The sequence below is a fragment of the Pantoea sp. X-Soil-ISGK-355 genome, from assembly GCF_059730805.1.
In genome coordinates, this window is the sequence record NZ_AP035971.1 from 3,215,122 (window position 1) to 3,330,464 (window position 115,343).

General features: G+C 55.7%; 102 protein-coding genes, 3 tRNA genes and 1 other RNA gene (2 of these 106 only partly in view). 28 read left to right on the plus strand and 78 right to left on the minus strand.

Going from position 1 to position 115,343, the window contains the following annotated elements; translation table 11 throughout:
• From truD to cysG, 9 genes are all read right to left on the minus strand, one after another.
• Positions 1-831 carry the 5' portion of a tRNA pseudouridine(13) synthase TruD gene (gene truD, locus AC6I8J_RS14725; protein WP_497825516.1) on the minus strand. It extends 210 nt beyond the left edge of the window, so the window shows 831 of its 1,041 coding nt (coding positions 1-831); the start codon lies at positions 829-831; its stop codon lies beyond the left edge, outside the window.
• A complete protein-coding gene (gene ispF / locus AC6I8J_RS14730) occupies positions 828-1,310 on the minus strand; it encodes a 2-C-methyl-D-erythritol 2,4-cyclodiphosphate synthase (RefSeq protein ID WP_008927107.1) in 483 nt (160 codons plus the stop codon). The genes truD and ispF overlap by 4 nt, the downstream gene beginning before the upstream one ends.
• Positions 1,310-2,026 (minus strand): 2-C-methyl-D-erythritol 4-phosphate cytidylyltransferase, encoded by a 717-nt coding sequence (ispD, locus tag AC6I8J_RS14735; protein ID WP_222925051.1) that lies wholly within the window; start codon positions 2,024-2,026, stop codon positions 1,310-1,312. Before ispD ends, ispF begins: the two co-directional genes overlap by 1 nt.
• 3 nt (positions 2,027-2,029) lie before the next feature.
• Positions 2,030-2,347, minus strand: a complete 318-nt coding sequence (ftsB, locus tag AC6I8J_RS14740; RefSeq protein WP_003849108.1) for a cell division protein FtsB — start codon at positions 2,345-2,347, stop codon at positions 2,030-2,032.
• A 169-nt stretch (positions 2,348-2,516) separates the two neighbouring features.
• A complete protein-coding gene (locus tag AC6I8J_RS14745; protein WP_150014624.1) occupies positions 2,517-2,837 on the minus strand; it encodes a DUF3561 family protein in 321 nt (106 codons plus the stop codon).
• A gap of 54 nt (positions 2,838-2,891) precedes the next feature.
• Entirely contained in the window at positions 2,892-3,497 is a 606-nt protein-coding gene (gene cysC, locus AC6I8J_RS14750; RefSeq protein ID WP_161732784.1) for an adenylyl-sulfate kinase, read from the minus strand.
• Positions 3,497-4,924, minus strand: coding sequence for a sulfate adenylyltransferase subunit CysN (gene cysN, locus AC6I8J_RS14755; RefSeq protein WP_161732786.1), 1,428 nt, complete (start codon positions 4,922-4,924; stop codon positions 3,497-3,499). Before cysN ends, cysC begins: the two co-directional genes overlap by 1 nt.
• Before the next feature lie 11 nt (positions 4,925-4,935).
• Positions 4,936-5,844, minus strand: a complete 909-nt coding sequence (gene cysD, locus AC6I8J_RS14760; RefSeq protein ID WP_013358871.1) for a sulfate adenylyltransferase subunit CysD — start codon at positions 5,842-5,844, stop codon at positions 4,936-4,938.
• Between the two features lie 9 nt (positions 5,845-5,853).
• Positions 5,854-7,269 (minus strand): siroheme synthase CysG, encoded by a 1,416-nt coding sequence (gene cysG, locus AC6I8J_RS14765; RefSeq protein ID WP_222925050.1) that lies wholly within the window; start codon positions 7,267-7,269, stop codon positions 5,854-5,856.
• 365 nt (positions 7,270-7,634) lie between these two features.
• On the opposite strand from cysG, the gene AC6I8J_RS14770 reads away from it, so the two are divergent.
• Both AC6I8J_RS14770 and AC6I8J_RS14775 read left to right on the plus strand, forming a co-directional pair.
• Positions 7,635-8,648: an aminopeptidase gene (locus tag AC6I8J_RS14770; protein ID WP_161732790.1), complete on the plus strand. Its 1,014-nt coding sequence runs from the start codon at positions 7,635-7,637 to the stop codon at positions 8,646-8,648.
• Positions 8,649-8,657: 9 nt separating this feature from the next.
• Positions 8,658-8,942 (plus strand): YciI family protein, encoded by a 285-nt coding sequence (locus AC6I8J_RS14775; RefSeq protein WP_161732792.1) that lies wholly within the window; start codon positions 8,658-8,660, stop codon positions 8,940-8,942.
• 63 nt (positions 8,943-9,005) lie between these two features.
• On the opposite strand, the gene AC6I8J_RS14780 is transcribed toward AC6I8J_RS14775, so the two are convergent.
• Genes AC6I8J_RS14780 through cysJ form a run of 3 tightly spaced genes read right to left on the minus strand, consistent with a single transcriptional unit; the run spans position 9,006 to position 13,269 of the window.
• Positions 9,006-9,740 carry a phosphoadenylyl-sulfate reductase gene (locus AC6I8J_RS14780; protein WP_497825517.1) on the minus strand — a complete coding sequence of 245 codons (735 nt, stop codon included), beginning with the start codon at positions 9,738-9,740 and terminating at the stop codon, positions 9,006-9,008.
• Entirely contained in the window at positions 9,737-11,458 is a 1,722-nt protein-coding gene (gene cysI, locus AC6I8J_RS14785; RefSeq protein ID WP_161732795.1) for an assimilatory sulfite reductase (NADPH) hemoprotein subunit, read from the minus strand. Before cysI ends, AC6I8J_RS14780 begins: the two co-directional genes overlap by 4 nt.
• Entirely contained in the window at positions 11,458-13,269 is a 1,812-nt protein-coding gene (gene cysJ, locus AC6I8J_RS14790) for an NADPH-dependent assimilatory sulfite reductase flavoprotein subunit (RefSeq protein ID WP_161732797.1), read from the minus strand. Before cysJ ends, cysI begins: the two co-directional genes overlap by 1 nt.
• A 298-nt stretch (positions 13,270-13,567) precedes the next feature.
• On the opposite strand from cysJ, the gene queD reads away from it, so the two are divergent.
• Positions 13,568-13,927, plus strand: a complete 360-nt coding sequence (gene queD, locus AC6I8J_RS14795; protein WP_497825518.1) for a 6-carboxytetrahydropterin synthase QueD — start codon at positions 13,568-13,570, stop codon at positions 13,925-13,927.
• Between the two features lie 96 nt (positions 13,928-14,023).
• On the opposite strand, the gene queE is transcribed toward queD, so the two are convergent.
• The 6 genes from queE to rlmD form a co-directional block, all read right to left on the minus strand.
• Positions 14,024-14,695 (minus strand): 7-carboxy-7-deazaguanine synthase QueE, encoded by a 672-nt coding sequence (queE, locus tag AC6I8J_RS14800; RefSeq protein ID WP_161732801.1) that lies wholly within the window; start codon positions 14,693-14,695, stop codon positions 14,024-14,026.
• Between the two features lie 149 nt (positions 14,696-14,844).
• Positions 14,845-16,140: a phosphopyruvate hydratase gene (gene eno / locus AC6I8J_RS14805; RefSeq protein WP_013358880.1), complete on the minus strand. Its 1,296-nt coding sequence runs from the start codon at positions 16,138-16,140 to the stop codon at positions 14,845-14,847.
• A 76-nt stretch (positions 16,141-16,216) separates the two neighbouring features.
• On the minus strand, positions 16,217-17,854 hold the full coding sequence (pyrG, locus tag AC6I8J_RS14810) for a glutamine hydrolyzing CTP synthase (RefSeq protein WP_013358881.1): 1,638 nt from the start codon (positions 17,852-17,854) through the stop codon (positions 16,217-16,219).
• Between the two features lie 230 nt (positions 17,855-18,084).
• On the minus strand, positions 18,085-18,873 hold the full coding sequence (mazG, locus tag AC6I8J_RS14815; protein ID WP_161732805.1) for a nucleoside triphosphate pyrophosphohydrolase: 789 nt from the start codon (positions 18,871-18,873) through the stop codon (positions 18,085-18,087).
• Between the two features lie 156 nt (positions 18,874-19,029).
• Positions 19,030-21,261, minus strand: coding sequence for a GTP diphosphokinase (gene relA / locus AC6I8J_RS14820; protein ID WP_161732807.1), 2,232 nt, complete (start codon positions 21,259-21,261; stop codon positions 19,030-19,032).
• Between the two features lie 29 nt (positions 21,262-21,290).
• The gene (gene rlmD / locus AC6I8J_RS14825) at positions 21,291-22,607 is read right to left on the minus strand and encodes a 23S rRNA (uracil(1939)-C(5))-methyltransferase RlmD (RefSeq protein WP_161732809.1); all 1,317 of its coding nucleotides are present in this window, start codon (positions 22,605-22,607) and stop codon (positions 21,291-21,293) included.
• Positions 22,608-22,700: 93 nt separating this feature from the next.
• On the opposite strand from rlmD, the gene barA reads away from it, so the two are divergent.
• On the plus strand, positions 22,701-25,436 hold the full coding sequence (barA, locus tag AC6I8J_RS14830) for a two-component sensor histidine kinase BarA (protein ID WP_161732811.1): 2,736 nt from the start codon (positions 22,701-22,703) through the stop codon (positions 25,434-25,436).
• 172 nt (positions 25,437-25,608) lie between these two features.
• Here barA and AC6I8J_RS14835 read toward each other — a convergent pair whose 3' ends face one another.
• From AC6I8J_RS14835 to AC6I8J_RS14860, 6 genes are all read right to left on the minus strand, one after another.
• On the minus strand, positions 25,609-26,748 hold the full coding sequence (locus AC6I8J_RS14835; RefSeq protein WP_161732813.1) for a glycerate kinase: 1,140 nt from the start codon (positions 26,746-26,748) through the stop codon (positions 25,609-25,611).
• A gap of 73 nt (positions 26,749-26,821) precedes the next feature.
• On the minus strand, positions 26,822-27,781 hold the full coding sequence (gene garR, locus AC6I8J_RS14840) for a 2-hydroxy-3-oxopropionate reductase (protein WP_256497762.1): 960 nt from the start codon (positions 27,779-27,781) through the stop codon (positions 26,822-26,824).
• Positions 27,726-28,496 carry a 2-dehydro-3-deoxyglucarate aldolase gene (garL, locus tag AC6I8J_RS14845; protein WP_161732817.1) on the minus strand — a complete coding sequence of 257 codons (771 nt, stop codon included), beginning with the start codon at positions 28,494-28,496 and terminating at the stop codon, positions 27,726-27,728. Before garL ends, garR begins: the two co-directional genes overlap by 56 nt.
• A 45-nt stretch (positions 28,497-28,541) precedes the next feature.
• Entirely contained in the window at positions 28,542-29,873 is a 1,332-nt protein-coding gene (gene gudD, locus AC6I8J_RS14850; RefSeq protein WP_161732819.1) for a glucarate dehydratase, read from the minus strand.
• 10 nt (positions 29,874-29,883) lie between these two features.
• A complete protein-coding gene (locus AC6I8J_RS14855; protein WP_161732821.1) occupies positions 29,884-31,230 on the minus strand; it encodes an enolase C-terminal domain-like protein in 1,347 nt (448 codons plus the stop codon).
• Complete coding sequence (locus AC6I8J_RS14860) at positions 31,227-32,588, minus strand: MFS transporter (protein ID WP_161732823.1); 1,362 nt, start codon at positions 32,586-32,588, stop codon at positions 31,227-31,229. The genes AC6I8J_RS14855 and AC6I8J_RS14860 overlap by 4 nt, the downstream gene beginning before the upstream one ends.
• A 565-nt stretch (positions 32,589-33,153) precedes the next feature.
• Here AC6I8J_RS14860 and garD point away from each other — a divergent pair.
• On the plus strand, positions 33,154-34,713 hold the full coding sequence (gene garD / locus AC6I8J_RS14865) for a galactarate dehydratase (RefSeq protein WP_497825519.1): 1,560 nt from the start codon (positions 33,154-33,156) through the stop codon (positions 34,711-34,713).
• Between the two features lie 66 nt (positions 34,714-34,779).
• Here the strand turns inward: garD and AC6I8J_RS14870 are convergent, their stop codons facing one another.
• The 4 genes from AC6I8J_RS14870 to syd all read right to left on the minus strand — a co-directional run bounded on the left by AC6I8J_RS14870 (position 34,780) and on the right by syd (position 37,483).
• A complete protein-coding gene (locus tag AC6I8J_RS14870) occupies positions 34,780-35,226 on the minus strand; it encodes a flavodoxin (RefSeq protein WP_497825520.1) in 447 nt (148 codons plus the stop codon).
• A 12-nt stretch (positions 35,227-35,238) separates the two neighbouring features.
• Complete coding sequence (gene truC, locus AC6I8J_RS14875) at positions 35,239-36,018, minus strand: tRNA pseudouridine(65) synthase TruC (RefSeq protein ID WP_497825521.1); 780 nt, start codon at positions 36,016-36,018, stop codon at positions 35,239-35,241.
• The gene (locus tag AC6I8J_RS14880) at positions 36,018-36,347 is read right to left on the minus strand and encodes a YqcC family protein (protein ID WP_033783977.1); all 330 of its coding nucleotides are present in this window, start codon (positions 36,345-36,347) and stop codon (positions 36,018-36,020) included. Before AC6I8J_RS14880 ends, truC begins: the two co-directional genes overlap by 1 nt.
• Before the next feature lie 587 nt (positions 36,348-36,934).
• Complete coding sequence (syd, locus tag AC6I8J_RS14885) at positions 36,935-37,483, minus strand: SecY-interacting protein (protein ID WP_222925043.1); 549 nt, start codon at positions 37,481-37,483, stop codon at positions 36,935-36,937.
• A gap of 62 nt (positions 37,484-37,545) precedes the next feature.
• Here syd and queF point away from each other — a divergent pair, with 62 nt between their 5' ends.
• The 3 genes from queF (at position 37,546) to xni (ending at position 40,714) form a co-directional block, all read left to right on the plus strand.
• Positions 37,546-38,391 carry an NADPH-dependent 7-cyano-7-deazaguanine reductase QueF gene (gene queF / locus AC6I8J_RS14890; RefSeq protein ID WP_013358897.1) on the plus strand — a complete coding sequence of 282 codons (846 nt, stop codon included), beginning with the start codon at positions 37,546-37,548 and terminating at the stop codon, positions 38,389-38,391.
• Positions 38,392-38,560: 169 nt separating this feature from the next.
• Entirely contained in the window at positions 38,561-39,925 is a 1,365-nt protein-coding gene (gene ppnN / locus AC6I8J_RS14895) for a nucleotide 5'-monophosphate nucleosidase PpnN (protein WP_222925042.1), read from the plus strand.
• A 33-nt stretch (positions 39,926-39,958) separates the two neighbouring features.
• Positions 39,959-40,714: a flap endonuclease Xni gene (xni, locus tag AC6I8J_RS14900; RefSeq protein ID WP_222925041.1), complete on the plus strand. Its 756-nt coding sequence runs from the start codon at positions 39,959-39,961 to the stop codon at positions 40,712-40,714.
• A 24-nt stretch (positions 40,715-40,738) separates the two neighbouring features.
• Here the strand turns inward: xni and rlmM are convergent, their stop codons facing one another.
• The 4 genes from rlmM to AC6I8J_RS14920 form a co-directional block, all read right to left on the minus strand.
• Positions 40,739-41,839, minus strand: a complete 1,101-nt coding sequence (gene rlmM, locus AC6I8J_RS14905; protein ID WP_161732837.1) for a 23S rRNA (cytidine(2498)-2'-O)-methyltransferase RlmM — start codon at positions 41,837-41,839, stop codon at positions 40,739-40,741.
• A complete protein-coding gene (locus AC6I8J_RS14910) occupies positions 41,832-42,227 on the minus strand; it encodes a DUF423 domain-containing protein (protein ID WP_003854633.1) in 396 nt (131 codons plus the stop codon). The genes rlmM and AC6I8J_RS14910 overlap by 8 nt, the downstream gene beginning before the upstream one ends.
• Before the next feature lie 50 nt (positions 42,228-42,277).
• Complete coding sequence (locus AC6I8J_RS14915) at positions 42,278-43,195, minus strand: transcriptional regulator GcvA (RefSeq protein ID WP_003854641.1); 918 nt, start codon at positions 43,193-43,195, stop codon at positions 42,278-42,280.
• A 334-nt stretch (positions 43,196-43,529) separates the two neighbouring features.
• Positions 43,530-43,751: a YgdI/YgdR family lipoprotein gene (locus tag AC6I8J_RS14920; protein WP_003854643.1), complete on the minus strand. Its 222-nt coding sequence runs from the start codon at positions 43,749-43,751 to the stop codon at positions 43,530-43,532.
• Positions 43,752-43,960: 209 nt separating this feature from the next.
• On the opposite strand from AC6I8J_RS14920, the gene csdA reads away from it, so the two are divergent.
• Positions 43,961-45,169 carry a cysteine desulfurase CsdA gene (csdA, locus tag AC6I8J_RS14925; protein ID WP_497825522.1) on the plus strand — a complete coding sequence of 403 codons (1,209 nt, stop codon included), beginning with the start codon at positions 43,961-43,963 and terminating at the stop codon, positions 45,167-45,169.
• 2 nt (positions 45,170-45,171) lie between these two features.
• On the plus strand, positions 45,172-45,627 hold the full coding sequence (gene csdE / locus AC6I8J_RS14930; RefSeq protein WP_497825523.1) for a cysteine desulfurase sulfur acceptor subunit CsdE: 456 nt from the start codon (positions 45,172-45,174) through the stop codon (positions 45,625-45,627).
• On the opposite strand, the gene tcdA is transcribed toward csdE, so the two are convergent.
• On the minus strand, positions 45,606-46,418 hold the full coding sequence (gene tcdA / locus AC6I8J_RS14935) for a tRNA cyclic N6-threonylcarbamoyladenosine(37) synthase TcdA (protein WP_497825524.1): 813 nt from the start codon (positions 46,416-46,418) through the stop codon (positions 45,606-45,608). The two genes, csdE and tcdA, sit on opposite strands and share 22 nt — an antisense overlap.
• A gap of 48 nt (positions 46,419-46,466) precedes the next feature.
• Positions 46,467-47,615, minus strand: coding sequence for a murein transglycosylase A (gene mltA, locus AC6I8J_RS14940; protein ID WP_161732845.1), 1,149 nt, complete (start codon positions 47,613-47,615; stop codon positions 46,467-46,469).
• Positions 47,616-47,818: 203 nt separating this feature from the next.
• On the opposite strand from mltA, the gene AC6I8J_RS14945 reads away from it, so the two are divergent.
• The 3 genes from AC6I8J_RS14945 to AC6I8J_RS14955 all read left to right on the plus strand — a co-directional run bounded on the left by AC6I8J_RS14945 (position 47,819) and on the right by AC6I8J_RS14955 (position 48,167).
• Positions 47,819-47,895 (plus strand) — tRNA-Met (locus AC6I8J_RS14945).
• A gap of 64 nt (positions 47,896-47,959) precedes the next feature.
• Positions 47,960-48,036: transfer RNA gene (locus AC6I8J_RS14950), tRNA-Met, on the plus strand.
• 54 nt (positions 48,037-48,090) lie between these two features.
• Positions 48,091-48,167, plus strand: a tRNA-Met gene (locus tag AC6I8J_RS14955).
• 109 nt (positions 48,168-48,276) lie between these two features.
• On the opposite strand, the gene amiC is transcribed toward AC6I8J_RS14955, so the two are convergent.
• Positions 48,277-49,521 carry an N-acetylmuramoyl-L-alanine amidase AmiC gene (gene amiC, locus AC6I8J_RS14960; protein ID WP_161732847.1) on the minus strand — a complete coding sequence of 415 codons (1,245 nt, stop codon included), beginning with the start codon at positions 49,519-49,521 and terminating at the stop codon, positions 48,277-48,279.
• 232 nt (positions 49,522-49,753) lie between these two features.
• Here amiC and argA point away from each other — a divergent pair, with 232 nt between their 5' ends.
• Positions 49,754-51,082 (plus strand): amino-acid N-acetyltransferase, encoded by a 1,329-nt coding sequence (argA, locus tag AC6I8J_RS14965; RefSeq protein WP_013358908.1) that lies wholly within the window; start codon positions 49,754-49,756, stop codon positions 51,080-51,082.
• Positions 51,083-51,129: 47 nt separating this feature from the next.
• Here the strand turns inward: argA and recD are convergent, their stop codons facing one another.
• The 12 genes from recD to rppH form a co-directional block, all read right to left on the minus strand.
• Positions 51,130-52,971 carry an exodeoxyribonuclease V subunit alpha gene (gene recD, locus AC6I8J_RS14970; RefSeq protein WP_161732849.1) on the minus strand — a complete coding sequence of 614 codons (1,842 nt, stop codon included), beginning with the start codon at positions 52,969-52,971 and terminating at the stop codon, positions 51,130-51,132.
• A complete protein-coding gene (gene recB / locus AC6I8J_RS14975) occupies positions 52,968-56,507 on the minus strand; it encodes an exodeoxyribonuclease V subunit beta (protein ID WP_260060038.1) in 3,540 nt (1,179 codons plus the stop codon). The genes recD and recB overlap by 4 nt, the downstream gene beginning before the upstream one ends.
• Positions 56,504-59,395 carry a pitrilysin gene (ptrA, locus tag AC6I8J_RS14980; protein WP_285087919.1) on the minus strand — a complete coding sequence of 964 codons (2,892 nt, stop codon included), beginning with the start codon at positions 59,393-59,395 and terminating at the stop codon, positions 56,504-56,506. Before ptrA ends, recB begins: the two co-directional genes overlap by 4 nt.
• 108 nt (positions 59,396-59,503) lie before the next feature.
• Positions 59,504-62,881 (minus strand): exodeoxyribonuclease V subunit gamma, encoded by a 3,378-nt coding sequence (gene recC / locus AC6I8J_RS14985; protein WP_161732855.1) that lies wholly within the window; start codon positions 62,879-62,881, stop codon positions 59,504-59,506.
• Between the two features lie 101 nt (positions 62,882-62,982).
• Complete coding sequence (locus AC6I8J_RS14990; protein WP_237566690.1) at positions 62,983-63,309, minus strand: prepilin-type N-terminal cleavage/methylation domain-containing protein; 327 nt, start codon at positions 63,307-63,309, stop codon at positions 62,983-62,985.
• The gene (locus AC6I8J_RS14995) at positions 63,269-63,673 is read right to left on the minus strand and encodes a DUF2509 family protein (protein ID WP_161732857.1); all 405 of its coding nucleotides are present in this window, start codon (positions 63,671-63,673) and stop codon (positions 63,269-63,271) included. Before AC6I8J_RS14995 ends, AC6I8J_RS14990 begins: the two co-directional genes overlap by 41 nt.
• Positions 63,670-64,197 carry a prepilin peptidase-dependent protein gene (locus AC6I8J_RS15000; RefSeq protein ID WP_161732860.1) on the minus strand — a complete coding sequence of 176 codons (528 nt, stop codon included), beginning with the start codon at positions 64,195-64,197 and terminating at the stop codon, positions 63,670-63,672. The genes AC6I8J_RS14995 and AC6I8J_RS15000 overlap by 4 nt, the downstream gene beginning before the upstream one ends.
• Positions 64,194-64,664: a prepilin-type N-terminal cleavage/methylation domain-containing protein gene (locus AC6I8J_RS15005; protein ID WP_161732862.1), complete on the minus strand. Its 471-nt coding sequence runs from the start codon at positions 64,662-64,664 to the stop codon at positions 64,194-64,196. Before AC6I8J_RS15005 ends, AC6I8J_RS15000 begins: the two co-directional genes overlap by 4 nt.
• 188 nt (positions 64,665-64,852) lie before the next feature.
• On the minus strand, positions 64,853-65,647 hold the full coding sequence (gene thyA / locus AC6I8J_RS15010) for a thymidylate synthase (RefSeq protein ID WP_260060040.1): 795 nt from the start codon (positions 65,645-65,647) through the stop codon (positions 64,853-64,855).
• Positions 65,644-66,525, minus strand: a complete 882-nt coding sequence (lgt, locus tag AC6I8J_RS15015; RefSeq protein ID WP_033733822.1) for a prolipoprotein diacylglyceryl transferase — start codon at positions 66,523-66,525, stop codon at positions 65,644-65,646. The genes thyA and lgt overlap by 4 nt, the downstream gene beginning before the upstream one ends.
• Positions 66,526-66,658: 133 nt before the next feature.
• Positions 66,659-68,905 (minus strand): phosphoenolpyruvate--protein phosphotransferase, encoded by a 2,247-nt coding sequence (gene ptsP, locus AC6I8J_RS15020; protein WP_161732866.1) that lies wholly within the window; start codon positions 68,903-68,905, stop codon positions 66,659-66,661.
• Between the two features lie 12 nt (positions 68,906-68,917).
• The gene (gene rppH / locus AC6I8J_RS15025; RefSeq protein WP_009087042.1) at positions 68,918-69,445 is read right to left on the minus strand and encodes an RNA pyrophosphohydrolase; all 528 of its coding nucleotides are present in this window, start codon (positions 69,443-69,445) and stop codon (positions 68,918-68,920) included.
• Between the two features lie 684 nt (positions 69,446-70,129).
• On the opposite strand from rppH, the gene mutH reads away from it, so the two are divergent.
• From mutH to AC6I8J_RS15045, 4 genes are all read left to right on the plus strand, one after another.
• Positions 70,130-70,807: a DNA mismatch repair endonuclease MutH gene (gene mutH, locus AC6I8J_RS15030; RefSeq protein WP_110330840.1), complete on the plus strand. Its 678-nt coding sequence runs from the start codon at positions 70,130-70,132 to the stop codon at positions 70,805-70,807.
• Positions 70,808-70,907: 100 nt separating this feature from the next.
• Positions 70,908-71,618, plus strand: coding sequence for a TerC family protein (locus AC6I8J_RS15035; RefSeq protein WP_003853954.1), 711 nt, complete (start codon positions 70,908-70,910; stop codon positions 71,616-71,618).
• 118 nt (positions 71,619-71,736) lie between these two features.
• Positions 71,737-71,955 carry a YgdI/YgdR family lipoprotein gene (locus tag AC6I8J_RS15040; protein WP_150014112.1) on the plus strand — a complete coding sequence of 73 codons (219 nt, stop codon included), beginning with the start codon at positions 71,737-71,739 and terminating at the stop codon, positions 71,953-71,955.
• A gap of 139 nt (positions 71,956-72,094) precedes the next feature.
• Positions 72,095-73,135 (plus strand): NADP(H)-dependent aldo-keto reductase, encoded by a 1,041-nt coding sequence (locus tag AC6I8J_RS15045; protein WP_161732868.1) that lies wholly within the window; start codon positions 72,095-72,097, stop codon positions 73,133-73,135.
• Positions 73,136-73,175: 40 nt separating this feature from the next.
• Here AC6I8J_RS15045 and AC6I8J_RS15050 read toward each other — a convergent pair whose 3' ends face one another.
• The 5 genes from AC6I8J_RS15050 to AC6I8J_RS15070 form a co-directional block, all read right to left on the minus strand.
• Complete coding sequence (locus tag AC6I8J_RS15050; RefSeq protein ID WP_222925031.1) at positions 73,176-73,628, minus strand: GNAT family N-acetyltransferase; 453 nt, start codon at positions 73,626-73,628, stop codon at positions 73,176-73,178.
• Entirely contained in the window at positions 73,625-74,398 is a 774-nt protein-coding gene (locus AC6I8J_RS15055; RefSeq protein ID WP_010248663.1) for an FCD domain-containing protein, read from the minus strand. Before AC6I8J_RS15055 ends, AC6I8J_RS15050 begins: the two co-directional genes overlap by 4 nt.
• Before the next feature lie 96 nt (positions 74,399-74,494).
• Positions 74,495-74,812 carry a PTS sugar transporter subunit IIB gene (locus AC6I8J_RS15060; protein WP_010248665.1) on the minus strand — a complete coding sequence of 106 codons (318 nt, stop codon included), beginning with the start codon at positions 74,810-74,812 and terminating at the stop codon, positions 74,495-74,497.
• Between the two features lie 15 nt (positions 74,813-74,827).
• On the minus strand, positions 74,828-76,255 hold the full coding sequence (locus AC6I8J_RS15065; protein WP_497825525.1) for a glycoside hydrolase family 1 protein: 1,428 nt from the start codon (positions 76,253-76,255) through the stop codon (positions 74,828-74,830).
• The gene (locus AC6I8J_RS15070) at positions 76,252-77,601 is read right to left on the minus strand and encodes a PTS sugar transporter subunit IIC (RefSeq protein ID WP_497825526.1); all 1,350 of its coding nucleotides are present in this window, start codon (positions 77,599-77,601) and stop codon (positions 76,252-76,254) included. Before AC6I8J_RS15070 ends, AC6I8J_RS15065 begins: the two co-directional genes overlap by 4 nt.
• Positions 77,602-77,779: 178 nt before the next feature.
• Between AC6I8J_RS15070 and AC6I8J_RS15075 the strand changes: the two genes are divergently transcribed.
• Positions 77,780-78,088: a PTS lactose/cellobiose transporter subunit IIA gene (locus AC6I8J_RS15075; RefSeq protein WP_222925029.1), complete on the plus strand. Its 309-nt coding sequence runs from the start codon at positions 77,780-77,782 to the stop codon at positions 78,086-78,088.
• Positions 78,089-78,120: 32 nt separating this feature from the next.
• Here the strand turns inward: AC6I8J_RS15075 and lysA are convergent, their stop codons facing one another.
• Positions 78,121-79,377, minus strand: coding sequence for a diaminopimelate decarboxylase (lysA, locus tag AC6I8J_RS15080; protein WP_161732878.1), 1,257 nt, complete (start codon positions 79,375-79,377; stop codon positions 78,121-78,123).
• A gap of 102 nt (positions 79,378-79,479) precedes the next feature.
• On the opposite strand from lysA, the gene AC6I8J_RS15085 reads away from it, so the two are divergent.
• Entirely contained in the window at positions 79,480-80,400 is a 921-nt protein-coding gene (locus AC6I8J_RS15085) for a LysR family transcriptional regulator (RefSeq protein ID WP_161732880.1), read from the plus strand.
• Here the strand turns inward: AC6I8J_RS15085 and AC6I8J_RS15090 are convergent.
• On the minus strand, positions 80,397-81,560 hold the full coding sequence (locus AC6I8J_RS15090) for an MFS transporter (RefSeq protein ID WP_260060044.1): 1,164 nt from the start codon (positions 81,558-81,560) through the stop codon (positions 80,397-80,399). The two genes, AC6I8J_RS15085 and AC6I8J_RS15090, sit on opposite strands and share 4 nt — an antisense overlap.
• A gap of 361 nt (positions 81,561-81,921) precedes the next feature.
• Between AC6I8J_RS15090 and AC6I8J_RS15095 the strand changes: the two genes are divergently transcribed.
• Positions 81,922-82,548 carry a serine protease gene (locus AC6I8J_RS15095; RefSeq protein ID WP_222925027.1) on the plus strand — a complete coding sequence of 209 codons (627 nt, stop codon included), beginning with the start codon at positions 81,922-81,924 and terminating at the stop codon, positions 82,546-82,548.
• Between the two features lie 81 nt (positions 82,549-82,629).
• Here AC6I8J_RS15095 and AC6I8J_RS15100 read toward each other — a convergent pair whose 3' ends face one another.
• The 11 genes from AC6I8J_RS15100 to xerD all read right to left on the minus strand — a co-directional run bounded on the left by AC6I8J_RS15100 (position 82,630) and on the right by xerD (position 96,159).
• Positions 82,630-83,142, minus strand: coding sequence for a fimbrial protein (locus AC6I8J_RS15100; protein WP_253419948.1), 513 nt, complete (start codon positions 83,140-83,142; stop codon positions 82,630-82,632).
• A 14-nt stretch (positions 83,143-83,156) separates the two neighbouring features.
• Positions 83,157-84,101, minus strand: coding sequence for a fimbrial protein (locus tag AC6I8J_RS15105; protein WP_497825527.1), 945 nt, complete (start codon positions 84,099-84,101; stop codon positions 83,157-83,159).
• Positions 84,102-84,138: 37 nt separating this feature from the next.
• Entirely contained in the window at positions 84,139-86,745 is a 2,607-nt protein-coding gene (locus tag AC6I8J_RS15110; RefSeq protein WP_497825528.1) for a fimbrial biogenesis usher protein, read from the minus strand.
• Between the two features lie 34 nt (positions 86,746-86,779).
• Positions 86,780-87,484 carry a fimbrial biogenesis chaperone gene (locus tag AC6I8J_RS15115; protein WP_161732572.1) on the minus strand — a complete coding sequence of 235 codons (705 nt, stop codon included), beginning with the start codon at positions 87,482-87,484 and terminating at the stop codon, positions 86,780-86,782.
• A 142-nt stretch (positions 87,485-87,626) separates the two neighbouring features.
• The gene (locus AC6I8J_RS15120) at positions 87,627-88,181 is read right to left on the minus strand and encodes a fimbrial protein (RefSeq protein WP_161732574.1); all 555 of its coding nucleotides are present in this window, start codon (positions 88,179-88,181) and stop codon (positions 87,627-87,629) included.
• 722 nt (positions 88,182-88,903) lie between these two features.
• A complete protein-coding gene (locus AC6I8J_RS15125) occupies positions 88,904-89,428 on the minus strand; it encodes a LuxR C-terminal-related transcriptional regulator (protein WP_161732576.1) in 525 nt (174 codons plus the stop codon).
• A 514-nt stretch (positions 89,429-89,942) separates the two neighbouring features.
• A complete protein-coding gene (lysS, locus tag AC6I8J_RS15130) occupies positions 89,943-91,463 on the minus strand; it encodes a lysine--tRNA ligase (RefSeq protein ID WP_497825529.1) in 1,521 nt (506 codons plus the stop codon).
• Between the two features lie 9 nt (positions 91,464-91,472).
• Positions 91,473-92,571 (minus strand): peptide chain release factor 2 gene (prfB, locus tag AC6I8J_RS15135; protein WP_161732580.1). Its coding sequence is split into 2 segments (ribosomal slippage): positions 91,473-92,495 and positions 92,497-92,571, totalling 1,098 coding nucleotides; the frame shifts between segments, so codons are not numbered across the junction.
• 218 nt (positions 92,572-92,789) lie between these two features.
• Entirely contained in the window at positions 92,790-94,526 is a 1,737-nt protein-coding gene (gene recJ, locus AC6I8J_RS15140; protein WP_161732582.1) for a single-stranded-DNA-specific exonuclease RecJ, read from the minus strand.
• 3 nt (positions 94,527-94,529) lie between these two features.
• Complete coding sequence (gene dsbC, locus AC6I8J_RS15145; protein WP_161732584.1) at positions 94,530-95,243, minus strand: bifunctional protein-disulfide isomerase/oxidoreductase DsbC; 714 nt, start codon at positions 95,241-95,243, stop codon at positions 94,530-94,532.
• A gap of 22 nt (positions 95,244-95,265) precedes the next feature.
• On the minus strand, positions 95,266-96,159 hold the full coding sequence (gene xerD / locus AC6I8J_RS15150; RefSeq protein ID WP_161732586.1) for a site-specific tyrosine recombinase XerD: 894 nt from the start codon (positions 96,157-96,159) through the stop codon (positions 95,266-95,268).
• A 102-nt stretch (positions 96,160-96,261) separates the two neighbouring features.
• On the opposite strand from xerD, the gene fldB reads away from it, so the two are divergent.
• The gene (gene fldB, locus AC6I8J_RS15155) at positions 96,262-96,780 is read left to right on the plus strand and encodes a flavodoxin FldB (RefSeq protein ID WP_497825530.1); all 519 of its coding nucleotides are present in this window, start codon (positions 96,262-96,264) and stop codon (positions 96,778-96,780) included.
• Between the two features lie 72 nt (positions 96,781-96,852).
• On the opposite strand, the gene AC6I8J_RS15160 is transcribed toward fldB, so the two are convergent.
• Positions 96,853-97,263: a protein YgfX gene (locus tag AC6I8J_RS15160; RefSeq protein WP_497825531.1), complete on the minus strand. Its 411-nt coding sequence runs from the start codon at positions 97,261-97,263 to the stop codon at positions 96,853-96,855.
• On the minus strand, positions 97,238-97,504 hold the full coding sequence (gene sdhE / locus AC6I8J_RS15165; RefSeq protein ID WP_013358937.1) for an FAD assembly factor SdhE: 267 nt from the start codon (positions 97,502-97,504) through the stop codon (positions 97,238-97,240). Before sdhE ends, AC6I8J_RS15160 begins: the two co-directional genes overlap by 26 nt.
• Positions 97,505-97,730: 226 nt before the next feature.
• Between sdhE and ygfZ the strand changes: the two genes are divergently transcribed.
• Positions 97,731-98,717: a tRNA-modifying protein YgfZ gene (gene ygfZ, locus AC6I8J_RS15170; protein WP_497825532.1), complete on the plus strand. Its 987-nt coding sequence runs from the start codon at positions 97,731-97,733 to the stop codon at positions 98,715-98,717.
• 49 nt (positions 98,718-98,766) lie between these two features.
• On the opposite strand, the gene trhA is transcribed toward ygfZ, so the two are convergent.
• On the minus strand, positions 98,767-99,432 hold the full coding sequence (gene trhA, locus AC6I8J_RS15175) for a PAQR family membrane homeostasis protein TrhA (RefSeq protein ID WP_497825533.1): 666 nt from the start codon (positions 99,430-99,432) through the stop codon (positions 98,767-98,769).
• Positions 99,433-99,600: 168 nt separating this feature from the next.
• On the opposite strand from trhA, the gene AC6I8J_RS15180 reads away from it, so the two are divergent.
• Together AC6I8J_RS15180 and AC6I8J_RS15185 are read left to right on the plus strand one after the other, a co-directional pair.
• Positions 99,601-100,320 (plus strand): MurR/RpiR family transcriptional regulator, encoded by a 720-nt coding sequence (locus tag AC6I8J_RS15180; RefSeq protein WP_497825534.1) that lies wholly within the window; start codon positions 99,601-99,603, stop codon positions 100,318-100,320.
• Positions 100,321-100,435: 115 nt separating this feature from the next.
• Positions 100,436-101,875 (plus strand): 6-phospho-beta-glucosidase, encoded by a 1,440-nt coding sequence (locus AC6I8J_RS15185; protein WP_161732598.1) that lies wholly within the window; start codon positions 100,436-100,438, stop codon positions 101,873-101,875.
• Positions 101,876-101,902: 27 nt separating this feature from the next.
• On the opposite strand, the gene AC6I8J_RS15190 is transcribed toward AC6I8J_RS15185, so the two are convergent.
• From AC6I8J_RS15190 to AC6I8J_RS15225, 8 genes are all read right to left on the minus strand, one after another.
• Positions 101,903-102,646 (minus strand): SDR family oxidoreductase, encoded by a 744-nt coding sequence (locus AC6I8J_RS15190; protein ID WP_497825535.1) that lies wholly within the window; start codon positions 102,644-102,646, stop codon positions 101,903-101,905.
• A gap of 66 nt (positions 102,647-102,712) precedes the next feature.
• Positions 102,713-105,586 (minus strand): aminomethyl-transferring glycine dehydrogenase, encoded by a 2,874-nt coding sequence (gene gcvP, locus AC6I8J_RS15195; RefSeq protein WP_497825536.1) that lies wholly within the window; start codon positions 105,584-105,586, stop codon positions 102,713-102,715.
• An 80-nt stretch (positions 105,587-105,666) separates the two neighbouring features.
• Positions 105,667-106,053 carry a glycine cleavage system protein GcvH gene (gene gcvH / locus AC6I8J_RS15200; protein WP_161732604.1) on the minus strand — a complete coding sequence of 129 codons (387 nt, stop codon included), beginning with the start codon at positions 106,051-106,053 and terminating at the stop codon, positions 105,667-105,669.
• A 23-nt stretch (positions 106,054-106,076) separates the two neighbouring features.
• Positions 106,077-107,174: a glycine cleavage system aminomethyltransferase GcvT gene (gene gcvT / locus AC6I8J_RS15205; protein WP_161732606.1), complete on the minus strand. Its 1,098-nt coding sequence runs from the start codon at positions 107,172-107,174 to the stop codon at positions 106,077-106,079.
• A 432-nt stretch (positions 107,175-107,606) separates the two neighbouring features.
• Positions 107,607-108,809: an FAD-dependent 2-octaprenylphenol hydroxylase gene (gene ubiI / locus AC6I8J_RS15210; RefSeq protein WP_497825537.1), complete on the minus strand. Its 1,203-nt coding sequence runs from the start codon at positions 108,807-108,809 to the stop codon at positions 107,607-107,609.
• A gap of 13 nt (positions 108,810-108,822) precedes the next feature.
• A complete protein-coding gene (gene ubiH / locus AC6I8J_RS15215) occupies positions 108,823-110,001 on the minus strand; it encodes a 2-octaprenyl-6-methoxyphenyl hydroxylase (protein ID WP_497825538.1) in 1,179 nt (392 codons plus the stop codon).
• Positions 109,998-111,320 carry a Xaa-Pro aminopeptidase gene (pepP, locus tag AC6I8J_RS15220; protein ID WP_260060051.1) on the minus strand — a complete coding sequence of 441 codons (1,323 nt, stop codon included), beginning with the start codon at positions 111,318-111,320 and terminating at the stop codon, positions 109,998-110,000. Before pepP ends, ubiH begins: the two co-directional genes overlap by 4 nt.
• 46 nt (positions 111,321-111,366) lie before the next feature.
• Positions 111,367-111,945, minus strand: coding sequence for a YecA/YgfB family protein (locus AC6I8J_RS15225; protein ID WP_022623836.1), 579 nt, complete (start codon positions 111,943-111,945; stop codon positions 111,367-111,369).
• 170 nt (positions 111,946-112,115) lie between these two features.
• Here AC6I8J_RS15225 and zapA point away from each other — a divergent pair, with 170 nt between their 5' ends.
• From zapA to AC6I8J_RS15240, 3 genes are all read left to right on the plus strand, one after another.
• Positions 112,116-112,445, plus strand: coding sequence for a cell division protein ZapA (gene zapA, locus AC6I8J_RS15230; RefSeq protein ID WP_008925677.1), 330 nt, complete (start codon positions 112,116-112,118; stop codon positions 112,443-112,445).
• 39 nt (positions 112,446-112,484) lie between these two features.
• A non-coding RNA gene (gene ssrS / locus AC6I8J_RS15235) (6S RNA) lies at positions 112,485-112,667 on the plus strand.
• Positions 112,668-112,758: 91 nt separating this feature from the next.
• Positions 112,759-113,352, plus strand: a complete 594-nt coding sequence (locus AC6I8J_RS15240; RefSeq protein ID WP_497825648.1) for a 5-formyltetrahydrofolate cyclo-ligase — start codon at positions 112,759-112,761, stop codon at positions 113,350-113,352.
• 344 nt (positions 113,353-113,696) lie between these two features.
• On the opposite strand, the gene serA is transcribed toward AC6I8J_RS15240, so the two are convergent.
• Both serA and rpiA read right to left on the minus strand, forming a co-directional pair.
• Positions 113,697-114,935 carry a phosphoglycerate dehydrogenase gene (serA, locus tag AC6I8J_RS15245; RefSeq protein ID WP_161732614.1) on the minus strand — a complete coding sequence of 413 codons (1,239 nt, stop codon included), beginning with the start codon at positions 114,933-114,935 and terminating at the stop codon, positions 113,697-113,699.
• A gap of 279 nt (positions 114,936-115,214) precedes the next feature.
• A protein-coding gene (rpiA, locus tag AC6I8J_RS15250) for a ribose-5-phosphate isomerase RpiA (RefSeq protein WP_010248819.1) crosses the window boundary here: on the minus strand, positions 115,215-115,343 show its 3' portion. 531 nt of this gene lie beyond the right edge of the window; only the last 129 of its 660 coding nucleotides appear in the window; its start codon lies off the right edge, out of view; the stop codon is at positions 115,215-115,217.

The following is a 115,343-nucleotide window of genomic DNA, read 5'->3' on the forward strand; positions in this document are numbered from 1 at the left end:
CGCCAGCGCCTGCTGTTCAAAGGCCAGCGCGTCAGCCTGCGGGCCAGGCTCACCGCGTCCGGGCAGCGGCGCGGTAATGCGCAGCTCATGCTGTTCAACCCGGCGCTGTGACTCTGCAAGTTCATCAGGCTGGGCAACAAACCAGCTGCCACGGCCAGTCAGCTGCAAAGCATCGCCGTTGAGCACCTGCGTCAGGCTGCCCTGCTGTTGCAGACGCGCACTGGTCACCTGATTAAACAGCGCACTGCGTGCGGCAGAAAGCATCAGGCTGCGCTTGTTGCGGTCGCGAATAATGATCTCATTGCGCGCCCACTTTTCCGCCATCACCAGGTTATTGCCGCCGCGACCAAAACGCTGTTCACCAAAATAGTTGGGCGCGCCCGCATCGCGAATCTGCGCCAGACGCGTTTCAACCGCATCACGATCGCTGATCTGGCGAATGACCAGCCGGAACGTATTCCCTGCCAGTGCGCCGATGCGCAGCTTACGCTTGTGGCGCACCACCTGCAGAATGTCGACGCCCTCAAGCGAAAAACCTCGCAGATCGGGCATCGCATTGCCTGGCAGACGAAAACAGAGGGTCTGCTCCGTGACCGCATGGCGGTCTTTCATCCCGGCATAGCTCATGTCGCGCTGATGAATACCAAGATACTTAGCCAGCGCCTCCGCCACAAAGCGGGTATTGGCCCCGACCTTACGGATACGCACCAGCAGATGCTCACCTTCCCCATCCGCGCCATACCCGAGGTCTTCCACCACCACGAAATCTTCCGGGTTGGCTTTGATCACACCGGAAGCGACGGGCGTGCCGTGCAGGTAATTCAGCGTCATTGGCTGTCAGCTTTCAGAACTAACGCGACCGCTTCACAGGCGATGCCTTCGCCGCGCCCGGTAAAGCCGAGCTTCTCGGTGGTGGTCGCTTTAACGTTGACCGCATCCATATGGCAGCCTAAATCTTCTGCAATGTTGATGCGCATCTGTGGCACGTGCGGCAGCATTTTCGGAGCCTGAGCAATAATCGTAACGTCGACATTACCGATACGATAGCCTTTGGCTTCGATACGACGCCAGGCCTCTCGCAACAGGCCGCGGCTGTCCGCCCCTTTAAAGGCCGGATCGGTGTCGGGAAACAGCTTGCCGATGTCGCCCATCGCTACTGCGCCAAGCAGCGCGTCAGTCAGCGCATGCAGCGCTACATCGCCATCCGAATGGGCGATAAAACCGTGTTCAAACGGGATCCGCACACCGCCAATCACTAACGGACCTTCTCCGCCAAAGGCGTGAACGTCAAAACCGTGACCGATACGCATCATGCGCTCTCCTCTAATTGAATCTGACTCAGATAAAAAGCCGCCAGCGCCAGATCTTCTGGCCGGGTGACTTTGATGTTATCACTGCGTCCGCTGACTAGCAGCGGATGGTAGCCGCAATACTCTAGCGCCGACGCTTCATCGGTGATGGTCGCGCCTTCTGCCAGCGCCCGCGTCAGGCAGGCGGTGAGCAGTGCATGAGGGAAAAATTGCGGTGTTAAGGCGTGCCAGAGATCGTCACGTTCTACGGTATGGGCCACTGCCGCTTTGCCCGGCTCGCCCCGCTTCATCGTGTCGCGCACGGGCGCGGCCAGAATTCCGCCTACGTGGCTCTGTTCGCGCACGTTGAGCAGTTGCTGGAGATCGTCGGGATGCAGACAGGGACGCGCAGCGTCATGGACCAGCACCCAGGCGGAACCCTGTGCGGCCTGGAGTCCTGCCAGCACCGATTCGGCACGAGTCTCTCCGCCTGTGACCCTGACCACGCGCGGATCGCGTGCCAGCGGCAGGGAAGCAAAGTGCTCGTCATCGGGGCTAAGGGCAACAATCACCTGTCTGATAGCGGGATGGGAAAACAGACGTGCAATGCTGTGTTCCAGAAGGGTGTGCTGACCAATCGTCAGATACTGCTTTGGACAGGTTGCCTGCATGCGGCTGCCGATCCCGGCAGCGGGCACCACGGCAATCACATCCGCAAGGGAGGCCAGAGTGTTCATGTTTTATCGTTGTAGGTTTTGCGCTGATTGTTGCGCGTTGCGTTTATTCTGGTCAGGCACCAGACGATAGAAGGTCTCACCGGGCTTAATCATGCCCAGTTCATTGCGCGCACGCTCCTCGATCGCTTCCGAGCCGCCATTGAGGTCATCAATTTCGGCAAACAGCTGATCGTTTCGCGATTTCAGTTTGGCATTGTTTGCCTGTTGCACCGCGACATCATCATTGACGCGCGTATAGTCATGGATGCCATTTTTCCCCAGCCACAATGAATATTGCAGCCAGCCTAGCAGCACCAATAACAGTAACGTCAGTTTTCCCATCCCGCCCCCTAAAAACGGCCCAATCATCCCATAACTTTGCACAGGACTCCACACCAGCGGCGAAAATGGCATGCTTTGCTGCGCGTCCGGGTAATCAGTACCGATTCTGGCGGGAAAAGATTTGTAACCTGCCGATGCGTTTGCACATCAGCACAGGCGCAGTGATGGCTTACCAGCCAGAAAGAAATGAGAACATTAACCAGAAGAGCGTGACCACCATAATCACTGTGGCAAGCGCGGCCCAGAGCCACTGCCCGCTCAGCAGCGTATTCAGTGCAATACCCGTCACCACGGCGACCGGCAACAGCGCCAGAAAGAATGGCCAGGTATAGAGAAAGAAAAACAGCGTGTTAGAGCCGAACAGCAGGAATGGAATCGCCAGCGCACACCAGTAAGCAAGAAAGCCGATAACGCCGCCCGGCAGCAGTGAGCGTGGCTCATCCGGGGCTGAGTCATCTTTACGGGCGAGCATTGGGGTAATGTTCTGCATAGGCATCCTGTTGGCGCGAGGGCGGCAGATCAGACCCGATCTGCCGCTGTCTCTTCAGGATCTGATGATATCGCGGTCACGCAGCAGGTCTAACAATTGGGCAGCCAGTTTTGTAACCAATTGTTCGCCATCCAGCTTGATTTCCGGGCTGTCTGGCGCCTCATAGACGCTGTCGATGCCGGTGAAATTACGCAGCTCACCGGCGCGCGCTTTGCGATATAAACCTTTCGGATCGCGCGCTTCACACACCGCTAACGGTGTATCGACAAACACCTCGATAAACTGCCCTGGCTCCAGCAGGTCGCGCACCATCTGACGCTCGGCGCGATGCGGCGAAATAAAGGCGGTGAGCACCACGAGTCCGGCATCCACCATCAGCTTCGCCACTTCACCGACCCGACGGATGTTCTCCTTGCGGTCATCATCGCTGAAGCCGAGGTCACGACAGAGGCCGTGACGCACATTGTCACCATCCAGCAGATAGGTGCTGACACCGATGCGGTGCAGCGCCTGCTCCAGCGCACCTGCGACGGTGGATTTCCCCGAGCCCGAAAGCCCGGTGAACCACAGCACCACGCCCTGATGGCCGTGCTGCTGCTCGCGAGAAGCACGTGTTACCGGATGGTCATGCCACACCACGTTATCATCGTGCTGCGCCATTATTGACCGCCCAGCAGGTCGCGCGCGTTCCAGTGTGGGAAGTGACGACGCACCAGCGCATTCAGTTCCAGCTCAAACGCGCTGAACTCACCGCTGTTAACCGGCGCATCATGGTTTGGCTGATGGATCATGCCGGCACCCACGGTGACGTTACTCAGGCGATCGATAAAGATCATGCCGCCGGTTACCGGGTTCTGCTGATAGCTATCGAGCACCATCGGTTCGTCAAAGGTGATCTCAATGCGACCAATACCGTTCAGCGGCAGCGAATCGACCTGACGCGTCTCCAGCGAATTGATCTCGACCTGATGCAGCACCTTCTCAACGCGACCACGGGTTTTCTTACCGGCGATTTTCAGGTCATAGCTCTGACCGGCCTGCAGCGGCTGTTCCGCCATCCAGACCACATCAACGCTGGCAGACTGCACCGCAGCCAGTGCTTCGCTGGCATCCACCAGCAGATCGCCACGGCTGATATCAATCTCATCCTGCAGTACCAGCGTAATCGCTTCGCCTGCACCCGCTTCCTGCAAATCGCCATCAAAAGTCACAATACGGGCAATAGTCGACTCCACGCCAGACGGCAGCACTTTTACCCGCTGGCCCACCTGCACGCTGCCCGACGCCAGAGTACCGGCATAGCCACGGAAATCCAGGTTGGGACGGTTCACATACTGCACCGGGAAACGCATCGGCTGATGATCGACAACGCGCTTCAGCTCCACGGTTTCCAGTACATCCAGCAGGGTCGGTCCGCTGTACCACGGCATGGTCTGACTGGCAGAGGCAACGTTGTCCCCTTCCAGCGCTGACATTGGCACAAAGCGGATATCAAGGTCTTCCGGCAGCTGGGCAGCAAAATCCAGGTAATCCTGTTTGATCTGCTCGAAGCGTGCCTGATCGTACTCCACCAGGTCCATCTTGTTGATCGCCACCACCAGGTGTTTGATGCCCAACAGCGTTGAGATAAAGCTGTGACGGCGGGTCTGATCCAGTACGCCTTTACGTGCATCGATCAGCAGGATCGCCAGATCGCAGGTTGACGCGCCGGTCGCCATGTTGCGGGTGTACTGCTCATGTCCCGGCGTGTCCGCGATAATAAATTTACGCTTTTCGGTCGAAAAGTAGCGGTAGGCCACATCAATAGTAATGCCCTGCTCACGCTCCGCCTGCAGGCCATCCACCAGCAGCGCCAGGTCGAGCTTCTCGCCCTGGGTGCCGTGTCGTTTGCTGTCGTTGTGCAGTGATGAAAGCTGATCTTCATAGATCTGACGGGTGTCATGCAGCAGACGCCCAATCAGGGTACTTTTTCCGTCGTCCACGCTGCCGCAGGTCAGAAAACGCAGCAGGCTCTTATGCTGTTGAGCGGTCAGCCAGGCTTCAACGCCGCCCTGGTCGGCAATCTGTTGTGCAATTACGGTATTCATCTGGCGTCTCCTTAGAAATAACCCTGGCGTTTTTTCAGTTCCATCGAACCGGACTGATCGCGATCGATCATGCGGCCCTGACGCTCGCTGGTGGTGGAGACCAGCATCTCTTCGATGATCTCCGGCAGCGTCTGCGCTTCGGACTCTACCGCCCCAGTCAGCGGCCAGCAGCCGAGCGTACGGAAACGGACCATCCGCTGGGTGATCTCTTCACCCGGCTGCAGGTTGATGCGATCGTCATCGATCATCATCAGCATGCCATCACGCTCCAGCACCGGACGCGGCGCGGCGAGATAGAGCGGCACGATCTCGATGTTTTCCAGGAAGATGTACTGCCAGATATCCAGTTCGGTCCAGTTCGACAGCGGGAAGACACGGATGCTCTCGCCTTTGTTGATCTGGCCGTTGTAGTTGTGCCACAGCTCAGGACGCTGGTTTTTCGGATCCCAGCGATGGAAGCGGTCACGGAAGGAGTAGATACGCTCTTTGGCGCGTGACTTTTCTTCATCGCGACGAGCGCCACCAAAGGCCGCATCAAAACCATATTTGTTCAGCGCCTGCTTCAGCCCTTCGGTCTTCATAATGTCAGTGTGTTTGGCACTGCCGTGGACAAAAGGGTTAATCCCCATCGCCACGCCTTCCGGATTGCGGTGAACCAGCAACTCTGCGCCCATCGCTTTCACGGTGCGGTCGCGAAACGCGTACATTTCACGGAATTTCCAGCCGGTATCCACATGCAGCAGCGGGAACGGCAGCGTGCCCGGATAAAAGGCTTTACGCGCCAGATGCAGCATCACCGAGGAGTCTTTGCCGATGGAGTACATCATCACCGGGTTGCTGAACTCCGCTGCCACTTCGCGAATGATGTGGATACTCTCCGCCTCCAGCTGACGCAGATGAGTGAGTCGTTTTTGGTCCATGATTTTCCCTCAAGCCAGATTGACAACGGCGGACTCGCGAGTCCCCTGTTGTGCTGAATGTTTAAACCAGGCGAGTTGCCCGTGCAGATTAACCACCTCTCCAATCACCAGCAGCGCCGGAGTAGGTGCCGAGGCGGCCAGCGCCTCAAGTTGTTCTAAGGTGCCGGTCAGCACCTGTTGATCCTGACGGGTGCCGCGACTGATCACCGCCACTGGCGTTGATGGCGCGCGACCGTGCTGAATCAGCGCTGCGCTGATAGCGGCTGCTTTAACCGTGCCCATGTAGATCGCCAGCGTCTGACGCGCACGCGCCAGCGATGGCCAGTCAATATCATCGCCATCGGGACGGCAGTGACCGGTAATAAACATCACGCTCTGCGCGTAATCGCGATGGGTCAGCGGAATCCCGGCATAGGCTGTCGCGCCGGCAGCCGCGGTGACGCCCGGCACCACCTGGAACGGCACGCCCGCCTGCTGTGCCGCCTGCAGCTCTTCGCCGCCGCGGCCAAAGATAAAGGGATCGCCGCCCTTAAGGCGGACAACGCGCTTACCTTTCAGCGCCAGTGAAACCAGCAACTGATTAATCTCTTCCTGCGGCAACGTATGCGCGCTGGCGCGTTTACCGACGCAGATGCGGTCGGCGTCGCGACGCACCAGGTCCAGCACCTCTTCGCTGACCAGATGGTCGTAGAGCACCACATCGGCTAACTGCATTACCTGCAGGCCACGCAGCGTCAGCAGGCCGCTGTCGCCCGGCCCGGCACCGACCAGAAAGATCTCGCCCTGACGGGTTGGCTCTTCCAGCAGTTCACGATCCAGCGTGCGCTTCGCCTCTTCGACGTTACCGGCGGACATCTGACTGGCGAACAGACCGTCGAAGGCACGCTCCCAGAAACGCCGACGATCGGACATGCGGCTGAAGCGCTGTTTGACCTTATCGCGCCAGAGTCCGGCTACCTCCGCCATCTGACCAAGACTGGCGGGCAGCAGCGTTTCGATTTTTTCGCGCAGCATGCGTGCCAGCACCGGTGCGGTGCCGCTGGAGGAGATCGCCACCACCAGCGGTGAGCGGTCAACAATCGACGGGAAGATAAAGGTGCATTTTGGCTGGTCGTCGACCACGTTAACCAGCTTATGCCGCGCGTTTGCGGCTTCAAAAACCTGGGTATTAAGCTGGTTGTCGTCGGTGGCGGCAATCACCAGGAAAACATCATCCAGCTGGGTCGGGTCAAATGCGGTCGCCACCCACTCCAGCTCCTGCTTATCCAGCAGTGCCTGCAGTTCAGGGCAGAGTTCACGAGAGGCGATCTGAATACGCGCGCGCGCGCGACGCAGCAGTTCAATTTTTCGCGCCGCAATATCTCCACCGCCGACAACCAGAACCGGGCGGCCAGAGAGATCGGCAAAAAGAGGCAAATAGTCCACGTTAACCCTGATGATTTAACTTTGTATTAACGCGACTATACGTCGCTGAGTTTATCCAGATGAAATTACGAATTGGAATGAGTAGTTACCGAATGGAATAACGACGCCGCAAAGCACAGAACAATTTGTTCTTAGCAGATGTATTTAATGGCTTTTTTGTGAACAGGTTCACACATTCAGGGCCGCGCCTGCGTCTGCAAAAGCAGATAAATGCCAGTAATAAATGTGTGTTCGTGCTTTCGCTCAGAGCAGCGCCCGATTCCGCTAACCAGCTCACAGAACAAAAGGCGTATAATGCGCGCGGCATGGCTGGCCCTGGCCCGCATGCCTGTTGGCTCCCGGATAATGAAAAAAAAGGATGCACTATGTTTTGTTCCCTCCGCCTGAGGGTCGCGACAGTTTTGTTTAGCGCACTCATTTCCCCGCTGGTCCTGGCCGCGCCAGCGGGTCAGTTTGCCGAACAGCAGGTCCGGCACATCGCCACCTATTTTCCTGGCCGGATGAGCGGAAGTCCGGCTGAGCTGATGGCCGCTGACTATCTGCAACAGCAATTTACCGCGCTGGGGTATAAAACCGATACCCGCCAGTTCAACACCGGCTATAAATGGCAGGAGGATGACGGTACGCAGCGCTGGCATAAGCTCACGGCCACCTCGGTGATAGCCGCGCGTGCAGGCAGCGTGCCGCAGGAGATTCTGATCGTGGCGCATCTGGATACCTGGACGCCGCAGAACAGCAGCCAGGTCCATCATAATCTGGGCGGCTTACGTCTGCAGGGCGTCGACGATAATGCGTCGGGTCTTGGCGTGATGCTGGAGCTGGCACAGCAGTTGAGTCACAAACCGCTGCACTACGGCATCCGCTTTGTGGCGCTCAGCGCCGGAGAAACCGATCTGCACGGCATGGATGATTATGTTGAGCGGATGAGCACGCGTGAGAAGAAAAATACGCTGCTGGTCATCGATCTGAACAGCCTGATCACCGGCGATCATCTCTATTTCAACAGCGGCATGAACACGCCTCGGGCGGTGCGCAAGCAGACCAGCGACCGCGCTCTGCTACTGGCCCGTCAGTTGGGCATTCCCGCTGCCAGCCACCAGCTGAATCGCAAAGACTTCAACGGTCTGAATGCCTTCGACAGGGCGGGCTTTCCGCTGCTGGATGTCACCGCCAGCAACTGGACGCTGGGAAATAAAGATGGCGCGTTACAGCGTCATCGCAGCCACCACTTTCCTGATGGCGTAACCCGTCATCAGACTGATTTGGATAATCTGAGCTATCTCGACCGCTGGCTGCCGGGCCAGATAACCCTGCGAACCCGCGACAGTGTTCGCGTGCTGCTGCCGCTGCTCAGCGAACTGACCAATCCCAAAGTGTGAGGATCTGACATGTACGTGGTATTTCTGAATTACGTTCGTCCGATAGAAGAGGTTGAAGCGCTGCTGGCAGGCCATATCGACTGGCTCGATCGCTATTTTGATGCGGGCTTTTTTATTGCCGCGGGACGTAAAGATCCACGCACGGGCGGCATGCTGATGGTCAGGGAGATGGAACGTGAAAAGCTGGATGCGATCTTAGCGGAAGATCCGTTTGTCGCGGTGGCGGAGTATGAGGTGACGAAAGTGAATGTGACCCGTGCAGCGGAGGCGTTTGCCGGATTAAAAGGCGTTTAACTTCCTGCCTGACTGACTGCACGGAGACATTCTCTCCCCCTGGCGGGGGAGAGAAGCACGGCATCAGCCTTCGTGCAGACCACACTCGCGTTTAAGACCAAAGAAGCGCGTCTCTTCTTCTGCCATACCCGGCTCCCACTTGCGGGTGGTGTGGGTATCGCCCACCGAAAGGTAGCCTTCATCCCACAGCGGATGATACTTCAGCTTGTGCTGCTCCAGATACTGATGAATCTGGCGGTTATCCCAGTCGATAATCGGCAGCAGCTTGAAGACGCCTCGCTGCACGCTCAGCACCGGCAGATTCGCCCGGCTGCCGGACTGATCGCGGCGCAGACCGGCAAACCAGGTCTGGGCACTCAGGCTTTCAATAGCCCGGTTCATCGGCTCGACTTTATTGATCTCGTTATATTTCTCAATCCCCTCGACCCCCTGCTCCCACAGTTTGCCATAGCGCGCTTCCTGCCAGGCCGGTGAGGTTTCGGCACGGAACACTTTGAGGTTGAGATTAAGCTGGTTCGCCAGCTCATCAATAAAACGATAGGTCTCCGGGAACAGATAGCCAGTGTCGGTCAGGATCACCGGAATATCGGGCTGCTGACGCGTCACCAGATGCAGCGACACCGCGGCCTGAATACCGAAACTGGAGGAGAGCACATAGGCGCCCGGCAGATTCTCCAGCGCCCAGCTGACCCGCTCTTCTGCTGATGACTTCTCCAGCTGCGCATTGGTCGCCGCCAGCGCCATCGCACGCTGGACTTTGGACATCTCATTCAGTGCTGCGAGGTCGGGCTGACTCATTTTGCTTCCTCCCAGAAGTCGCGTGCCGGGTCCAGCACCGGCGCAACAATGCCTGCGCGGATGGTGAAGTCACCAAAGCCTTCAGCGGCCTGGCGCTCGGTGGCCCAGCGTCCCACCAGCTCATCAATGGTGGCGAGAATTTCGCTTTCGTTAATGTTTTCACGATACATACGGGGAATACGCGTTCCGCTGCGGTTTCCGCCCAGATGCAGGTTGTAGCGGCCTGGCGCTTTACCCACCAGACCCAGTTCAGCCAGCATGGCACGGCCGCAACCGTTCGGACAACCGGTAACGCGTAACACTATGTGCTCATCACCAACGCCATGCGCGTGCATGATGCCCTCGACTTTAGTCACAAACGCGGGCAGGAAGCGTTCGGCTTCTGCCATCGCCAGCGGACAGGTCGGGAACGCGACGCAGGCCATCGAGTTTTCGCGCTGTGGCGTCACATGATCCATCAGACCATGTGCGCGGGCGATCGCTTCAATCTGCGCTTTTTCGCTTTCCGGCACGCCCGCCACAATCAGGTTCTGATTGGCGGTCAGGCGGAAGTCACCCTGATGGATTTTCGCAATTTCCGCGATGCCGCTTTTCAGCGGTCGGCCCGGATAGTCGAGCAGGCGACCATTTTCGATAAACAGCGTCAGATGCCATTTGTTGTCGATGCCTTTGATCCAGCCAATGCGATCGCCACGGGTGGTGAACTCATAGGGACGGATCGGCTCAAACGTCAGGCCAGCGCGTTTTTCAACTTCCGCTTTAAAGGTCTCGACGCCAACGCGTTCCAGGGTGTACTTGGTTTTGGCGTTTTTACGGTCGGTACGGTTACCCCAGTCACGCTGCGTCGTCACGACCGCCTCGGCAACATCGAGGATCTTTTCAACCGGGAAGTAACCAAATTCGCTGGCGGTACGCGCGTAAGTCGCTTTGTTACCGTGCTCGATCGAAAGACCGCCTCCCACCAGCAGGTTGAAGCCCACCAGCTTGCCGTTCTCGGCGACGGCGACAAAGTTCAGATCGTTGGCGTGCAGATCTACATCGTTATGCGGCGGGATCACTACCGTCGTTTTGAATTTACGCGGCAGATAGGTTTCACCGAGAATCGGCTCTTCGTCTGTTGTCGCGACTTTTTCTTTATCCCACCAAATCTCGGCATAGGCACGGGTGCGCGGCAGCAGATGCTCGGAGAGCTTCTTCGCCCACTCATACGCTTCCTGATGCAGTTCCGACTCAACCGGGTTCGACGTACAGAGCACGTTACGGTTGACGTCGTTGGCGGTCGCCAGCGCATCCAGCCCCACTTCATGCAGCATCTGATGCGTTGGCTTGACGTTCTTCTTCAGAATGCCGTGAAACTGGAAGGTCTGACGGTTGGTCAGACGGATGCTGCCATAAATGGTTTTGTCGGTAGCAAATTTGTCGATGGCCAGCCACTGCGTCGGCGTAATGATCCCGCCCGGCAGTCGGCAGCGCAGCATCATGGCGTGGCGCGGTTCCAGCTTCTGCTCCGCACGTTCAGCGCGAATGTCGCGATCGTCCTGCTGGTACATGCCGTGAAAACGGATTAGCAGGAAGTTATCGCCGGTAAAGCCACCGGTCAGACCCTCTTCCAGATCTTCTTTAATGGTGCCGCGCAGATAGTTGCTCTGCTTCTTCAGGCGCTCAGCGTCGGTTAACTTACCTTCTACAACCAGCGGTCCAGGGTGTTTATCACTCATTAGTAAACGTCTCGCTGATAACGGCGCTCAATGCGCAGCTCACTTAAAAATTCGTCGGCCGTTTCACGATCCATTCCGCCGTGTTCGACCACCACATCCAGCAATGCCTGCTCGACGTCTTTTGCCATACGATTCGCGTCGCCACAGACATAAAGATGCGCGCCCTCTTCAATCCAGCGCCAGACTTCGGCCCCTTTCGCGCGGATCTTATCCTGTACGTAAATCTTCTCTGCCTGATCGCGTGACCAGGCAAGGTCAATATTCGTCAGCAGGCCATCCTTCACATATTTCTGCCACTCCACCTGATAGAGGAAATCGTCGGTGAAGTGCGGATTACCAAAGAATAGCCAGTTTTTGCCGCTGGCACCGTCGTTGTCGCGCTGCTGCATAAAGGCGCGGAACGGCGCGATGCCGGTGCCCGGGCCAATCATGATCACCGGCGCGTCCGGATTAGCCGGCAGGCGGAAATTGTCGTTGTGCTCGATGAAGACGCGGACTTCGCCCTCTTCTTCAACACGATCGGCCAGCCAGGTCGATGCACCGCCGCCGCGCTGGCGGCCTTCAATATCGAAGCGCACGGCACCTACAGTGATGTGCACTTCGGTGTCGGTTTCGGCCTGTGAAGAGGCGATAGAGTAGAGTCGCGGCGTCAGCGGGCGCAGCAGCCCGGTCAGCTGTTCAGCGCTCAGTTCAGCCGGTGCCAGCCGCACCATATCCACAATCGGATAGTGCTGCGCATACTGCTGCAGACGGGCTTTATCATCCACCAGCGACAGCAGCTCGGCGTTACGGGACAGCTGAGCGTACTGTGCGACAATCTGCGCGGTATTCACTGTCAGCTCAAAGTGCTTCTGCAGCGCCTCAGCCAGCGGCAGGGTTTTGCCCTGAACCTCCACTGACTCATCGCCTTTCAGCCAGACCAGCTCCAGTAGTTCGCTGACCAGCGCCGCGTCATTTTCATACCAGACGCCCAGCGCATCGCCAGGCTGATAGCGCAGACCGGCGTCGCCCAGATCGATTTCGATATGGCGCACATCTTTGTCTGAGTCACGTCCGGTAATTTTCTGATTCACCGCCAGGCTGGCGCTGAGTGGAGACTCTTTGCTGTAGGGACTGGTGGTCACTTCGTTGACGGTGCCTGCCGCTGTCGCCGCAGCCTGCGCCGGGGATTCGGTCGGCACGCGCTTTTTCAGAATTTCCGTCAGCGCACCGCGCCAGGCCGTGGCCTGCTCTGCATACTCGACATCCGCATCAACGCGGTCCAGCAGACGTTCGCCGCCCAGCGCCGCCAGACGGCTGTCAAAATCTTTGCCCGCCTGACTGAAGAATTCATAAGAGGTATCGCCCAGGCCAAACACTGCAAAGGCCGCCCCCTCCATTTTCGGTGCCTTCTTCGACATCAGGAATTTATGCAGCGCCACCGCCTCTTCCGGTGGCTCACCTTCGCCCTGAGTAGAGGTGACCACCACCAGCATTTTTTCCTGGCCAATCTGCTTAAACTTGTAATCACCGGCATTCACCAGGTTTACGTTCAGCTTCGCAGCCAGCAGATCATCACGCAGCTGCTCCGCCAGGCGACGGGCATTGCCGGTCTGAGAGGCGGAAAGCAAGGTAATAACCGGCGCTTCAGCGGCGGGCGCGGACGGTGCGCTGCTGGCGACGGCGCCACCCGGCGTCTGCTCTACCCGGCCCCAGAAATAGCCTGACAGCCACGCCAGTTGAGTCGGGGAATAATCTGTCGTCGCCGCCTGTAAGCGGGCGAGTTGTTCCGGTGAGAGCGGAAGCAGTGAACCAGGTGCCTGAGTCGTCATCGCGTTAAAAATTCCAGTATCAGAAGTCCGGACCGTAAAGTGGCGGAAGAGTGCGTAGGTTACCGGTCCGTATATTAACGATTAAATACACCTTCGACATATCAAATAACCAAAATGACTAAGTGGTTTTTCTGGTAGGGTTAATCGTTAAAACTGATAAGCAAACGGGTGATTTATTAGTTAATTAGCTCGACACGATCCGGTAATCGGATGGGAAAGTATCGCTTTGTGCGGCGCGGGTGCGAAAAAAGCGGTAATCAGGTAGAATTCAGCGGTTTTTAAATGTCTGAGAACCACTATGTCTACCACCTTGTTTAAAGAGTTCCAGTTCGAAGCCGCGCACCATCTTCCGAATGTGCCGGCCGGACACAAATGTGGCCGTCTGCACGGTCATTCGTTCCTGGTTCGTCTGGAGATTACCGGCGAAGTGGATGCGCATACCGGCTGGGTTATGGATTTTGCTGAACTGAAGGCGGTGTTTAAGCCTCTTTACAATCGGCTGGACCACTACTATCTGAATGATATTCCTGGCCTGGAAAATCCCACCAGCGAAGTGCTGGCGAAATGGATCTGGGATCAGATTAAGCCGCAACTGCCGCTGTTAAGCGCGGTCATGATCAAAGAAACCTGCACCGCAGGCTGCGTTTACCGCGGCTAAACCTGTCGGATCGAACCCTTCGATCCGACACTATTTCCCTTTCCGTCACGTATCTGAATCACCTCTTTCCTGCGGTTAACGACATCGCGCGCTTTATCAGGCGATATTGAGATATTTATGGGTCTGCATCGACAGACGCCAGTTGCGTGCAATACAGGTCTCAATGCAGAGTCGGGTAGCCTCATCTTTGCGACTGATGGGCTGCAGGGCGATAATTCGGGCTTTGGTGTCATCCATCCCCGCCAGCAGCAGATCCAGTGCGTCCACATCACGCTGACGCGCCACAGGATGTTTAATTTCATCGGCCCGGCTTAGCGCCTGGGGCAGCACATCGTAGCCGCCGCGCATGTTGACCTTCGGGGAGACAGTCACCCAGGTCTGTTCGGAACAGTGGATCTCGTGGGTTCCGCTGGTCTCAATCTGGCACTGGAAACCGTGCTGCTCCAGCGCAGTCGTTAACGGACGCAGGTCATAAATCGCCGGTTCACCACCGGTAATCACCACGTGGCGCGCCGTCCAGCCCTGCTGCGCAATGGCACTCACCAGGGTCGCCGCATCGGCATCACCCCAGGCGTCGCTTTCCACTGTCTTGATCAAAATATCGCCCAGCGACGTTTCCCGATCTGCCCGCTTTTCCCAGGTATGTTTGGTATCACACCAGCTACAGCCCACCGGGCAGCCCTGCAGGCGGATGAAAATAGCAGGCACGCCGGTGTAATAACCTTCGCCCTGCAGTGTCTGGAACATTTCGTTAATCGGGTAGAACATTTTTTACTCGCCTGGATAAATCGGGGCGCTGATTATGCCAGCGTGTACCGCACAACAACAGCTGCGCGACACGAAAAAGCAAAAGCCCCGCACAAGGCGGGGCTTTCAGTGTATGCGATGCCGCTTAACGCGCCATCAGCACAGGGTCATTACTGACCTTTAACTTCTTTCAGACCGTTGAATGGCGCTTTAGAACCCAGCGCTTCTTCGATACGGATCAGCTGGTTGTACTTAGCAACACGGTCAGAACGGCTCATTGAACCGGTTTTGATCTGGCCCGCTGCAGTACCTACCGCCAGGTCAGCGATGGTTGCATCTTCCGTTTCGCCTGAACGGTGAGAGATCACGGCAGTGTAGCCCGCATCTTTCGCCATTTTGATCGCAGCCAGGGTTTCGGTCAGAGAACCGATCTGGTTAAATTTGATCAGAATGGAGTTAGCGATACCTTTATCGATACCTTCTTTCAGAATTTTGGTGTTGGTCACGAACAGGTCGTCGCCCACCAGCTGGATTTTATCGCCCAGCACTTTGGTCTGGTAAGCGAAGCCGTCCCAGTCAGATTCATCCAGGCCATCTTCGATAGAGACGATCGGATACTGTTTAGTCAGATCTTCCAGGAAGTGGGTGAACTCTTCAGAGGTGAACGCTTTACCGCCTTCACCGGCCAGAACGTATTTGCCATCTTTGTAGAACTCAGATGCCGCACAGTCCATCGCCAGAGTGATGTCTTTGCCCAGCTCGTAGCCTGCTGCTTTTACCGCTTCAGCGATGACAGCCAGCGCTTCGGCGTTGGAACCCAGGTTAGGCGCGTAGCCGCCTTCGTCACCCACTGCCGTGCTCATGCCTTTGCTTTTCAGCACTTTTGCCAGGTTGTGGAATACTTCAGAACCCATACGGATAGCTTCTTTAACGTTAGAAGCGCCAACCGGCTGGATCATGAATTCCTGGATGTCGACGTTGTTGTCGGCATGTTCGCCGCCGTTGATGATGTTCATCATAGGCAGTGGCATAGAGTATTTGCCTGGGGTGCCGTTCAGCTCAGCGATGTGCTCATACAGCGCCTGACCTTTAGAAGCTGCAGCTGCTTTAGCCGCTGCCAGTGACACAGCCAGAATGGCGTTAGCACCGAAGTTAGATTTGTTCTCAGTACCGTCCAGGTCGATCATGATCTTATCGATGTTCGCCTGATCTTTCGCGTCTTTGCCTTTTACCGCTTCAGCAATCGGACCGTTTACTGCAGCAACGGCTTTGGTTACGCCTTTGCCCAGGAAACGTGATTTGTCACCGTCACGCAGTTCCAGCGCTTCGCGTGAACCGGTAGAGGCACCTGATGGCGCAGCGGCCAGGCCTACAAAACCGCCTTCCAGATGCACTTCAGCTTCAACAGTCGGGTTACCACGTGAGTCGATAATTTCGCGACCGATGACTTTTACGATTTTGGACATTACGATTTTCCTCAGTACAAGTTAGTCAATCCTAAGACAGACAACGCGCGAAAAGTTCGCGCGTTGTCTGTGAAACTTACTTCGCTAAACGCTTCTGATGCTCATGCGCGGCTTTAACAAAGCCGGCAAACAACGGATGGCCGTCGCGTGGGGTCGAGGTAAACTCAGGGTGGAACTGGCAGGCCACAAACCACGGATGGTTCGGGATCTCGATAATCTCAACCAGTTGATCATCACCAGAGCGACCTGCTACGCGCAGACCGGCTGCTTCAATCTGCTTTAACAGCATATTGTTCACTTCATAGCGGTGGCGATGGCGCTCAACGATGGTGTCAGAGCCGTAGAGCTGGCGAACCTGGCTGCCCGGCGTTAACTGACACTGCTGGCTGCCCAGACGCATGGTGCCGCCCAGATCGCTCTGCTCGCTGCGGACTTCGACGTTGCCTTCTTCGTCACGCCATTCGGTGATTAATGCCACCACCGGGTATTTACAGTCTGGCACAAATTCAGTGGAGTTGGCGCCCGGCATGCCCGCAACATTACGCGCGAACTCCATCAGCGCAACCTGCATGCCCAGACAGATGCCCAGGTACGGCACGTTGTTTTCACGTGCGTACTGTGCGGTCATCAGCTTGCCTTCCACACCACGGTAGCCGAAGCCACCCGGGATCAGAATCGCATCCAGATCTTTCAGTAATTCGACACCGCGGGATTCAACATCCTGCGAATCGATCAGTTTGATGTTCACGGTGACACGATTTTTCAGGCCACCATGTTTCAGCGCTTCGATAACGGATTTGTAGGCATCCGGCAGCTCAACATACTTGCCCACCATACCGATGGTGACTTCACCACCCGGATTAGCTTCTTCGTAGATCACCTGCTCCCACTCGGCCAGGTTGGCTTCCGGTGCATTCAGGTTGAAGCGCTTGCAGATATAGTCATCCAGGCCCTGCGACTTAAGCATGCCAGGAATCTTGTAGATGGAATCAACGTCTTTCAGCGAGATTACCGCTTTTTCAGGAACGTTACAGAACAGGGCGATTTTGGCACGTTCGTTGGCCGGTACGGCACGGTCAGAACGGCAAATCAGCACATCTGGCTGGATACCAATCGACAGCAGCTCTTTTACGGAGTGCTGAGTCGGTTTGGTTTTCACTTCACCGGCAGCCGCCATGTACGGTACCAGCGTCAGGTGCATATACATGGTGTGTTCACGGCCCACATCCACGGCCATCTGGCGAATCGCTTCCAGGAATGGCAGTGATTCGATATCCCCTACCGTGCCGCCGATTTCGACCAGCACCACATCATGACCTTCACCGCCTTCAATAATGCGTTCTTTGATGGCGTTGGTGATGTGCGGGATAACCTGAATGGTTGCACCCAGATAGTCGCCACGGCGCTCTTTGCGCAGGACTTCTGAGTAGATACGGCCGGTGGTGAAGTTGTTACGACGCGACATTTTGGTGCGGATGAAGCGCTCGTAGTGACCCAGATCGAGATCGGTTTCAGCGCCGTCATCAGTGACGAAAACTTCGCCGTGCTGGGTCGGGCTCATGGTGCCTGGATCCACGTTGATATACGGGTCCAGCTTCATGATGGTCACGTTCAGACCACGAGCTTCGAGAATGGCTGCGAGGGAGGCGGCGGCAATGCCTTTACCCAGAGAGGAAACGACCCCGCCGGTCACAAAAATATAATTCGTTGTCATGCTGAACCTGAGAGTTTAGGTTTAAAGACGGTGGAATAACCAGGACGGGAAAACAGTATACTGGAAACCGCTATCAGCCACAATTGATGAATCACAGCCATCCTCCAACGCATTGCTGCGTCCTACCATAGCGGATAGCTGCCAATGAAATGTTGATGTGCGTCACAAAGTTGTTGCCGCGCTGAAACGAGTAAGCACACATGGCGACTTTATGCACAGCGCTGGAATAATCAGCTTTTTTCGCCCAGTTTTACCTGCTGCCAGGCCGCTTCCATCTGCTCCAGCGTGGCGCCCGGCATGCTTAACCCCTGTGCTGCGATGATCGCTTCGACTTCGCGGAACCGGCGCTCAAACTTGTCATTGGCCTTTTGCAGCGCCGTTTCCGCTTTACTGCCAAGATGGCGCGACAGGTTAACGGTGGCGAACAGCAGGTCACCCATCTCCTCTTCCAGCTTTTCACTGTCCACCACGCTCTGCTGTGCTTCGTGCATCACTTCATCAATCTCTTCATGCACTTTTGCCACCACCGGCCCCAGCGTAGTCCAGTCGAATCCCACATTGTGACAGCGCTTCTGAATCTTATGAGCACGCATCAGTGCGGGCAGCGCTTTAGGAATGTCGTCCAGCGCTGAATGCTGGGCTTTATCAGCCCGTTCGGCGGTTTTAATCGCTTCCCAGTTTTTCAGCACGTCACTGCTGGTTTCTGCCGTGGCATCGCCAAAAATGTGCGGATGACGGCGCTCCAGCTTGTCACTGATGGCGTGACAGATATCCTCAAAATTAAAGCGATCCTGTTCGCTGGCCATCTGCGCATAGAACACCACCTGAAACAGCAGATCGCCCAGTTCGCCGCGCAGATCGTCAAAATCTTCGCGCTGGATGGCGTCCAGCACTTCGTAGGTCTCTTCCAGCGTATAGGGCGCGATAGAAGTGAAGGTCTGTTCACGATCCCACGGGCAGCCATGGAGGGGATCGCGCAGGGTTTTCATGATGCCAAGCAGGCGCTCAATAGCGTTCATTCAGACGGGTCCTTGAGTAGTCAGGTGACAGGAAGCGGGCAAGGAGGCGAGGCGTATAACAGTGCCGGACGGGATGAACCGCGTCCGGCACTCTCAAGTACCGCAGAAAACGTCCGCGCAACCTCCTGTTGCCGGTTGCCGCAGTGCAGCTGAATATCAGTGCAGGCGGCGGGCGTCAATAATATCAGAGACCTGGTTCAGGCGCGCCAGGACACGTCCCAGTACCTGATGGTTGTAGATCTCAATATCCATGTCGATGGTCGCCAGCTGCTTTTTAGTGTCGCTGCGGCTTGAGACGCCCAGTACATTCACTTTCTCGTTGGCGAGAATGGTAGTGATGTCACGCAGCAAGCCGCTGCGATCGTTGGCGGTGACGCGCACCACCAGCGAGTAACCGCTGGAGTAGCTCTCGCCCCACACGGCATCGACGATACGTTCCGGCGCATGTGAAATCAGTTCAGAGAGCTGGTCGCAGTCGGCGCGGTGAATTGAGATGCCGCGCCCCTGGGTGATAAAGCCAACAATATCATCGCCCGGAATCGGCTGACAGCAGCGGGCAATGTGGTGCATCAGATTGCCTACGCCCTCGACGACCACGCGTCCACTCTCTTTGCGTGCGGGCTGCGAGTAGGATTTCTGGGTCAGCTGGCGCAGCGCTTCGCGATCTTCCTCTTCAGCACTCGGCTTATTCAGCTTCGCCTGCAGGAAGTTAACCATCTGGTTAAGACGGATATCGCCGCCGCCAATGGCCGCCAGCAGCTCCTCCAGTGAGGTCACGTTATAGCGCGGCAGCAGCAGTTTTTCCGCTTCGCGCAGGCTGATATCGAGCTGATTCAGTTCGTTATCCAGAATCTGCCGTCCGGCGATAATGTTCTTGTCGCGATCCTGTTTTCGGAACCAGTTGTGGATCTTCGAGCGTCCACGGCTGGTCGTGATATAGCCCAGATTCGGATTGAGCCAGTCGCGGCTCGGGTTCGGCTGTTTCTGGGTGATCACTTCAACCTGATCGCCCATCTGCAGCTGATAGGTGAACGGCACGATGCGACCACCGATTTTTGCACCGATGCAGCGGTGACCGATGTCACTATGAATATGATAGGCAAAGTCGAGCGGCGTCGAACCGGCCGGCAGATCCACCACGTCACCTTTCGGGGTGAAAACGTAGACCCGGTCGTCGAACACCTGACTGCGGACCTCTTCCAGCAGCTCGCCGGAGTCGGCCATCTCTTCCTGCCAGCTAATCAACTTACGCAGCCAGGCAATACGCTCTTCATGACCCGCCGCGCCGCGCGCGCTGCTGGAGGTTGGCCCCTCTTTATATTTCCAGTGCGCCGCCACGCCCAGCTCGGCATCTTCATGCATCTGGCGGGTACGGATCTGGATTTCCACCGTTTTACCCTGCGGCCCTAACACCACCGTATGAATTGACTGATAGCCGTTGGGTTTGGGGTTAGCGACGTAGTCATCAAACTCACTGGGCAGATGGCGATAGAGCGTATGCACCGTACCCAGCGCGCCATAGCAATCCTGCAGGCGATCGGCCACGATGCGCACCGCCCGTACGTCAAACAGCTCATCGAAGGCCAGCGACTTTTTCTGCATCTTGCGCCAGATGCTGTAGATATGTTTCGGGCGACCATAGACTTCGGCGCGCACTCCCTCTTTGGCCATCTCTTTGCGCAGGTTGCTGACGAAGTTATCGATGTACTGCTCGCGGTCGATTCTTCGCTCATGTAGTAATTTGGCGATGCGCTTATATTCGTCGGGATGCAGGTAGCGGAAGCAGTAATCTTCCAGCTCCCATTTGAGCTGTCCAATACCAAGACGGTTGGCCAGGGGCGCATAGATGTTGGTGCTCTCTTTGGCGGCCAGCACCCGCTCATCTTCCGGCGCATCTTTCATTTCGCGCAGGTTCATGATGCGTTCGGCCAGCTTGAGCACCACGCAGCGAAAGTCTTCCACCATCGCCAGCAGCATGCGGCGGACGTTATCGACCTGTTCAGAGGCCATGGAGTCGTTATGGATCGCTTTCAGCTGGCGGATGGCGTCCATATCGCGCACGCCGTGTACCAGCGAGACGATGCCTTTGCCGACGGCAGTTTCCAGCTCCTCTTCACTCACCACTTCATCGTTAGCCAGCGGGAAAATCAGCGCCGCACAAAGGCTTTCAATATCCATGCTGAGCATGGAGAGGATTTCCACCATCTCAATACCGCGCCACAGGAGCAGCGACTGATCGGGATGGCCCTGCGTCTGCGCTTCGCAGTAGCGCCAGGTCTCAGCAACGCGTTGACAGGATTGCGGGTTGGCAATACCGAGACTGGCGATCCACTGGTCGAGGGCGAAGTCCCCCTCAGTATTTAAATGCGCACTTCTGACCGCAACCATAACCTCTCCTGCACAACGACATTCATCGCTTATGTTTTTCTGAACAGCACCATGGATTCGAGATGACGGGTATGTGGGAACATATCCAGCATCGCGACCCTTTCCAATTGGTAGCCTGCCGACAGCAATGTCTGACTGTCGCGGGCGAGTGTTGTGGGATTACACGAAACATAGACCACGCGTTCTGGTGCAAGTTTAACCACATGCGCCATGACGCCCGCAGCCCCGGCACGTGCCGGATCGAGTAATACCTTGTTAAATCCCTGTGCCGCCCACGGCTGGCGCGACACCTCTTCTTCCAGATTATGCTGAAAGAAACTGACATTTTTAAGATTATTCAAATCAGCATTATACGCTGCCTGCCGTACTAATGCTGCAATCCCCTCCACACCAACCACATTATGTACGAAGATTCCTATAGGAAGTGTGAAGTTTCCCATGCCGCAAAACAGATCCAGCACCCGGTCTTCCGGCTGCAGATCGAGCCAGGCGATCGCCTTCGCGACCATCTGCTGATTAACCGCATCGTTAACCTGAATAAAATCCTGTGGGCTGAAGGTTAGCTTAAGCTGGTGCGAATGATAAAACGGCGTCGATTCACTTAACGCGGTCAATGCTTCATCACCGGCATCCAGGAACAGCATAAGCTGATGCTTATGCGAAAACTGTTCCAGTTTTTCACGATCGCTGGCATGCAGCGCATCAAGATGGCGCAGAATCATCAGCGGGCCGTTATCCGCCAGCACCAGTTCCACATGTCCGGGACGCCTGACGGCGCGCAACTCACTGAGGCACTGGTGCAGCGGAACCAGTAACGCTTCAAGTTCGGGCGCTAAAATGGGGCAGTGCTGAATATCGACCAGATCGTTGCTGGCTTCCTGACGAAAGCCCATCTGTAAGCGTTGCGCTTTATTTTGCCATTGCAGACCCAGACGGGCGCGACGACGGTAGCCCCAGGGCTGACCGGCGATCACCTCATCTACCGCCACGTTCTGTGCTGCGGCCTGGCTCAGCATCCGGCTCAGGGCCTGGGATTTGCTCTGCTGTTGCAGCGCCACATCGGCATGCTGCTGCTGGCAGCCGCCGCAGCGATCGTAGTGCGGGCAGCGCGGCGTGACGCGCTCCGGGCTGCGGCTAATCAGTCGTGTCACTTTCGCCCGGGCAAATTGACGTTTATCCTCTGTCAGCACGACCTCCGCCTGTTCACCCGGCAGAGCACCCGTGACAAAAAGGGTTTTGCCCTTGTGGCGCGCCACCCCCTGCCCGAACGGGTCGAGCTCCTCAATGGTGACGGTGATCCGTTGTTGCGTCGTCACGCGCTGTTTTGCAACGTAGAATTGCGCCATAGTGTTATTCATTCTCTTTATCGAAAACGGCCTGCATCGTTTTGCCGACAGCATGCACAGGGACGTTAATGCCGGAGTAGCCAGGCGACTATTATGACCAAATACAGCCTGCGGGCGCGAATGATGATTTTAATCCTGGCACCCACGCTGATGGTTGGCCTGCTGCTCAGCTCCTTTTTTGTGGTGCACCGCTACAACGAACTGCAGCGCCAGGTGATTGATGCCGGGGCTAACATCATCGAACCCCTGGCGATCTCCAGCGAATACAGCATGACGTGGCACAACCGTGATGCCATGCGTGAACTGGTCAGCCTGCTGCACCGCCGCCATTCCGGCATCGTCCGGGCCATCTCGGTGTTTGATAATCACAATCAGCTTTATGTCACCTCGAACCACAAGCAAAACCTCAGCCTGCTGCAACAGAATGATATCCGCGCCCTGCCTGACGATGTCTCAATGGAGCGCCACGGCAGCCTATTAATTCTGCGTACGCCGATTACTTCTGAGCGTTACGATGTGGACGAATTACCGGATGAAGATGCCAAGCCAGCGGGCAATCCGCTGGGCTATGTGGCGATTGAACTGGATCTGCAGTCGGTGCGGTTACAGCAGTACAAAGAGGTGTTTGTTGCCACGCTGATGCTGCTCTTCTGCCTCTGTCTTGCCATGCTATTTGCTTATCGTCTGATGCGCGATGTCACCGGCCCGATCCGCAATATGGTCACTACCGTTGACCGCATCCGTCGCGGCCAGCTCGACAGCCGCGTTGAGGGCTACATGCTGGGTGAACTCAACATTCTGAAAAACGGCATTAACGCGATGGCGATGTCGCTGACCGCCTATCACGAAGAGATGCAGCACAATATCGACCAGGCAACCTGGGATTTAAGAGAGACGCTGGAGCAGCTGGAAATTCAGAACGTTGAACTGGATCTGGCGAAGAAACGCGCGCAGGAAGCCGCACGTATCAAATCTGAGTTTCTGGCCAATATGTCGCATGAGCTGCGAACGCCGCTCAATGGCGTGCTGGGCTTTACCCGGCAGATGCTGAAAACCCAACTGCGCACCACCCAGCGCGACTATATGCAGACCATTGAGCGCTCGGCAAATAACCTGCTCAGTATTATCAATGACGTCCTCGATTTTTCGAAGCTGGAAGCAGGCAAGCTGATGCTGGAGGCAATCCCCTTCCCGCTGCGCGCCACGCTGGATGAAACCCTGGTGCTGCTGGCGCCGTCGGCGCATGAAAAGGGGCTGGAGCTGACGGTGGTATGTGACAGCAGCGTACCGGACAACGTGATTGGCGATGCGCTGCGTCTGCAACAGATTCTGATCAACCTGATTGGTAACGCCATCAAGTTTACCGAGCAGGGTTACATCGGCATGCGCGTCGGACAGCGGGTGATTACCCAGTCGCGCGTCGAGCTGGAGATTCAGGTTGAGGACACCGGCATCGGCATCTCTGAGCAGCAGCAGACACAGCTGTTCCAGGCGTTCCGTCAGGCTGACGCCAGCATTACGCGCCGCCATGGCGGCACCGGGCTGGGTCTGGTCATCACCCAGAAACTGGTGCGGGAGATGGGAGGAGAAATCACCTTCAGCAGCCAGCCGGATCAGGGGTCGACCTTTGTGATTCGCGTACAGCTGGATCTTAATCCCAATGCACCCGGTATGCCTCGCGTGCTGGATGCGCTGTCCCATGCGCGCATTGCCTATGTGGAAGCGGATGCTAACGTTGCCAGCGCCGCGCTGGAGATGTTAAGCGCCACTCCATTGCAGATCGACTACAGCGAAACGCTGGAAGGTTTGAAAGAATCTCACTATCCGCTGCTGCTGATGGCGATGCCGGTCGGTATCAGCCAGCCTGCACTACTTAATGAGCGCCTGATCAATGGGCTGCTGGATCGGGCAGACAACGTGCTGATGGCCCTTCCCAGCCCGATGATGTTGCTGGCTGATGAACTGAAGGTACGCGGCATTGACGGCTGCATTGCTAAGCCGATCTCACTGACACGGCTTCTGCCGATGTTACTGGATCTCCATACCCGTCAGATCAGCGAGCTGCCGCTGTCACCGCGTCTACCGCTAACGGTGATGGCGGTGGATGACAATCCCGCCAACCTCAAGCTGATTGGCGCGCTGCTGGAGGAGCAGGTGCAGAACATCCTGCTGTGCAGCAGCGCCGAACACGCCATCCGCGCAGCGCGTCAGCAGTCGCTGGATGTGATTCTGATGGATATTCAGATGCCCGAAATTGATGGCATTCGTGCCAGCGAAATTATCCGGGGTCTGCCGCATCACGCGAATACACCGATTGTGGCGGTGACCGCACATGCGATTGATGGCGAGCGTGAGCAGCTGATCAAGGCGGGCATGAATGACTATCTTGCCAAGCCGATTGATGAGAGCAAGCTGAGACAACTGCTGGCACGCTATACGCCGCCGCCAGTGGTCTCCCTGCCGGAACTGCAGCCGATATTACCGACGCTGGACTGGCAGCTGGCGCTGCGACAGGCGGCGAACAAACCGGATCTGGCGCGCGATCTGCTACGCATGCTGCTGGAATTTTTACCGGAAGTGCATGCGAAGATGGCGCAGTTTATGGCGGCCAATGAGGTCAACGCCCTGCGTGAAATTATTCACAAGCTGCACGGCAGTGCCAGCTACAGCGGCGTGCCGCGCATGAAGCAACTCTGTCATCAGCTGGAACGCGGGCTACTGGAGGCCAGCGATATCGCTGCGCTGGAGCCGGAGCTGCTGGAGCTGCAGGATGAGATGGAGAACGTCGCCAGAGAAGCCCGGCGACTGTTAGGATTCGGGGAAGTCTGACGGACCTGCTGCCACGCCTGTTATTCGCGCAAACGCTAACCGGCAGGTGCGTTAGCTTCCGCTGACGCACCTGCCTCCGGGGTAAAAGGCTGATGCCGTAAAACTATGCTTACCACCAGCATCACCGTCAGGACTATCAGGCCCGCATTGCCTGGCCTGATAGTCCTGACGGTCAGTGAAATCCGGCCAGTTTTAACGTCGCGGCCACGTTACGCGCTGTCATCTCAACATTCTTTCCGGCATCCGCAAGTGCCTCTTCGAGTGTACAGATGCTGTAGAGCACGCTAAACACTGCATCAATCCCGTGCTGATGCACCACGCCGACATCCGCCGTCAGGCTTCCGGCGATGCCAATCACCGGCTTGTTAAAACGCTTTGCCACGTTGGCAACCCCAATCGGCACCTTGCCATTAATACTCTGGCTGTCGATACGCCCTTCACCGGTAATCACCAGGTCAGCATCTTTGACTTCTTCAGCCAGGCCCAGTGCCTCAGTAACAATCTCAATGCCGCGCCGCAGCTCCGCCTGACAGAAGGCGTGCAGCGCCGCGCCCATGCCGCCCGCCGCGCCGCCGCCGGGAATATGCAGCACATCGATGTCGAGATCGCGGTGAATAATCTCAGCGTAATGGGCCAGCGCCTGATCGAGCTGCTGCACCAGCGCCGGGGTCGCCCCTTTCTGCGGACCGAAAATAGCCGATGCGCCCTCTTTGCCGGTCAGCGGATTCGTGACGTCACAGGCCACTTCAATGCGGCACTGATGGATGCGGGCATCCAGGGCGTCAATATCAATGCTAGCGAGCTGAGAGAGCGCGCCGCCACCTTGGCCAATCTCTTTACCCTGGGTGTCGAGCAATCGGGCACCCAGCGCCTGCATCATCCCGGCACCGCCGTCGTTGGTGGCGCTGCCGCCGATACCAATGATGATGTGGCCGACGCCCTTATCCAGCGCATGTCGGATCAACTCGCCGGTGCCGAATGAGGTCGTGATCAGCGGGTCACGCTGTGATGCTGGCACCCGCTCCAGTCCGCTGGCTGCTGCCATTTCGATATAAGCAGTGGACTCATCGCCGGACAAGCCATAAAAGGCGTCGACCTGCGTGCCCAGCGGCCCGGTCACCTTCAGCCTGACGATTTTCCCCTTCGTCGCCGCCACCATCGCTTCTACCGTGCCTTCGCCACCGTCGGCGACCGGTATTTTCACGTAATGCGCATCGGGGAAAATGTCACGGAAACCCGCTTCAATCGCCGATGCCACATCCAGGGCGGATAAACTCTCTTTATATGAATCCGGTGCGATTACGATTTTCATAGGCAATCCGAGCGCAGTTGAGTAATTAAAACGGCTCCTGACCAGTCCGGTTTGGGGAGACCGGCACCGGGTTTTAGCGGGCGATTTCAACCTTCGCTAACTTCTCATAATAGCAGGCCAGCGCGCTGTGGTCGGCGTTACCCTGTCCATCGTTGCGCAGTGCCTGCATCATCTCCATCACCGCCGCCGTCAGCGGCAGATGCGCCCCGATGCTGTGCGAGGTATCCAGCGCGTTCGCCAGATCTTTGATATGCAGGTCAATACGAAAGCCGGGTTTGAAGTTGCGATCCATCACCATCGGCGCTTTGGCATCCAGCACCGTACTGCCCGCCAGCCCACCGCGAATCGCCTGATAAACCAAATCCGGATTCACACCCGCTTTAGTCGCCAGCGACAGCGCCTCGGACATTGCCGCAATGTTCAGCGCCACAATCACCTGGTTTGCCAGCTTGGTCACGTTGCCTGCACCGATGTCGCCGGTATGCACGACCGATCCCGCCATTGATTTCATGATGTCATAACAGGAATCGAACACGGCTTTATCACCGCCGACCATCACAGAGAGTGTGCCTTCAATCGCTTTTGGCTCGCCGCCGCTGACCGGTGCATCCAGCATTTTTATCTGCTTTTCTGCCAGCGCATCATGCACTTCCCGGCTCGCCAGTGGCGCAATCGAACTCATGTCGATCACCACCAGGCCCGGCTTCGCCCCTTCAATGATGCCGTTTTTCCCCAGGCAGACATCGATAACCTGCGGCGAGTTTGGCACCATGGTAATCACCACATCGCACTGCTCAGCCACCTCTTTTGGCGTTTTCGCCACGGTCGCGCCCAGTTTAGCCAGTTCCGCTTCGTTTTCGGTGTTGTTGTCGCGTACCACCAGCGAATAACCGGCTTTCACCAGATTCTTACTCATGGGTTTGCCCATAATGCCCAGGCCGATAAATCCAATTTTCATTGCGTTTCCCCTTGATTGATTAACGCTTAAATTTGTCGCATAACGTCTGCGAAGCGTTGCGGAACATCCCGACATCGCTGCCGACGGCCACAAAGGTGGCACCCCACTCCAGATAGCGACGCGCGTCCGCTTCCACCGGTGCCAGAATGCCGCTCGGCTTACCGGCGGCTTTGGCACGTTCAAAAATGTGTTTAATCACTTTCAGCACTTCAGGATGCGCAGGCTGGCCGAGATAGCCCAGTGCAGCGGAGAGATCGCCCGGCCCGACAAAAATACCGTCGACGCCGTCAACGGCTGCAATCGCGTCAATGTTGTCGACTGCCTGCTGAGTTTCGATCTGAACCAGCACCGTGATGTTGTCATTAATGGTGCTGTTGTAATCCGGCAACGTGCCGTACATGTTGCTGCGGTGCGACACCGAGACACCGCGAATCCCGGCTGGCGGATAGCGGGTTGAGGCGACCGCCCGCAGGGCTTCCTCTTCGGTCTCGACAAACGGCACCAGGAAGTTGTTAAACCCGATATCCAGCAGGCGCTTGATGATCACCGGCTCGTTGCAGGGCGGACGCACCACGGGCGCGCTATGGCTGCCTTTCAGCGCCATCAGCTGCGGCACGAAGGTCGTGATGTCGTTGGGCGCGTGTTCGCCATCCAGTACCAGCCAGTCGAAACCGGCCAGCCCCAGGATTTCAGTTGAGATCGGACTGGCCAGCGCACACCAGCTGCCAATCAGGGTGTCGCCCGCTAACAGGCGACGACGAAATCCATTAGGCCAGGCTGCATTACTCATGGTTGAACTCCTGTGACGGTGGCTCCGCGGCGGGAGCCAGAAAGGTTAACGTACCAGGCACGGGCGTTTATTGTCGAAAGTCCATCCCGGTACTAAAAATTGCATCGCTTCAGCATCGTCACGCGCGCCCAGTCCCTGCTTCTGATAGAGCGCATTGGCCTGCATCACCTGATCCATATCCAGCTCTACGCCAAGACCTGGCTTCTGCGGCACCTGCACCATGCCGCCTTTAATCTGGAACGGCTCTTTGGTCAGGCGCTGATTGCCCTCCTGCCAGATCCAGTGGGTATCAATGGCGGTAATGGCACCCGGCGCGGCGGCGGCAACATGAGTAAACATCGCCAGCGAAATATCAAAGTGGTTGTTAGAGTGCGAGCCCCAGGTCAGGCCGAAGTCGTGACACATCTGCGCCACCCGCACCGAGCCCTGCATGGTCCAGAAGTGCGGATCGGCCAGCGGAATGTCCACCGACTGCAGCGACAGGGTATGCCCCATCTGCCGCCAGTCGGTGGCGATCATATTGGTGGCGGTGGGCATGCCGGTCGCACGGCGGAACTCCGCCATCACTTCGCGGCCTGAATAGCCCTGCTCTGCACCACAGGGATCTTCTGCGTAAGCCAGCACATCTTTGAGCTGTTTGCCGAGCATGATCGCCTCGTTGAGCGACCAGGCCCCGTTGGGATCGAGGGTAATGCGAGCTTCAGGAAAACGTTTAGCCAGCGCCGTGACCGCTTCAGCCTCTTCACCGCCGCGCAGCACGCCGCCTTTGAGTTTGAAGTCGTTAAAGCCATATTTCTCATAAGCCGCTTCTGCCAGGCGCACTACCGCATCCGGCGTTAACGCCTCTTCGTGGCGCAGGCGATACCAGTCGCACGGATCGTCTTGCTGATTCTGATAAGAGAGCGAGGTTTTAGTGCGGTCGCCGATGTAGAACAGGTAACCGAGCATCTCAACGCGGTCGCGCTGCTGCCCGTCGCCCAGCAGCGAGGCGACGTTGACGCCCAGGTGCTGACCCAGCAGATCAAGCAGCGCCGCTTCGATGCCGGTCACCACATGAATCGTGGTGCGCAGATCAAAGGTCTGGTTGCCGCGTCCGCCCGCATCGCGGTCGGCAAAAGTACTGCGCACCAGGCTGAGGGTATTTTTGTACTCACCCAGCGTTTTGCCGATCACCAGCGAGGCGGCATCTTCCAGCGTCTGGCGAATTTTCTCGCCGCCCGGGATTTCACCGACGCCGGTGTGTCCGGCGTTATCTTTGATAATCACAATGTTGCGGGTAAAGAATGGCGAGTGAGCGCCGCTGAGGTTCAGCAGCATGCTGTCGTAGCCTGCGACCGGAATAACCTGCATGGCGGTCACTTTCGGTGTTGAACTCATCTCCTGCTCCTTATGCTGTTGTCCGGCCAAATGCCGGGCGCTTGCGGTCAAATGTCCAGCCGGGGACCAGATACTGCATCGCGGTGGCGTCGTTACGCGCACCGGCGGGCAGTGACTGATAAAGCTGATGGGCTTTGTTTACCTGCTCCCAGTCGAGCTCAATGCCCAGACCCGGTGCATCCGGTACGGCAATTTTTCCGTTGCGGATTTGCAGCGGGTTTTTCGTCAGGCGCTGGTCGCCCTCCTGCCAGATCCAGTGGGTATCAATCGCGGTGGGATTGCCCGGCGCCGCCGCACCCACATGGGTGAACATTGCCAGAGAAATATCGAAGTGGTTATTGGAGTGGCAACCCCAGGTGAGGCCCCACTCATCACATAGCTGCGCGACACGCACGGCACCGCTCAGCGTCCAGAAGTGCGGATCCGCCAGCGGAATATCGACCGCATTCAGCATCACCGCGTGGTTCATCTCGCGCCAGTTGGTGGCAATCATATTGGTCGCGACCGGCAGGCCGGTGGCGCGCCGGAACTCGGCCATCACTTCACGCCCCGAATAGCCCTGCTCTGCTCCGCAGGGATCTTCGGCGTAGCTCAGCACATCCTGCATCCCTTTACACAGCGCTATCGCCTCGTCCAGCAGCCAGGCACCGTTGGGGTCGACTGTGATGCGCGCCTCGGGAAAGCGCTGCTTGAGCGCTGCCGCCGTAGCGATCTCCTGCTCGCCGGGGAGCACGCCACCTTTGAGCTTGAAATCTTTAAAGCCATATTTATCCGCAGCCGCCTCAGCCAGCCGCACCACGGCATCGCTCGTCAGCGCTTCCTGATGACGCAGGTGATACCAGTCGTGGCTGGCCTGATCGCCACTGAGATAAGGGAGATCCGTCTTGCGGCGGTCGCCAAGATAAAAAAGATAGCCCAGCACCGTGACTTCATCGCGCTGTTTGCCCGGCCCCAGCAGTTCAGCCACCGGGACGCCCAGACACTGCCCCAGCAAATCAAGCAGCGCCGCTTCCAGCGCGGCCACCGCATTGACACGTAGTTCAAAGGTCCAGGCACCGTTGCCAAAAGTGGTGAAGTCAGCCGACTGATTGCCTTTATGTACCTGCTGCACCAGACGGTTCATTCGCGCAATCTGCTGGCCTTTCACCTGCGGAATCGCCTCCACCAGCGTCTGATAGATGGTGTCACCGCCAGGCGCTTCACCCACGCCGGTGTGACCGGCGCTGTCGGTGAGGACCACAATGTTGCGGGTAAAGCAGGCGTTGTGCGCACCGCCAATATTGAGCAGCATGCTGTCATAACCGGCGACCGGGATAACCTGCATCTCAGTAATCACCGGCGAACTTTGCGTATTCATAATGCATCCTTACCGGGCCAGTTTTTCAGTTCGACACGTTTGATATCGCCCGCAATGACCAGGAAGCTGAAGGCTGCGACAAAGGCATGAATGCCGACATAGATCAGCGCGCCCTCAAAGGATCCGCTGGTGGCAATAATGTAGCCGATGGCGATAGGCGTTACGATGCCGGAGAAGTTGCCGAACATGTTAAACAGACCGCCGCTCAGGCCACTGATCTCTTTCGGCGCGGTATCTGCCATTACCGCCCAGCCCAGCGCACCGATGCCTTTACCAAAGAACGCCAGTGCCATAAAGAACACCACCATCCATTCGGTATCGGTGTAGTTACACATCACCATCGAGATAGAGAGCAGCATGCCGAGCACAATTGGCGTTTTACGTGCGATATTCAGCGAGCCGGTTTTACGCATCAGCCAGTCAGAAATTACCCCACCCAGTACGCCGCCGAGGAAGCCACACACCGCCGGAATCGAAGCAATAAAGCCCGCTTTCAGAATCGACATGCCGCGCGCCTGCACCAGATAGACCGGGAACCAGGTAATAAAGAAGTAGGTTAAGGCGTTAACACAGTATTGACCGAGGTAGATGCCCAGCATCATGCGTGACGTCAGCAGTTGCTTAATCTGGAACCACTTCTCGCTCCAGCTCACTTTGCGGCTATCCTTTTTGACATCCATGTTGATCAGCGCGCCGCCCTGCTCCATGTACTCCAGTTCAGCCTTGTTCACGCCAGGGTGATCGGTAGGATCGTGGATCACTTTCAGCCAGATAAAGCTGAGGATGATGCCCAGGCCGCCCATGAACCAGAACACATGCGCCCAGCCCACTTCAGAGACCAGCCAGCCCATGATGGGGGCGAAGATGACAGTGGCGAAGTATTGCGCCGAGTTGAAGATCGCTACCGCCGTGCCGCGCTCCTGCGCCGGGAACCAGGCGGCCACAATGCGGCTGTTGCCCGGGAAGGAAGGCGCTTCGGCCAGCCCTACCAGGAAACGCAGAATAAACAGCGACATAATGATGCCGAAGCCGCTGAAGATATCTACAAATCCCTGCAGCAGCGTAAACAGCGACCAGGTAAAGATGCTCCAGAAATAGACGCGTTTAGAGCCGAAGCGATCGAGCAGCCAGCCGCCCGGAATCTGGCCAATAACGTACGCCCATGAGAAGGCAGAGAAGATATAGCCAAGTCCGACCGAATCGAGACCGATATCTTTGGACATTGCAGAACCGGCAATCGAAATGGTTGCGCGGTCACCGTAGTTGAATGAGGTGACGATAAATAACATCACCACAATCCAGTAGCGGGCATTGGTGCGCTTCTGCACCGTCTCCGCGGTCTGGCTGAAACTATTCATGATGCACTCCTGAAATATAGCGTGAGCTACATTCGCTCTGACTGCATACACATCGCGTTGGGTATCAGAGAGAAGTTGGGTTAAACACGGCGATCTTGTTGTTCTGGCAAACCTTTATTTATCCATCTGCGAGGTGGCAGCTAATGCGCCTCGGTAACCTCTTCAGATGAGTAATACGTCGTGACAGATAACCTGACTTTGGCTAACGGAACCCAGTATAAGAACAGCCTGAAGCGAGCACATTGGCACATCGCCCTGGAATAACGCCGGTGAAGAAGTGATTGTATTGCGGATGCACAAAACCCTGCGGGATGGCTCACGAAAGCGGCAAATAAACGAGCGAAAACCCCCTCAGGTAACGCTTTCTCCCGCTGTTTGTGAGGCTCTTCACTTGCTTCTGGATAATCGCCTCAAAATCATAAGGCGACTTGCCTCAATGGTGGTCATTTGCACAATGCGCGCCCCACGCCGCCTCCCTATACTGAAGATGGCAAACAATCGTGTGACAGGTCAGAACATTACAGCGTGCCGCACAAGTACGGCACGACAGACGGGAAGGTGAGCGATGTACCCAAACACAGATGAACAACCGCTCTATATCAAAGTCCATGAGCACGACAATGTGGCGATTGTGGTTAACAGCCTGGGTCTGCCGGCTGGCACGCAGTTTGCGGATGGCCTGACACTCACGGAGCATGTGCCACAGGGCCACAAAGTGGCGCTGCGCGCAATTAACCAGGGCGCAGAGATCGTGCGTTATGGTGAAGTCATCGGCTATGCATTACGGGATATTGCCCAGGGCAGCTGGATTGATGAGTCGCTGGTCGCGCTGCCGGAAGCGCCTCCGCTGGCGAGTCTGCCGTTAGCCAATCAGGTTCCGCCTGAATTGCCGCAGCTGGAAGGCTATACCTTTGAAGGTTATCGCAATGCGGATGGCAGCGTCGGCACGCGTAACCTGCTGGGGATCACCACCAGCGTCCACTGCGTGGCCGGTGTGGTGGATCATGTCGTACAGATCATTGAACGGGATTTGCTGCCGCGCTACCCGAATGTGGATGGCGTGGTCGCGCTCAACCACCTTTATGGCTGCGGCGTGGCGATTAATGCACCCGCGGCGGTAGTGCCGATTCGCACCATTCATAACCTGGCGCTGAATGCTAATTTCGGTGGCGAAGTCATGATCGTCAGCCTGGGCTGTGAGAAGTTACAGCCGGAGCGTCTGCTGACCGGCACGCCTGACGTGCAGGCGATTTCGCTGGACGATCATGACATCGTGCGTTTGCAGGATGAGAAGCTGGTCGGTTTTGGTGCGATGGTAAATGAGATTCTGCAGGTAGCGGAGCGTCATCTCCAGCGGCTGAATCAGCGCCAGCGTGAAACCTGTTCCGCAGCAGAACTGATTGTCGGTATGCAGTGCGGTGGCAGCGATGCGTTCTCGGGCGTGACGGCGAATCCGGCAGTGGGTTTCGCGTCCGATCTGCTGGTGCGCTGCGGTGCGACGGTGATGTTTTCGGAAGTCACTGAAGTGCGTGATGCGATTCACCTGCTGACGCCACGGGTGATTAACCAGGAAGTCGGTAAGCGCTTACTGGAGGAGATGGCCTGGTATGACAACTACCTCGACCAGGGCCAGACCGATCGCAGCGCGAATCCGTCGCCGGGCAATAAAAAAGGCGGGCTGGCGAACGTGGTGGAAAAAGCGCTGGGGTCGATCGCTAAATCGGGGCGCAGCGCCATTGTTGAAGTGCTGTCGCCCGGCCAGCGGCCCACGCGGCGTGGATTGATCTACGCGGCGACGCCCGCCAGCGATTTTGTCTGCGGTACGCAGCAGCTGGCGTCCGGTATCACGCTACAGGTTTTCACTACCGGTCGCGGAACGCCTTACGGTCTGGCTGCAATTCCGGTCATCAAGATGGCGACGCGTAATGCGCTGGCAGAGCGCTGGCACGATCTGATGGACATCAATGCCGGGACGATTGCGACCGGTGAAGAGAGTATTGAACAGGTGGGCTGGCGGTTGTTTGAGTTGATTCTGGACATTGCCAGTGGCAGGAAGCAGACCTGGTCCGATCGCTGGGGTATCCGTAATCAGCTGGCGGTGTTTAACCCGGCACCGGTGACCTGACCGCGCCGTGCACACACGCCAGGCTTATCCTTAGCTCCTAAAGCAGAGATAAGCCTGGCGTGGTCATCAGAACTGCGCGCCCCAGGCTTCAACCCATGGAGAAGTCACCGCTTCCGGCTCAGGATTTTCGGTGGCATCAACCAGTAACACTTCACCGACCCGCTGTGCGCCCTGCTCCTGCAGCAGCGCATCGAAAGTTTTACCCGCGCCACAAAAATGGTCATAACTGCTGTCACCCAGCGCAATCACGCCGTAGCGCAGCGCGGGCTGATGACCCAGCTTATCTTTAACCGCATGGAACAGGCCTGAAATCGTGTCGGGAAAATCGCCCTGTCCGGTGGTTGAGGTGACAATTAACGCCACGTCGCTGGCATAGTTCTGCCAGTCTGCCAGCGTCGGATCGTCAAACACGGTGACGCTGTGACCCTGCTGCTGCAGAAGGGGCTCCGCTTCTTCCGCTACCAGCAGCGCATTGCCGTATACTGTCCCTACAAAAATGCCAATCTTTGCCATCTGCTTTCTCCCTTATTCTGAAACGTTATCCTGTCCTGGCGCTGCGTTAAACTCAACCCGCGGCACCTCAGGAATGCGATCCTGCCAGCCAAACTGGTTCATCACGTTCTGCCAGACGCCATCCAGCCCGGCGCGGATCAGTAAAGGTTCACCGGTCACCGGATGGGTGAGTGCCAGGCTGCTGGCGTGCAGCATCAGCCGGTTAGCGCCAAAGTGTTCAGCGGCACCCCGGTTCTGGCGCAGATCGCCGTGCGCCGAATCGCCAATAATCGGATGACGCAGGTGCGACATATGACGACGCAGCTGATGCTTGCGGCCGGTTTTAGGGGCCATTTCAACCAGGCTGTAACGCGAAGTAGGATAGCGGCCAATGCCGACCGGCATCTCGACCGTCGCCAGTGACTGATAATCGGTGACGGCGGGCTGTGCGGCGCGCGCTTCCGTGGCGTGCCTGTCAGCGATTTTATCCAGCTCTTCCACCAGCGGATAGTCGAGCGTTCCGCTGCTTTCCAGCCAGCCGCGTACCACAGCATGATAGGTTTTCTGCATCTGATGCTGTTCGAACTGCAGGGAAAGCAGACGACCGACTTCGCTTGAAAGCCCCATCAGCAGTACGCCTGAGGTGGGTTTGTCCAGGCGATGCGCGGTAAACACATGCTGTCCAATCTGATCGCGAACGGTCTGCATTACGAACACCGTTTCATGACGATCCAGCCAGCTGCGATGAACCAGCCAGCCGCTGGGCTTGTTGACAGCAACCAGCCACTCATCCTGATAGAGTATCTCCAGCATCAGTGGGCTGCATCCTTGATCAACGCGTCAAGCTGACGCAGGGTCAGCAGTAGCGGTGCAATGCCGGGCTGGTCAGGCACCAGCGCCACCTCGTAGTAGGGAGCAACGGCAAAATTTTGCGGTAAAGGATGCTGAGCCGCTATCAGGGCATGCATCCGCGGAACCAGCACCCACTGGAGCCACTGCAGCGGCTCCAGCGTATCCAGGCAAAAGGGTTCACGGCTCTCGAGCGCGTCTTCGGCCGGAGGGGTACTCTGCCAGAGATGGTGCTCACGCATCACCGCTTCCAGTTGCTCCAGCCGTTGTGTAATCAATTGTTCAGGCGTCATGCGCCACCTCCGGCAAGCAGTCAAAAAGGGGCGGCAAGCATATCACTTGTTGGCACAGGCACAAAAAAAGGGAGCACTGTATAAACAGTGCTCCCGGTTCGTTTGCAGCCATCCTGCTACGTTTTTGCTCCCTGCTCTTCCATGACAACTTGTCCAGTGCGAACTCCTGTCGCGCATCGTCCTGATGTATCCTTAGCATCCTGGCCCACCACCTCTTCTGAGGGGTTCTCATTCTCCATCCTGGAGGTGTCCCTTGCTCACTCCTGAGCGATCCTGTTTCATCCTGAAACCTTCCGTGTGCCGTAAGCTCCGTTACGTTCCTGCCTCATGGCTTATCATCATCCTGACGATATCTGTTTCCTGAGCATCCTGCAGTGGGAAACATTTTGACAGAACTCGTTACGCGCACAAGGTACTTACAGCGAAACTTTACGAAATGTGCTGCGCAAAATCAGATAAATGCCATTAAGTTGATGATTCACAATATTTTTACATTGCAGCCTTCCGGATGTCTCAACTGTTATATGGCGATCTCTCACAGCAGTTGTAAGAGATATCTCACAAGCCAGGCGGCAAATCACTGCAAATCAGATGATAACCGGTTGTAATAACTTAAGAAATATCTCAAGATTTTCTGCTAAGACCACACGCTGTTTACGACCAGGTTGCTCCAGAATCACTTCGCCGCTGAGATTAGAGAGGGAGATGATCTCCTCCTCTGAATCAGTAGTGGCTATAAACAGCGTCGGCGACTGTTTAAGGCGGCGCTGCATCACCAGATGCCCAATCAGATTCTCCTGTAACCGCAGGAAATCCTCTTCACTCCATACCTGTAACAGCGTCAGCTGATTCTCACCAAAACGGGCCTGCATATCGCCGGCAAATTGCGTGGTGTAGAAATCGGTCATCGGCGGCTGGAGCTGGATGTCGACCGCCCGTTCAACCGCATCCAGCGTCGGTGGCAGGCTAAACGGTTGCGGCTGCCAGATGACCCGCTGATCGCGATCCTCCAGTGCGCAGGGTGACGGCACCCCATAGAGATCGCTGCTGGCCGGCGCATGCCCGGTCTGCTGAAGCCAGTGCTGGCAGTATCGGGTGGTAAAGTCACGCAACGCGGCGGCAGTTTGCTGCATCATTCATATTCTCACTTCTGATAGGTTACACTTAGCCACTTTGATTAATTTTGGTGGTGACCGCAATGACTACTCACGAACAGGATCAGGCGCTCAGTAACCTGACGCTGGGCAAACCCACAGCCTATCACGATCGGTATGACAACAGCTTACTGCAGGCGGTGCCGCGCAGCCTGAACCGTGAACCGCTTGGCCTGTTTCCCGACAGTCTGCCCTTTACCGGCAGCGATATCTGGACCCTGTATGAACTCTCGTGGCTCAACAGCAAAGGTCTGCCACAGGTTGCCGTTGGCGAAGTGGTGCTGGATGCGCAGAGCCGTAATCTTATTGAGTCGAAAAGCTTCAAGCTCTACCTGAACAGTTTCAATCAGACCCGCTTTGCCGACTGGGGTGAGGTTCGTCAGACGCTGGAGCGGGATCTGAGTGCTTGTGCCGAAGGGGAAGCGCGGGTCGCGCTGTTCCGACTCAATGAAATAGAAGGCCAGCCGATTGGTCATTTTGAGGGTTGCTGTATTGATGAGCAGGATATTGCCATTGAGGATTACCGCTTCAATGCTGACTATCTGGCTGATGCCGCAGGCAGCGAAATCGTTGAAGAGACGCTAGTCAGCCATCTGCTCAAGTCGAACTGCCTGATTACCAACCAGCCCGACTGGGGATCGGTCATGATCCGCTATAAAGGCCCGCGTATCGCGCGTGAAGCACTGCTGCGCTATCTGGTCTCATTCCGCCAGCACAACGAATTTCACGAGCAGTGTGTTGAGCGCATCTTTAATGATGTGATGCGATTCTGCCATCCGGAAGCGCTGACGGTCTATGCGCGCTACACCCGTCGTGGCGGGCTGGATATTAACCCGTGGCGCACCAACGTGCCCTTCTCGCCCGGTTTTTCGCGGCTGGTCCGTCAGTAGTTTGCGAGACTTCTCTCAGGCTGGGTGCCGTAAGCGCAGTTCCGCTTGAGCTGTGCGGGCCGACAAGGCTACTCTGGTGAAGGCGGCAACCTGCGGGTTGCCGACCAGGGATTTTCGTCACTGCCGTTGCAGTGCCAACACGCACCCAGGCGGGTGTAAAGGAGTTCATTTGATTACCCATATCAGCCCACTTGGCTCAATGGATCTGCTCTCGCAGCTGGAAGTCGACATGCTCAAGCGCACTGCCAGCAGCGACCTCTACCAGCTGTTTCGCAATTGCTCTCTGGCCGTGCTTAACTCCGGCAGCCAGACTGACAGCAGCCACGAATTGCTCTCCCGCTTTGAGAACTTCGACATCAACGTGCTGCGCCAGGAGCGCGGCGTCAAACTGGAACTGATCAATCCGCCGGAAGAGGCGTTCGTGGATGGCCGCATTATCCGCTCACTACAGGCTAACCTGTTTGCGGTGCTGCGTGACATCCTGTTTGTCAGCGGCCAGCTCAACATACCGGGCCGGTTAAGCGCAGCCGAAGAGAATGATTCCGCCACCATCACCAACACGGTATTTTCGATTCTGCGTAATGCGCGGGCTCTGCACATCGGCGAGGATCCCAACACCGTAGTCTGCTGGGGTGGTCACTCAATCAACGCCGTTGAGTATCAGTATTGCCGCAATGTCGGTACGCAGCTTGGACTGCGTGAACTGAATATCTGTACCGGCTGCGGGCCAGGCGTGATGGAAGCGCCGATGAAAGGCGCAGCGGTTGGCCATGCTCAGCAGCGCTATCGCGACAGCCGTTTTATCGGCCTCACCGAGCCCTCAATTATTGCAGCTGAGCCGCCGAATCCACTGGTGAATGAACTGATCATCATGCCGGATATTGAAAAACGTCTGGAAGCGTTTGTGCGTATCGCTCATGGCATCATCATTTTTCCGGGCGGCGTCGGTACGGCTGAAGAGCTGCTCTATCTGCTGGGCATCCTGATGAATCCGCAGAACAACGATCAGGTGTTGCCGCTGATTCTGACCGGGCCGAAAGAGAGCGCCGATTACTTCCGCGTTCTGGATGATTTCATCGTTAACACGCTGGGTGAACAGGCACGTAAGCATTATCAGATCATCATTGATGACGCGGCAGAAGTGGCGCGTCTGATGAAGAAAGCGATGCCGCAGGTCAAAGAGAACCGGCGCGAAACCGGCGATGCGTACAGCTTTAACTGGTCGATCCGCATTGAGCCCGATTTGCAGGTGCCGTTCCTGCCAACCCATGAAAATATGGCCAATCTCAATCTCTATACCAATCAGCCTCCCGAGAAGCTGGCTGCCGACCTGCGCCGCGCCTTCTCAGGTATCGTCGCCGGTAATGTCAAAGAGATGGGCATCCGCGAAATCCGCGTGAAGGGACGCTACAAACTGCATGGCGATCCCGACATCATGCACCGCATGGATGAGCTGCTACAGGGATTCGTTGCCCAGCAACGCATGAAACTGCCTGGCACTGCCTACATCCCCTGCTACGAAATTATCAAATAACCAGGAGGCAGCCCCCGGGCTGCCCATACGCTCATGGCTCTTCATCTTGTTATTGTTGACGCGTTGAACCTGATCCGCCGTCTGCATGCGGTACAGGGCTCCCCCTGTGTCGACGGCTGTGTAGCTGCGCTGCGCCAGGTTCTGGGCCACGCCCGTCCGACTCATGCTGTGGCGGTTTTTGATGGCGAGGCACGTCATCAGGGCTGGCGACATCAGCTGCTGCCCGATTACAAAAGTGGTCGCCCGCCGATGCCAGACGATCTACAGGCAGAGATGCCGGCGTTGCAGGAGGCTTTTCGTTCGGCAGGCGTAAGCTGCTGGATAGCGGGCGAGGATGAGGCAGATGATTTAGCGGCGACGCTGGCGGTGAAAATGGCTCAGGCCGGACACCAGGCCACCATCGTGTCCACCGACAAAGGCTACTGCCAGCTGCTGGCCCCCGAAATCCGCATCCGTGACTACTTCCAGAAACGGTGGCTCGATCTGCCTTTTATTGAAGCTGAATTTGGCGTAGCCCCCCAGTTACTCCCCGACTACTGGGGATTGTGCGGCATCAGCAGCAGTAAAATTCCAGGCATCACCGGCATCGGCCCGAAAAGCGCGAAACAGCTACTGGCAGAGTTTCACACGCTTGAAGGAATCTATCAGCAACTGGATAAGGTGCCCGCTAAATGGCAGGAAAAGCTCGCGGAAGGTCAGCAAATGGCTGAGATCAGCCGTCAGGTCGCCATGCTGAAGCGGGATCTGGTATTGCAGGGCAATCTGAATACGCTGCGTTATACCGGCTGAGTGCAGCTGCACTCAGCCTGCCGATTAACGTTCGTCGCGACGTCCACCGGTCGCGGCCCACATACGGCGCACATGAACCGTCACCTCTTCGCGGTCATGATAGAGCTGACGGGCGCGAATCTGCACATTGATGCCATTCTCATCAAAGCGCTCCTGCATCATGGCCAGATTCTGCGTGACCTCTTCATAACGCTTTTTCATCGGCAATTTGAGGTTGAAGATCGCTTCACGACACCAGCCGTTAACCAGCCAGTCGGTCATCAGGTTAGCCACGCGCACCGGCTTCTCCACCATATCACATACCAGCCAGCTGATGTTGGTGCGTGGCGGACGGAATTTAAACCCATCGGCTTTCTCGTGCATCACCTGGCCGGTATCCATCAGGCTCGGGGCCATCGGTCCGTTATCCACTGCATAGACCATCATGCTGCGCTGGACCAGCTGATAAGTCCAGCCGCCCGGACAGGCACCGAGATCCACGGCGTACATGCCGCTGGCTAAACGCTCATCCCACTCATCCGCAGGGATAAAGACGTGAAACGCCTCCTCCAGCTTAAGGGTGGAACGGCTTGGCGCATCGGAGGGGAACTTAAGGCGTGGAATACCCATGTAAAACGACGAGCTGTTTTCCCGGATGGAGTAGCCGACGTAACAGGTGCCTGGCGCGATGAAAAACACATGCACGACCGGGCGTTTCGGACTTTCATAGTTCAGTAGAATCTTGCTTTCACGCAGTGCTGAACGCAGCGGCACGGTGAACTTGCGGCAGAATTTGGTCAGCTCTTTCGCTTCGTTAGTGTCAGGCACTTCAACACGCAGTTCGCCGCCCTTCTCCACCACGCCGGTCAGCATACCGACAATCGGGGTGATGCGATCTTCCTGCGGCAGGTCACGCAGCATTTCACCGACAACCAGCATCTGCCGGGCAAAAATCAGCTCGTCAAACGGTAACTCACGCGCCAGACGCTCGGCATCTTCAAACTGGTAGCACTCAAACAGCACGTAGCCGGAGTCATCTTTAACCCGCGGAAAGCCGTAGATTTCACGTTCAGCCGCTTTGGCGCTGATTTCCGCCGCACACTCTTTTTCAAAACCGGGACGACAATAGAGTAAAACTTTATTCATGGCGTTCTGCCTTTCGTTTAAGACGCAGCGCGCCAATCAACATCAATACCCAACCGGCGAGGAAACAGACTCCCCCCACCGGTGTGATAAAAACCCAAAACTTCAGATGTGACAGCGCCAGACAATAGAGGCTGCCACTAAACAACACGGTGCCGAGCGCCATCAGCGCACTGCTCCAGTAAAACCAGATATTGGCGCGGCGTAACATCGCGGCACCCAGTCCCATCACCGCTAACGTGTGATAAGCCTGATATTCCAGCCCGGTATGAATCCAGGCCATCTCAGCCGCACCCAGCGACTGGCTCAAAACGTGGGCACCAAATGCGCCAAAAGCTACCAGCAGAAATCCACTGATAGCCGCAAAAACAAACATGGCACGACTGGACATTAACCGATCCTCAGGGTGCATTTGCACCGTAATGCAGATAAATCAAACTGTTATTGTTGATAGCGAAAGCGGAATTTTTCTTGTTCGGTTGCAGCTTTTTCCAGGATCCACTGTCGGAAGGCGGCTATTTTACCCAGTTCTGCCTGACTGTCATGACAAACCAGATAAAAAGCGTTTTTACTGACTAATACATCATTAAATGGGCAGATTAATCGCCCGGCCTCTATTTCGCTCTGCGCCATGACGTTGTTGGCCAGCGCCACACCCTGACCATGAATCGCCGCCTGCAACACCATGGCGCTGTGGCTGAAGATCGGCCCCTGCTGAACATTAATATGCTGCAGACCCAGCTGGCGGATATACGATTGCCAGTCACGGCGGGAGGCATCATGCAGCAGGGTAAAGCGCGAGAGATCCATCGGGGTTTTCAGCGGATTATCGCCGGTCATCAGTGATGGCGAACAGACCGGCAGCAGATATTCGGCATAGAGTTTTTCAACCCGCAGGCCGGGCCAGTTGCCACGTCCGTAGAAAATTGCCACGTCGACATCGTCGGCCAGTTTCTCTTCATCGCGGTCAACTGCCTGGATACGCACGTCGATTCCCGGATAAGCCATATTAAAGCTGGAGAGGCGGGGAACCAGCCACTGAATAGCAAAGCTCGGCAGTAAACTGACGGTCAGCGCTCCCTTGGCACTGCGCGCCTGCAGTTTGCGGGTCGCTTCGTTAATTGCCGAGAAAATCTCTTTGATGTCGAGATAGTAGCTTTGCCCTTCTTCGGTCAGTAACAGCGAACGATTCCTCCGGCGAAACAGCTTTAACCCCAGAAAATCTTCCAGAGATTTAATCTGATGGCTTACGGCAGCCTGGGTGACAAACAGCTCTTCAGCGGCTTTGGTAAAGCTTAAATGGCGCGCAGCGGCATCAAAAACCCGCAGTGCGTTAAGAGGAGGAAGGCGTTTCGACATGGTTTTCCGTATCCGGATCGGCGAAAAATACGCAGGCTTATAAAAAGCGTTTACGTATTAGAATTTTTAATCCGAGGCATTATAATTTGTCCGTTGAGGAACCTCCAGCAAATACCTATAGTTGCCGCACTTCCTGAGCCGGAACGAAAAGTTTTTAGATTTGTGAGTGAGTTCGCAGATTTTCTGAAAGCTTTTGGCTTGTGGTCGTGATGTTGTGTTTGCAATTTTTGATCCGACGATTGCGGATCAAACTCTTAATTCCTGTAGATTTACCCTGTCTGTCCATAGTGATTTTTAAATAGCACCGCAAATTGCGGTGCTTTTTTTTTGCTGCTTACTTTGACTCGACCATTTCTTTGACATCAGAGCGGTTAATCTGCTGCTCGTTGCCATTCGCATCTTTATAGCTGATCATGCCGGTATCGTTATCAACTTTAGGCTTGCCGGCAGCCACGATGGTGCGACCATCATTGGTATGCATTACGTAATTGCTTGAACAGGCACTCAGGGTAAAAGCCAGAGTACATACGGCCAGTACTGCGGTAAGTTTTTTCATCTGCTATCTCCTTGTAGATTGATTGCATCAAACCACCCGCGTTACGCTAACCAGAGGCAGCCGATAAGTGGGATCGACTATTAAACGTCCGATCGTTATGCGGGTTTGGTTCAAACCTTGCATTATTCAGCATAACGCGCTTTTCCAGCTTTGCCAGACGCAGACCATTCTTTCAGTGTGGTCCTAATTTTTCTTATCATGGACCCGGCATGACCGCATTTAATCCCACCGCATTCCGCCAGCAGTTTCCCGCGCTCGCCGACGCCGGCATCTATCTCGACAGCGCCGCGACCACGCTGAAGCCGCAGGCCGTTATTGACAGTACGCAGCAGTTTTACAGCCTCAGTGCGGGTACGGTTCATCGCAGCCAGTTTGCCGCCGCCCAGGCCTTAACCCAGCGCTATGAGCAGGCGCGCAATCAGGTTGCCCGCTGGGTTAATGCCGCGGACGATCGTGAGATTGTCTGGACGCGCGGCACTACCGAAGCGATAAACCTGGTGGCGAACAGCTGGCTGCGTCCGCGCCTGCAGCCCGGTGATGAGATCGTGGTGAGTGAGGCTGAGCACCACGCCAACCTGGTTCCCTGGCTGATGGCTGCGCAGGCGTGCGGTGCCCGCGTCGTAAAATGGCCGTTAGGGCCAGATCGTCTGCCCGATATCAGCCTGTTACCCACCCTGCTTAACAGCCGTACCCGCCTGCTGGCAGTTGGTCAGATGTCGAACGTCACCGGGGGTTGCCCCGATCTTGCTCAGGCGATCCCGCTGGCACATGCCGTGGGGGCGAAAGTGATGGTCGATGGCGCGCAGGGGGTGGTGCACTGCCCGCCTGACGTACAGGCGCTGGATATCGACTTTTACGCTTTTTCCGGACATAAGATTTACGGCCCGATGGGCATTGGCGCGTTATATGGCAAAGCGGAACTGCTGGAGACGATGGAACCCTGGCAGGGCGGCGGGAAAATGATCACGGATGTTGACTTCAATGGTTTCACGCCACAGCCGGTGCCGTGGCGTTTTGAGGCCGGCACCCCGAATGTGGCGGGTGTGGTGGGATTGAGTGCGGCACTGAGCTGGCTGGCGCAGTACAATCTGACCGAAGCTGAGCGCTGGAGTCAGCAGCTTGCCTTGCTGGCGGAAGAGCAACTGACAGAACTGCCCGGCTTTCGCAGCTTCCGCTGTGGCAATGCCAGTCTGCTGGCCTTTGAATTTGCTGACCTGCATCACAGCGATCTGGTGACGCTGCTGGCTGAGCAGGGAATCGCCCTGCGCGCCGGTCAGCACTGTGCGCAGCCGTTGCTGTCGGCGCTGGGCGTCAGCGGCACGCTGCGGGCCTCTTTTGCACCCTATAATAATCTGCAGGATGTTGATGCGCTGGTGCGCGCCATGAAAGGCGCCATCTCGCTGTTATCGGAGTTTTGATTATGTGTTCATCGCTGTTAGCACCACACCCGTTTGGCGAACAGATTACCGTTACCAGTCTGAAAGAGAGTTTCAGCCGCTTTCATCAGTGGGAAGATCGTTATCGCCAGCTGATCCAGCTGAGCCGCCAGTTGCCTGCCCTGCCGGAGGAACTGAAAACGGCGGAAATTGAACTGAACGGATGTGAAAACCGGGTCTGGCTGGGCAGCCAGTTATGTGAGGATGGCTCACTGCACTTCTATGGTGATAGTGAAGGACGGATTGTGCGCGGCCTGCTGGCCGTGATGCTGACTGCGGTTGAGGGCCAGACGCCGCAGCAATTGCTGGTCATCGATCCCTTAGCCCTGTTTGATGAACTCGGCCTGCGCGCCCAGCTCAGCGCCTCCCGCAGCAGCGGCCTGCAGGCGCTGGCCGCTGCGGTAGAGCATGCCGCGCGTCAGGCGCTGACCGCATCCTGACGGGCGGCGCGCGCCAGAAATTTTTTGAGCGCATGCGAAACGGCCACAAAGCCGAAGGTGGCGGTCACCATGGTTGCCGCGCCAAAGCCGGATGTGCAATCCATTCTCTTCGGACCCTCTGCCGTGCTGCGTGAAGCACAGACGCTGCCGTCGGCCTGCGGATAGACCAGCGCTTCAGTCGAAAAAACGCAGTCGATGCCGAGTTTGCCTTTGCTGTTTTTCACCACGCCCAGGCTTTTCAAGCGTTCGCGCAGCTTCGCCGCAAGCGGATCCTGAATGGTTTTTGCCAGATCGGCGACCTGGATCTGGGTCGGATCAATCTGCCCACCCGCGCCACCGGTGGTGATCAACGGGATCTTATTCCGGCGACACCAGGCGATCAGCGCCGCTTTAGGCCGCACGCTGTCGATCGCGTCGATCACATAGTCGAAACCGGCGGCCATCAGTTCGGCGGTGTTCTCGGGCGTGATAAAGTCATCAATGCAGATCACGTCGCAGTCCGGATTGATCGCCCGCAGCCGCTCGGCCATCACCTCCGTTTTGGCTTTACCGACGTTACCCTGCAGCGCATGAAGCTGTCGGTTGGTGTTGGTAATGCAGACGTCATCCATATCTATCAGGGTGATTTTACCAATGCCGGTGCGCACCAGCGCTTCCGCTGCCCAGGAGCCGACGCCGCCAATACCGATGACGCAGAAGTGTGCGTCAGCAAAACGTTGCAGCGCCTTCTGGCCATAGAGACGCGCCGTGCCGCCAAAGCGCTGATGCCAGGCGTCGTTTAACACTTTCATAGTTGAACCTGTTACGTCGTGCGGGCCCGAAGGCCCGCAGAGAAGAAATTAGTTAGAGCCGAGAAGCAGTGAACCATTATTACCGTTTTGCGGGCTGGAGAACAGCGGCTGTCCGGCACCCGGCGCGGCTTTGATCACCCAGACGCGGCCGTAGTGATTATAGAAGCCCGCCAGATGCGCGGCGTCCGGGCCGATACCCTGATAGATATCAAAGTGTTGTCCTTTAATCGCGCCACCTACGTCGAGCGCCACCATCAGGCGCATCTCATATTTGCCGTTGAATTTGCCCTTCTCATTCAACTGCGGCACTTCCGCCAGCAGTACGGTGCCTGCCGGAATAATTGATCGGTCAGAGGCCACCGAGGCTTTCGCTACCAGCGGAACAGCGCTGGCACCGCGCACCGGCGTAAACGGCTCAGCTTTAAAGAAGACGAATGACGGGTTGGTTTCCAGCAGCGCACGCACCTCCTGCGGTGAGTGCTCCTGCGCCCACTGGCGAATCGCCTGCATCGACATATCTTCCCGCTTCACTTCACCGCGGTCGATCAGCTCTTTACCGATACTGTGGTAGCCCCAGCCATTTTTACCGGCGTAACCAAAGAAGGTCATCGGGCGGCCATCGCCAAAGTCGACGTAACCACTGCCCTGCACATCCATCATGAAGTTATCAATTAGCGAGTTGCTGTAGGCAATGACGTAGCGGTCATCAAGTCCGCCACTATAGATAGAGGCGCGGCTCGGTAATTTCTCTCCGCGTTTGCGCGGCGGCATACGGTAGATCGGATACTGGAATTCGCCCTGCCGGGTGTAGCGCGCTTCCACGACCGGCGTGTAGTAACCGGTGAACTGCACATTACCGTAGTTGTCCGTGCCCTCCATCTGCCACGCGTTCAGGCCATACTGACGAAGCTGCCGGGTATCGGCGCCTGCCATCAGCCAGCTTTCAATTGCGCTGTAGGTGCCGTTCTGACGATTATAAAGAGCGGATGAGGCGGACTGAATCTGGCGCACCTGATCGCCAAAGTCTTTGCCATTAACCGGTGCGCCTTTAGCATTGGGCTGATTCACCAGCGCCAGCGGCTGTTCCAGTTTGCCATCTTTATATTGCTGACCGCGATCGGTCGGTTTAGAGCTACAGGCCGCCAGCAGCGTGATTAACGCGCCAGTGAGTGCATACTTCACCCAATGTGATTTCATTATCTTCTCTTTTTATAACTGTTCGCCCCGCGACGATAGCAAAGCCCCCGACAGAATGAAATGCATCCGCTTTGACCTGGCGCATATCAGTTCAATAATTAGCCATATGGTTGAATCCTTCAGCAACTGGCTGTTAATTTGGCTTTTATCTTTAAAAAGGGGTTGCATGAATTAGCGCGGAGAGTATAGTGCGCTTCCACGGACGCGGGGTGGAGCAGCCTGGTAGCTCGTCGGGCTCATAACCCGAAGGTCGTCGGTTCAAATCCGGCCCCCGCAACCAATACTTCTGCAGTAGTTTTCAGAAGTCACAGTGTGAGAAGTAAAAGTAATAGAAGCAATACGGACGCGGGGTGGAGCAGCCTGGTAGCTCGTCGGGCTCATAACCCGAAGGTCGTCGGTTCAAATCCGGCCCCCGCAACCAATACTTCTGCAGCAGTTTTACAGAAGTCACAATGTGAAAAAAGTATGATACGGACGCGGGGTGGAGCAGCCTGGTAGCTCGTCGGGCTCATAACCCGAAGGTCGTCGGTTCAAATCCGGCCCCCGCAACCAATCATTTAAACACCTGAAAGGGTGTTTTTTTGTTTCTGCCGTTCGCAAATTCCTCTCAGGCCTCTCCCCGCAGATAAATGCGCGGATAGTCGTGACTACCCGCACACCTTTACCGATGGGCCAGCGCCGCCCCACTCTTCACATAAGCCCTGATGCCTTCCAGAATTGCCTCTGCAACCTGATGCTGATAGCGGGTGGTTCGCAGCTTTCGCTCCTCTTCCACATTACTGATAAACGCGGTCTCTACCAGGATTGACGGGATATCCGGCGCTTTCAGCACCGCAAATCCCGCCTGATCCACGGTGCGTTTATGCAGATGGTTGATGCGCCCCATGCGATGCAGCACCTCTTTACCAAACCTGAGGCTGTCGTGAATCGTCTGACGCTGCACCATGTCGAACATGGTGTGATCAAGATAGCGGTCGCCGCTTTTGCTGACGCCGCCAATCAGGTCTGATTCATTCTGGGTCTGCGCCAGGAAACGGGCGGCGGCTGACGTGGCACCGCTGGTTGATAAGGCAAATACCGAAGAGCCGCGTGCTGCCCGACTGGTAAAGGCATCAGCATGAATAGACACAAAGAGATCGGCGCGCTGTTTACGGGCTTTGGCGACCCGGACACGCAGCGGAATAAAGACATCCTCGTTGCGCGTCATATAGGCTTTCATGTGGGACTCTTTATCGATCAGCGCTTTGAGTCGCCGTCCGATCTTCAGCACAATATCTTTCTCGCGCGTCTTATATTTGCCGTGCGCGCCAGGATCTTCTCCGCCATGGCCGGGATCAATCATGATGATAATCGGACGATCGCGTCCCGCTTTGCCGGGTAACGGCGCCTGCACCCCTTCATCCTTCTCCAGATCGCCCTGATTATAATCTTTCAGCAGGGCCAGCAGCGGATCGTCTTCCACATGGTCCTGGCTCGGGTAGAGATCGACCACCAGCCGGTGATTGATACCAGCGACCGGTGCCAGATTAAAGATCTTCGGTGCGACGTTGCGCTTCAGCTCCAGAACAACGCGCACCGTGTTGCTGTCGAACTGGCCGACCCGGGCATTTTTGATAAAGGGATCGTCGACCCGAACCTGCTTATCCACCCCTTTCAGGGTCGAATTAAGATGCAGGCCCTGAATATCGATTACCAGTCGTTCGGGATTGCTCAGCGCAAACTGCTTGTATTTCAGCGCGACACTGGACTCCAGCGTCATGCGCGAGTAAGTGGATGAGGGCCAGATACGCACCGCCACAATGTGGTTCTTTGCCGCCAGCCCTGTACGGCTGACGCTCAGCAACAGTAAGGCGCCTGTCCCCTGTAAAAATCGTCTGCGTGAAAAATGGGAATTACCGTCTGACATGCCGCTCCAGCTGCTGTGTTATGTCTAAAAAAGCGCCAGTTAATCAAATGGCGGCGAAAACTTTATCCAATCCGCAGGATGATGTCACCCTGGAAACCCCAAATAATGCAGGCTGTTAGCGGCTTTGACACCCATAAAAACGTAAATTTTCGTCAGGATTAAGGCTTGCAAAATCGGGCGTAAAAGAATAAAAATACAGAAAATACGAATAAACATTCACTGAGGGTTGGCCGTGAAGGAACGTAGTACCGAACTGGTTCAGGGTTTTCGCCATACCGTTCCCTATATCAATGCCCACCGGGGTAAAACCTTTGTCATCATGCTGGGTGGCGAAGCGATTGAGCATGAGAACTTCTCTGGCATCGTTAACGACATCGGCCTGCTGCACAGCCTGGGCATCCGCCTGGTGGTGGTTTATGGCGCACGGCCACAGATAGACGCCAGCCTGGCTCAGCAGCAACTGGAACCGGTTTATCATAAATTTACCCGGGTGACTGATGCGCAATCGCTGGAGTTAGTGAAGCAGGCTGCTGGTCGGTTGCAGTTAGATATCACTGCCCGCCTTTCAATGAGTCTTAACAATACCCCGCTGCAGGGCGCGCATATCAATGTGGTCAGCGGCAACTTCATTATTTCACAGCCGCTGGGCGTGGATGATGGCGTGGATTACTGCCACAGCGGGCGTATCCGTCGTATTGATGAAGAGGCGATTCATCGCCAGCTGGATAACGATGCCATCGTGCTGATGGGTCCGGTTGCAGTCTCTGTGACCGGCGAAAGCTTTAATCTGACGTCAGAAGAAGTGGCTACCCAGCTGGCAATTAAGCTCAAAGCGGAAAAAATGATCGGTTTCTGCTCCGAGCAGGGCGTGCTGAACAGCGATGGTGAAATCATCTCCGAGCTGTTCCCGAACGATGCACAGGCCCGCATCGACGAGATTGAAAAGGAAGGTGATTATCTTTCTGGTACGGTCCGCTTCCTGCGTGGCGCGGTGAAAGCCTGCCGCAGTGGCGTGCGCCGCAGCCATCTCATCAGCTATCAGGAAGATGGCGCGCTGTTGCAGGAGCTCTTCTCACGCGACGGTATCGGTACGCAGATCGTGATGGAGTCGGCCGAGCAGATCCGTCGCGCCAATATCAACGACATCGGCGGTATCCTCGAACTGATCCGTCCGCTGGAGCAACAAGGCATTCTGGTGCGTCGCTCACGTGAGCAACTGGAAATGGAGATAGATAAGTTCACGATTATTCAGCGCGACAATCTGACCATCGCCTGTGCCGCCCTCTATCCGTTTATGGATGAGAAGATTGGTGAAATGGCCTGTGTGGCGGTTCATCCTGACTATCGCAGCTCTTCACGCGGTGAGATGTTGCTGCAGCGCGTAGCGTTGCAGGCGAAGCAGATGGGACTGCAAAAGCTGTTTGTGTTAACCACGCGCAGCATCCACTGGTTCCAGGAGCGCGGCTTTACGCCGGTTGATATTGAGTCACTGCCCGAGAGTAAAAAAGAGATGTACAACTATCAGCGCCGTTCCAAGGTGCTGATGGCCGACCTCACCTGATTTCATCCCGAAGGGACAGGCCCCCGTTGTGGACTGTCCCCTTTTTCTCAGCTGGTTTCACCCAGTCGCTCCACCAGACCGCTGCGTCGCTGCGTCTGCAACTGCACGGCTCGCTGAAATACGCCCGGTTCGCTGTAAATAGTCAGTTGCTTACGTGCGCGGGTAATCGCGGTATACACCAGTTCGCGGGTCAGCACCGGCAGAAACTGCGTCGGCATCACCAGCGCAGTGTGGTCGAACTCCGACCCCTGCGATTTATGCACCGTCATTACCCAGGCCGTTTCATGTGAAGGTAACCGGCTCGGCTGGATCGCCTTGATTGACCCATCCGGCAGCGGGAAAAAGACCTTCAGGTTACCCTCTTCATCCCGCAGCGTAATGCCGATATCGCCATTAAACAGGCCGAGCGCGCTGTCATTTCGGGTAATCATCACAGGACGTCCTTCATACCAGCGGCTGCCCATGCCAGGACGCCGGATGCGCTGCAGTTGCATCAGTCGCTGCTCAATGCGCTGGTTCAGACCCTGCACGCCAAATGGCCCGTCACGGAGTGCACACAGCAGCTGATAACGACCAAATGCAGCAATCACCTCAGCAGGCGGTGCCTGTCGGCGGATAAGTTGCAGGAAGGGCTGATAGCCCTGTGCGACCTCATCCAGCATCACCTGATAGGCTTCCGCGCTGTTCAGCGTCTGAAAACTGACATCTTCATGGGCCGCAGCAAACACCGCCCTGACCTGCTCTGCATCACCACGATTGATCGCTTTTGCCAGCTGCCCGATGCCGGATGAAGCGTCAAAACGATAACTTTTCTGCAGCAGGCAGATGCTGTCACGCACGACTGGTGCCTGCCTGTTGTCACTGCCCTGCAGCGTGCAGCCAGTCAGCAGGGCAAGCTGTTCTGCCCGCGCCTGGCTGTAGCCGCTTTCCGTGCAGCGGCAGATGTCGCCCAGCACCGCACCCGCTTCAACCGAAGCGAGCTGATCGCGGTCGCCCAGAAACACCACGCGGGCATGGGCAGGCAGCGCGGCGATCAGCTTTGCCATCATCGAGAGATCGACCATTGACGCTTCATCCACTACCAGCACATCAAGATGCAGCGGATTGCCGGCATGGTAGCGTAACCGCTGGGTATCGGGCTGCGCGCCCAGCAGACGATGCAGCGTGGTGGCTTCGGCGGGAAAACGCCGCCGCTCTTCGTCGCTGACTACCAGTTCCTGCAGCGCCCGGCCCAGCGACTCGGTCAACCGTGCGGCAGCTTTACCGGTCGGTGCCGCGAGCTGAATCCGCAGCGCGCCGGGATTCAGGCGAATCAGGGCGGCGAGGAGTTTCGCCACGGTGGTGGTTTTACCGGTGCCCGGCCCGCCGGAAATGACCGCCGTCTTGCGGGTCAGCGCCACGGCCGCAGCAATTTTCTGCCAGTTCTCCGGCTGGTCGCCAAACAGGCTGTTCAGCACGTCTCCTGCGGCACGCATATCAAACGCAGTTTTGATTTCCTGTGCAGCAAAAAAGTCGGCGACCCGGCCTTCGCTGTACCATAGCCGATGCAGATATAAACGCTGGTTACTCAGCACCAGCGGTGTCACCCGGCTGCCGTCACTGACGGCCGACCAGTCTGCCAGGCGTGATGGCCAGTCATCCGGCGCGCCAGCCGCCTGCCAGATGGCCTGAGCCAGCGCAGGCTGACGCCCCGCAAACAGGCTATCTTCACAGAGGTTGCTCAGCGGTAAACAGACGTGCCCTTCTCCCGCCTCCGCGCTGACGCAGGCAGCCGCCAGCAGCAGCGCAGGCTGTGATTCTGTCGCCACCAGACGCGCAAACTGGATATCCAGCGGCCGCAGGAGACGCTTCTCAACCGCCTGCAGCAGCAGACTCAGCATGTCACTCATAACATCTCCCCGGTTTCACCAAACAACGCATCAATCTCTTCCACAAAAGCTTCGGAAGGCCGGGTAGCAAAAATGCCGTTGTCCGGCGAGCTGCCATCCATCCCGCGTAAAAACAGATAAAACACCCCGCCAAAATGTTGCTGATAGTTGTAGTCCGGCAGGCGATGCTGCAGATAGCGATGCAGCGCCAGCGTATAGAGCTGATACTGCAGATCGTAGCGGTGGCCAATCATCGCCTGCGCCATCGCTTCGGGGGTGTAAGCGGCGTGACTTTCCCCCAGCCAGTTCGATTTGTAATCCAGCAGATAATATTTTCCCTGCCAGCGGAAGACCAGATCGATAAAGCCCTTCAGCATGCCGCGCACCTGGCGAAAATCCAGCGGAGCGGCCTGCTGAGAAAGTGTATCGTGACGACGCAGCAGATCATCAAGATCCGCCGCCGTCAGAAGATTGTTGATCGGCAGATAAAACTCCATCTCGATGAGCCGTTCACTGCTTTTTATTGCCGACAGCGTCAGTCCCTCCGCATTGAGCGGCGTATGTAAGACCCGATCGATCCACTGTTCCAGAACCGGTAACCAGCTCAGTGGGTAACCATTGTGCTGCAGCTGATCCTCCAGCCAGATGCGATCCGGCGGTTCGGTAAAGTCGATCGACTCAAACAGACCGTGCAGGAAGGTGCCGGGTGCTGCACCACGCGGAAAATGGTGCGGCGTCAACGCCGACTCTTCACCCCTCTCCTCTTCGCCCGCTGCATCGATATCGAAGTTAGGTAACGCATCCAGCAGTGGCGAGCTGTGATGCTGTTGCAGACCGGAGTAACTGGTTACTCGCCAGACATCCGCCAGGGCGCGCGTCACGTCGCGGCTGCTTAACGCCTCGTCGCCCTGCTGCGCATCCTGCCACATTTCGCCCGGCAGCAGATCTTCTTCAACCAGTGCAATCCCTTCACCGGTTAATGCATTGAGTCGCTGGCTGAGCTGCTGCGCATCGACCGCCTGACCCTGCTGTACCAGATAGCCCAGCGCGCTTTTATGGAGATCGCTTTCACCCTCTTTTTTACGGGTGCCTTTGATCAGCGGTGCAATGCCAACGCTGCAGTGATAAACCGAACGGGTCAGCGCCACGTAGAGCAGACGCAGATCCTCTGCCAGCCGTTCTTCTTCGGCCAGCGCCAGACTCTGCGCATCACCCTGCACATCCAGGAGCGCCGTGAAGTTGTCGCGATCGTGATAGAGCGCGCTGGCCGCCTCGCGGAATCCGGCCGCAAACGGCAGCCAGACCAGCGGATACTGCAGCCCTTTTGATTTATGGATGGTGATGATCTGCACCAGATGGCGGTCGCTTTCCAGACGCAGCTGCTGGCTGGAGGCCTGACTGTTGGGCCGGGCAATCTGCTGCGCCAGGAAGCGCACCAGCGCGTGCGGACTCTCCAGCTGCACCGAGGCTTCCTGCAATAGTTCACCCAGATGCATCAGGTCAGTCAGGCGACGTTCACCGTTCTCCGAGGCCAGCATATTCTCCGCCAGTTGCCGCTTGATCATCACATCACGCAGCATCGGTAACACGCCGCGCTGATGCCACAGCTGCTGCCAGACGGCAAACTGCTCCACCAGCGCATCCCACTCGCGCTCATTCTGAGTTAACGCGTCCAGCGTCGCCGCATCGATGGCAAAAATCGACGTCGCCAGCGCGCTACGCAGCAGCCGTTCCTGTTCCGGTGCCTGTATCGCCTGCAACAACCAGAGTAATTCGCGCGCTTCCGGCGTGGTGTAGACGCTGTCCCGGCTGGAGAGATAGACCGACGGAATCGACAGCGCATTCAGCGCGTCGCGGATTAAACCGGCCTCATTGCGACTGCGTACCAGCACGGTGATATCGGAAGCCCGCACCGGCTGCAGCGCCTCACCTTTACCCAGCCAGGCACGTCCCTGCTGTCCTGCCACCAGCCAGCGGCTGATATCGGCGGCACACTGCTGCGCCATAAACTGCTGGTAGTCGCTGTTGCCGACGCCCTCGCCAGGCTGCAGCCAGAAACGTAATGCGGGTTGCTGCTGCTGGTCAAAAATCAGCTTCAGTGACTCGTTTGGTGCGGCAGGCTTAACCGGCTGGAAGGGGATCGCCGAGAAGAGGAAAGGCGAATCAAGCTGAGAAAAGAGGCGGTTGACGCTCCCGACCATCTCAGGTGAAGAACGCCAGTTGGTATCCAGTGTGTAGTGAGCACTGACTTCGCTTCTGGCCCGCAGATAAGTAAAAATATCCGCGCCGCGAAATGCGTAGATTGCCTGCTTGGGATCGCCGATCAGAAACAGCGCCTGCTCCGGCTGATTAATATAGAGCGTGCGGAAGATGCGATACTGCTGTGGATCGGTATCCTGGAATTCATCAATCAGGGCCACCGGGAAACGCGCCCGGATGGTTTCGGCCAGCAACACGCCGCCAGGCTGCTGCAACGCCTCATCCAGTTTACTGAGCAGATCGTCAAAGCCTAACAGCGCACGTAACCGCTTCTCGCGCTGCACCGTGGCACGCACATCGGTCAGCGCCTGCGCGATGATCACATCGCGCAGCGACAAGGGTTCAGCCAGAAACTGATCGATCGCCTCAAACAACGAGTGTCGCGGGGCGTCGCCTTTTTTGGTTTTCTCATCCAGCACCTGCTGCCCAAAGCGCTCCAGCTCTTTCGGCAGTTGATAATCCAGCGTCTCACTGCTGGCCCACTGCGTGACTTTTGCGACCCAGTTGGGCAGATGTTTACTGCTGTAGCTGCGCTTATCCACGCCAGAAGCACTGATCATGCCTTCCACATCGGCGCTAAGCGCCTGCCACTGCTGTTTGATAGCCTTAATGCGCGCCAGGTTACGGGCGTGGCGTGACGCCAGCGTCTCATCGGCTGCGGGCGGATGCTTCAGGCTGGGTGATTCTCCCTGAAGCCAGGGGCGCAGCGTGGTCAACAGACTGTCAGGCCCGCTCCACTCTGCAGCGATAATGCGCGCCACATCAAGCGTCAGTGGGTAGCACTGGCGACGCCAGAAATCAGCGGTCGATTGCTTCAGCAGCGCCTGCTCATCTTCAATTAACTCCTGCTCAAACAGCATGCCCGATTCAAAGGCGTTGAGATTAAGCATCCGCTGACAGAAGCCATGGATGGTGAAGATAGCGGCTTCATCCATCTGCCGCTCAGCAGCCAGCAACTGCGCGGCCGCCTGACTGAGATCAGGCACCTGATCCAGCAGTAACTGGTGCATCGGATTGCTGCTTTTGCCGCGGATACAGGCCAGACGTAACTGATGAATATTCTCGCGGATTCGCCCGCGCAGTTCCGCAGTGGCGGCTTCGGTGAAGGTCACCACTAAGATTTCTTCTACCGAAAGCGGGCGGCTGTAAGCGTTTTCTCCGCCCAGCCCTAGCAGCAGGCGCAGATAGAGCAGACCAATGGTAAAGGTTTTTCCGGTGCCCGCTGACGCCTCAATCAGCCGCTCGCCTCTGAGCGGCAGCGTTAAAGGATTCAGCGATACGGGAGGTAACTGCGTCATTGGGTCTCACTCTTTACCGGCAGCGACTGCTGCAATTGCGCCACTTCATTCCAGGTTTTCCAGCCAGGCTGACGGGCAAATTCAGTTTTGCCGGTGCCGGTGCCGGCAATCTGCGAGGTCATTACCATGCCCTTATGTTCAATCACGGCCTGCCGGAAAAAGTCTGCCAGGCTGGTCGGGGTTAACTGCTGAACCTGCTCGATCACTTTTTGCCGGGTATTAAAGTGATCATTCTGGCGATCAAAGTCGCGGCTAAAACGATCCGCTTCCTCAAAGAGCGTCTGAGGACGCTGCTGCAAATCATTGATCATCGCCTGCTGATACTGGGAAAAATCTGCCTGGCTCATGCTGCGTAATCGTTTTTCTGCCTGTGGATAGAAGGCTTTGTAACGCTGCAACAGCCAGGCCGGTTGTTTGCTGTTACTTTGCAGCAGGAAGCCCACACCCCACTGGCGGCCCACCGGCATCTGGAAGGCAAAGACCGCATAGCCGAGCTGCTCTTTAGTACGCAGCTGATTGTAGAACCACGGCTGAACGATCTGGCTCAGCATCGAGCTGTGCGCCATGCTCTGATATTCACCGTATCCCAGTGGAACATAGAGAGCGGCAAGAGCGGAGTCGGTGCTGCTGCCCTGCTGTTGCAGGTTGGCTTTCAGCGATTTTTTTATGGTCACATACTGGCTGTGCCAGTCGCGGGTCGCATTACTCTGCATCTGTTGCTTAAGCTCATGTCCCAGCTGCGTCACGCTGTCAGCACTAAGGTTACCCACCACCAGCATCTCTGGCGTCGCATCGCGGAACAGCGTATCGCGATAGGTCGTCACATCTTTAAGTGAGATTGTGCTTACCAGCTTGCGGCGAGTCTCGCGCTGGGTATAAGGCAGTTGCGACAGCAGTTGCATCGGCTGAATCGCCTGCTCAAACGCCTTGCCTTTTTCTGCCGCGTCCAGCCGCTCCAGATACCAGGATTTGGCCTGCTCCAGCTGCTGCTCTGTCGGCTGGAAGGTGGCATAACCCTCAACCAGTTTCTTTAGCAGCGTCGGCAGGCGCTGCGTGAAGCCGTTGGCACTGAAAACCAGCCCCTCATCTTCACCGGTTGAGAAGCTGATGCCGCCCACGGAGGCCTGCGAGTTAAGCTCATCCAGCGCCAGGCTGGAGAGGTAGTCATTCAGGCCAAACAGTACCTGCTGACGGGCGTCGCTGATGGCGTTTTTATTGCGTAATGCCAGCGTGATCGCCGCTTTAGGTTCGCTGGCGTAATAACGGCTGGGCATCCAGTAAATGCGCATACCGTCATTGTTATCCAACTTCACCGGATGCTGATACGTTTTTCCGTCTGACGGCAACAGGGTGAAGTCGTCCGGGATATAGGGGTTCAGCACGGGCATCGCCAGCGTGATCTGGCTGGCGCGCTGCTGCCAGTCGGCAAAGGTTTGTGATGTGATTTTCTCAACCTGGTAAGGCGCATCCACAAAATAGGCTGTTTTGTTGTGCGGCTCCTGCGGGCTGATATACCAGATACGCGCATGCTGAGGGGTCATCTCTTCCAGCCGGGCTTTAATCGCGGCAGCATCGTACTGATCCGCCAGATAAGGCGCATCCAGCGTGTGTTCAACCGGCACGCGCAGCATGGTATCAACCAGCCATTCGATGTAATCCATATCGCGGGTGATGGAGGGATAGCGAAAGTCGAGCGCCAGCACGTGTGAAACTTCATCGAAATAGCGCTTATCATCGGCCTGCTGACGCAGCAGATTGATGTAGCTGAATATGGCCGCTACCACTTTGTCACGCTGAGCCAGGCCTTTGTCGGTGAGTGACGCGGTAATCGCAAATACGCCACTGTTACGCTCAGTCATCGGGTCAGCGCCCGCATTGACCCCGTCGGCCAGCCCCTGCTTTTGCAGCCAGTCAGTCAGCGTATTTTTGCTGCGGTTGCTGATTAAATAGCTAATCAGCGTGTCGGTTTTACTGCGAAAGCGATCGCTGTTATTGGCAATGCGAAATTCAATTTTGAGTTGCTTGCGGGGCTGGGCCGGAACGTAATGAATAATGATGCCCTGCTGCGCATCCGTCACTACCGGCACCGTAATCTCCGGCACGCTGGCGTCATGATTTTGCACCCGGCCAAAGGTTCTGGCCGCAATCGATGCCATCTCCGGCAGCGGTTTGTTGCTGTAGATCACCGCCTTCATCAGGTTCGCAGAGTAATGGGTGTGATAAAAATCCAGGAGCGCCTGGTGCAGTTTGCTGCCGGGCTTATCTTTCAATGTTTCAAGATTGCCGCCCGAGAAACGTGACGCCGGATGCGCCGGGTTCAGGGTTTCAGCGCCCACCTGGGCCATGCGCAGGCCATCGCGCGAGCGCGCCATCGTCAGCTCGGCGTTCACGGCGTGGCGTTCGCGATCGGCGTTAACCGGATCCAGCAGCGGCTCAGCCACCGCATCCGCCAGGCGATCAACCGCCGGTTCCAGCGAATCGTTTTCCACTTCCAGATAAAAGGCGGTGCGGTAAGAGGCCGTGCTGGCGTTGTGGCTGCCGCCATGCTTTTTCAGAAATTCGGCCAGGTTGTCCGGCTGCGGGTAGCGCTTTGAGCCCATCAGTACCATATGCTCAAGGTAGTGTGCCAGTCCCGCCTGCTGATCAGGATCGTCCAGCGATCCTATCGGCAGCGTCAGCGCCGCAAGCGATTTCGGTGCGACAGGATCGGAAACCAGTAACACGGTCATCCCGTTGTCGAGCCGGATCGCCTGATAGTGGCGAGGATCCTGTTCACTTTTGCGAATGGTGTCGTTAACTGGCTGCCAGCCTGATGATGTCTGCGCCTGTGCTGTACAAGCCACCAGGCTTAACAATAGCGCCGCTATCCAGCGTGCGTATACCCGCATGTAAACCCCTCTCGTTTCCCGATAAACCGCCAATGACGTACCCGGCGGCTCAAAGCAGAGCAAAATTTCTGTGTAATAAGCCAGTTAGCAAAAATGCCTTCTGACCTGCTATTCATCATCCTGATGTGCAGCCAGCACTGGTAAATACCAGTGCTGTGCCGCCTCAGTTATCTGCTGTAGTTGTGGCTCATCCAGCACACGGCAAAGACGCTGCAGATAGGGATCGCCGCCCTCGCCCTCCACCTGATAGTTACCCTGCCAGGCGGTCAGCAGTCGATTACGCGCTTTGAGCTGCGTCGCTTCATCGGTCAGCAACTGCTGGCTTTTTTTGTCATAGCTGGCGGTCAGCCACGCGCCGCCACTCTTGTTAAGCAACATCAGCGGCTGGCGCATACCCGCGAGATAGCCTGCGACATATTCATTCAGCGCAGCGATCGCCTCAGCCTGCGGTACGGCGAGGAAACACCAGCGGCTCTGCTGCCGGCCAAACATCCGGCTGCTGCCGGTGCCGCCCAGCGCGCAGTAGACCAGATGCTCCAGCCAGAGTAACAGTCCGTCGTTCATGTTGAGCACGCCAGGCCGCCAGCGCAGCAATCCATCACTCTGTACCTGCGTCAGCCAGCCGGTTAAGCTGATCTGCTCCAGTTGCAGATTCACTTCCCAGCTCTCGCCGTCGCTGCGTTGGGTGACCACTTCTGCCGCTACTTCCTGCATCTCATCGCGCTGCGCCTGCCAGAACAGCTCACCGAAAGCGCCATAAGGCAGATTACCGGCCGCACGATGGTGCGCATAAAGTCGCTGAGTATCCTCGCCTTCGACCAGGGCATTCAGCAGTTGCGCATTGATCTGGTAACGCTCCAGATTGTCCAGGGCAAATGGCTCGCTGTCGGGCAGTTCGTTCTCCTCCAGCCAGAAACTCACGCCGAGCCGCTGGTGGAACCAGGCGCGGACCGGATGTCGCCAGAAGCGCAGGAACGCCTCCAGCGTGAGCGCGTCAATTAGCGGCGCTTCCAGCGGCTGAACAAAAGCGGGTTGCGGCTGCCCTGCTCCCTGCGCGGCAGGCAGCCACTCACGGGCGAAGCTCTGGAGTCTGGCAGCCGGCTGGAAGTTTTCCGCGGCAAATGGCATCCGGCTGTGCAGGTGCTGCAGGTGCATCCGCACCCGCGCGGCACTCTCATCCAGCTCAAGATGACCGTCACCCTCCAGATAAAAACTCTGACCAATGTAATCCAGCAGTTCTGTGACCAGTACTGAAGGGTAGCGTTCCGTATTATCCTGTATCGCGCGGCCGATATAACTGATATAGAGCTGCTGCTGTGCCGAAATCATCGCCTCCAGGAAGAGGTAGCGATCATCATCGCGGCGGCTGCGGTCGCCTTTGCGGGACTGCTGCTGCATCAGGTCAAAGCCTAACGGTGCCAGGGTCCGGGGATAGACGCCGTCGTTCATGCCAAGCAGACAGACCAGCTGAAAAGGAATGGAGCGCATCGGCATCAGGGTGCAGAAGTTAATCTGTCCAGCCAGAAAACGCTGGCTGATGCGCTGCTGATCAAGCCGGCTACGTAAATCATCGCGCAGCAGCGCCACCGGAATCGCCTCTTCAAAGCGCGCATCCATGCCATATTCGATCAATTGCTGCCACTGCTCTTCCACCAGCAGCAGAGCAGCCTCGGTTTCTGCATCAGGGCTGAAAAAGGCATTCAGCAATTCCCGGCACAGTGGCAGCCAGGCGACCAGCGGACGGGGTTCGGCCAGCAGCTGCCGCCAGTGATTAAGCCGGGAAAGCAGCTCAGCCAGATGTCCCGCCAGTTCCCCCACCAGACCACTCGACTCGTCATAAGGCAGAATCCCTTCCCAGTCACCGTTGTGGCTCTCCATCGCATAGCCCAGCAGCATGCGCTGCAGGCCAAAGCGCCAGGTGTGCTGGCCGGTAATCGGGAGTGACAGCGCTTCCACGCTGGCATCATCCAGCCCCCAGCGCACACCCGATTCGCTGACCCAACGCCGGAGTAAGCGCAGGCCGCTTTCATCAATAGAGAAATGAGCAGCCAGCGCCGGGACATCCAGCAGCGCCAGCACATCCTCTGAGACAAAACGGCTGTCCGGCAGTGCCAGCAGATTCAGAAATGCCACAATGGCCGGATGCGCCTGACTGGCCCTCCGGTCTGAAATCGCAAACGGCAGGTAGCGATCAGGGGGCGCGTTGGCGAACACCGCCTGAATAAACGGCGCGTAGGCGTCGATGTCTGCCACCATGACGATAATGTCACGCGCTTTCAGCGTCGGATCGGTCTCCATCATCGCCAGCAGATGATCCTGCAATACTTCGACTTCACGCTGAGCGCTGTGGCAGACCTGAACCACAATAGAGCGGTCATCCGGATCCAGACAGCGCTTCTTATCGCTATGCGCCAGTTCCGCCGCATTCAGTCCGATGATGGCGTTATCCTGCAGGTTGAGAAGATCGTGCTGCATGCAGTGCAGCAGGTTATCCGGTTCTACATCCACAAACGCATCAATATCGTCGTTTGACTCCATCTGACTGAGCAGATACAGGTTATCGCGCCCCAGCTTGCCCCATGAGGCAAGTAGCGGGTTAGTGAGCTGCTGTTCGCCAGCGTCATTAAACAGTGCCGGTGCCTGTTCTGCATCCCGGAAAAGTCCGCGTGATTCATCGGCACCATGACGTCGGCGCTGACGGCTCTGCAGTTTCGCCAGAAACGCATAATCCTGAATGTCGCCCCAGTAGTCGCGGCAGGGATTGGTGAACAGCAGATGGATGTCGATGTGACGTCCCAGCGCCTGCAACGCCTGCAGATAGACTGGCGGCAGCGCAGAGATACCACAGATGAAGACCCGTTTCGGCAGATTTTCTGGCGTGGTTTTCGCCTGCTCCAGCGTCTGAATAAATCGCGAATAGAGGTTGGCACGGTGCCATTCGGGCTGGCGCAGCGCCTGGGTATAAGTTACCAGATCACGCCACAGTGCGGCCTGCCAGCGCTGCGCTTCACCCAGCCCCTCAATGGTTTCGCCACGTTCCCAGCTGTTGAGCCAGTCGGCACGATAAACCAGATACTGGTCGAACAGATCGGCCACGCGTGAACTGAGCTGATACAGTTTTCGTTTGTCGCCGTCGTCATGGAGATAGTGGCGTAAAGAGACAAACTCTTCATGTTCGAGCATCACTGGCAGCCGGTGCATCAGCTTCCAGCCCATGCTGGCCTTGCTGAAAGCACTTTCTACCGGGATATCGGGCAGTACGCGGACGAACATCTCCCAGATAAAACTGGCAGGCAGCGGAAATTCGATATTGGCGGCAATGCCAAAGGTTTGCGCCAGCTCCATCTGCAGCCATTGCGCCATTCCCGGGCTCTGCACCAGCACCATTTCTGAGGCGAAAGGATCATCAAGAGGGTCATGTTTAATCACCGCCGCCGCCAGAATCTTCAGCACATCAAGCTGATTTGAGTGATAAACGTGAAACATGAAAACTCCTGTGATAACTCAGAACGTGACTGCGGTATTGCGGCTCTGTCACTTTACCGCGTATCGCGGTTGAAACCCATCAAAAGGGCGACCCACGACCTTTAACATCGCAGGCGCGTCAGCGTAGCGTTGCGCTGAAAAGGCCCCTTCACGTCAGCCCGCTCCAGGGTGCAGCCTGAAGGGCCGCTCTGCTGTTGCAGCGTCGATGTCCACCCGGCAACGTCATGCCCTGCCAGTCCCTGCTCAGCCACCCGCCATGCCTCGCGCTGATACCACTGCTGACTGAATCCCAGCGCCAGTGCGCGATGATAGTGCAACAGCGTGCTGCTGCTTAATGCCATTAACAGCAGAGCAAACAACACTTCCGGCAGACTGAATCCGCCGCATTTACTGGCAGGTTGCCGGGGACGTGAGCGGGCAATAGTCAATCCAGCCGTGCGGCAGCGCGCTAATCTGATTGCCCCGTAAACGTATCCAATGCCAGACCGCCATGCCACTGCCGCTGGCCTCACCTTTAAGCAGACCTTCATCCTTTTCACCTCGCTGTAAACAGCTGCGCCAGCCCTGGCGATCATCCTGCTGACACAGGGCTGACTCCGTCGCTGGCCAGCTCAGGGAAAGCCCCCATTGCAGCGCCGACTGTGCCCGCCAGAAATCCTGAATAAACTGCTGCTCATCCGCCAGCAGTCGCATTCCCTGCTCAGACATCTTTCGGCTTGCATGTAGCGTAAAACTGCCGATCACCATAATCATTAACACCATGCCCAGCGCACTGCTGCCCCGCTGCTTCACAGGTTCGCGCCCTCCACCCAACTCTCCACCGTTTCAAGCCAGCGTCCGGCCCGCCCCTGCAGCACTATCCTGATCTGAGCGCCCTGTTGGCTGATGCCGAACTGCTCCACTGTCATGAATGCGGGATCGGAGAGCCGCTCCCAGCCCGCTGACTGACACTGGTCAACACCGCGTTGCATCTCAAGCTGCTGCTGGCGCAGGCGAAAGCCGTAATAGTCACTCTCTGCATGACCCACCGGTTCCCATTTACCATTGCTGTTCTCATCCCAGCGCAGCAGCAGGCAGTGCTCGCTGATTTTCAGTGCGCCACTGCCGCACTCACCGTGACAATAACCGGCACGCCGCACCGCCTTTTCCAGCGTCACCATAATCTGCTGTAATTCCTGACGCAGCTGCGCCTGTTGCAGCACGCCCGCATTCTCCGCCAGCAGCAGCGGCAGAAAACGACCGGTACTGAGCATCACGACGGCGCTGATTGCCATGGCGATTAGCATCTCCAGCAGGCTGAATCCGTCGATTTTCAACGGCACGTCTCCTCATCCGTTATGCAGAGGCGAATTCGGGCTCTGGCTGAGATAATCAGCCGCATGCGTCCGGCGCTGTTCCCCAGCTCAATACTGCCCGCTTTAGCGACATTGCGGCGGCCATAGAAGCCCGGCTCGCCCCGAATGTCATAGAGTGCAACGCCCGCGTGCGGCACGATGAAATGCAACCTTTTCCCTTGATCACACCCCGTAACGGGGCGGCTGCCGGCACCGATGCACCAGGGATTGCCAGGCTGTGACCATAATACCAGATCGCTATTTTGCCGGTTGGCCTGGGCGCGCAGTCGTAGCAGGAATCCCTGCAATTGCTGAGCGCTGTCGCGCAGTTGCTGCCGCTGTTGCCAGCGCTGCCAGCCGTGCAGCGCAGCAACGCTCAGCATGCCGGTAATCACCATCACCAGCAGCAGTTCCGGCAGGGTAAAACCGCGTAAGTGTGCTGTTTTCATGAAGACAGAGTGCGGGTGATGAACGGGGGAAACAACAGGCGTTGTGACAGGCTGGAAAGCGTGCCGCAGAGAATCATCCCCCGCAAACAGGCAGTGGCAGAAGCGTGCGAGCGGTGCCGCAAATTTACCGGTTTGCAGGCAAAAAAAAGCCCCGGCGAAGTTGCCAGGGCGTTATCGTTTACTGCGGATCAGATGGCGACAGGCGCTTTGATCGCGGGATGCGGATCGTAGCCTTCAATCTCGAAATCGTCGAACTGATAGTCAAACAGTGACGCTGGTTTGCGTTTGATCTTAAGCTTTGGCAGCGGACGCGGCTCGCGGGTCAGCTGCAGGCGCGCCTGCTCCAGATGATTGCTGTAGAGGTGCGTGTCACCGCCGGTCCAGACGAAGTCGCCTACCTGCAGATCGCACTGCTGCGCCACCATATGCACCAGCAGCGCATAGCTGGCGATGTTAAACGGCAGGCCCAGGAAGATGTCGCACGAGCGCTGATAAAGCTGGCAGGAGAGCTTGCCGTCCGCTACGTAGAACTGGAAGAACGCGTGGCAGGGGGCCAGCGCCATCTCGCTGAGTTCGCCGACGTTCCAGGCAGAAACAATAATCCGGCGTGAGTCAGGATCGCGCTTCAGCTGCTCCATCACCTGGCTTAACTGGTCAATTTCCTGACCGCTGGACGTTCCCCAGCTGCGCCACTGTTTGCCATACACCGGGCCAAGGTCACCATTCTCATCTGCCCACTCGTCCCAGATGGAGACGTTGTTTTCCTTAAGATAACCGATGTTGGTGTCACCTTTCAGGAACCACAGCAGCTCATGAATAATGGAGCGGATATGGCATTTCTTGGTGGTGACCAGCGGAAAACCATCCTGCAGATTGAAACGCATCTGGTGACCAAAAATTGAAAGCGTACCGGTGCCGGTACGGTCAGCTTTTGGTGTGCCTTCCTGCAGCACATGTTGCATTAAATCCAGATACTGTTTCATTTTTCCTCGCGAAATTGTGGCTGCGGGCGACGACGATACGCCCAGATCATCATAATAATACCGGCAACAATCATCGGCACAGAAAGGATCTGCCCCATACTGATTCCGCCTTCAAACAGGCCAAGCTGGGCATCCGGCTGGCGGAAGAACTCAACGATTATACGGAAGGCACCGTAGCCAATCAGGAACAGGCCTGAGACGCTGCCCATCGGGCGCGGCTTGCGAATAAACAGGTTCAGAATGATAAACAGCACCACACCTTCAAGCGCCAGTTCATAGAGCTGCGAAGCATGACGTGGCAGTACGCCGTAGGTGTTAAGCAGTTCCTGATATTGTGGATTGGTGGCGGCCAGCGCAACATCTTCGCTGCGTGAACCCGGGAATAGCATGGCGTAGCGGAAGCCCGGATCGACACGTCCCCACAGCTCGCCGTTAATGAAGTTGCCAAGACGACCGGCACCCAGACCAAACGGGATCAGCGGCGCAATGAAATCCGAAACCTGGAAAAAATTACGTTTAGTGCGGCGGGCAAAGATCAGCATCACCACAATCACTCCGATCAGGCCACCGTGGAACGACATGCCGCCATCCCAGACTTTGAACAGATAGAGAGGATTTTCAAGGAACAGCGGTAAGTTGTAGAACAGGACATAGCCGATACGCCCGCCCAGGAAGACGCCCAGGAAACCGGCGTACAACAGGTTCTCAACTTCCTCTTTTTTCCAGCCGCTGCCTGGCTGATTGGCGCGGCGTACTGCCAGCCACATGGCGAAAACAAAGCCCACCAGATACATCAGACCGTACCAGTGAAGCGAAACCGGTCCGATCGAGAAGATCACCGGATCGAACTGCGGAAATGCAATATAGCCGTTATTCATCATTCACCGTCTATTTTTCAACCCTGAAAAGGGGCGTTGTCAGGCACATAAATTAAGGCTGCGCATCATAGCACAGCCGGTTTTGTGAATTGTCTTGCAAATGTAAACGCGGATAACCCGCCTGGCTTCGTAGTTAGCGACCGCCGCGAATCAATCCACCCAGCCCGCGCCGTTCCATAAAGGCCGAGACCAGATGGCGAACTTCGGTGGCGGTGTCGGCATTCATCCCCTGCTCGCTGAGCTTCTGCACCTCTTCGTGATCCAGATGACGCAACAGATACTTCACGCGCGGTACGTTTTTACCGTTCATGCTGAGATGGTGATACCCCAGGCCGACCAGCAGCGCGACGCACATCGGATCGCCCGCCATTTCACCACACAGGCACAATTCCAGATTGGCCAGGCGGGCTTCCTGCGCGATCGCATTCAGTGCGCGCAGCATCGCCGGATGCAGCGAGTCGTACAGGTTCGCGACGCGGGTGTTGTTACGATCCACCGCCAGCAGATACTGCGTCAGGTCGTTGGTGCCGACCGAGACAAAATCGACCCGTGACGCCAGATGCGGGATCATAAACAGCATTGACGGCACTTCGATCATGATGCCAATACGCGGCGCGGGAATCGTATAGCCCAGCATCTCTTCCACTTCGCGTCCGGCGCGCTCAATCAGCTGTTTTGCGTCGTCGATCTCGTCGATATGACTGATCATCGGCAGCAGGATACTGAGGTTGCCGGAGGCGGCATTGGCGCGCAGCATCGCGCGCACCTGCACCAGGAAAATTTCCGGCTGGTCGAGCGTCAGGCGGATGCCGCGCCAGCCCAGGCAGGGATTCTCTTCACTAATCGGCATGTAAGGCAGCTGTTTGTCTGCTCCCACATCCAGTGTTCGCAGCGTTACCGGCTTGTTGTGGAACAGCTGCAACATGCCCTGATACTGCGCTACCTGCTCCTCTTCCGACGGGAAGCCATTCTGCAGCATAAACGGGATTTCGGTGCGGTAGAGGCCGATGCCATCGACCCAGCTGCCCAGCGCCTGTTCATGTTCCGGGCTTAATCCGGCATTCAGCATCACCTGAATACGTTCGCCACTTTTCAGCTCACCCGGCTGATCGACCACGCCTTCCGCCATTTTGCTCAGCGCGTTCTCTTCGCTGATTAGCCGCTGATACTCCTGCACCAGCACCGGCTCGGGATCGATCAGTAGCTCACCGCGATAGCCATCAACAATCAGCAGGCGTTTGTTGAGCTGATGGGGCTGGATGTCAGCGCCCATTACCGTCGGAATGCCCATGGCGCGGGTCAGGATCGCCGCGTGGGAGTTAGCCGCGCCGTCACGCACTACCACACCCGCCAGCCGCTCCTGCGGCAACTCCGCTAAGCTGGTGGCGGTCAGCTCATCGGCGACCAGCACAAAGCGTTCCGGCCAGGCATTGGTGCCGACCAGGGTATCATCGAGGTGAAACAGCAGACGCTGACCCAGCACCCGCAGATCGCCTGCGCGTTCACGCAGATAGTTGTCAGTCAGGCTGGCGAACTGTTCAGCAAACTTCTCGATCACCTGTTTCACGGCCCACTCCGCGACCGATCCGTGCTCGATCTCGTCGAACAGATCTTTCTTCAGCCGGGCATCGGTTAACAGGTGAGAGTAGAGATCGAAAATGGCCGCGCTCTCTTTCTGTGCGCTGGCGCTGAAACGTTTGCTGAAACGGCGAAATTCATTGGTTGCTTCGCTCATGGCAAGCGACAGACGCTCACGTTCACGCTGCACATCCAGCGTTGAGGCGGCTGAAACCTGATCGAGCAGAGGCTGCGTCTCATCGACCCAGCCGGGTGCCACCGCTACGCCAGGCGCTGCCGCAATAGCGCGCACCCGTGTCTGCCGGAACTGACCAAATAGCTGCCCCATCTGAGACTGCGACAGCAGCGCCGCCATCTGAGTGGCGAGCGTAACCAGGAATGACTCTTCGCTTTCATCAAACTGACGATGTTCGCGCTGCTGCACCACCAGCACGCCAAGAAGTTGACGACGGCTGATAATGGGCACGCCGAGGAAGGAGCGATAGCGCTCCTCTTTGACTGCGGGGATATATTTAAAGCTGGGGTGACTCTGGGCGTCAGCAAGGTTAATCGGTTCGGCCAGACGGCCCACTAAACCGACGATACCTTCGTCAAACGCCAGCGTCACGGTGCGGCCACGCGGTTTTTTGAGGCCGCGCGTCGCCATCAGGTAATAGCAGCGACGATCGTGGTCGGCGAGGTAAACGGAACAGACTTCCGTATCCATCGCCAGACAGATCTCATTGACCAGGATGTCGAGTGCTTCATTGAGACGCGGCGCACTCGCCACTTTTTCTACAATTTCGCGCAACTGAGTGAGCATAAAGGGCGTGGCCTAACCTCTCTTACGTCGATGGGCAGGATTATTTCGCTGCCCCGCACTCTCCTGCATAGACATCACCACGCCAGCGAATTCCTTCATTACCCGACGATAGACGTCGCGCTTAAAGGAGACAACCTGACGCACCGGATACCAGAAACTGACCCAGCGCCAGCCGTCAAATTCCGGCGTGCTGCTGTGCTGCACATTGATATCCGCGTCATTACACATTAACTGCAGAAGAAACCACTTTTGTTTCTGGCCGATACATACCGGCTTTGTGTCCCAACGCACCAAACGTTTTGGCAACTTGTAACGTAACCAGTTACGGGTAGAGGCAAGTATTCGAACATCTTTCCGGTGTAATCCGACCTCTTCGAACAGTTCGCGATACATCGCCTGTTCTGCGGTTTCACCGGGATTGATGCCTCCCTGAGGAAATTGCCAGGAGTGCTGTCCAAAGCGCCTGGCCCATAATACTTGTCCCTGCCGGTTACAGATTACGATACCAACATTCGGGCGGTAGCCATCATCATCGATCACCGGACTACCTCAAAGCAAAATTTGAATGGCCTGATTGTTTCACACTCCTTACAGGCGGTAAACCACTGGATTCATGGGGGGTTGAGGCATCAATAGCGGGATAACTCACAGAAAAGGGCATAGTTATAAACAAAGACTGCAAAAAAGCTCGATCTTATTCACCTTTTCTGTGGATAGCTTTGTGCAGAACGCGGGAGTTAACTGAATAACCCTGCTATCACACCTGGGAATACCGAAAAGAGTTAATTCCTTATCTGACTGATTAAAAATGAAATTAATGCAGAATCACGCTTCACTGGCTTTTTATAAACAGCGAATATTTTTACGCCCACTGACAATTGGTTAAATTATAATCACAGTGCTTTTTATCCACAGATAATCGCTCAGGGTTAGGTCAGGCCGGTGAAATTCTGTTCAAATGGCGAAAAGTCAAGGCTGTAAATGGAACCAGTACCGCAAAGATAAGGGGGTTATCCCACTTTTCTGTGGATAACCGGACTGGAGATCCTGTTCATTATTGCGGGTAAGCTGGGATAACCCTGACCCACTGCAGATAGCACGAGGGCAATCCACTCAAAAAAGCATGATCTATCATGTTATTATCGAGCCCGGACACGATTTATTTTAGCGGGACAACTTACTTATCCGTACCTGTACACATTTTAATCATTATGAGTTATCAACATGCGTTATCCACCAGGACCACCCGAAGATGAAGCCAGCCTGCTGGCACGCGCGCAGGATTTAGCCGGATTACCTATGGAAACGCTGGCTGCACGTGCCGGCCTGCCCATGCCTGCGGATCTTAAACGCGATAAAGGCTGGGTCGGCATGCTGCTGGAGTGGCACCTTGGGGCGAGCGCGGGCAGCAAAGCGGAACAGGACTTTGCCCATCTGGGTATCGAACTGAAAACCATCCCGATTGATGCACAGGGTAAACCGCTGGAAACCACCTTTGTCTGTGTCGCACCGCTGACCGGTAACAGCGGCGTAACCTGGCTTACCAGCCATGTGCGTCACAAGCTGGCGCGGGTGTTGTGGATCCCGGTTGAAGGTGGGCGTGAGATTCCGCTGCGGGAACGCCGTGTCGGCGCGCCACTGTTGTGGAGCCCGAATGCGGAAGAAGATGAGATGTTGCGACAGGACTGGGAGGAACTGATGGATATGATCGTGCTGGGGCGCGTTGAGCAGATTACCGCACGGCATGGTGCCTGGCTGCAAATCCGGCCCAAAGCCGCCAATAGCAAGGCACTGACCGAGGGAATCGGCGATCAGGGCCAGCCCATTATGACTCTGCCGCGCGGCTTCTACCTGAAGAAGAGCTTCACCGGTCCCCTGCTGGCGCGCCATTTTCTCCTGTAAATCGCGTCTCCTGCGCGACCAATGTCGCAATTTTGTGGGAGATTGGCGAATTCAATGCGTATAATCGCCGTTTACTTTTCGTTTAGGATTGAATGCCGGTATGTTTGAGTGGATTTCCGATCCCAACGCCTGGCTGGCGCTGGGCACCCTGACCATCCTTGAGGTGGTGCTGGGTATTGATAACATCATTTTCCTGTCGCTGGTGGTCGCTAAGCTGCCAAAACACCAGCAAGCCAGTGCACGCCGTATTGGTCTGATGGGCGCGATGCTGATGCGTCTTGGCCTGCTGGCTTCCATCGCGTGGGTCGCCCGTCTGACTAATCCGCTGTTTACGCTGATGGATCATGCATTCTCGGCGCGCGATCTGATTCTGCTGTTTGGCGGTCTGTTCCTGTTGTGGAAATCGAGCATGGAGATCCATGAAACGATTGAAGGCAGTGAAGGCGAGCACAACACCCGCGTTCATTCGTTCCTTGGTGCCATAGTGCAGATCATGATGCTCGACATTATTTTCAGCCTCGACTCCGTGATTACCGCCATCGGCCTCTCTGATCATCTGTTTATTATGATGGCGGCAGTGGTCATTGCAGTGCTGATGATGATGTTTGCCGCACGCGCCATTGGTGAGTTTGTTGAACGCCATCCGTCAGTCAAAATGCTGGCCCTCTCCTTCCTGATTCTGGTCGGTTTTACCCTGATTCTGGAGAGTTTCGCGGTTCACGTACCAAAAGGTTACATTTATTTTGCTATGTTCTTCTCCATGGCGGTTGAGTGCCTTAACCTGATGCGCAGCAAGAAAAAGCACGCCTGATAAAGTCAAGGGCGAGCCTGCTCGCCCGATTATTTTCAGAATCCTACGATTAACCCTGCCGGCAAAACCATTTATTACTACACTTTTTGCACTTAACGATTTGTGAGGAAGAGGCGAGATGAAAGGGTGGGCAGGCGTAGCAATGGTGATGGTAACCGCAGCGTTCCTGAGTGGATGCAGCTCTGATTATGTCATGGCGACCAAAGATGGCCGGATGATCATGACCGAAGGCAAGCCGAGCATTGATAAAGAGACCGGCCTGGTGCAGTACACCGACCAGACGGGTCACGAGGTGCAGATTAACAGCGACGAGGTCTCAACGATCATTGAACGTTAAGTGCCCGATTTAATCACCTGCCATCGATTCCACGCTGGCAGGCGATTTCCCCGACTTTTCCCCCTTCCTTCCCCGCCGTTGCTCGCGCTATAGTCCCTGAGGACACAACATTCCATTCCATAAAAAAAGGAAGCTGGCAATGCACTATCATCGTATTCCCCACAGCACGCTGGAAGTGAGTCAGCTGGGGTTGGGCACTATGACGTTTGGCGAACAGAACAGTGAAGCCGACGCCCATGCTCAACTGGATTTGGCTATCCGTTCCGGCATCAACTTTATTGATACTGCCGAGATGTATCCGGTGCCACCGCGCCCGGAAACTCAGGGTCTGACCGAACAATACATTGGCAGCTGGCTTAAACAGCGCGGCAGCCGCGACAAAATCATCCTGGCCAGTAAAGTGGCGGGTCCGTCACGCGGCAATGATGCTTCGATTCGCCCGGATATGGCACTTGACCGTAAAAACATCCGCGCCGCACTCGATGCCAGCCTGAAACGCCTGAACACCGACTACCTTGATCTCTACCAGTTGCACTGGCCACAGCGCCAGACCAACTATTTTGGCAAGCTGGGCTATCAGTACAGCGAGACCACGGCGCAGGTGACGCTGCTGGAGACGCTGGAAGCGCTGACCGAGCAGGTGCGCGCCGGCAAAATCCGTTATATCGGCGTGTCGAACGAAACGGCGTGGGGCGTGATGCGCTATCTGCAACTGGCAGAGAAGCATGAGCTGCCGCGCATTATCAGCATTCAGAATCCCTACAGCCTGCTGAACCGCAGTTTTGAAGTGGGTCTGGCCGAAATCAGCCAGCATGAAGGCGTAGAGCTGCTGGCATATTCAAGCCTGGCGTTTGGTACGCTGAGCGGCAAATACCTGAATGGCGCGCAGCCTGCGGGCGCACGCAACACATTGTTCAGCCGCTTTACTCGCTACAGCGGCGAGCAGTCACAGAAGGCAATTGCCGAATATGTGGCGTTGGCTCAGCAGCATCAGATCGACCCGTCGCAGATGGCCCTGGCCTATGTGCGTCAGCAGCCGTTTGTGGCCAGCACGCTGCTGGGCGCCACCACGCTTGAGCAGTTACAGATTAATATCGACAGCGTCAATCTGACCTTAAATGCAGAGATTCTGGAAGGTATTGAGGCGATCCACCGCCGTTACACCTATCCTGCGCCATAAGTACTCTGTTGCCAGCTGCCGCTGTGGCGGCTGGCCTTTCTTACAGGTCGCGATAATAGAGTTTTACCGGCTTATCGGGATACTCAAGCGCTTCGCCCTGTGGCAGCCAGCCAGACCGTTCGTAATACCCCCCAAACGTTGACCACAACCACAACCGTGGATAGCCCTGCGCCTGTGCATAGGCGATGACATGCTGCTGCAGCGCCTCACTGACACCTTTGCCGCGCACCGACTCATCAACATAGAGCGCCGCCAGCCAGGGGAAAAGATCCTGACGGCTGATCAGGTCGCAACGCCAGAATCCCACCGTGCCGATTGCCCTGCCCGCCTCCACGGCGACAAACGTTACCGGAAAATCAGCACCGGTCAGGCTGCTGTTCACCACACTGGCAAAGAACGCCCGGCTTGTGGTTTCACCAAATGCGCGCCACTGCCAGTCGATGATCTGATCGGCAAATTGGGGGGCATCGCTGAGCGAGACGATTTCAATCACATCAGTTTCCCCTGAAAGATCGGGACTGAATCAAACAGGTAGCCATCAAAGTCAGGCGCATCGGCGTCGGAAAGCTCCAGCAGCGTATTCTTGACGTTCTCGAGGTGCTGCCAGGTAGATTGCCAGGCCCCCATCACATCACGCCGACGCAGAGCGGCCAGGATGGTCTGGTGATCGCCGAGCCATTTCAGGCGATAGGCGCGGGTTTCAAACTGCGGGCGCAGCTGCTGCCAGAGCGGGCTACTGTCATGATGTCGCCAGATACTGGTGACGGTATCGAGCAGCATCTGGTTCTGACTGGCACCCGCCAGCAGCAGATGAAACAACTTATCGTTGTCCTGACTGCTATCGTTGGCGGCGATAGCACGCTGCTCCTGTTCCAGCGTTCGGCGCAGATTTTCGATGTCCGCTTTGGTCGCCATTTTTGCGGCAAAGGCTGCAATATTGCTCTCCAGCAACTGACGTGCCTGTAGCATTTCAAACGGGCCAACGTCGCTGCGGAAGAAGGCCTCTTCTTCATCATCACTGGCGGAAGGAATACGCATCACATAGACGCCGGAGCTCTGGCGGATATCCACCGTACCTTCCAGCTCCAGCATCAATAATGCCTCGCGCACGATGGTCCGGCTGACGCCCCAGGTTTCAGCCAGCTGACGTTCAGGCGGCAGGCGCGATCCCACCGGATAGTGTCCGTCACAAATCTGCTGACGCAGGTGCTGACCAATTTCCTGATACTGCTTTTTTTCTTGCGGCGCTTCGGCTTTGTCCACACTGTCACCCTTTGCAATCAATGCGCTAACGGCATTGCCGCGGTTCCCTGCGCGACAATGCCCGCGAACCGGAGAGGCTGGCTCGCAAACTGGGGCTCAGTGTATCAAAGCCAGCGCCTGATCGAGTACCTTTGCACCATTCAGCGTGCCGTAAGCAACCGTATCAATTACCGCGATGGGCAACTGATAGCTGTCGGTGAGTTTTCTGTTCTCTTCCAGTTTGAAGCGCACCTGTGGCCCGAGCAGCACGACCACCACCTCGTTGCCGTAGTTTTGCAGCTCTTCACGCAGGTTTTGCTCCGGAATAGCGTAGATCTGAAATGCCAGTCCGCGAGCGGCAGCCTCCTTTTCCATCCGCGTCACCACCATTGAGGTCGACATGCCTGCAGCACAGGCCAGAACAATTCGTTTCATGCGCGTTTCCTCGCGTTATTTCGGCTCATCATCAAGCCATAGGGTGAATTGCTGCGTGTCGCACAGCGTACGGAACCAGTGGGCAGATTTCTTCATACGGCGCTGACGCTGCTTATCTAAGTCGATTTCGATAAGACCATAGCGATTTTTAAAGGCATTCATTGGCGAGACATTGTCGGTAAACGCCCACAGCATATAGCCCTGACAGTTAATCCCCGCCTGGCTGGCGCGTATCGCCTGATGCAGGTGCTCGCTGATAAACGCGATGCGGTAATCGTCCTGAATCTCCCCTTCGGCATTTTTGAACTGCGTTTCGTCCTCAATTCCCATACCACTTTCAGCCACAAACCACGGGATATTGCCGTACTCATCGCGCATCCGCTGCGCCATATCCCAGATAATTTCAGGCTGAATTTCCCAGCCGCGTGAACGGTTCATCCGCCGCCCCGGCAGTTCAAAATGTTCGTAATACCAGGCGGGATGAAAGGGTGTCTCGGGATGCCAGGCGCGGGACGGTGCCTTCACGCGATGCGGATAGTAGAGATTAAGCCCGACCTCATCGACGGTATTGGCGGCAATAATCGCCAGCTCTTCCGGGGTGGTTTCCCACTCAATCTGATGCTTATCAAGCAGCGCCAGCAGCTCCGCCGGATACTCGCCTTTAATGGCGGGATCGAGAAACACCCGATTGTAGAACAGGTCATAAATATGCGCCGCCTTCTGGTCGTGCGGGGCTGATGATCGCGGATAGGTGACTTCCGGATTGAGTATGGTACCAATGCGACCGGCATAGCCTGCCGCGCGGAACAGCTGCACTACCCGGGCGGTAGCAAGATTCTTGTGGTGGTTCCACTGCATCCATTTATGGGTGTTCTGCTCATAAGGCCAGCGCAGCGCGTCGAGATAGACGCGGGTCTGCACCACAATCGGCTCGTTAAACACAAACCAGCGCATGACCCGACCGGCATAGCGTTTAAACACCTGTTCGACATAGCGGATAAACAGTTCAACGACATGCTTTGACTGCCAGCCGCCATACTGCTCCAGCAGCGTGGCGGGCAGCTCGTAATGCTCCAGACAGAGCATCAGTTCAATGCCCTGGCACTGCATTTCATCAATAAGCCGGTCATAGTAAGCCGCGTATTCCTCATCGACCGTAGCGGTTTCGTAATCGATCAGGAAACGCGACCAGTTGATCGAAGTGCGGTAGTGGGTCAGCCCGCTGGCCTTCATTAACGCAACATCCTCACTAAAGCGGTTAATAAAGTCGGTGGCAACCGCCGGACCGTAGCCGTTGTGCCAGACGTGGCGATCCTGCTGATACCAGGCGTCAGGCCAGGAGTCCTGCCCCGCTTTTTTTCCGCTCCAGCCTTCCGTCTGCCAGGCGGAGGCAGCAGCCCCCAGAATGAAATTCTCAGGTATGTGGACAGTCTGACGACTCATAACACCTCCGTTCGGTTGGGATTCAGCTCCGGTTGCAGGTTCTTTGCTTCCGCTGCATCCGCGCGGCGGGCTGCGACTTTCACAAATGGCAGATAGATGAGTACTGATACCAGAATGCAGACGATCTGCGTCACCACCGCACCCATCGATCCGGCCGTTGACAGCCAGGCATTGATAATCGGAGGCGTGGTCCAGGGCACCATCACCACGGCTTTCCCGGCAAATCCCATCACCGTAGCGAAGTAACCGATAGAACCTGTCACTAGCGGTGTGATGATGAAAGGGATAGCCAGGATTGGATTAAGCATAATCGGCATACCAAATATAACCGGCTCGTTGATATTGAAAAGGCCTGGCCCAAACGACAGTTTGGCGATTTCACGCATCTCTTTGCGTCGCGTCGCCAGCATCACGGCGGTGAGCAGCCCGATGGTCAGGCCGGAACCGCCGATGCTCATATAAACATCCCAGAACGGCATGGTGATGATGTTTGGTACCTCTTTCCCCTGCTCAAAAGCGGTCATGTTGACCATAATCGCGCCCAGCAACAGCGGCTCACGGATCGGTTTCACCATCTGGTTGCCGTGAATACCAATCACCCAGAACAACTGGGCGACGAACATCAGAATCAGAATGCCCCACAGGCTCTGCACCACCGACTCCAGCGGCTGCTGCACCACCTGGTATACCGCGTCGTAAAGGTACATGCCGGTGACGCGATGGAAGATAAAGCCGAAGGTCGCTATCAGCGTTACGGTGATGATTGAGGGGATTAGCGCGGAGAAAGAGGCGGCCACGTTGGGCGGCACCGTGTCGGGCATTTTGATTTTCAGCCGTTCAACCTGTTCGAGGCGGCAGTAAATCTCTACGGACAGAATGGCGATAAACATGCCGAGAAACAGGCTCTTGGTATCGGAGAATTGTTTGGCCAGTACGTCGGTAACCAGGTGCATCTGCCCATCGACCATCATCTGTAAGGTGGTCGGCGTCACGGATACAAAGCAGATGATTGCCAGCAGGCCGGGAAACAGCGTTTTTATACCGTTGATGCGCCCAAGCTCAATACCAATCAGGAACACCGCACCAATGTTAAGAAAGCTAAGCGTGGCGTAATTGATACTGCTGGTGATGGGCTTAAGATCAGCTAAAAAAGCCAGGGCGGCAAAGCTGGCAAGGCCATTTTTGCTGTCCAGCACCATGTTAGAGATCAATACCGAGAAGGCGCCAACAATGATCACCGGCATCAGGGTAATGAACGAGGCTTTAATCGCCATGATGTAGCGATAACTGTTAAAGCGGGTGGCAAAGCTGCCCAGGGAATCGATAAGGCGGTCCTGTAGAGACATGATCAACCCTCAGAGATGTAAGATCGGTATTCCTGTAATCGTCGTGGTCTTCCCTGTTAGTGGCATACCAAAATGACGAATCTCCTCGGTTTTTTCTGTGACGGATCTCCCGGAAACGCTTATTGGCATTCCATTATGATAAAAACGGCCAATTTGGCATACCAATAGCGGAGGCGTTATGGATTACGAACAGACCATGATGGAATTGCTGATCAATGCAGGGGAAGCCCGTTCGTCGGCGATGATGGCGATTCAGTGTGCGCGCAAACGCGACTGGACCGGGGCTGACGCAGCGCTGGCAGCTTCAGATACCGCGGCAAAAGCGGCACATAAAATTCAGACCGCGTTGATTAGTGCAGATGAGGGAAGCGGAAAATTGCCGGTCACGCTGATTCTGGTGCATGCGCAGGATCATCTGATGAATGCAATGCTGTGCCGCGAGCTGGCAGAGGAGCTGGTCATGCTGCGCAAAGAGATCTATAGCTGACAGGCGGCGCGCCGGCCGCCTGAGCGAGGTGATTAGCTGATTTCCAGTGCCAGTAGCGACTCAATAGTCTGCGCGCGGCGGATTTCCCGCGGCTGGCCCTGCTCAAACAGCACTTCCGGGATCAGCGGACGGCTGTTGTAGTTAGAGGACATGGATGCACCGTAAGCTCCGGTGTCGTGGAACACCAGGTAATCGCCAACCTTTGCCGCCGGAATCGCGCGTGGTTCGACCATGCCGCCCTCCAGCTGGGTAAAGACATCACCCGATTCGCACAGCGGACCCGCGACCACCGTGTCGATGGTCTGCTGCTCCTCAATCGCCCGCTCATCGCCCCCCATCAGCGAGATATGGTGATAGCTGCCATACATTGAGGGGCGCATCAGGTCACTGAAACCGGCATCGACCAGCACGAAGTGACGGCTGCCCATCGACTTCACTGCACGAACCTGAGAGACCAGCACACCCGCCTCGGCCACCAGGAAACGGCCTGGTTCGATCTCCAGCTTTATCGCGTGACCCAGATGCTGAGCGATACGCTGCCGTGCTGCATCCCACAGGCCAAAATAGTGATCGGTATCGATCGCCTCTTCGCCATAGCGATAAGGCACAGAGAGGCCGCCGCCCGCAGAGATCGCCGTCAGATCCTGACCTGACGCCATCACCAGTTCGACCATCGCATCACAGACCTGCTGCAGATGCGCATAATCGACGCCTGAGCCGATATGCATATGAATGCCCACCAGCTTCAGGCCGTGCTGCTGAATCGCTGCCAGCGCCTCGGCTAAATCGCCGTGCCAGATACCGTGCTTGCTGTTTTCGCCGCCGGTATTGGTTTTCTGACTGTGACCGTGACCAAAACCAGGATTAACCCGCAGCCACACCGCATGTCCCGGTGAGACCGCGCCGAGCTGATGCAGCATATCGATCGATCCAGCATTGACCGGAACCTTTAACGCGGTCACCCGCGCCAGCGTTGGCTGATCGAACAGATCCGCGGTAAAGACGATCTCATCACCACCAGGCTCGTAGCCCGCAGCCAGCGCACGTTCGATCTCACCCAGCGATACCGAGTCCACTTTCACACCCGCTGCGCGCATCAGGCGCAGGATATGAATATTTGAACAGGCTTTCTGCGCAAAACGCACCACATCAAACGCCTGCAGCTGGGCAATACGCGCCTGAATAATCTGCGCATCATAAGCCCAGAATGGCCCGGCATAACGGCGTGCCAGCGGCAGCAGGTTAGCGGCGTTGAGGGCGGTGTCGGTACTCTGTAAGGAACGTGGCATAGCAATTCTCCTGTGGCAATAACCGCATTAAGCCAGAATCATGCCATAGCGAAAAATATCTGTTTTAATAGCATCTATTCACAATGGATATAGGAAGGCGGCGTGGCAAACATTAACTGGCGGCATATTGAGATCTTTCATGCGGTGATGACCAGCGGCAACCTGACCCAGGCTGCAACGCTACTGCATACCTCACAGCCGACGGTGAGCCGGGAGCTGGCACGCCTGGAGCAGCAGTTGGGATTAGAGTTGTTCGGACGGGTTCGTGGTCGCCTGCAACCGACGGTGCAGGGATTACGTCTGTTTGAAGAGGTGCAGCGATCCTGGTACGGCCTGGATCGCATTATGGAAGCGGCTGAAGGGCTGCGCCAGTTCCGTCAGGGTGAGCTGTCGATCGCCTGCCTGCCCGTTTTTTCGCAGTCGCTGCTGCCACCACTGTGTCAGCCCTTTTTACAGCGCTACCCGGATGTGAGCCTGAATGTGATTCCTCAGGAGTCGCCGCTGCTGGAGGAGTGGCTGTCAGCCCAGCGCTATGATATCGGCTTAACCGAAACCCAGCACGCGCCGGCCGGGACTGATCGTCTCGCCCTGCTGACCTGTGATGAAGTGTGCGTGTTGCCACAGCATCATCCTCTGAGTCAGCGTGCAGAACTGACACCGCACGATTTTGCGGGCGAACAGTATGTCAGCCTGTCGCGCAGTGACAGTTATCGTCAGTTGCTGGATGCGCTGTTTCATGAGCAGGGCGTCGAACGGCGGCTGGTGATGGAGACGCACAGCGCCGCTTCGGTGTGCGCCATGGTCAGAGCGGGCGTGGGCATTTCGATTGTGAATCCGCTGACGGCGCTGGATTACGCCGACAGCGGTGTGGTGATGCGTAAGTTCAGCGTGGCGGTACCCTTTACCGTCAGCCTGGTGAGGCCGCAGCACCGCCCTGCGTCGGCGCTGGTCGATGCTTTTGTCAGTCATCTGCAACGGCAGGTGGCTGACTTTCCGGCACGCATCGACGCCCGCCTGGCTTAAGCGCGAACCCTGGCGGCTGCGCGGCCCGATTTGCGGAAGGTGATCAGACAGATCAGCAGGCCAATTGCCGCCAGCGCAGCGGCAGCAACCGGCACCGCCGTCAGGCCATATCCACGGCCAATCACCGCACCGCCGACCCAGGCACCCAGCGCATTACCGACGTTAAATGCCGAAATGTTCAGGGTTGAGACCAGGTTCGGCGCCTCTTTACCGTGACGGACCACGTTGATCTGCAGACCCGGTACCGTCGCAAAGGTCGCCATCGCCCACAGGAACAGGGTGATCTCCGCCAGCCACAGCGCATGGCTGGTCCAGCTGAACAGCAACGAGAAGATGGCGATCAGGGAGAAGCTGAGGATCAGACTAAAAGAGACTTTCCAGTCGGCCAGTTTGCCGCCAAGAATGTTACCGACCGTCAGGCCTGCGCCAATCAGGAACAGCGTCCAGCTGACACCCCGATCGCTGATGCCCGTTATCTCTAACAGCAGCGGCGCAATGTAGCTGAACAGTGCAAACATCGCCGCGGCAAAGAACACCGTCATCAGCAGCGAGAGCCAGAGTTTCCCGTTGGCCAGCGCACCAATTTCACTCGCCAGGTGAACCGGCTTCTCCTCTTTATTGTTCGGCAGACTCACGATCAGGGCGATAAACGCCAGTACGCCAATCACAGCCACGCCCCAGAAGGTGGCTCGCCAGCCAAACATCTGTCCGAAACTGGTTCCCAGCGGAACGCCCAGCACGTTGGCTAAGGTCAGTCCGGTGAACATCAGTGCGACAGCGGAAGCCTGACGACCGGCTGGTACCAGACTGGCGGCGACCACCGCGCCAATACCGAAGAAGGCACCGTGACAAAGCGCGGTGACGATGCGTGCCAGCATCAGCAGGTTATAGTTGTAAGCCAGCGCACACAGCAGGTTGCCGACAATAAAGATCACCATCAGCAGAATCAGTGTTTTCTTGCGCGGCAGCCTGGCGGTGAGCAGCGCCATAATCGGTGCACCAATCGCCACGCCCAGCGCGTAGCCGCTGATCAGCCAGCCCGCCGACGGAATCGACACCTGAAGGTCACGCGCCACCTCCGGCAGCAATCCCATAATGACAAATTCGGTGGTTCCGATGGCGAACGCACTCAACGCCAGCGCCATTAATGCTACAGGCATAACACTCTCCCAATATCATTTGCAGGTGAACTGCACAGACGCGCAGCCCCACGACGCTTATTAAAATTTGATCTGCGTCACGGTGAGCATTACAGCACAGTGCTGATGCGCGACATAGCCTGCGCGCAGCAAAGGATTATTGCCGGGGCCGCAATAATCCTGCTGCTTTTTCGGAACAAATGGCTTTGTCAGCCTTCTGGCTAAGCCCGTTAAAGCGCGCATGACCCAGGGTCAGGTTGTCATTTCCCGCGAAACCGTTACGCTTTTTAGTGCGTATTTAATTAATAAATCCTTAACGTTGCCGATATATCCCTAATCAATTGCCAGGTGATGTGATCAACTTCTGACGCAGGGAGAGAGAATGCAACGACTCATAGCCTTAATGGTTTTTGGCTTAACCGGCTGTTCGGTAGGTCATTATGAGTACAGTAAAGAAGCTGAAAAACGGGTTGATATGACCGTGACCGGCATTCCCACCGTGCTGGGTTTTGGCACGCTTGGAACCACTATCCCGCTGACGCCGGAGTACAGCCTGACCGCCGCGCACGTGGCGAAGTTTTCGCTTTATCGCGTCAAAGCCTGGCATCCGCAATGCGATCTGGCGGTGGTCTACCACAAAAACAGTGAAATAAACCTTCCACCCAGCTTCCGCAACAGCCATATCGGCGACCAGGTGAATCTCTACGGCTACAGTTTCATTTCGGCCATGCCGGTCAGCTCCAGCGGACAAAACCTGATTAATACCACGCTGGCAAACCGCTGGAACAAGCCGGACTGCGTCGTCGTGGCGGCGAATGCAGGTGTGGTGAAAGGGATGTCGGGCGGCGCAGTCTATAACGCCTCTGATGATACGCTGGCGGGCGTGATTATCGGCTACAGCAATGACATCAACGACAATGCCAGCGGTAAAACACTTTATAAGAACGTTGCGCTCTATGTGCCTTACTCGCGATTTCAGACATGGTTGGATCAGGCGATTAAATCCTGAGATGCGAGTGGCAGAATGATTTGAGAAAACAGGACGTAATACGCCCTGTTTTAAGCACTAAAGTATTCTGCTCACACAGTGTTATTCATAAGTTAACGAAAAAGTCGCGCTGCCATCTGCGGCTCCGGCCGTCACGTTTGGTGCAGTCGAGACGTAGGCAGCGCTAAAATTGAGCGTGTTGTCCGCGTTAGCATTCAGCGTCACAGCGTTACTCGCCTTATTTACTGCAATTTGTTTGCCCTGATAATCATAAAGTGCAATCCCCAGGCCGGTTGCACCACCACTTGCAACAGCCACCAAATCGCCGTTTGTCGAGTCGCCCGTTCCGGTAAATGTGACTGACACGCTGGAAGCGTCCGCGCCACAATCGACAAGTTTAATATCGAAAGGTACGGATGGACTGGCTGCGCCTGTCTGCGAAAAGGTATTGGTGGCGATCATTCCCATCTGAACAGTCAGTTTCGATGAAGCTGTATCGACTTCGCAAGTATTTGAGGAAATATTGCCATTAATATTGACCGTTACCTCACTAGCACTCAAGGCACTGCCTGAAAAAAGGATAGCTATTAACGCTAGTTTTCTGTTGAGCATCATTAACCGGCTCCTGACTACTCGTAACTAATATTGAGTGTGGCAATCGTATTTGCGGTTCCCGCCGTAATTTTCGAGAGCGTTTGAATATAACGAGCAGAAAAGGTATACGTACTCGCTCCACCTGCAACAGACGTTCCCAATACCACATCGCTGTTGAGTGCCAGCGGAGTCCCGTTGTAGAGAACCTGCACGCCGACACCACTCGAAACGCCCGTGCTGCCAGCACCGGTTAGCGCCAGCACGCCCACATCCGTCGAATCCGCACTCTGTTTACCAGTCATGTTGACATTAACGTTGGTGCCGGCATCACATTCGAGATTAACATTAAAATCTTTGGCTCCGGCTGTAGAGCCAACACCGCTGAAATTACGTGACGGCACATTGCCGAGGTCTACAGTCAGGCTATCGGATGAAGCCAGAGTACAGCCAAGTGCTGTAACCTGAACCGTACCGGTTAATTGAATATCAGCCAGCGAAACTTTACTGGTATCTTCAGCAGTCTGTACGTAATAAGAACCTATTTTCTGTGGCTGTATCGTTCCAGATGTTACTGTGGTAGCAGATTTATAAAGGACAACTGTTACCTCAAGGCCAGTGCTCCATCCCCATGTATTTGCGTTAGATGAGGTCGGCCACATTACCGTCTGGCTATTAGTACTGAGCTTATAACTGATACCTTCAACACCTGTCGGGCAGCTCTCAAGCTCACACGCAAACTGAAATCCCAGGGTTCCTGCAGATGTCATGGTGAAACTTTTCAGCCCGGTTTGCACTGTTTGTGTCGACAGCACGGTCCCAATGGCCGCATCTTTCATAACAGTAACGGAGGGAAATGCGATAGTTACCGTTCCGACACCCCCGTCAGGGACAACATTAGTTATCGAAGCGTATGTTAAAGGAGAAAAAGTAAACAGTTGACAAAGCAATACCAAAACAAGCCTAAGCTTTAATCTTTTCATTTCGAATCCTTTTAGTGCCCATTCCTGAAGTGCAGACTCACTCACAACGGGCTTTCAGGTAGACTATTTCTTGTTGCGTCTTTGTCTCCGGCAGTCGATATGGAATTCTGCAGTGACTGTTTTCAGACGCCCCCCACACCGCTTCCAGCATTCCTGAGGGTTGCAGCCCGGAGAGATAAACCTGTCCGTTATCCCCCACTATTCCAGTACTTTCTTCGTTACCTTCCTGCACGACCACAACAGTAGTGCCGAACGGCAACGGCTTGCCTTTATGTGTCAGGGTAATTAATGCGCGCTGACCGATATGGGTTTTAAACTCCGCCCTCACTAATGCACCCGCGGTCGGCACCACTGAGACCACGGAGTTATCAATCTCGCTATCCGCAGCAAGGGAATTCACGTCCAGGCCGATACGGTTAAGGCGATAATTAGTGGCGTAAGGCACAACGGTGTAGCCTCGCCAGTCAGTACGTACACCGGTTTTATTCTGGATGGCCGCATCTTTAACGCCTGGCGCTTTAATCAGAACGTTGGTTTTACCTAAAGGTTGAGAAAGCGTCAGACCATCCTGATGGAAGACCATGCCACCCTGCACACCGTAGTTGACACGGTGAGCATCCTGGCTGGAACTATACCCGGCATTGACCTGTCCATAGCGACCGTAGTAATCAAGATTGAGACTACCGGTACTGCCATTACCACGGTTAACGGTGCCCATCTGCATGTTATAAGACAGGTTTTTATCAGCCAGCATGGTGCCGTATAACCCAGCCGTGTTCGTCATATTCCCTTCGCCATCATTGTAAAGACCGTACGTAGCCTTCATTGAGTCGAGGTTACTGTTGCTGGCTCGGTTTCCTGACAGCCATTTGCCTATTGGCAGTGACAGAGTGAAGTTAAAGACGCGATCGGCTTCGCTGCTCCAGGTATTCTTGTTGTAGCTGTAATTCAGGTTGTAGCTGACATCCTTTACCATGCCGGTAAAACCAAGCTGAAGCAGACGTGTCTTGCCATCCGTATTCCAGTAGCTTTGATCGCTACCGCTGGCATAGACGGAATAGTCACGACCCAGCTGCTGAGTCAGCGAAATCTGAACCCGGCTGCGTTTGTTATTGTAAAGGTTGTAATAGCCGGAATAGTCGAGCTCGCCATCGCTGTTATGCGTCACGCCGCCAGACATATTTTCGCGCGTAGTTTCCGCCAGCGTATAAAAACCGCGGGTTGAATAACGATATCCTAATAGCTCGAAGCGAGTGCCCAGTTCATTAAGCGATTTAGCATAGAGAAAACGGAAAGACTGGCCGCTGTGACGTGTGCCATCGGCAATCTTACTATTAGCCTGCGTCGCATCTATCGAAATTGCGCCAAGAAAGCCAAGGTTTTTACCTGCACCGGCTGTGAAAGCAAGATAACGCTCTGCAACCTGACTGCCACCATACAGCGTGATCCCATTTCGCCATCCCCAGAGTAGTGACGCCTGAGTCATATACGGCTCTGACTGATTTCCATCCGTGCTGCGGAAGCGTCCGGCCATAATGGAATAATTCAGATGCCCTTCACGCTGAAGTTTTGGCACTGAAGCAAAAGGCACAGTATAAGTGCGAACGTTGCCATTCTTCTCTTTTACAATAACCTCAATATCGCCGCTGGAGCCGGTAGGATAGAGATCGTTAATCTCAAACGGACCGGAAGGCATATAAGCCTGATAAATAACGTTGCCGTTCTGCCTGAGCGTAACCTGTGAATCGCCATTGGCAATGCCGCGAATAACTGGCGCAAAGCCGCGCAAGCTGTCGGGCTGCATTGATTCATCAGTGGCAAGTGTGACCCCACGAACGCTGACGGAGTCAAAAATTTCGGATGAGGTAAAGGTATCACCGACTGTCAGTTGAGAATCCCATGGAATGATGGCGCGCTGCAGATAAGTCTGCATATGGTTCCAGTCTCGCGTCGCATCTCCATAACGGGATTTTGAGTAGGTAAAACTGGACTGATCGTACAGACGCCACGGTCCGACGTTAAGGCCACTATTCAGGCGTAAAAAATAACTGTCATTTTTTGACGCATCGCCCCGGGAGTTGGAGCCTGTAAATGCATAGCTTAACAGCGCGGCGGGAATGCCTTCATCCCACTGAGAGGGGGGAATATAACCACGTGCATTACGGCTCATCATTGCCTGGGGTATTTTCAGATCGAGTCGTAAATGCTCAACATCAAAATCGGCACTGGCTTCAGGAATATAGCGTGCAATATCGACGCATTTTGCATGACGTTCGACTTCATTTTTGATTAAGCTTTCGAGCATTTCGATATTTATATTGAAGTCGCGCAGTTTTTCCATATTCAAACAAGGACTGAGCTCGGACGGCGCATTCGTCCTTTCTTTCTCAAAAAAAGTAATATTTCGTGCACCAACGGCCGTTCCATTGACATAAACGTCAACGTGGTAACTGCCTGGCGCGGCGCTAAGGCCTTTATTGAAACGCGCTAAATCGGCAACATCTTCTGGGTTATCTGATAAAAAAGAGGGATCAAAGTTATATTCCCCCGCATAGCCTACCCCTGAGTAACAGGATAAAAAAACCAGAATAGCGATTCTTTTTATTTTTGATTTTGTTAACTTTCGAAAATCGTAAAAGTGCACAATTGCCCCCTGGCCATTCCATGCCAAACAAAAATTAATTTATATTCGCAGAGCGTACTGGCATGGTAGCGCCGTAATCATTAATCGCCTGAAAGCTGATTGTATTACTACCATGTAAATCAACATTAAGTGGCACCGAAGATTTAGGGGCTATCATCTGCGCAAACTTTTTTTCACCCGATTTAATATTGACAAGGTTAACATAGTAAGGCGTAGGGTTTTTTACTGTCACCGTGTTATCGACACGAGAAAATGCCAGCTCTTTATAAGCTGTCATAGGATCACCCTGAAGATTACCTGGGCGATAAAAAAGCTTAATCCTCGACTGTATTGCCAACTGCAATGCGTTTTTCTGCTGGCTGTCAGAATCCTTTTGACGTGATGGAATGGCCTTAACATTCAGCCAATAAACGGTTTCACGGTCAGTAGCAAGATTTTTGTTCACTGACATAATACGCAATATGTTTTCTCTTTTCTGCTTAATCAGGAAAAGAGGGGGAGTTACTAAAAAGTCACTGGTGACTTTGCCCTCCTGGTCCTCTACCCAGGATTTGATCAAAAATACATTCTCATCATCTGTATTATTGATGGAAAGTGACGCCTGTTTATTCTGAGAAGAAAAAATCAGGCGTGTTGCTCCCAGCCCTACTCCACCAGCCTGAGCGGCAGAAAAGAAAACAGACAGCACCAGACTCAGCAAGGTTATAAATATTTTATAATTTTTGGATAAACTAAGCATGTTAGCTCCCTGACATAATTAGTGCAAAGCGACCGTTTAGTTCTGATCGTATTTTTATTTTTTGCAAGTATGAAAATGCCTGAAGATAAAATTTTTCCTCAGGAAAAAGCCCGGAGTGTTCCCCGGACTTTAAATTAAAAAATTAGTTGTAAACCATATTGAAGGTAGCAGTCGCGTCACCATTACCTGCCGTAATGGTATCAGCCACACCCACATATACCGCGTTGAAACTCAGGGTGTTCGAACCATCAACCAAAGTCTGCGCGGTAGTGGTAGTAGCAGGCGTGTTCAGCGTCACAACCTTGCTAGCCTGATCATACATGCGGATACCCACACCTGAAGCAGCATCAGTACCTTCACCCGCCTGCAGAGCATTGGTATAACCACTTGCTGCTGTACCGGTGAAATAGGTCGCTGCAGTGGTGCTTACCGTGGTATCACAGTTTTCCAGCTGGATAGTGAACGGAATGCGGGTAGATGCTTCAGTGTCTTTCTTCAGATCGGCGACACGCACCTGCCCCATCTGTACAGTTTGTTTAGTGGAGCTAGAATCGACTGCACAGGCAGCGTTGACAACATCACCTTCAAACTTGATTGTACCGCCATTAACTGTAGTCGTCGCAGCCTGTGCCATAGAAGCAGACAGAGCCAGACCGAGACCCATAGCAGTTACAACAGCTTTTAAATTGAAGTTCATTTACATCATCCTTAAATTAAATTGACCGCACATGTTATATAAATGTTTACTCAATCCATCCTGTTAACGGTTCAAGGAAAACATTTATCTTTAATTAAAACACCCCAGAAACGTTACCAGCACGTTCTGACGGCGCTATTTATACAACCAAATAAAAAAAAGAAAAGCAGAGGACATATAAGAAAAATCCAAATCGGGATAAGCAGGCATGCCTGCCATCAGTATCAAATGACAGCAAAACAAAAAAAGAATTGGTAATTCATTTGGGTAATGAGAAAAGACGCGCCTTCTCACTCCTGAAATTTTTAAGAATTTTCGCTCAGAAGAAAGTGATTGTTACTTTACTGCATGAAAAAAAAGAACATTTAATGAGCTATTAAAAAGCCGATCAATACTCCTTAATCTACTTTCACCCTTTCTGGCATTCAGTATTTATTTGGAACATTAACCTGAAGATTTAAATAAAAAATGACGAACGCAGTCAAACCGCAATGAAAGTGAAAAATTCAGTCAATCAGATGTTAAAGATTATCGTAAATGAATGATCCCACACTTCGGGAGCTTTGATAAAAGCATCACCAGACGAGAATTAAGGAATAGAGGAGAAAGCAGGAGTATGATGCGCTATGGGGATAATAGCTCAGCCTTTGGGTATAACCAGTCATTAGCTGGTCTTGTTATTACCCTGGCTGAGCAAAAATCTGATTGAAAAAATTAAATAGTTAATGATAAAAATAGTTTATTATTTTATAAAAATCTATTTTATTTTTGCAGTTCCACTTTGACATTATCTTTCGCTTAAGATAGCTGATATTTTTGTTATTGCACTGAAAATAAAGGGCGATTTTTTTACTGGGTACGCCGTTGTAAAGCATATAGCAGTAACGTCTCTCTTTAGCGGTAAGAAAGAAGGTGCGCATTTTATCGCCTTCTTTAGCCGAATCCTTTAGCAAAATGGCGTCATTAATTAATGCATAATAGGAAAGTAAGCTCATTTTGCTGGAAACAAGCTTTATCGTTTCCATGCCAGAAAAAATATTTAATGCCTCATACATGTCATCGGGAACTATGGCGACGCTCTTTTTTCTACTGCGCTTATAATTTGCATCGATCCTCATCAATTCAATCAGCGTCACACGTTTTATCGTAATAGTAATGGTTCTGCCAATCAGCATACTATCCGCCAGCGCCTGCGCCCCGAACAAAAGCATCTCGTCGTCAGTAAGAATGAACCAGTCGTAATTCATTATGATTATTCCTGTTAAATAAATATTGCCATAAATAGCGGGTGGGGTGAATCTTTATCTGGCAAATGATAAGGAGGTAAACAGACAGGATTTAATCTTAACGTGCTTTAACATTTAAAACATGACACCCAAAATGAAAGTTCTTATTATTTTAACTATATAAAAAAACGCATCACTCGCATGCCTTTATCTTTAATGAACAATAACAATAGGTTACTGAGATAACTTGATGCGATTTTTTATATTCCGCTGATTCGAGAAACAATTTTTTAAAATCAGTTATTAAATTACCATTTAAACGATTCTATTAACCGGGCCAGTTTTCCCTTTAAAATGCCTGAAACGCTGTTAATAAGTTCTTTTTTTAGGCTTAACTGTTTGTTATTAACTCCTTTTAGTTACGATGCCACGCGATATCGTATGGTCGTTACAGACATAAAAAAGCTGCACCCTAATCAGCCTGAAACAGACCTTTGAGGTGCAGCTTTATTCTGTGCTAAGGGCAGAATATTACTTACTTGCTGCCTGGACGCAGTGCCGGGAACAGAATCACATCGCGGATAGTGTGGCTGTTGGTAAACAGCATCACCATGCGGTCAATACCGATGCCCAGACCGGCAGTTGGCGGCAGACCATGTTCCAGCGCGGTGACATAGTCTTCGTCATAGAACATCGCTTCGTCATCACCCGCATCTTTGGCATTTACCTGCTGCAGGAAACGCTCAGCCTGATCTTCCGCATCGTTCAGCTCGGAGAAACCGTTACCGATTTCACGACCGCCAATGAAGAACTCAAAGCGATCGGTGATTTCCGGGTTCTCGTCATTGCGACGGGCCAGCGGCGAGACTTCAGCCGGATATTCGGTAATAAAGGTCGGCTGAATCAGATGCGCTTCTGCCGTCTCTTCAAAGATCTCGGTTACGACACGGCCCAGACCCCAGCTCTTCTCCACTTTAATATGCAGGGATTGTGCAATCGCCACGGCTTTATCGAAGTCTTCCAGATCGGCCAGATCCGTTTCCGGACGGTATTTCTTGATCGCTTCACGCATGGTCAGTTTTTCAAACGGCTTGCCGAAATCAAACGCCTGCTCGCCGTAAGGCACTACGGTGCTGCCCAGCACGTCCTGCGCCAGCGTACGGAACAGGCTTTCGGTCAGCTCGATCAGATCTTTGTAATCCGCATAGGCCATATAGAGTTCCATCATGGTGAACTCAGGGTTATGACGTGGCGAAATACCTTCGTTACGGAAGTTACGGTTGATCTCGAACACGCGATCGAAGCCACCCACCACCAGACGCTTCAGATAAAGCTCTGGCGCAATACGCAGATACATGTCGATATCCAGCGCATTGTGGTGGGTGATGAACGGACGCGCAGACGCGCCGCCGGGGATCACCTGCATCATCGGGGTTTCCACTTCCATAAAGTCGCGGCCCACCATGAACTGGCGAATACCAGCCATGATCTGCGAACGAATTCTGAAGGTGTTACGCGACTCCTCGTTGGCGATGAGATCAAGGTAACGCTGACGGTAGCGCGTTTCCTGATCGGCCAGGCCGTGGAACTTGTCCGGCAGCGGACGCAGTGCTTTGGTCAGCAGGCGCAGTTCAGAACAGTGAATCGACAGTTCGCCGGTTTTGGTTTTGAACAGTTTGCCGCGCGCGCCCAGGATATCGCCGAGATCCCACTTTTTGAACTGCTCGTTGTAGATGCCTTCAGCCAGATCGTCACGCGAGACGTAAAGCTGAATCCGGCCACCCACATCCTGCAGGGTCACGAAAGAGGCTTTACCCATGATACGACGGGTCATCATGCGTCCGGCAACGCTGACTTCGATACCCAGCTCTTCAAGCTCGTCGTTGCTCTTCTCGCCATAGCTCTCATGCAGCTGGTTTGAGAGACTGTCACGACGAAAATCGTTAGGAAACGCCACGCCATTTGCACGCAGCACGCTCAGCTTTTCGCGACGCGCTTTCAGTTCGTTATTTAACTCAACGGCGGCATCAGCGCTCTGCGGTTGTTGTTCAGACATGTCGGTTCCTTATAACCCTGCTTTTAAACTAGCTTCAATGAATCGATCCAGGTCGCCGTCCAGCACCGCCTGGGTGTTACGCGTCTCTACGCCGGTGCGCAGATCTTTGATGCGTGCATCATCGAGAACGTAAGAACGGATCTGACTTCCCCAGCCGATGTCGGACTTGTTGTCCTCCAGCGCCTGTTTCTCAGCATTTTTCTTCTGCATCTCAAGCTCGTACAGCTTCGCTTTCATCTGCTTCATCGCCTGATCTTTGTTCTTGTGCTGAGAACGGTCATTCTGACACTGGGTGACGGTACCGGTTGGAATATGGGTAATACGTACCGCAGATTCCGTCCGGTTAACGTGCTGGCCGCCCGCCCCTGACGCACGATAGACGTCAATGCGCAGATCGGCTGGGTTGATGTCGATATCAATATCGTCATCGACTTCCGGGTAGATAAAGGCGGAGCTGAATGAGGTGTGACGACGACCGCCGGAGTCAAACGGGCTCTTACGCACCAGGCGATGCACGCCCGTTTCGGTACGTAACCAGCCAAAGGCGTAGTCGCCTGACACGCGAATAGTCACAGATTTAATGCCTGCAACTTCACCTTCAGACTCTTCGATAATTTCGGTTTTGAAGCCTTTGGCTTCGGCCCAACGCAGATACATACGCATCAGCATGCTGGCCCAGTCCTGCGCTTCGGTGCCGCCGGAACCCGCCTGCAGATCGATGTAGCAGTCGGCGCTGTCATACTCGCCAGAGAACATGCGGCGGAATTCCAGCTCGCCCAGCTTGCCCTCAAGGACATCCAGCTCGGCAACCGCTTCGTCGAAAGTCTCTTCGTCTTCCGCTTCTACCGCCAGTTCAAGCAGACCCTGCACATCTTCCAGGCCCTGCGACATCTGATCCAGCGTCTGCACGATCGCTTCCAGCGAGGCGCGCTCTTTGCCCAGCGCCTGAGCACGCTCAGGTTCGTTCCAGACATCGGGCTGTTCCAGCTCGGCGTTTACTTCTTCGAGGCGTTCTTTCTTGGCATCGTAGTCAAAGATACCCCCGAAGAACGTCGCTGCGCTCACTGAGGTCCTGAATACGGTTTTTGACCGGGTTGATTTCAAACATGGCTTTAGCGTCTTTCTTATGTTCGATGGGACAGGAAAATTAACGCACAAGTTTACCCGAAACTGGCGGCAGATTGTAGCGCTGAGACAGCGGGCGGATGCCGGGGTTGCGTGATGTGTCGCATTTACGTGGCATCCCCGCGCGCGGCAGGTTAACGCCGGGGATAATCAGGCTGTCGCGCCTCTGCCGTGGCCGGAGACGCGCGTGACCTGTTTAACTCAGTTCAGCGGCCAGATATGGTCAATGATCAGCTGCACTGAGCGGTTACCGCGATACTCATTAATATCCAGCTTATACGCCAGTTCGACCTGACGAATACTGCTGTCGGGCCACAGCGTAGTATCGACATTAAAGGCGATACCATCGATCAGCGGCCCACCATCCAGCGGCTCAACCATCACTTTCAGATGTCGCTCGCCCACCAGACGCTGTTGCAGCAGCTTAAATTTGCCGTCAAACGCGGGTTCCGGGAACGCCTGGCCCCAGGGACCGGCTTCGCGCAGCATCTCTGCGGTCTGCAGCGAAAACTCCTGCGGCTGTAACGCGCCATCAGACCAGATGATGCCCTGCAGGGCTTCGCCATCCAGCCACTCTCCGACCAGGTCGGCAAAGCGCTGACGAAACTCCTCGTAGCGTGCGGTTTCCAGTGATAAACCGGCCGCCATGGCGTGACCACCGAACTTCAGCATCAGGCCGGGATTCAGCGTGTCCAGGCGCTCCAGCGCATCGCGCAGATGCAGACCGGCAATCGAGCGGCCCGAGCCTTTCAACGTGCCGTCGCCCGCGGGCGCAAAGGCAATGACCGGACGATGGAAACGCTCTTTCAGACGAGAGGCGAGAATGCCCACCACGCCCTGATGCCATTCGGGATGATAGAAGGCCAGTCCCAGCGGCAGATCGCTCTGTTCACGCTCCAGCGCCTGACACAGCGCCAGCGCTTCACTCTGCATGCCCTGCTCTATCTCTTTGCGCGTCTGGTTCAGCGCATCCAGCTCACTGGCCAGCATGCGCGCCTGGCTAAGATCGTCGGTCATTAACAGCGCCACGCCCACCGACATATCGTCGAGGCGGCCTGCGGCGTTGAGCCGTGGCCCCAGCGCAAAGCCGAGATCGCTGGCCGCCAGCTGACGGGCATCGCGATTCGCAATTTCCAGCAGCGCCCGGATGCCTGGCCGACATTTTCCGGCCCGGATGCGGCTGAGCCCCTGCCACACCAGAATGCGGTTATTAACGTCGAGCGGCACCACATCAGCAACCGTGCCGAGCGCGACCAGATCCAGCATTTCTGCCAGATTCGGTTCAGTGCGGGTAGCGCCGAACCAGCCCTGGGTACGCAGATGGGCGCGCAACGCCAGCATCAGATAAAACGCAACGCCCACGCCCGCCAGCGCGCGTGAAGGAAAGTTGCAGTCCGGCAGATTGGGATTCACGATCGCCTCAGCGGCCGGCAGGGTTTCGCCCGGCAGGTGGTGGTCGGTAATCAGCACCGGAATACCGTGCTGATGTGCGCACTCCACACCGGCATGAGAGGAGATGCCGTTATCGACCGTCAGAATCATTGCGGCACCACGCGCGCGCGCCTGCTCAACCACTTCCGGACTGAGGCCATAACCATCTTCAAAGCGGTTAGGCACCAGATACTGCACGTTGCCGCCACCCATGCTGCGCAGCGCCATCACCGTCAGCGCGGTACTGGTTGCGCCATCGGCATCAAAGTCGCCTACCACCATAATGCGACGCCCATCCAGCAGCGCCTGGTGCAGCAGCTCTACGGCGCTCTCAATCCCGCTTAAGGACTGATAGGGCAGCAGGTTTTTTGCACCGCGCTCCAGCTCCGCAGCGTCACACACGCCGCGTTGCAGATAAAGTCGTTTCAGCAGCGGCGGCAGCGTGGCCGGTAGCGCATCGTCAACCGTCACCTCACGGCGACGGAGTTCTACATCCTGTTTTACCACCGATTAACCACCACGCTTCTGATTGTCCAGCACCTGCTTCAGCTCCTGCGGCGACTGATAACCCGGTATCATCATGCCGGTGTCGGTCAGCATTGCGGGCGTGCCCTGAATGCCGAAAAGCACACCCAGTTTGTAATGCTGAGCAATATCAATTTTGCAGCTGTCCGGCGCGGCCATCTTCGGCGCATTACCTTTCATCGCCTCGTCGAACACTTTATTACGGTCAGCGCTGCACCAGATCGCTTTCATCGCCGGTGCGATCTGACCATTAAGCCCTTCACGCGGAAACGCCAGGTAGCGCACGGTAATGCCCAGCGCATTGTAGTCCGCCATCTGCTCGTGCAGCTTGTGACAGTAGCCACAGGTGATATCGGTGAAGACCGTGATCACGTGCTGCTCTTTTGGCGCTTTGTAGACGATCATCTCCGGCACCAGCGCCTCGACTTTTTTGTCCAGCAACTGATTGGTGACGTTAACTGGTTGTTTGCCGCTGACATCATAGAGCGGGCCCTGGATCATATGTTTGCCGTCGTCTGTAACATAGAGCACACCGCTTTCAGACAGCACGGTTTTAAAACCCGGCAGCGGTGACGGGCTGATCTCCGTCTGGTTCAGACCGAGCTTTTTAAGGGATTGCTGAATGGCGCTGTCATCGGCCTGGGCCAGACCGGAAAAGGCGCTGGCTAACAGGGCCAGCATGGCAAAATGCTTGTTCATTTTTATCCTTTATGCCCGCGAATCAGGCTCGCGGATGGTGTTGTTGATGTAACTGACGCAGGCGCTCAGTGGCGACGTGCGTATAAATCTGGGTGGTGGAGAGATCGCTATGTCCCAGCAGCATCTGTACGACACGCAGATCCGCGCCGTGGTTCAGCAGATGGGTCGCAAAGGCGTGACGCATCACATGCGGCGATAACTTTTCGCTATCAATGCCCGCCAGCGTGGCGTAGTGCTTGATGCGATGCCAGAAGGTCTGGCGCGTCATCTGCTGTGCCCGGTTACTGGGAAACATCACGTCCAGCGTCTGCCCGTTGAGCAGCCATGGGCGACCATGTTCCATATATTGCTCCAGCCAGTAAACCGCTTCTTCACCTAACGGCACCAGCCGCTCTTTATCCCCTTTACCGATAACCCGCACAACGCCCTGTCGCAGGCTGATGTCGCTGAGCGTCAGTCCAGTCAGTTCAGAGACGCGCAGGCCGGTGGCATAGAGCACCTCCAGCATCGCCTTGTCGCGCAGCTCCAGCGGGATGTTGGTATCCGGTGCCTGCAACAGCCGCTCAACCTGGGCTTCACTGAGATCTTTCGGCAGACGCTGCGGCAGTTTTGGCGCGGACAGCAGCGCGCTGGGATCGTCCGGGCGCAGCTTTTCGCGATAAAGATACTGGAACAGACGACGCATCGCGCTGAGCAGCCGCGCTGAACTGGTCGCCTTGTAGCCGCCCTCCAGCCGTTCAGCAAGAAACTGCTGCAGATCCAGCGGCGTCACGCTGAGCAGCGTCAGCTGGCGATGCGCCAGCCAGCCGGTCAGCGTCTGAAGATCCTGACGATAAGAGGAGAGAGTATTCTGCGCCAGATTGCGTTCAATCCAGAGCGCATCAAGAAACTGTTCTGTCAGATCGCTGTCCTGCACGTTATCTCCGCCGTCTGGTGTAAAATCATGCTCATTATGCCTGATTCAGCAGCGCTTCTGGTACAATTGCGCCAAAGTCAGTATTTACAGAGTGTTATCTGCATGAAAATCGGTCTTTTTTACGGTTCCAGTACCTGTTACACCGAAATCGTAGCGGAGAAAATTCGCGATTTTATTGGCGAAGAGTTAGTGACGCTTCATAACGTCAAAGATGACGACCCGCGCCTGATGGAGCAGTACGATTTGCTGATCATGGGCATCCCGACCTGGGATTTCGGTGAGTTGCAGGAGGACTGGGAGGCGATCTGGCCGCAGTTGCCCGCACTGAATCTGCAAAACAAGATTGTCGCGCTATATGGCATGGGCGATCAGATTGGCTATGGCGAGTGGTTTTTAGATGCGCTCGGCATGCTGCACGATTTGCTGCAGCCAATGGGCGTGCATTTTGTCGGGTACTGGCCGCTTGAGGGCTATGAGTTCACCAGCCCGAAACCGCTGAGTGCCGATGGCGCGCAGTTTGTAGGTCTGGCGCTGGATGATGTGAATCAGTTTGAGGTCACCGATGAGCGTGTTGAGCAGTGGTGTGAACAGGTGTTAACCGAAACCGCCGCACTGCTCTGACTGGCCAGGCGCGCTGGTTTGCTGTTGTCGAACCCAGGCGCCAGCAGACGATGATTGCCAGCCCTGTTGCCGTTAATGCCGCGCCTTACTAAAGCAGCTGGCGCGTAACGCCCGCCATTCGTCCGGCTGCATATTGTCCTGCATCAGCCACCAGCGCAGCATAGCCCCCTGTTCGCTCTTCGCTACCAGCAGTACGCCAATCGGTAACCACCGCAGCGGCTGGGTGGGCCGCCAGCGTTTTCCCTGCCAGATCCAGCAATGAACGCTTTCCCGCTGTAACGTACCGTGCCGCTGAATTAATCGCCGAACGCTGCGCCAGCCCTCAGCCAGCATCAGCAGAATAACCGGCGTTTTAATCAGCCAGCCGCTCACAGGCAGCGTCATCAGCATTACACCAGGAACGGCAGCCACCAGCCAGGCGCACAGACATCCGCACGCCAGGCGAGAGGGTCGCAGCTTACATTGCCACCGGGCCGCGATCATGGTTACGCTGCTGGATCAGTTTTACCATCCGCTTAAGCTCCGGATCGGCTGGCTCACCGTGGTTCATCAGCCAGTTAAACAGATCGGGATCGTCACTCTTCAACAGGGCAACAAAGACCTGCTTATCGGTGTCGTTCAGCGTGTCATACTCAAATTTGAAGAACGGCATAATCGCCACATCCAGCTCCAGCATGCCGCGACGGCAGGCCCACTGAATACGTGATTTATCATTAATATCCATGCATCAATTTCCACAATTCTCAACGTGGCCGCTAGTGTAACCTGGTTTACTGCGGCTCGCAGGCACAGCGTCGCAGGCTGTGCAACCTGCCACATTTCAGGCTGGATTTTTTCAGGGTTATCACGCCTTTTGTGCGCCGTTTTCCGTAAACAGGTTGCATTGCCAGTCGGCTCTTTTAACATTGAAGATATTATTCCGGATGAACCTTCTTATACAGGATATCTCCATGCCCACATTTACTTTACCGCCGCGCCAGCCTGCCGCGTCGTCTCGTCTGCCGTTAACCCTGATGTCACTGGATAGCTGGGCGCTGGTCTCCGTTACCGGGGCCGACAGCACCGCTTACCTGCAGGGTCAGTTAACGCTGGATGTCGCGGCGCTGGATGCCGACCATCATTCGCCCGCCGCACACTGCGATGCCAAAGGCAAAATGTGGAGCAATATGCGCCTGTTCCATCGCGGCGAAGGCTATGCCTATTTGATCCGCCGTGAACTGCGCGACACCCAGTTGACCGAGTTAAAGAAATACGCCGTGTTTTCGAAAGTGACGATGGCGGCTGATGATGAGTCAGTATTGCTGGGCGTTGCCGGTTTTCAGGCGCGCGCCGCGCTGACCAATCTGTTTGATAGCCTGCCCGACAGCGAGAAACCGGTGGTACAGCAGGGCGAAACGACGCTGCTATGGTTTGCCCATCCGGCCGAGCGTTTTCTGATTGTCACTTCGCTGTCTCAGGCAGAAGCGCTGAAGCAGAAGCTCAACGAGGATGCACAGTTCAATGACAGTCAGCAGTGGCTGGCGCTGGATATTGAAGCGGGCATTCCGGTGATCGATCCGGCCACCAGCGTGCAGTTTATTCCCCAGGCCACCAACCTGCAGGCGCTGGATGCCATCAGCTTTAAAAAGGGCTGCTATGCCGGTCAGGAGATGGTCGCCAGGGCGAAATATCGCGGTGCCAATAAACGCGCGCTTTACTGGCTGGCGGGTCAGGCAAGTCATCTGCCCGAAGCGAATGCCCCGCTGGAGTTGCAGATGGGTGAACGCTGGCGTCGTACCGGCAGCGTGCTGGCTGCAGTGCAGTTAGATGATGGCATCAGATGGATTCAGGTGGTGCTGAATAACGATCTGGAGCCGGACAGCGTGCTGCGGGTGGAAGGTGACGAAGGCGGCCATCTGACCATTCAGCCGCTGCCCTACTCGCTGGCTGAAGAGTGATGTAATGGCATGGCCCTCTCATTAACGAAAGGGCCATGTCGCAGTCTACTCAGCGCACATAAAAGTAGATAGCGCAGAAGTGGCAGAGACTGCCGCCCAGCACGAACAAATGCCAGATGGCATGGTTATAGGGAATGCGGCGCGCCACGTAGAAGATCACGCCCAGCGAATAGATAATTCCGCCTGCGGCCAGCAACCAGATGCAGCCCGCAGGCAGGATCATCGCCAGCTGATAAACCACAATCAGCGACAACCACCCCATACAAAGATAGGTCACCAGCGACAGCGCTTTGAAGCGATGCGCAATCGTGAGCTTGAACAGAATACCCGTCAGTGCCAGCCCCCAGATGACCGCCATTAATCCATACGCCAGCGGCGTTCTCAGCCCGACCAGCAGAAACGGCGTATAGGTGCCGGCAATCAGCAGATAAATGGCGCAGTGATCCAGCTTTTTCAGCCAGGGCCTGGCCGGGCCAGCCGGAATAGCGTGATAAAGCGTCGAGGCCAGAAACAGCAGGATCATGCTGCCACCATAGAGGCTATAACTGATAAAAGTGACGGTGTCAGCCTGCCTCTCCGTTGCCTGATTGAGCATCAGCACCAGTCCGACGATGCCGAAGAGACAGCCCAGACCATGACTGATACTGTTGGCAATTTCTTCGCCGAACCACTCGTCCGCCGCGTGTCGTTGTTTGTGAGAAAGTGTGGGGGTCATAAGTGTGTCCTGAACAGCGTAATTGCAGTGATAATATTCTCCAGACGGGATGATAGCGATTTCAGTGTACACCTGTACGCTAAAATTATCTGATGAATTTCGCTATCCGTTAAACCGGATGCTGAATCTGGTAAACTGACCGCCGGTCAACTGTACTATGAGTCATTCATGTTTTCGCATCGCGATCTCGCTCGTCTTAACGATCTGGAAATGCAGGTCTATCAGTTCATCATTAAGCACTGCGAAGGCGTCAGCTACATGACGATCCGCGAGCTGGCTGCGCAGGCTGGTGTCTCTACTACTACCGTGCTACGTTTCTGCCGCAAGATGGATTGCGAAGGCTGGTCGGAATTCCGCATCCGCCTGCGCTTAAGCGAACAACAGAGCGCGCCGCTGCTGAACACGGCCGGCGTCAGCGAAATGCTGAGCTTTTTTAAGAGTATAAATAACCCGGAGTTTGAACAGCTTATTGCCCAGGCCGCGCAGAAGATTAATCAGGCGGAGCGAATTTTCTTTATTGGCGTCGGCACCTCCGGCAGCCTGGCAAAATATGGCGCGCGTTTTTTCTCAAACCTCGGTAAATTCAGTCATGCGATTGACGATCCCTATTATCCTGTCGCACCCGATCTCTATGAAAATGCTATTGCCATTATTTTATCGGTCTCAGGCGAAACCGAAGAGATCCTGCGCATTGCCAGCCAGTTTAGTATTAATAAGTGCAAAATCATTGCGATAACCAACACGGAAAGCTGCTCACTGGCGAAGATTGGTGACTTCAACCTCTGCTATCACGTGCCGATTATCCGCATGGCCGACAACACCGATATTACGACTCAGGTGCCAGTGACCTATATTATTGAAGCTATAGGCCGTCAGCTGGGGAAATAAAACAGCCTGTTTTTCAGATGTAACAAACGCCATTTTCTGCGCGCTGTTATATCGTGACTTTCATTATTTCCTTGCTACACTCAGCGCAATTTCAATATTCGCAATAGGGTGAAGCATGAGTGCAGAATTGCAGTTACCAAAAGGCTTTCTTTGGGGCGGCGCAGTGGCAGCGCATCAGGTTGAAGGCGGCTGGGATCAGGGCGGCAAAGGCGTCAGCATTGCTGACGTGCTGACCGGCGGTTCGCATGGCGTTGACCGGGTGATCACCGACGGCGTGCAGCCTGGCCATTTCTATCCGAACCACAAAGGCGTGGAGTTTTACTCCCACTACAAACAGGATGTCGCGCTGTTTGCCGAGATGGGCTTCAAATGCTTCCGCACCTCCATTGCCTGGACCCGCATCTTCCCCAACGGGGATGAGCAGCAGCCCAACGAAGCGGGCCTGCAATTCTATGACGATCTGTTTGATGAACTGCTGAAGTATGGCATTGAACCGGTCATCACCCTTTCGCACTTCGAAATGCCTTATCACCTGGTCAAAGAGTATGGCGGCTGGCATAACCGTAAAGTGGTCGACTTCTTTGTGCGCTTCAGCGAAGTGGTGATGAATCGCTATAAGAACAAAGTGAAATACTGGATGACCTTTAACGAGATCAACAACCAGCGTAACTGGCAGTATCCGCTGTTTGGTTACTGCTGTTCAGGCGTGATCTTCACCGAACACGAGAAGCCTGAGCAGGCGATGTATCAGGTGATGCATCACCAGTTTGTTGCCAGCGCCAGAGTGGTCAAACTCGGCCACGATATCAATCCAGACTTTCAGATTGGCTGCATGATTGCCATGGTCCCGGTTTATCCGTTCTCCTGCCACCCGGACGATGTCGTGCTGGCGCAGGAGTCGATGCATCAGCGCTATGTGTTCAGTGACGTGCAAATGCGCGGCTACTACCCGGCCTACACCCTGAAAGAGTGGGCGCGCAAAGGGTATGACATCCAGATGGAAGCGGACGATGCCGAGACACTGCGTCAGGGCTGCGCCGACTATGTCGGTTTCAGCTACTACATGAGCAACGCCGTGAAGACCGATGCCAGCGGTGTTGACGACCCGATTACCGGCTTTGAAGGTGTGGTGAAAAACCCGCATGTGAAAGCGTCAGACTGGGGCTGGCAGATCGATCCGGTTGGCCTGCGCTATGCCATGAACGAGATGTACGAGCGTTACCAGAAGCCGCTGTTCATTGTAGAGAACGGCTTTGGTGCTATCGATAAGCCCAATGCCGACGGGCTGATTGAAGATGATTACCGTATCGACTATCTGCGTGCGCACATCGAAGAGATGAAGAAAGCGGTGGCATATGATGGTGTGGATTTAATGGGCTATACGCCGTGGGGCTGCCTGGATTGCGTTTCGTTCACTACCGGTCAGTACGACAAGCGTTACGGCTTTATTCATGTGAATAAAAATGATGATGGCAGCGGTGATTTTTCTCGTGCGAAGAAGAAGAGCTTTGACTGGTATCAGCAGGTTATCGCCAGCAACGGCGAAAACCTCTGATTCATTACTTCGCTCAGACGAAACCCGTTAACGCCCACCGGCAGCGTCAATGATGCTGCCGGTGACGTAAGAGGCCGCGTCGCTGGCCAGCCAGACGATCGCTTGCGCCACCTCTTCTGCCTCACCGCCACGTCCCATCGGGATCACGCTGGCAAGCCTGTCTACCCTGCCCGGCTCGCCGCCATCGGCATGCATCTCTGTATAGATAAATCCCGGACGTACGCCATTAACCCGAATCCCCTGTTGCGCCACTTCCAGCGACAAACCTTTCGTCAGCGTATCCATCGCCCCTTTTGAGGCGGCGTAATCAACATATTCGCCGGGCGCACCAGTACGGGATGCGGCCGATGAGACATTGACAATCGCACCGCCCTGACCGCCATGATGGGTGCCCATCCGCTTAACCGCCTCACGACAGCAGAGAAAGGTCCCGATAACATTGGTGGCAAAGACTTTATGCAGTCGCGCTGCATCCAGTTGCTCGGTGCGGCACTGCTGAAAAAGAATCCCGGCGTTGTTCACCAGCAACGCCAGCGACACAGACTGCTGGTCGAGTTGCGCAAACATCGCCATCACCTGGGCTTCATCACTGATATCTGCCTGAACAGCAAAGGCTTCACCGCCCTGCTGCTGGATCTGCGCCACCAGCTGTTGCGCTTCGGCCTCACGCTGACGATAGTTCACCGCAACACGATAACCCTGCGCTGCCAGTAACAGCGACGTGGCCCGTCCGATACCGCGGCTGCCACCCGTAACCAGTGCCAGTTTCATACTGATTCTCCAGTAAAAAGGGCCGAAAAATCGGCCCCTGATAGTTAATACTTACCTGCGGTGAGCTTACTGATAGTCGCTCATCGGCACGCAGGAGCAGAACAGATTGCGGTCGCCAAACACATCATCCAGACGTTTTACCGTCGGCCAGTATTTGTTGTGGCTGCCCGCCGGGAAGACCGCCAGTTCACGGCTGTAAGGATGTGACCACTCACTGACGATTTCCAGCTGGGTATGCGGCGCATTGACCAGAGGGTTGTCGTCGAGCGGCCACTCACCTGCCGTGATACGGTCAATCTCCATGCGGATCGACAGCATCGCGTCGATAAAGCGATCCAGTTCGATTTTGCTCTCGGACTCGGTTGGTTCCACCATCAGCGTACCCGCTACCGGGAAGGACATGGTCGGCGCGTGGAAGCCATAATCAATCAGGCGCTTAGCGATATCCAGCTCACTGATACCGGTCTGCTCTTTCAGCGGACGGATGTCGAGAATACATTCGTGCGCCACGCGGCCGTCACGGCCCGTGTAGAGCACCGGATAGGCGGACTGCAGGCGGCTGGCGATATAGTTGGCATTCAGAATCGCGACCGAGCTGGCCTGTTTCAGCCCTTCGGCGCCCATCATACGAATGTACATCCAGCTGATCGGCAAAATAGAGGCGCTGCCAAACGGCGCTGCGGAGACCGCACCCTGCTGCGTCAGCACACCGTCGATCTGTACCACGCTGTGTCCCGGCACAAACGGGGCCAGGTGCGCTTTGACGCCAATCGGTCCCATACCCGGGCCGCCACCGCCGTGCGGTATGCAGAAGGTTTTGTGCAGGTTGAGGTGCGAAACATCCGCGCCAATATAGCCCGGCGTGGTGATGCCGACCTGCGCATTCATGTTCGCGCCATCCAGATAAACCTGGCCGCCATACTGATGCACAATCTGGCACACTTCACGGATGGTCTCTTCATAGACGCCGTGGGTGGAGGGATAAGTCACCATGATGCAGGAGAGCTTGTCGCCCGCCTGCGCCGCTTTTTCCCGCAGGTCGCCAAGGTCGATGTTGCCCTGTTTATCGCAGGCCACGACCACCACGTCCATGCCCGCCATCTGGGCGGAAGCCGGGTTAGTCCCGTGCGCTGAACTCGGGATCAGGCAGAGATGACGATCGCCCTCGCCACGGCTTTCGTGATAGCGGCGGATCGCCAGCAGCCCGGCATATTCACCCTGCGCGCCGGAGTTCGGCTGCATACAAAGTGCGTCATAGCCAGTGAGCTGCACCAGCCACTGCGACAGCTGGCCGATCATCTGCAGATAGCCGGTCGCCTGTTCCGCCGGGCAGAACGGATGCAGCTCCGCAAATTCCGGCCAGGTGATCGGGATCATTTCGGCAGCAGCGTTGAGTTTCATGGTGCAGGAGCCCAGCGGGATCATCGCCTGATTCAGCGCGAGATCCTTTTTCTCCAGGCTGTGCATGTAACGCATCATCTCGGTTTCGCTGTGATGACGGTTGAACACCGGATGGGTCAGGATTTCGCTGTGGCGTTGCAGGCCAGCCGGAATCGCGCGGCTTTCGCCGGCGACTTCGCTGTCGAGCTTTTCCAGATCCTGGCCGTGCTCATCACCCAGCAGAATAGCGAACAGCGCCAGAATATCGTCGCGGCAGGTGGTTTCATCCAGCGTGATGCCGACGGCGTTATGGATGTCGCTGCGCAGGTTAACGCCAAAGCTCAGGGCGCGATTCAGCACGGCGGCTTTATCCGCCACTTCCACCGTCAGCGTATCGAACCAGTGGTGATGGCGCAGCTTCAGGCCACCCTGCTGCAGTCCGGCTGCCAGAATAGTCGTGAAGCGGTGAATGCGTGAGGCAATACGTTTCAGACCGGCCGGGCCGTGGAACACCGCATAGAGACCGGCGATGTTAGCCAGCAGCACCTGCGACGTACAGATGTTGGAGTTGGCCTTTTCACGGCGGATATGTTGTTCACGGGTCTGCATCGCCATACGCAGCGCCGTGTTGCCCGCCGCATCACGTGACACACCGATGATGCGGCCTGGCATAGAGCGTTTATGCTCGTCGCGGCTGGCGAAGAAGGCCGCGTGAGGGCCGCCATAACCCATAGGCACGCCGAAACGCTGAGCGGAACCAAACACAATGTCTGCACCCTGCTTGCCTGGCGCTTCCAGTAATACCAGCGACATGAAGTCTGCCGCCATGCTGACCACCACTTTACGAGCTTTCAGCCCGGCAATCAGCGCGCTGTAATCGTGCGCGTCGCCGGTCGTGCCCACCTGTTGCAGCAGCACACCAAACAGGTCGTCGTGATCGGGCGCTTTGTCGGCGCTGTCGATAATCAGTTCGAAGCCAAATGTCTCTGCACGGGTGCGGACCACATCCAGCGTCTGCGGATGAATATCGTTGGCAATAAAGAATTTATTGGCGTTTTTGAGCTTACTGACGCGCTTTGCCATCGCCATCGCTTCGGCAGCAGCAGTGGCTTCATCCAGCAGTGACGCGGAGGCAATATCCATGCCGGTGAGGTCCAGCGTCAGCTGCTGGAAGTTCAGCAGCGCTTCCAGACGGCCCTGTGAGACCTCGGGCTGATACGGGGTATAGGCGGTGTACCAGCCCGGATTCTCCAGCATATTACGCAGGATGACCGGCGGGGTGATCACCGCGCTGTATCCCATACCGATCCAGGATTTGTAACGCAGATTCTGGCTGGCAATCGCTTTCAGTTCGGCCAGCGCCTGCTGTTCCGTAGCGGCTTCGCCAACCGCTGGCGGGCCTGGCAGCTGAATGTCTGCCGGCACAATCGTGCTGATTAACGCGTCCAGCGAACGGGCACCAATCGCGTCAAGCATCTGCGCCTGCTGCTCAGGTGAAGGACCGATATGGCGCTCAATGAATGCACCGTTGTGTTCAAGCTGGCTGAGAGTCTGAGTCATTAGCAGTAAATCCTGAATCGGGCTGGGGGAACCGGAGAGCAAACATAAATCTGCGGCCTCTGTGTGAGGCCGCCTGACGACTACTCGTCGATGGAGGCTTTGTAAGCATCCGCATCCAGCAGCGTGTCGATTTCAGACGCGTCGCTGGCTTTGATTTTGAATAACCAGCCGCCTTCATAAGGCTCGCTGTTGACCTGCTCCGGTGAGTCAGTCAGTGCTTCGTTGACCGCCACAATCTCACCGCTGATCGGCGCATAGATATCTGAAGCCGCTTTAACGGATTCTGCGACCGCGCACTCTTCACCAGCGGCAAACGTCGCGCCCACTTCCGGCAGATCGACAAACACCATGTCGCCCAGTAACTCCTGCGCATGTTCCGTAATTCCCACGGTGTAACTGCCATCGGCTTCTTTGCGCACCCATTCGTGGCTGTCGCGGTACTTCAACGTATTCGGCACATTGCTCATTGGCCATTTCTCCTGAATAAAATTTACTGGGCGACCGGCTTACCGGCGCGGACAAAAACGGGACGGGTAACCTGAACCGGCATCTGACGGTTACGGATCTCAACGATGGCAGTGCTGCCGATAGAGGCCGGAACACGCGCAAGGGCGATGCTGCAACCCAGCGTTGGTGAGAAAGAACCACTGGTAATGATCCCTTCCTGCAACTGCCCCTGGTCATCGGTGAAACGCACCGGCAGGCCGTTACGCAGCACCCCTTTTTCTGTGAGGATCAGTCCCACCAGCTTTTCGGTGCCGCGTTCACGCTGCAGTTCCAGCGCTTCCCGGCCGATAAAATCGCGGTCAGCGGGTTCCCAGCAGATGGTCCATCCCATGTTGGCGGCCAGCGGTGAAACGCCTTCATCCATCTCCTGACCATAAAGATTCATACCCGCCTCCAGACGCAGCGTGTCGCGCGCGCCAAGGCCAGCAGGTTTTACGCCTGCGGCCAGCAGACGCTGCCAGAAACCGGCCGCCTCCTCTGCAGGCATAGCAATCTCATAGCCCGCTTCGCCGGTATAACCGGTCGTGGCGATAAACAGGTCACCTGACTGCACGCCGAAAAACGGCTTCATGCCAGCGACAGCCTGACGCTGTTCTTCGCTGAACAGCGTCTGAGCTTTCTGCTGCGCCTGCGGCCCCTGCACGGCAATCAGCGCCAGGTCATCACGTTCGGTAAGCGTAATGCCATAGCCCTCTGCGTGTTGGATGATCCAGGCGAGGTCCTTCTCACGGGTGGCAGAGTTCACCACCAGTCTGAAGAACGTTTCGCTCATAAAGTAAACAATCAAATCATCAATGACGCCACCCGATGCATTCAGCATGCCGGTGTAGAGCGCTTTACCCGGCTGCGTCAGTTTTGCCACATCATTTGCCAGCAGGTAGCGCAGGAATTCGCGGGTCCGCTGACCTGTCAGGTCAACAATGGTCATGTGAGAGACATCAAACATACCGGCATCGCTGCGCACCAGATGATGTTCATCCATCTGGGAGCCATAGTGCAGCGGCATCATCCAGCCATGAAAATCCACCATGCGGGCACCGCAGGCCTGATGCTGTTCAAACAGAGGTGTTTGCTGAGTCATAACCATCCTGTGCAGAAGCGGTTGAGTGCAAAAGTGCGCCGGAATTCAGTGCCGACGCAAACGTTCTCTTACGGCTGACGTTACCACCGAATCTGACGATTAACCATAAGCAAACCGGGGTCGAAAGCAGATGCACAGCCTAACCAGAAACGACCACAAACAGGATAAAAAACTGCAATTTTGTGATTAATCGCGCAATAAATGCAGTGATTATAAATATAAGCAGCAAATTTATGCGAGATGGCATTCAGGATGTTAAAAAAATCCCGCAGCTCGCCAGGAGATGAATGAGAAAAAGTAATGCGAATTCAGCCGCAAAATTAGAATAAATCAAACGAAGATCCCTGATGGTGCAGCGTTGCCTTTTGGTGGTGCAGAGGGGTTCAGATATAAAAAAAGCCAGCAGATGCTGGCTTATCAGGAGGCGTGGATTTAGCGTAGCCAGGCGGGCAAATCAATCAGGCCCATCGCCTGCTTCAGCATCATCGGTTTTACCCCTGGCAGGCGATCCGCCAGCTTCAGACCCACGTCGCGCAGCAGTTTCTTCGCCGGATTATTACCAGCGAACATCTCACGGAAGCCCTGCATTCCTGCCAGCATCATGGCGGCACTGTGTTTACGGCTGCGCTCGTAGCGACGCAGATAGAGGTGCTGACCAATATCTTTGCCCTGCTGATGCAGACGCCGAATCTCACCAATCAATTCGGCGGCATCCATAAAGCCAAGGTTAACGCCCTGACCCGCCAGTGGATGAATGGTGTGGGCCGCATCGCCCACCAGTGCCAGACGGTGTGCCGCAAAGTTGCGGGCATAGCGTGCCACCAGCGGAAACGACTTACGCTCGCTCTCCAGCTGGCACAGGCCGAGGCGCATATCAAACGCCACCGAGAGCTGCTGATTGAATAGCGCTTCCGGCATAGTTTCCAGACGACTCGCTTCCTGCGGCGAGAGGGACCAGACGATAGAGCTCAGATGCGGATCCTGCATTGGCAGGAAAGCCAGAATGCCGTCGCCGTGGAACACCTGGCGCGCCACCATGTCATGCGGCTTCTCAGTGCGGACGTTAGCCACTAATGCATGGTGATCGTAATCCCAGAAGGTCAGCGGAATATCGGCTTTATTACGCAGCCAGGAATTGGCACCGTCGGCGGCAATCATTAATCGCGCGCTTAACATGCTGCCATCCTGCAGGGTAATAAAGGCTTCGTTGTCGCCAAATGCCACCTGCTGTAACTGCGAGGGTGCCATCAGCGTTACGTCACTGCAGGCACTGGCGCGTTGCCAGAGCGCGTTATGGATCACCGGGTTTTCGATGATATGGCCCAGATGCGACAGGCCCTGGTGCTGATCATCAAAGGCGATGGCACCGAAACTATCCTTATCCCACACTTCCATGCCGTGATAAGCGCTGGCACGCAGCGAGAGAATGGTCGACCAGACATCCAGCTTCTGCAACAGCCGTTCACTGGCGGCGTTGATCGCCGACACGCGAATGGACGGTGACGCACTCATCGCCAGCGGTGGCTCCGGTGATTTTTCCAGGACGGCGATGCGCAGTCCGCTGCCCTGCAAGCCGCAGGCCACCGCCAGTCCCACCATACCGCCACCGGCAATCACCACATCAAAAGTTTGCATCTGAGCCTCTTTATTAACGCTTAACCCAGCCAAGCGTACGCTCAGCCAGTTGATTTCGTAGCCACGGCAGATGATCCATCGCCAGCAGGCCCAGGTTGCGACCGGCTACCATCGGGCCATAGCGATTCGCAAAGACGCGAACCAGCCCGTCGGTAATACCGATAGTCGCGGCGCGATCGAGCTGACGACGCTGCTGGTAATGGTTAAGCACTGCATAACTGCCGGGGTCCTGCTGCTGGCGATGGGCGGCGGCCAGGGTTTCAGCCAGCGACATCACATCACGCAGGCCAAGATTGAAGCCCTGACCAGCAATCGGATGCAACGTCTGCGCCGCATTGCCCACCACCGCCACGCGATGCGTCACGGGCGACATCGCCCGGTGCAGCGCCAGCGGGTAATATTCACGCTGACCGGTGTGGGTGAATTTGCCCAAGCGCCAGCCAAAGGCACGCTGCAACTGGCTGAGAAATTCAGCCTCGCTCCACGCCTCAATCTGTTCACGCTGCGACAGCGGATGACACCAGACCAGCGACAGACGGTTGCCGGACATCGGCAGCAGCGCCAGCGGGCCATGTTGGGTGAAACGCTCGAATGCCCGGCCCTGATGAGGCAGCGCAGTGGTGACATTGGCAATCACGGCGAGTTGTTGATAGTCGTCCCGTTGCCACTGGATACCGCACGAGGCGGCCAGCGCAGAGCGCGTGCCATCCGCCGCCACCAGCAGTTTGCCGCTGAGTTGCTCCCCACTGTCCAGCGTCACCTCCACCTGCTGCTCGCTGCGTTGGGCATGCGTAACGCGCGCCGGACAGCACAGCGTCACACCTGGCGCTTTTTTCAGTTCCGCAAACAGCCGCTGACCGACGTCAAACAGTTCAACCACCTGTCCCAGTGCCGGAATAGCGTAATCCGCCGCTGCCAGCGACACAAAGCCAGCGTGCCCGCGGTCGGAGACATGGATGTCGGTAATCGGGGTGGCACAGCTGGCGATGCGCTGCCACAGATTGATGTCCGCCAGCTGCTGGCAGGTGCCGGCAGAGAGCGCAATCGCGCGGCCATCGAAACCGGGATGCGCCCGACTGCCCGGCTCACTGCTTTCAATCAGCGTCACCGGCAGGGTACCCTGAGTGAGATGGGAGAGCGCCAGCGCCAGCGTCGCCCCGGTCATGCCGCCGCCGGCAATCAGAATCGTCATGCCTGTTTTGCCGCCGCCATCAGTGCTTCAATCTCATCGGCCTCTTTCACGACGCTGTCGGTAAGATTTTCAATACCATCTTCAGTGATCACAATGTCATCTTCGATTCGGATACCGATGCCGCGATACTGTGCGGGCACATCCGCATCCGGGGCGATATAAAGGCCCGGCTCAATGGTTAACACCATGCCCGGCTCCAATACGCGGTCGCGGCTCGGGGTACCATAGTGACCGACATCATGAACATCCAGCCCCAGCCAGTGCCCCAGGCCATGCATGTAAAACTGGCGATGTGCTTCTTCAGCGATCAGGGTATCAACGTCGCCTTCAAGGATGCCCAGATCAACCAGGCCCGTCACCATAATGCGCACCACTTCATCATTCACTTCACGAATGCTGATGCCGGGCCGGAACAGCTCAAGCGATCGGTTCAGCGAAGCCAGTACGATGTCATAAATCGCGCGCTGCGCCGGGCTGAATTTGCCATTAACCGGGAAGGTGCGGGTGATATCGCCAGCGTAGCCGTAGAATTCACAGCCTGCATCGATCAGCACCAGATCGCCGTCGCGCATTTCACTTTCATTTTCGGTGTAGTGCAGAATGCAGCCGTTCTCACCAGCACCCACAATGGTGTTATAGGAGGGAAAACGCGCACCGTGACGGGTAAACTCGTGAAGAATTTCCCCTTCCAGCTGATATTCGAACATGCCTGGCTGGCAGGTTTGCATGGCACGGGTATGCGCCAGTGCGCTGATTATCCCGGCGCGACGTAACAACTCAATTTCATCCGCATCTTTAAACAGACGCATCTCATGCACCCACGGACGCCAGTCAGTGACGGTGGCAGGCGCGCTGAGATTCTGGCGGAAACCGCGACGCAGCTTGTCCAGCGCGCTGAACACCAGCGTATCCGCATGGGCATATTCGCCCTGCGCATGATAAATGACGTCAAGGCCATTCAGCAGCAGGTGCAGCTGTTCGTTGATATCGCTCCAGGGGAGGGCACGATCGACGCCCAGTTTTTCGGGGGCCGCCTCCTGGCCCAGCCGACGGCCAGACCAGACTTCCGCTGCCGGGTCGCGAACGCGGTTAAACAGCACGCTGTGGTTGTGATTTTCATCGCTTTTGATCAGTACCAGCAGTGCCTGCGGCTCGTTAAAGCCGGTGAAATAGCTGAAGTCGCTGCTCTGACGAAACGGATATTCCGTGTCATTACTGCGCGTCACTTCGGGCGCAGCAAAAATCAGCGCTGCGCTGCCAGGCGCCATCTTTGCCAGCAGCGCCTGACGACGCTGCAGGTATCGTTCCAGTGAAATCATCTCTGCACTCCCTGTAAACTGACCGGTTAAACGCGTTGACCTGAAATTAGTGTAGCGTCGGTTTTTGCACTTCTGGCGCAGTAGGCTGTGGACGGGTAAACGTATCGTGGCACAGCAGTGCGGCGACACGTACATACTCAATCACCTCTTCCAGCGACTGCTCCAGCTCCTCCTGGTCTTCATCTTCTTCGTAACCGAGCTGGGCGATAGTACGCAGATCGTCGATTGCTTCGCCGGTTTCGCCGGTGACCTTATCCAGTTTAGGCTGTGTTACGCCCAGGCCGAGCAGAAAATGGTTAACCCAGCCCGCCAGCGCGTCGGCACGGTCAAATACGGTGATGTCGTCGTCAGCAGGCAGCAGTAGCTGAAACAGGAAGCCTTCATCTTCCAGCGTAGTCGCCGTATGCTCGTGTAGCTCCGCCAGCGGCACGGCAAGAGTGTGTGAAAACGCCATGCCTTCGTTAGCCAGATCGTGTACCAGCGTCTTCCAGCTGGTGTCCTGGTTACCACCGCAGAGGATCCCGCTCAACAGGCCATGCATTTCCGCGGGCGTCATTCCAACACCCTGCTGTGAGAGCACCGCCGCGAGCGCGTTGTAATCGGGGGTTGCGTTCTGTAAGGACATAAGTTTTCATCGTCGTTGGCAGAATAAGTTCGTGTTATGCTACCACTAGCTGCCTCAAGGTTTCCAGAAAAGGGGTTGTATCTTATTTCGTGGGTCTATATAGTTGCCCGCCTCCCAAGCCATTGACTGCTAAGGGAGTTGCGAGCGAAGTAATCAGTCAGGAAGGTGGCATGTCTGCACAACCGGTAGATTTACAAATTTTTGGTCGTTCGTTGAGAGTAAATTGTCCGCCAGAGCAGCAAGATGCGCTCAATAGCGCGGCTGAAGATCTCAATCAACGGTTGCAAGATCTAAAAGTTCGCACTAGAGTCACCAATACAGAACAACTGGTGTTCATCGCCGCGTTAAACGTCTGCCACGAGCTGGCGCAAGAGAAAGTGAAAACGCGCGATTATGCTGCTAATATGGAACAACGTATCCGTATGTTGCAGCAGACGATTGAACAGGCATTAGTTGAGCAGGGTCGCATCTCTGAGCGTGAGGGTGCGAAATTCGAATAAAACTTCATGGTTGCTATACTTAAGTAACGGTGAGGTAAATCTTCTCTGAGATGTTTGCATGTGGGCCAGTCCCCTGAGCCGATATTTCGAAAAAACAGAATGTGACGCTCGTAACCTGTGTGCATGCTCGGTTCGTCCGAGAAGCCTGATGGTTATGACGGCATGTTCACCTTGAACCAAGGGTTCAAGGGTTACAGCCTACGGCGGCATCTCGGAGATCTCTCTTCCTGTAGTCCTGCTTTTTCCCCTGACTGACATGTTATAGTCGCTCAACAGCGACTTATCCGGCGGGAAAATCATGTCTGAACCTTCCATGTCTGAACCTTCAATGACCCAGCGTCAGGCGATTCGCCAGCATGTGCGACATCTGCGACGGGCACTCACCGATGAGCAGCAAACGCAGGCCGCTGAGCAGCTCGCTGAACATGCGCTCAACTACGCCCCGGTGACTGAAGCGCGCAATATCGCCCTTTTTCTGTCGGTGGATGGCGAACTAAATACCCGTCCGCTGATTGCCCGCCTCTGGCATCAGAAGAAAACGGTCTGTCTGCCGGTTTTACACCCCTTCTCCCCCGGTAATTTGTTGTTTCTGCGCTACTCGCCCGATACCCCATTGCTCAAAAATAAGCTGCGCATTCCTGAACCGCCGCTGGATATCCGGCAGTTGATCACCCTTGACCAACTGGATCTGATGATGGTGCCGCTGGTGGCATTTGATCAGCATGGACAGCGTCTGGGGATGGGCGGCGGCTTCTACGATCGTACCCTGCAGAACTGGCGGCAGCACGGTTTTTTGCCGGTGGGCCTGGCACACGATTGTCAGCAGGTCGATAGCCTGCCGGTGGCAGAATGGGATGTGCCTTTGCCGGCGGTAATGACGCCATCAAAACTCTGGCAGTGGGAGTAGAAGCGTCGCTTTTGCAGACAAGTGAAAACCCATACCTGGGCGCATCTGGCAGCAATGGAAAAGCTTAACGCGCAGGGAACATGGTCAGAAGAGGAAAGCGTCCCGCGCAAGGGACAAAAACGCCGGGAGCGTTTTTGAACAACGCAAAGCGTTGGCCCGTTTACGGGCGCACCTCAGGGATGAGGTGCCTAATCGCGCGGGCCGGGCATGCCAGGGATGGCGGATTTTGCGTCTTTCCGATCTGACCGTGTTCTCTTCGCAGTCTCGATCTTACAGTAAATCGCGACAGCCTGTATTACCTACCTGAAGAGACGCGACTAAGCGCCTGTTCAGGTTGGTAGCGCTTAGTAGAGCAGACGCGCGCGGATAGTACCCGGAATCGCCTTCATCAGCTGCAGCGCGTTCTCGGCCACTTCCGGCTCTGCATCAATGTCGATCACCACATAGCCCATGAACGGTGAAGTTTGCAGATACTGGGCGGCGATGTTGATACCCTGCTCGGCAAAAATCTGGTTGATGGCCGTCAGCACGCCAGGACGGTTCTCATGGATATGCAGCAGACGACTGGCGCTGATACCGTGAATCGGCAGTGATACTTCCGGGAAGTTGACCGCTGAGAGAGTCGAGCCGTTATCGGAATATTTTGCCAGCTTGCCCGCCACTTCAATCCCGATATTCTCCTGCGCTTCTTCTGTCGATCCGCCAATGTGCGGCGTCAGGATCACATTGTCGAACTCACTCAATGGAGAGATAAACGGCTCGCTGTTGGTGGCTGGCTCGGTCGGGAAGACGTCGATGGCTGCACCACCCACATGCTTGCTGGCCAGGGCATCACACAGCGCGGGAATATCCACGACTGTACCGCGTGAGGCGTTAATCAGCAGCGCACCGGGTTTCATCTGCGCCAGCTGCTCTGCACCGATCATATCCTGTGTAGAGGCCGTTTCCGGCACGTGCAGGCTGACAACGTCGCTCATGTTGAGCAGGTCTGCAAGATGGCGTACCTGCGTGGCATTACCCAGCGGCAGCTTGTTTTCAATGTCGTAGAAGAAAACATGCATGCCCAGACTTTCTGCCAGCACGCCCAGCTGCATACCGATATGACCGTAACCGATGATGCCCAGCTTTTTGCCACGCGCTTCAAATGAGCCTTTGGCAATCTTATTCCAGATGCCACGGTGTGCTTTCGCGTTTGCTTCCGGGATGCCACGCAGCATCAGCAGCATCTCACCAATGACCAGCTCCGCCACCGAGCGGGTATTCGAGAAAGGCGCATTGAACACCGGGATACCCCGGCGGGCAGCCGCCTGCAGATCAACCTGGTTGGTGCCGATACAGAAACAGCCCACGGCGACCAGCTTTTCAGCCGCCGCAAAAATCTCTTCAGTGAGCTGGGAGCGGGAACGGATACCAATGAAGTGCGCATCGCGGATCGATGCTTTTAACGCGTCGGAGTCCAGTGCGCCCTTGTGGAATTCGATGTTGGTATAGCCTGCAGCCCGCAGGTTTTCCAGCGCGCTCTGATGGACACCTTCCACCAACAGGAACTTAATCTTATCTTTTTCCAGTGATACCTTTGCCATTTCCCGATCCTATTCAGCATTCAATGAGGACTACCATAAGCCAGCCTTCTGTCAAAATATCAAAAAAATCGCGTCCGGCAATACAAACGATTGCCCGCCAGCCAGCATGGCAATGGCTGGCAGCAGCACATTGCCGGACAAAATCATGAGGTCAGCGATGAAGAGAGAACGAACCTACTGTCGATGACGGTTATGTGACATAAGTCACCAAATTTCACCGACGCGAGAAAAGATGATTTGCAGGCAGAAATAACCGGCGCCTTTACAGCGCCAGACAGATCATTTTTTGATGGTTTTCACGCCATCAGGACCGCCGATCAATGCGATATCGGCACCGCGCGCGGCAAAAAGGCCAACGGTCACGACGCCAGGCAAAGCATTGATGGTTTTTTCCAGCTCAATCGGATC

What these genes read in the sequence shown, in the direction of transcription:
- ispF (WP_008927107.1), bottom strand. Translation starts at nt 1,310, where the DNA reads ATGCGTATCGGTCACGGTTTTGACGTTCACGCCTTTGGCGGAGAAGGT.
- ispD (WP_222925051.1), bottom strand. Translation starts at nt 2,026, where the DNA reads ATGAACACTCTGGCCTCCCTTGCGGATGTGATTGCCGTGGTGCCCGCT.
- ftsB (WP_003849108.1), bottom strand. Translation starts at nt 2,347, where the DNA reads ATGGGAAAACTGACGTTACTGTTATTGGTGCTGCTAGGCTGGCTGCAA.
- AC6I8J_RS14745 (WP_150014624.1), bottom strand. Translation starts at nt 2,837, where the DNA reads ATGCAGAACATTACCCCAATGCTCGCCCGTAAAGATGACTCAGCCCCG.
- cysC (WP_161732784.1), bottom strand. Translation starts at nt 3,497, where the DNA reads ATGGCGCAGCACGATGATAACGTGGTGTGGCATGACCATCCGGTAACA.
- cysN (WP_161732786.1), bottom strand. Translation starts at nt 4,924, where the DNA reads ATGAATACCGTAATTGCACAACAGATTGCCGACCAGGGCGGCGTTGAA.
- cysD (WP_013358871.1), bottom strand. Translation starts at nt 5,844, where the DNA reads ATGGACCAAAAACGACTCACTCATCTGCGTCAGCTGGAGGCGGAGAGT.
- AC6I8J_RS14770 (WP_161732790.1), top strand. Translation starts at nt 7,635, where the DNA reads ATGTTTTGTTCCCTCCGCCTGAGGGTCGCGACAGTTTTGTTTAGCGCA.
- AC6I8J_RS14775 (WP_161732792.1), top strand. Translation starts at nt 8,658, where the DNA reads ATGTACGTGGTATTTCTGAATTACGTTCGTCCGATAGAAGAGGTTGAA.
- AC6I8J_RS14780 (WP_497825517.1), bottom strand. Translation starts at nt 9,740, where the DNA reads ATGAGTCAGCCCGACCTCGCAGCACTGAATGAGATGTCCAAAGTCCAG.
- cysI (WP_161732795.1), bottom strand. Translation starts at nt 11,458, where the DNA reads ATGAGTGATAAACACCCTGGACCGCTGGTTGTAGAAGGTAAGTTAACC.
- cysJ (WP_161732797.1), bottom strand. Translation starts at nt 13,269, where the DNA reads ATGACGACTCAGGCACCTGGTTCACTGCTTCCGCTCTCACCGGAACAA.
- queD (WP_497825518.1), top strand. Translation starts at nt 13,568, where the DNA reads ATGTCTACCACCTTGTTTAAAGAGTTCCAGTTCGAAGCCGCGCACCAT.
- queE (WP_161732801.1), bottom strand. Translation starts at nt 14,695, where the DNA reads ATGTTCTACCCGATTAACGAAATGTTCCAGACACTGCAGGGCGAAGGT.
- eno (WP_013358880.1), bottom strand. Translation starts at nt 16,140, where the DNA reads ATGTCCAAAATCGTAAAAGTCATCGGTCGCGAAATTATCGACTCACGT.
- pyrG (WP_013358881.1), bottom strand. Translation starts at nt 17,854, where the DNA reads ATGACAACGAATTATATTTTTGTGACCGGCGGGGTCGTTTCCTCTCTG.
- mazG (WP_161732805.1), bottom strand. Translation starts at nt 18,873, where the DNA reads ATGAACGCTATTGAGCGCCTGCTTGGCATCATGAAAACCCTGCGCGAT.
- relA (WP_161732807.1), bottom strand. Translation starts at nt 21,261, where the DNA reads ATGGTTGCGGTCAGAAGTGCGCATTTAAATACTGAGGGGGACTTCGCC.
- rlmD (WP_161732809.1), bottom strand. Translation starts at nt 22,607, where the DNA reads ATGGCGCAATTCTACGTTGCAAAACAGCGCGTGACGACGCAACAACGG.
- barA (WP_161732811.1), top strand. Translation starts at nt 22,701, where the DNA reads ATGACCAAATACAGCCTGCGGGCGCGAATGATGATTTTAATCCTGGCA.
- AC6I8J_RS14835 (WP_161732813.1), bottom strand. Translation starts at nt 26,748, where the DNA reads ATGAAAATCGTAATCGCACCGGATTCATATAAAGAGAGTTTATCCGCC.
- garR (WP_256497762.1), bottom strand. Translation starts at nt 27,781, where the DNA reads ATGTCGGGATGTTCCGCAACGCTTCGCAGACGTTATGCGACAAATTTA.
- garL (WP_161732817.1), bottom strand. Translation starts at nt 28,496, where the DNA reads ATGAGTAATGCAGCCTGGCCTAATGGATTTCGTCGTCGCCTGTTAGCG.
- gudD (WP_161732819.1), bottom strand. Translation starts at nt 29,873, where the DNA reads ATGAGTTCAACACCGAAAGTGACCGCCATGCAGGTTATTCCGGTCGCA.
- AC6I8J_RS14855 (WP_161732821.1), bottom strand. Translation starts at nt 31,230, where the DNA reads ATGAATACGCAAAGTTCGCCGGTGATTACTGAGATGCAGGTTATCCCG.
- AC6I8J_RS14860 (WP_161732823.1), bottom strand. Translation starts at nt 32,588, where the DNA reads ATGAATAGTTTCAGCCAGACCGCGGAGACGGTGCAGAAGCGCACCAAT.
- garD (WP_497825519.1), top strand. Translation starts at nt 33,154, where the DNA reads ATGTACCCAAACACAGATGAACAACCGCTCTATATCAAAGTCCATGAG.
- AC6I8J_RS14870 (WP_497825520.1), bottom strand. Translation starts at nt 35,226, where the DNA reads ATGGCAAAGATTGGCATTTTTGTAGGGACAGTATACGGCAATGCGCTG.
- truC (WP_497825521.1), bottom strand. Translation starts at nt 36,018, where the DNA reads ATGCTGGAGATACTCTATCAGGATGAGTGGCTGGTTGCTGTCAACAAG.
- AC6I8J_RS14880 (WP_033783977.1), bottom strand. Translation starts at nt 36,347, where the DNA reads ATGACGCCTGAACAATTGATTACACAACGGCTGGAGCAACTGGAAGCG.
- syd (WP_222925043.1), bottom strand. Translation starts at nt 37,483, where the DNA reads ATGATGCAGCAAACTGCCGCCGCGTTGCGTGACTTTACCACCCGATAC.
- queF (WP_013358897.1), top strand. Translation starts at nt 37,546, where the DNA reads ATGACTACTCACGAACAGGATCAGGCGCTCAGTAACCTGACGCTGGGC.
- xni (WP_222925041.1), top strand. Translation starts at nt 39,959, where the DNA reads ATGGCTCTTCATCTTGTTATTGTTGACGCGTTGAACCTGATCCGCCGT.
- rlmM (WP_161732837.1), bottom strand. Translation starts at nt 41,839, where the DNA reads ATGAATAAAGTTTTACTCTATTGTCGTCCCGGTTTTGAAAAAGAGTGT.
- AC6I8J_RS14910 (WP_003854633.1), bottom strand. Translation starts at nt 42,227, where the DNA reads ATGTCCAGTCGTGCCATGTTTGTTTTTGCGGCTATCAGTGGATTTCTG.
- AC6I8J_RS14915 (WP_003854641.1), bottom strand. Translation starts at nt 43,195, where the DNA reads ATGTCGAAACGCCTTCCTCCTCTTAACGCACTGCGGGTTTTTGATGCC.
- AC6I8J_RS14920 (WP_003854643.1), bottom strand. Translation starts at nt 43,751, where the DNA reads ATGAAAAAACTTACCGCAGTACTGGCCGTATGTACTCTGGCTTTTACC.
- csdA (WP_497825522.1), top strand. Translation starts at nt 43,961, where the DNA reads ATGACCGCATTTAATCCCACCGCATTCCGCCAGCAGTTTCCCGCGCTC.
- csdE (WP_497825523.1), top strand. Translation starts at nt 45,172, where the DNA reads ATGTGTTCATCGCTGTTAGCACCACACCCGTTTGGCGAACAGATTACC.
- tcdA (WP_497825524.1), bottom strand. Translation starts at nt 46,418, where the DNA reads ATGAAAGTGTTAAACGACGCCTGGCATCAGCGCTTTGGCGGCACGGCG.
- mltA (WP_161732845.1), bottom strand. Translation starts at nt 47,615, where the DNA reads ATGAAATCACATTGGGTGAAGTATGCACTCACTGGCGCGTTAATCACG.
- amiC (WP_161732847.1), bottom strand. Translation starts at nt 49,521, where the DNA reads ATGTCAGACGGTAATTCCCATTTTTCACGCAGACGATTTTTACAGGGG.
- recD (WP_161732849.1), bottom strand. Translation starts at nt 52,971, where the DNA reads ATGAGTGACATGCTGAGTCTGCTGCTGCAGGCGGTTGAGAAGCGTCTC.
- recB (WP_260060038.1), bottom strand. Translation starts at nt 56,507, where the DNA reads ATGACGCAGTTACCTCCCGTATCGCTGAATCCTTTAACGCTGCCGCTC.
- ptrA (WP_285087919.1), bottom strand. Translation starts at nt 59,395, where the DNA reads ATGCGGGTATACGCACGCTGGATAGCGGCGCTATTGTTAAGCCTGGTG.
- recC (WP_161732855.1), bottom strand. Translation starts at nt 62,881, where the DNA reads ATGTTTCACGTTTATCACTCAAATCAGCTTGATGTGCTGAAGATTCTG.
- AC6I8J_RS15005 (WP_161732862.1), bottom strand. Translation starts at nt 64,664, where the DNA reads ATGAAAACAGCACACTTACGCGGTTTTACCCTGCCGGAACTGCTGCTG.
- thyA (WP_260060040.1), bottom strand. Translation starts at nt 65,647, where the DNA reads ATGAAACAGTATCTGGATTTAATGCAACATGTGCTGCAGGAAGGCACA.
- lgt (WP_033733822.1), bottom strand. Translation starts at nt 66,525, where the DNA reads ATGAATAACGGCTATATTGCATTTCCGCAGTTCGATCCGGTGATCTTC.
- ptsP (WP_161732866.1), bottom strand. Translation starts at nt 68,905, where the DNA reads ATGCTCACTCAGTTGCGCGAAATTGTAGAAAAAGTGGCGAGTGCGCCG.
- mutH (WP_110330840.1), top strand. Translation starts at nt 70,130, where the DNA reads ATGCGTTATCCACCAGGACCACCCGAAGATGAAGCCAGCCTGCTGGCA.
- AC6I8J_RS15035 (WP_003853954.1), top strand. Translation starts at nt 70,908, where the DNA reads ATGTTTGAGTGGATTTCCGATCCCAACGCCTGGCTGGCGCTGGGCACC.
- AC6I8J_RS15040 (WP_150014112.1), top strand. Translation starts at nt 71,737, where the DNA reads ATGAAAGGGTGGGCAGGCGTAGCAATGGTGATGGTAACCGCAGCGTTC.
- AC6I8J_RS15045 (WP_161732868.1), top strand. Translation starts at nt 72,095, where the DNA reads ATGCACTATCATCGTATTCCCCACAGCACGCTGGAAGTGAGTCAGCTG.
- AC6I8J_RS15060 (WP_010248665.1), bottom strand. Translation starts at nt 74,812, where the DNA reads ATGAAACGAATTGTTCTGGCCTGTGCTGCAGGCATGTCGACCTCAATG.
- AC6I8J_RS15065 (WP_497825525.1), bottom strand. Translation starts at nt 76,255, where the DNA reads ATGAGTCGTCAGACTGTCCACATACCTGAGAATTTCATTCTGGGGGCT.
- AC6I8J_RS15070 (WP_497825526.1), bottom strand. Translation starts at nt 77,601, where the DNA reads ATGTCTCTACAGGACCGCCTTATCGATTCCCTGGGCAGCTTTGCCACC.
- AC6I8J_RS15075 (WP_222925029.1), top strand. Translation starts at nt 77,780, where the DNA reads ATGGATTACGAACAGACCATGATGGAATTGCTGATCAATGCAGGGGAA.
- lysA (WP_161732878.1), bottom strand. Translation starts at nt 79,377, where the DNA reads ATGCCACGTTCCTTACAGAGTACCGACACCGCCCTCAACGCCGCTAAC.
- AC6I8J_RS15090 (WP_260060044.1), bottom strand. Translation starts at nt 81,560, where the DNA reads ATGCCTGTAGCATTAATGGCGCTGGCGTTGAGTGCGTTCGCCATCGGA.
- AC6I8J_RS15095 (WP_222925027.1), top strand. Translation starts at nt 81,922, where the DNA reads ATGCAACGACTCATAGCCTTAATGGTTTTTGGCTTAACCGGCTGTTCG.
- AC6I8J_RS15100 (WP_253419948.1), bottom strand. Translation starts at nt 83,142, where the DNA reads ATGATGCTCAACAGAAAACTAGCGTTAATAGCTATCCTTTTTTCAGGC.
- AC6I8J_RS15105 (WP_497825527.1), bottom strand. Translation starts at nt 84,101, where the DNA reads ATGAAAAGATTAAAGCTTAGGCTTGTTTTGGTATTGCTTTGTCAACTG.
- AC6I8J_RS15115 (WP_161732572.1), bottom strand. Translation starts at nt 87,484, where the DNA reads ATGCTTAGTTTATCCAAAAATTATAAAATATTTATAACCTTGCTGAGT.
- AC6I8J_RS15120 (WP_161732574.1), bottom strand. Translation starts at nt 88,181, where the DNA reads ATGAACTTCAATTTAAAAGCTGTTGTAACTGCTATGGGTCTCGGTCTG.
- AC6I8J_RS15125 (WP_161732576.1), bottom strand. Translation starts at nt 89,428, where the DNA reads ATGAATTACGACTGGTTCATTCTTACTGACGACGAGATGCTTTTGTTC.
- lysS (WP_497825529.1), bottom strand. Translation starts at nt 91,463, where the DNA reads ATGTCTGAACAACAACCGCAGAGCGCTGATGCCGCCGTTGAGTTAAAT.
- dsbC (WP_161732584.1), bottom strand. Translation starts at nt 95,243, where the DNA reads ATGAACAAGCATTTTGCCATGCTGGCCCTGTTAGCCAGCGCCTTTTCC.
- fldB (WP_497825530.1), top strand. Translation starts at nt 96,262, where the DNA reads ATGAAAATCGGTCTTTTTTACGGTTCCAGTACCTGTTACACCGAAATC.
- AC6I8J_RS15160 (WP_497825531.1), bottom strand. Translation starts at nt 97,263, where the DNA reads ATGATCGCGGCCCGGTGGCAATGTAAGCTGCGACCCTCTCGCCTGGCG.
- sdhE (WP_013358937.1), bottom strand. Translation starts at nt 97,504, where the DNA reads ATGGATATTAATGATAAATCACGTATTCAGTGGGCCTGCCGTCGCGGC.
- ygfZ (WP_497825532.1), top strand. Translation starts at nt 97,731, where the DNA reads ATGCCCACATTTACTTTACCGCCGCGCCAGCCTGCCGCGTCGTCTCGT.
- trhA (WP_497825533.1), bottom strand. Translation starts at nt 99,432, where the DNA reads ATGACCCCCACACTTTCTCACAAACAACGACACGCGGCGGACGAGTGG.
- AC6I8J_RS15180 (WP_497825534.1), top strand. Translation starts at nt 99,601, where the DNA reads ATGTTTTCGCATCGCGATCTCGCTCGTCTTAACGATCTGGAAATGCAG.
- AC6I8J_RS15185 (WP_161732598.1), top strand. Translation starts at nt 100,436, where the DNA reads ATGAGTGCAGAATTGCAGTTACCAAAAGGCTTTCTTTGGGGCGGCGCA.
- AC6I8J_RS15190 (WP_497825535.1), bottom strand. Translation starts at nt 102,646, where the DNA reads ATGAAACTGGCACTGGTTACGGGTGGCAGCCGCGGTATCGGACGGGCC.
- gcvP (WP_497825536.1), bottom strand. Translation starts at nt 105,586, where the DNA reads ATGACTCAGACTCTCAGCCAGCTTGAACACAACGGTGCATTCATTGAG.
- gcvH (WP_161732604.1), bottom strand. Translation starts at nt 106,053, where the DNA reads ATGAGCAATGTGCCGAATACGTTGAAGTACCGCGACAGCCACGAATGG.
- gcvT (WP_161732606.1), bottom strand. Translation starts at nt 107,174, where the DNA reads ATGACTCAGCAAACACCTCTGTTTGAACAGCATCAGGCCTGCGGTGCC.
- ubiI (WP_497825537.1), bottom strand. Translation starts at nt 108,809, where the DNA reads ATGCAAACTTTTGATGTGGTGATTGCCGGTGGCGGTATGGTGGGACTG.
- ubiH (WP_497825538.1), bottom strand. Translation starts at nt 110,001, where the DNA reads ATGACGATTCTGATTGCCGGCGGCGGCATGACCGGGGCGACGCTGGCG.
- pepP (WP_260060051.1), bottom strand. Translation starts at nt 111,320, where the DNA reads ATGATTTCACTGGAACGATACCTGCAGCGTCGTCAGGCGCTGCTGGCA.
- AC6I8J_RS15225 (WP_022623836.1), bottom strand. Translation starts at nt 111,945, where the DNA reads ATGTCCTTACAGAACGCAACCCCCGATTACAACGCGCTCGCGGCGGTG.
- zapA (WP_008925677.1), top strand. Translation starts at nt 112,116, where the DNA reads ATGTCTGCACAACCGGTAGATTTACAAATTTTTGGTCGTTCGTTGAGA.
- AC6I8J_RS15240 (WP_497825648.1), top strand. Translation starts at nt 112,759, where the DNA reads ATGTCTGAACCTTCAATGACCCAGCGTCAGGCGATTCGCCAGCATGTG.
- serA (WP_161732614.1), bottom strand. Translation starts at nt 114,935, where the DNA reads ATGGCAAAGGTATCACTGGAAAAAGATAAGATTAAGTTCCTGTTGGTG.